General features: G+C 69.6%; 90 protein-coding genes, 2 tRNA genes and 1 other RNA gene. 51 read left to right on the top strand and 42 right to left on the bottom strand.

Features of this window, described 5'->3' with window-relative positions:
* The first annotated feature begins 97 nt into the window (after positions 1–97).
* Positions 98–2,632 (top strand): hypothetical protein, encoded by a 2,535-nt coding sequence (locus tag VB738_RS04970; RefSeq protein ID WP_323304695.1) that lies wholly within the window; start codon positions 98–100, stop codon positions 2,630–2,632.
* 48 nt (positions 2,633–2,680) lie between these two features.
* On the opposite strand, the gene VB738_RS04975 is transcribed toward VB738_RS04970, so the two are convergent.
* The 6 genes from VB738_RS04975 to VB738_RS05000 all read right to left on the bottom strand — a co-directional run bounded on the left by VB738_RS04975 (position 2,681) and on the right by VB738_RS05000 (position 13,976).
* The gene (locus tag VB738_RS04975; protein ID WP_323304696.1) at positions 2,681–4,087 is read right to left on the bottom strand and encodes an HlyD family efflux transporter periplasmic adaptor subunit; all 1,407 of its coding nucleotides are present in this window, start codon (positions 4,085–4,087) and stop codon (positions 2,681–2,683) included.
* Entirely contained in the window at positions 4,084–7,119 is a 3,036-nt protein-coding gene (locus VB738_RS04980; protein WP_323304697.1) for a peptidase domain-containing ABC transporter, read from the bottom strand. Before VB738_RS04980 ends, VB738_RS04975 begins: the two co-directional genes overlap by 4 nt.
* Before the next feature lie 3 nt (positions 7,120–7,122).
* Positions 7,123–7,893, bottom strand: coding sequence for a peptidylprolyl isomerase (locus VB738_RS04985; protein WP_323304698.1), 771 nt, complete (start codon positions 7,891–7,893; stop codon positions 7,123–7,125).
* Between the two features lie 47 nt (positions 7,894–7,940).
* The gene (locus VB738_RS04990; protein WP_323304699.1) at positions 7,941–9,989 is read right to left on the bottom strand and encodes a calcium-binding protein; all 2,049 of its coding nucleotides are present in this window, start codon (positions 9,987–9,989) and stop codon (positions 7,941–7,943) included.
* A gap of 94 nt (positions 9,990–10,083) precedes the next feature.
* Positions 10,084–12,828, bottom strand: a complete 2,745-nt coding sequence (locus VB738_RS04995; protein ID WP_323304700.1) for a hypothetical protein — start codon at positions 12,826–12,828, stop codon at positions 10,084–10,086.
* A 707-nt stretch (positions 12,829–13,535) separates the two neighbouring features.
* Positions 13,536–13,976: a peptidylprolyl isomerase gene (locus VB738_RS05000; RefSeq protein ID WP_323304701.1), complete on the bottom strand. Its 441-nt coding sequence runs from the start codon at positions 13,974–13,976 to the stop codon at positions 13,536–13,538.
* Positions 13,977–14,025: 49 nt separating this feature from the next.
* Between VB738_RS05000 and mtnP the strand changes: the two genes are divergently transcribed.
* On the top strand, positions 14,026–15,021 hold the full coding sequence (mtnP, locus tag VB738_RS05005; RefSeq protein ID WP_323304702.1) for an S-methyl-5'-thioadenosine phosphorylase: 996 nt from the start codon (positions 14,026–14,028) through the stop codon (positions 15,019–15,021).
* On the opposite strand, the gene murQ is transcribed toward mtnP, so the two are convergent.
* Genes murQ through dnaK form a run of 4 tightly spaced genes read right to left on the bottom strand, consistent with a single transcriptional unit; the run spans position 14,978 to position 19,516 of the window.
* Positions 14,978–15,934 carry an N-acetylmuramic acid 6-phosphate etherase gene (gene murQ / locus VB738_RS05010; protein WP_323304703.1) on the bottom strand — a complete coding sequence of 319 codons (957 nt, stop codon included), beginning with the start codon at positions 15,932–15,934 and terminating at the stop codon, positions 14,978–14,980. The two genes, mtnP and murQ, sit on opposite strands and share 44 nt — an antisense overlap.
* Complete coding sequence (locus VB738_RS05015) at positions 15,931–16,362, bottom strand: DUF3110 domain-containing protein (RefSeq protein WP_323304704.1); 432 nt, start codon at positions 16,360–16,362, stop codon at positions 15,931–15,933. Before VB738_RS05015 ends, murQ begins: the two co-directional genes overlap by 4 nt.
* Before the next feature lie 56 nt (positions 16,363–16,418).
* The gene (locus VB738_RS05020) at positions 16,419–17,363 is read right to left on the bottom strand and encodes a DnaJ domain-containing protein (protein ID WP_323304705.1); all 945 of its coding nucleotides are present in this window, start codon (positions 17,361–17,363) and stop codon (positions 16,419–16,421) included.
* 5 nt (positions 17,364–17,368) lie between these two features.
* Positions 17,369–19,516 carry a molecular chaperone DnaK gene (gene dnaK, locus VB738_RS05025; protein ID WP_323304706.1) on the bottom strand — a complete coding sequence of 716 codons (2,148 nt, stop codon included), beginning with the start codon at positions 19,514–19,516 and terminating at the stop codon, positions 17,369–17,371.
* 124 nt (positions 19,517–19,640) lie between these two features.
* Here dnaK and pstC point away from each other — a divergent pair, with 124 nt between their 5' ends.
* From pstC to pstB, 3 genes are read left to right on the top strand one after another with little or no spacing between them, the layout of a single operon-like run.
* A complete protein-coding gene (pstC, locus tag VB738_RS05030; RefSeq protein WP_323304707.1) occupies positions 19,641–20,594 on the top strand; it encodes a phosphate ABC transporter permease subunit PstC in 954 nt (317 codons plus the stop codon).
* Between the two features lie 50 nt (positions 20,595–20,644).
* Positions 20,645–21,553 carry a phosphate ABC transporter permease PstA gene (gene pstA, locus VB738_RS05035; protein ID WP_323304708.1) on the top strand — a complete coding sequence of 303 codons (909 nt, stop codon included), beginning with the start codon at positions 20,645–20,647 and terminating at the stop codon, positions 21,551–21,553.
* Positions 21,554–21,604: 51 nt separating this feature from the next.
* Positions 21,605–22,414 (top strand): phosphate ABC transporter ATP-binding protein PstB, encoded by an 810-nt coding sequence (pstB, locus tag VB738_RS05040; RefSeq protein ID WP_323304709.1) that lies wholly within the window; start codon positions 21,605–21,607, stop codon positions 22,412–22,414.
* 137 nt (positions 22,415–22,551) lie between these two features.
* Here the strand turns inward: pstB and VB738_RS05045 are convergent.
* Positions 22,552–22,638, bottom strand: a tRNA-Ser gene (locus tag VB738_RS05045).
* Positions 22,639–22,724: 86 nt separating this feature from the next.
* Between VB738_RS05045 and VB738_RS05050 the strand changes: the two genes are divergently transcribed.
* From VB738_RS05050 to VB738_RS05100, 11 genes are all read left to right on the top strand, one after another.
* Positions 22,725–23,093, top strand: a complete 369-nt coding sequence (locus VB738_RS05050; RefSeq protein ID WP_323304710.1) for a 2Fe-2S iron-sulfur cluster-binding protein — start codon at positions 22,725–22,727, stop codon at positions 23,091–23,093.
* A complete protein-coding gene (locus tag VB738_RS05055) occupies positions 23,090–23,992 on the top strand; it encodes an inositol monophosphatase family protein (protein ID WP_323304711.1) in 903 nt (300 codons plus the stop codon). The genes VB738_RS05050 and VB738_RS05055 overlap by 4 nt, the downstream gene beginning before the upstream one ends.
* Positions 23,993–24,033: 41 nt before the next feature.
* On the top strand, positions 24,034–25,221 hold the full coding sequence (locus VB738_RS05060; RefSeq protein WP_323304712.1) for an ATP phosphoribosyltransferase regulatory subunit: 1,188 nt from the start codon (positions 24,034–24,036) through the stop codon (positions 25,219–25,221).
* A 27-nt stretch (positions 25,222–25,248) separates the two neighbouring features.
* Positions 25,249–25,476, top strand: coding sequence for a ferredoxin family protein (locus VB738_RS05065; RefSeq protein ID WP_323304713.1), 228 nt, complete (start codon positions 25,249–25,251; stop codon positions 25,474–25,476).
* 87 nt (positions 25,477–25,563) lie between these two features.
* A complete protein-coding gene (gene htpG / locus VB738_RS05070) occupies positions 25,564–27,477 on the top strand; it encodes a molecular chaperone HtpG (RefSeq protein WP_323304714.1) in 1,914 nt (637 codons plus the stop codon).
* A gap of 82 nt (positions 27,478–27,559) precedes the next feature.
* On the top strand, positions 27,560–28,957 hold the full coding sequence (locus VB738_RS05075; RefSeq protein ID WP_323304715.1) for an extracellular solute-binding protein: 1,398 nt from the start codon (positions 27,560–27,562) through the stop codon (positions 28,955–28,957).
* Positions 28,954–29,841 (top strand): sugar ABC transporter permease, encoded by an 888-nt coding sequence (locus VB738_RS05080; protein WP_323304716.1) that lies wholly within the window; start codon positions 28,954–28,956, stop codon positions 29,839–29,841. The genes VB738_RS05075 and VB738_RS05080 overlap by 4 nt, the downstream gene beginning before the upstream one ends.
* Positions 29,838–30,632 carry a carbohydrate ABC transporter permease gene (locus tag VB738_RS05085; protein ID WP_323304717.1) on the top strand — a complete coding sequence of 265 codons (795 nt, stop codon included), beginning with the start codon at positions 29,838–29,840 and terminating at the stop codon, positions 30,630–30,632. The genes VB738_RS05080 and VB738_RS05085 overlap by 4 nt, the downstream gene beginning before the upstream one ends.
* Complete coding sequence (locus VB738_RS05090; RefSeq protein ID WP_323304718.1) at positions 30,629–31,639, top strand: ABC transporter ATP-binding protein; 1,011 nt, start codon at positions 30,629–30,631, stop codon at positions 31,637–31,639. Before VB738_RS05085 ends, VB738_RS05090 begins: the two co-directional genes overlap by 4 nt.
* Positions 31,640–31,687: 48 nt before the next feature.
* Positions 31,688–31,924 (top strand): 50S ribosomal protein L28, encoded by a 237-nt coding sequence (gene rpmB / locus VB738_RS05095; RefSeq protein WP_015108262.1) that lies wholly within the window; start codon positions 31,688–31,690, stop codon positions 31,922–31,924.
* A 48-nt stretch (positions 31,925–31,972) separates the two neighbouring features.
* Positions 31,973–32,542, top strand: coding sequence for a peroxiredoxin (locus VB738_RS05100; RefSeq protein ID WP_323304719.1), 570 nt, complete (start codon positions 31,973–31,975; stop codon positions 32,540–32,542).
* 41 nt (positions 32,543–32,583) lie between these two features.
* Here the strand turns inward: VB738_RS05100 and csaB are convergent, their stop codons facing one another.
* Positions 32,584–33,615, bottom strand: coding sequence for a polysaccharide pyruvyl transferase CsaB (gene csaB, locus VB738_RS05105; protein WP_323304720.1), 1,032 nt, complete (start codon positions 33,613–33,615; stop codon positions 32,584–32,586).
* A gap of 55 nt (positions 33,616–33,670) precedes the next feature.
* On the opposite strand from csaB, the gene VB738_RS05110 reads away from it, so the two are divergent.
* From VB738_RS05110 to psaK, 3 genes are read left to right on the top strand one after another with little or no spacing between them, the layout of a single operon-like run.
* Entirely contained in the window at positions 33,671–33,988 is a 318-nt protein-coding gene (locus VB738_RS05110) for a DUF2499 domain-containing protein (RefSeq protein WP_323304721.1), read from the top strand.
* Positions 33,985–34,356, top strand: coding sequence for a DUF3593 domain-containing protein (locus tag VB738_RS05115; protein WP_323304722.1), 372 nt, complete (start codon positions 33,985–33,987; stop codon positions 34,354–34,356). Before VB738_RS05110 ends, VB738_RS05115 begins: the two co-directional genes overlap by 4 nt.
* A 55-nt stretch (positions 34,357–34,411) precedes the next feature.
* A complete protein-coding gene (gene psaK / locus VB738_RS05120) occupies positions 34,412–34,669 on the top strand; it encodes a photosystem I reaction center subunit PsaK (RefSeq protein WP_323243051.1) in 258 nt (85 codons plus the stop codon).
* Between the two features lie 34 nt (positions 34,670–34,703).
* Here the strand turns inward: psaK and VB738_RS05125 are convergent, their stop codons facing one another.
* A complete protein-coding gene (locus tag VB738_RS05125; protein WP_323304723.1) occupies positions 34,704–35,969 on the bottom strand; it encodes an NAD(P)/FAD-dependent oxidoreductase in 1,266 nt (421 codons plus the stop codon).
* Positions 35,959–37,878 (bottom strand): 1-deoxy-D-xylulose-5-phosphate synthase, encoded by a 1,920-nt coding sequence (gene dxs / locus VB738_RS05130; RefSeq protein WP_323304724.1) that lies wholly within the window; start codon positions 37,876–37,878, stop codon positions 35,959–35,961. The genes VB738_RS05125 and dxs overlap by 11 nt, the downstream gene beginning before the upstream one ends.
* Positions 37,879–37,974: 96 nt before the next feature.
* Between dxs and ilvA the strand changes: the two genes are divergently transcribed.
* The 3 genes from ilvA to VB738_RS05145 are packed head-to-tail and all read left to right on the top strand — an operon-like array spanning position 37,975 to position 40,583.
* Entirely contained in the window at positions 37,975–39,585 is a 1,611-nt protein-coding gene (gene ilvA, locus VB738_RS05135) for a threonine ammonia-lyase, biosynthetic (RefSeq protein ID WP_323304725.1), read from the top strand.
* A gap of 41 nt (positions 39,586–39,626) precedes the next feature.
* Complete coding sequence (gene scpB, locus VB738_RS05140) at positions 39,627–40,241, top strand: SMC-Scp complex subunit ScpB (protein ID WP_323304726.1); 615 nt, start codon at positions 39,627–39,629, stop codon at positions 40,239–40,241.
* A 51-nt stretch (positions 40,242–40,292) separates the two neighbouring features.
* Positions 40,293–40,583, top strand: a complete 291-nt coding sequence (locus VB738_RS05145) for a YggT family protein (RefSeq protein WP_323304727.1) — start codon at positions 40,293–40,295, stop codon at positions 40,581–40,583.
* Here the strand turns inward: VB738_RS05145 and VB738_RS05150 are convergent.
* Positions 40,577–41,032 (bottom strand): hypothetical protein, encoded by a 456-nt coding sequence (locus tag VB738_RS05150; protein WP_323304907.1) that lies wholly within the window; start codon positions 41,030–41,032, stop codon positions 40,577–40,579. The two genes, VB738_RS05145 and VB738_RS05150, sit on opposite strands and share 7 nt — an antisense overlap.
* Positions 41,033–41,124: 92 nt before the next feature.
* Entirely contained in the window at positions 41,125–41,454 is a 330-nt protein-coding gene (locus tag VB738_RS05155) for a nucleoside triphosphate pyrophosphohydrolase family protein (protein WP_323304728.1), read from the bottom strand.
* A 59-nt stretch (positions 41,455–41,513) separates the two neighbouring features.
* On the opposite strand from VB738_RS05155, the gene pyk reads away from it, so the two are divergent.
* The 4 genes from pyk to ftsH all read left to right on the top strand — a co-directional run bounded on the left by pyk (position 41,514) and on the right by ftsH (position 47,097).
* Positions 41,514–43,298 (top strand): pyruvate kinase, encoded by a 1,785-nt coding sequence (pyk, locus tag VB738_RS05160; RefSeq protein ID WP_323304729.1) that lies wholly within the window; start codon positions 41,514–41,516, stop codon positions 43,296–43,298.
* A 27-nt stretch (positions 43,299–43,325) separates the two neighbouring features.
* Positions 43,326–44,555 carry an ABC transporter permease gene (locus VB738_RS05165; RefSeq protein WP_323304730.1) on the top strand — a complete coding sequence of 410 codons (1,230 nt, stop codon included), beginning with the start codon at positions 43,326–43,328 and terminating at the stop codon, positions 44,553–44,555.
* A 178-nt stretch (positions 44,556–44,733) separates the two neighbouring features.
* Positions 44,734–45,042: a DUF1830 domain-containing protein gene (locus tag VB738_RS05170; RefSeq protein WP_323243059.1), complete on the top strand. Its 309-nt coding sequence runs from the start codon at positions 44,734–44,736 to the stop codon at positions 45,040–45,042.
* A 75-nt stretch (positions 45,043–45,117) separates the two neighbouring features.
* On the top strand, positions 45,118–47,097 hold the full coding sequence (gene ftsH, locus VB738_RS05175) for an ATP-dependent zinc metalloprotease FtsH (protein ID WP_323304731.1): 1,980 nt from the start codon (positions 45,118–45,120) through the stop codon (positions 47,095–47,097).
* A gap of 66 nt (positions 47,098–47,163) precedes the next feature.
* Here ftsH and clpP read toward each other — a convergent pair whose 3' ends face one another.
* Positions 47,164–47,754, bottom strand: coding sequence for an ATP-dependent Clp endopeptidase proteolytic subunit ClpP (gene clpP / locus VB738_RS05180; protein WP_015108279.1), 591 nt, complete (start codon positions 47,752–47,754; stop codon positions 47,164–47,166).
* 95 nt (positions 47,755–47,849) lie between these two features.
* Between clpP and psb29 the strand changes: the two genes are divergently transcribed.
* On the top strand, positions 47,850–48,545 hold the full coding sequence (gene psb29 / locus VB738_RS05185) for a photosystem II biogenesis protein Psp29 (RefSeq protein ID WP_323304732.1): 696 nt from the start codon (positions 47,850–47,852) through the stop codon (positions 48,543–48,545).
* Here psb29 and VB738_RS05190 read toward each other — a convergent pair.
* From VB738_RS05190 to petN, 3 genes are all read right to left on the bottom strand, one after another.
* Entirely contained in the window at positions 48,508–49,908 is a 1,401-nt protein-coding gene (locus VB738_RS05190; protein ID WP_323304733.1) for a hypothetical protein, read from the bottom strand. The genes psb29 and VB738_RS05190 overlap by 38 nt on opposite strands.
* A 186-nt stretch (positions 49,909–50,094) precedes the next feature.
* On the bottom strand, positions 50,095–50,259 hold the full coding sequence (locus VB738_RS05195; protein WP_323304734.1) for a hypothetical protein: 165 nt from the start codon (positions 50,257–50,259) through the stop codon (positions 50,095–50,097).
* The gene (gene petN, locus VB738_RS05200; RefSeq protein ID WP_015108283.1) at positions 50,237–50,338 is read right to left on the bottom strand and encodes a cytochrome b6-f complex subunit PetN; all 102 of its coding nucleotides are present in this window, start codon (positions 50,336–50,338) and stop codon (positions 50,237–50,239) included. Before petN ends, VB738_RS05195 begins: the two co-directional genes overlap by 23 nt.
* 63 nt (positions 50,339–50,401) lie before the next feature.
* On the opposite strand from petN, the gene clpS reads away from it, so the two are divergent.
* Together clpS and VB738_RS05210 are read left to right on the top strand one after the other, a co-directional pair.
* Entirely contained in the window at positions 50,402–50,695 is a 294-nt protein-coding gene (gene clpS, locus VB738_RS05205) for an ATP-dependent Clp protease adapter ClpS (RefSeq protein WP_323304735.1), read from the top strand.
* A 9-nt stretch (positions 50,696–50,704) separates the two neighbouring features.
* On the top strand, positions 50,705–50,980 hold the full coding sequence (locus tag VB738_RS05210) for a DUF2103 domain-containing protein (RefSeq protein ID WP_323304736.1): 276 nt from the start codon (positions 50,705–50,707) through the stop codon (positions 50,978–50,980).
* Here VB738_RS05210 and VB738_RS05215 read toward each other — a convergent pair.
* The 4 genes from VB738_RS05215 to VB738_RS05230 all read right to left on the bottom strand — a co-directional run bounded on the left by VB738_RS05215 (position 50,934) and on the right by VB738_RS05230 (position 53,870).
* Complete coding sequence (locus tag VB738_RS05215) at positions 50,934–51,374, bottom strand: hypothetical protein (RefSeq protein WP_323304737.1); 441 nt, start codon at positions 51,372–51,374, stop codon at positions 50,934–50,936. The genes VB738_RS05210 and VB738_RS05215 overlap by 47 nt on opposite strands.
* 59 nt (positions 51,375–51,433) lie before the next feature.
* A non-coding RNA gene (gene ssrS, locus VB738_RS05220) (6S RNA) lies at positions 51,434–51,616 on the bottom strand.
* A 15-nt stretch (positions 51,617–51,631) separates the two neighbouring features.
* Entirely contained in the window at positions 51,632–52,945 is a 1,314-nt protein-coding gene (locus VB738_RS05225; RefSeq protein ID WP_416233152.1) for a 5-(carboxyamino)imidazole ribonucleotide synthase, read from the bottom strand.
* Between the two features lie 28 nt (positions 52,946–52,973).
* Entirely contained in the window at positions 52,974–53,870 is an 897-nt protein-coding gene (locus tag VB738_RS05230; RefSeq protein WP_323304739.1) for a sugar ABC transporter permease, read from the bottom strand.
* Positions 53,871–53,952: 82 nt separating this feature from the next.
* Here VB738_RS05230 and recQ point away from each other — a divergent pair, with 82 nt between their 5' ends.
* The 3 genes from recQ (at position 53,953) to VB738_RS05245 (ending at position 58,184) form a co-directional block, all read left to right on the top strand.
* Positions 53,953–55,785: a DNA helicase RecQ gene (recQ, locus tag VB738_RS05235; protein ID WP_323304740.1), complete on the top strand. Its 1,833-nt coding sequence runs from the start codon at positions 53,953–53,955 to the stop codon at positions 55,783–55,785.
* A gap of 26 nt (positions 55,786–55,811) precedes the next feature.
* Entirely contained in the window at positions 55,812–56,951 is a 1,140-nt protein-coding gene (gene aroB, locus VB738_RS05240) for a 3-dehydroquinate synthase (RefSeq protein WP_323304741.1), read from the top strand.
* Between the two features lie 138 nt (positions 56,952–57,089).
* Positions 57,090–58,184, top strand: coding sequence for a DUF4912 domain-containing protein (locus tag VB738_RS05245; RefSeq protein WP_323304742.1), 1,095 nt, complete (start codon positions 57,090–57,092; stop codon positions 58,182–58,184).
* 6 nt (positions 58,185–58,190) lie between these two features.
* On the opposite strand, the gene VB738_RS05250 is transcribed toward VB738_RS05245, so the two are convergent.
* Entirely contained in the window at positions 58,191–58,376 is a 186-nt protein-coding gene (locus tag VB738_RS05250) for a hypothetical protein (RefSeq protein ID WP_323304916.1), read from the bottom strand.
* 147 nt (positions 58,377–58,523) lie between these two features.
* The gene (locus tag VB738_RS05255; RefSeq protein ID WP_323304743.1) at positions 58,524–59,702 is read right to left on the bottom strand and encodes a class I SAM-dependent methyltransferase; all 1,179 of its coding nucleotides are present in this window, start codon (positions 59,700–59,702) and stop codon (positions 58,524–58,526) included.
* A gap of 56 nt (positions 59,703–59,758) precedes the next feature.
* Between VB738_RS05255 and VB738_RS05260 the strand changes: the two genes are divergently transcribed.
* Positions 59,759–60,643 (top strand): TPM domain-containing protein, encoded by an 885-nt coding sequence (locus VB738_RS05260; RefSeq protein WP_323304744.1) that lies wholly within the window; start codon positions 59,759–59,761, stop codon positions 60,641–60,643.
* Between the two features lie 4 nt (positions 60,644–60,647).
* Here the strand turns inward: VB738_RS05260 and VB738_RS05265 are convergent, their stop codons facing one another.
* The 3 genes from VB738_RS05265 to VB738_RS05275 form a co-directional block, all read right to left on the bottom strand.
* Positions 60,648–61,379, bottom strand: coding sequence for a glycoside hydrolase family 104 protein (locus VB738_RS05265; RefSeq protein WP_323304745.1), 732 nt, complete (start codon positions 61,377–61,379; stop codon positions 60,648–60,650).
* Between the two features lie 324 nt (positions 61,380–61,703).
* On the bottom strand, positions 61,704–62,804 hold the full coding sequence (locus VB738_RS05270) for a hypothetical protein (protein ID WP_323304746.1): 1,101 nt from the start codon (positions 62,802–62,804) through the stop codon (positions 61,704–61,706).
* Complete coding sequence (locus VB738_RS05275; protein WP_323304747.1) at positions 62,798–63,673, bottom strand: TIGR04168 family protein; 876 nt, start codon at positions 63,671–63,673, stop codon at positions 62,798–62,800. Before VB738_RS05275 ends, VB738_RS05270 begins: the two co-directional genes overlap by 7 nt.
* Before the next feature lie 86 nt (positions 63,674–63,759).
* Between VB738_RS05275 and nadA the strand changes: the two genes are divergently transcribed.
* Positions 63,760–64,695, top strand: a complete 936-nt coding sequence (nadA, locus tag VB738_RS05280) for a quinolinate synthase NadA (RefSeq protein WP_416233154.1) — start codon at positions 63,760–63,762, stop codon at positions 64,693–64,695.
* A gap of 11 nt (positions 64,696–64,706) precedes the next feature.
* Here nadA and VB738_RS05285 read toward each other — a convergent pair whose 3' ends face one another.
* Positions 64,707–65,792, bottom strand: coding sequence for a class I fructose-bisphosphate aldolase (locus VB738_RS05285; protein WP_323304749.1), 1,086 nt, complete (start codon positions 65,790–65,792; stop codon positions 64,707–64,709).
* A 107-nt stretch (positions 65,793–65,899) separates the two neighbouring features.
* Between VB738_RS05285 and VB738_RS05290 the strand changes: the two genes are divergently transcribed.
* From VB738_RS05290 to VB738_RS05305, 4 genes are all read left to right on the top strand, one after another.
* On the top strand, positions 65,900–66,940 hold the full coding sequence (locus VB738_RS05290; protein WP_323304750.1) for a ligase-associated DNA damage response exonuclease: 1,041 nt from the start codon (positions 65,900–65,902) through the stop codon (positions 66,938–66,940).
* A gap of 199 nt (positions 66,941–67,139) precedes the next feature.
* Positions 67,140–70,679, top strand: a complete 3,540-nt coding sequence (locus tag VB738_RS05295; RefSeq protein ID WP_323304751.1) for a diguanylate cyclase domain-containing protein — start codon at positions 67,140–67,142, stop codon at positions 70,677–70,679.
* A 46-nt stretch (positions 70,680–70,725) separates the two neighbouring features.
* A complete protein-coding gene (locus VB738_RS05300) occupies positions 70,726–71,388 on the top strand; it encodes a Coq4 family protein (protein ID WP_323304752.1) in 663 nt (220 codons plus the stop codon).
* Positions 71,389–71,392: 4 nt separating this feature from the next.
* A complete protein-coding gene (locus VB738_RS05305; protein WP_323304753.1) occupies positions 71,393–73,060 on the top strand; it encodes an ATP-dependent DNA ligase in 1,668 nt (555 codons plus the stop codon).
* Here the strand turns inward: VB738_RS05305 and VB738_RS05310 are convergent.
* The 4 genes from VB738_RS05310 to VB738_RS05325 form a co-directional block, all read right to left on the bottom strand.
* Entirely contained in the window at positions 73,051–73,644 is a 594-nt protein-coding gene (locus VB738_RS05310; RefSeq protein WP_323304754.1) for a DUF4178 domain-containing protein, read from the bottom strand. The two genes, VB738_RS05305 and VB738_RS05310, sit on opposite strands and share 10 nt — an antisense overlap.
* Positions 73,645–73,737: 93 nt before the next feature.
* Positions 73,738–75,285: a polyamine aminopropyltransferase gene (locus VB738_RS05315; protein WP_323304755.1), complete on the bottom strand. Its 1,548-nt coding sequence runs from the start codon at positions 75,283–75,285 to the stop codon at positions 73,738–73,740.
* Entirely contained in the window at positions 75,282–75,515 is a 234-nt protein-coding gene (locus VB738_RS05320; RefSeq protein ID WP_323304756.1) for a hypothetical protein, read from the bottom strand. Before VB738_RS05320 ends, VB738_RS05315 begins: the two co-directional genes overlap by 4 nt.
* Position 75,516: 1 nt before the next feature.
* Positions 75,517–76,551, bottom strand: coding sequence for a hypothetical protein (locus VB738_RS05325; RefSeq protein ID WP_323304757.1), 1,035 nt, complete (start codon positions 76,549–76,551; stop codon positions 75,517–75,519).
* Between the two features lie 54 nt (positions 76,552–76,605).
* Here VB738_RS05325 and VB738_RS05330 point away from each other — a divergent pair, with 54 nt between their 5' ends.
* Positions 76,606–76,815, top strand: coding sequence for a DUF350 domain-containing protein (locus tag VB738_RS05330; RefSeq protein ID WP_094584670.1), 210 nt, complete (start codon positions 76,606–76,608; stop codon positions 76,813–76,815).
* 23 nt (positions 76,816–76,838) lie between these two features.
* Positions 76,839–79,367: a ligase-associated DNA damage response DEXH box helicase gene (locus VB738_RS05335; RefSeq protein WP_323304758.1), complete on the top strand. Its 2,529-nt coding sequence runs from the start codon at positions 76,839–76,841 to the stop codon at positions 79,365–79,367.
* 31 nt (positions 79,368–79,398) lie between these two features.
* Here VB738_RS05335 and VB738_RS05340 read toward each other — a convergent pair.
* The 3 genes from VB738_RS05340 to cax form a co-directional block, all read right to left on the bottom strand.
* Positions 79,399–79,483, bottom strand: a tRNA-Ser gene (locus VB738_RS05340).
* A gap of 61 nt (positions 79,484–79,544) precedes the next feature.
* The gene (locus VB738_RS05345) at positions 79,545–80,726 is read right to left on the bottom strand and encodes a pentapeptide repeat-containing protein (protein WP_323304759.1); all 1,182 of its coding nucleotides are present in this window, start codon (positions 80,724–80,726) and stop codon (positions 79,545–79,547) included.
* Positions 80,723–81,838, bottom strand: a complete 1,116-nt coding sequence (cax, locus tag VB738_RS05350) for a calcium/proton exchanger (RefSeq protein ID WP_323304760.1) — start codon at positions 81,836–81,838, stop codon at positions 80,723–80,725. Before cax ends, VB738_RS05345 begins: the two co-directional genes overlap by 4 nt.
* A gap of 224 nt (positions 81,839–82,062) precedes the next feature.
* Between cax and VB738_RS05355 the strand changes: the two genes are divergently transcribed.
* The 4 genes from VB738_RS05355 (at position 82,063) to siaD (ending at position 85,197) form a co-directional block, all read left to right on the top strand.
* Complete coding sequence (locus tag VB738_RS05355) at positions 82,063–83,298, top strand: SpoIIE family protein phosphatase (RefSeq protein WP_323304761.1); 1,236 nt, start codon at positions 82,063–82,065, stop codon at positions 83,296–83,298.
* A 91-nt stretch (positions 83,299–83,389) separates the two neighbouring features.
* Positions 83,390–83,938: a biofilm regulation protein kinase SiaB gene (gene siaB / locus VB738_RS05360; protein ID WP_323304762.1), complete on the top strand. Its 549-nt coding sequence runs from the start codon at positions 83,390–83,392 to the stop codon at positions 83,936–83,938.
* Positions 83,939–83,942: 4 nt separating this feature from the next.
* Positions 83,943–84,338, top strand: a complete 396-nt coding sequence (gene siaC / locus VB738_RS05365) for a biofilm regulation phosphoprotein SiaC (RefSeq protein ID WP_323304763.1) — start codon at positions 83,943–83,945, stop codon at positions 84,336–84,338.
* A gap of 1 nt (position 84,339) precedes the next feature.
* On the top strand, positions 84,340–85,197 hold the full coding sequence (gene siaD / locus VB738_RS05370) for a biofilm regulation diguanylate cyclase SiaD (RefSeq protein WP_323304764.1): 858 nt from the start codon (positions 84,340–84,342) through the stop codon (positions 85,195–85,197).
* Between the two features lie 78 nt (positions 85,198–85,275).
* Here siaD and nrdJ read toward each other — a convergent pair whose 3' ends face one another.
* On the bottom strand, positions 85,276–87,648 hold the full coding sequence (gene nrdJ, locus VB738_RS05375) for a ribonucleoside-triphosphate reductase, adenosylcobalamin-dependent (protein ID WP_323304765.1): 2,373 nt from the start codon (positions 87,646–87,648) through the stop codon (positions 85,276–85,278).
* A 108-nt stretch (positions 87,649–87,756) separates the two neighbouring features.
* On the opposite strand from nrdJ, the gene VB738_RS05380 reads away from it, so the two are divergent.
* From VB738_RS05380 to VB738_RS05395, 4 genes are all read left to right on the top strand, one after another.
* The gene (locus tag VB738_RS05380; protein ID WP_323304766.1) at positions 87,757–88,452 is read left to right on the top strand and encodes a class I SAM-dependent methyltransferase; all 696 of its coding nucleotides are present in this window, start codon (positions 87,757–87,759) and stop codon (positions 88,450–88,452) included.
* Positions 88,449–90,101 (top strand): peptide chain release factor 3, encoded by a 1,653-nt coding sequence (locus VB738_RS05385; RefSeq protein WP_323304767.1) that lies wholly within the window; start codon positions 88,449–88,451, stop codon positions 90,099–90,101. The genes VB738_RS05380 and VB738_RS05385 overlap by 4 nt, the downstream gene beginning before the upstream one ends.
* Positions 90,102–90,211: 110 nt before the next feature.
* A complete protein-coding gene (locus VB738_RS05390; protein ID WP_015108317.1) occupies positions 90,212–90,451 on the top strand; it encodes a hypothetical protein in 240 nt (79 codons plus the stop codon).
* Positions 90,452–90,475: 24 nt separating this feature from the next.
* Positions 90,476–91,162: a CPP1-like family protein gene (locus VB738_RS05395; RefSeq protein ID WP_323304768.1), complete on the top strand. Its 687-nt coding sequence runs from the start codon at positions 90,476–90,478 to the stop codon at positions 91,160–91,162.
* Positions 91,163–91,169: 7 nt separating this feature from the next.
* On the opposite strand, the gene hslO is transcribed toward VB738_RS05395, so the two are convergent.
* Entirely contained in the window at positions 91,170–92,087 is a 918-nt protein-coding gene (gene hslO, locus VB738_RS05400; RefSeq protein WP_323304908.1) for an Hsp33 family molecular chaperone HslO, read from the bottom strand.
* 40 nt (positions 92,088–92,127) lie between these two features.
* Positions 92,128–92,781: an ABC transporter ATP-binding protein gene (locus tag VB738_RS05405; protein ID WP_323304769.1), complete on the bottom strand. Its 654-nt coding sequence runs from the start codon at positions 92,779–92,781 to the stop codon at positions 92,128–92,130.
* Between the two features lie 86 nt (positions 92,782–92,867).
* Between VB738_RS05405 and VB738_RS05410 the strand changes: the two genes are divergently transcribed.
* On the top strand, positions 92,868–93,314 hold the full coding sequence (locus VB738_RS05410) for a DUF3531 family protein (RefSeq protein WP_015108321.1): 447 nt from the start codon (positions 92,868–92,870) through the stop codon (positions 93,312–93,314).
* Positions 93,314–94,129, top strand: a complete 816-nt coding sequence (locus VB738_RS05415; protein WP_323304770.1) for an RsmE family RNA methyltransferase — start codon at positions 93,314–93,316, stop codon at positions 94,127–94,129. The genes VB738_RS05410 and VB738_RS05415 overlap by 1 nt, the downstream gene beginning before the upstream one ends.
* Here VB738_RS05415 and VB738_RS05420 read toward each other — a convergent pair.
* Entirely contained in the window at positions 94,095–94,472 is a 378-nt protein-coding gene (locus VB738_RS05420) for a hypothetical protein (RefSeq protein WP_323304771.1), read from the bottom strand. The genes VB738_RS05415 and VB738_RS05420 overlap by 35 nt on opposite strands.
* 91 nt (positions 94,473–94,563) lie before the next feature.
* Here VB738_RS05420 and VB738_RS05425 point away from each other — a divergent pair, with 91 nt between their 5' ends.
* A complete protein-coding gene (locus VB738_RS05425) occupies positions 94,564–95,325 on the top strand; it encodes a DUF92 domain-containing protein (protein ID WP_323304772.1) in 762 nt (253 codons plus the stop codon).
* Here VB738_RS05425 and VB738_RS05430 read toward each other — a convergent pair.
* Positions 95,249–96,171: sigma-70 family RNA polymerase sigma factor (locus VB738_RS05430; RefSeq protein ID WP_323304773.1), on the bottom strand; the 923-nt coding region annotated here is incomplete at its 5' end. The genes VB738_RS05425 and VB738_RS05430 overlap by 77 nt on opposite strands.

Raw genomic sequence — 96,171 nt, forward strand, 5'->3', positions numbered from 1 at the left:
TCGGTAGGCATGATCACAGCGTCATTGCACCACGTGGCGTAGCCGGACTCGAAACGGGCTATGGGTAGAGGGATGCCCGCGGCGAGTCGGTCAGGACATGGGCCAGGCCACCTACCAGTTCCGCCACCTGATGAGTCTCCGTGGCGACCGCGGGCGCCTCTCCCTCGAGTCCGTGCTGACCGGTACGGCCCTGTGGCTGGCGTTTCTCTATCTCATGCAGGATGGGGCGGCCGCCGGCCCGGTCGAATCCCGGCAGGCGGGGGCCAGCACTGGAGACGGCGAGGCGCCGGATCCGCGGATGGCCCCATCCGCCGGCGGCTCCGGCAGCAGCGGCACCCCCCCGGCGCCGCTCCCGCCTGCCCCCCCTGGGGCGGGCAGCGCCGAAGGTGGACTCAGCGTTGCTGATCGGCCTGGCACCACCCCAGGGGGCGAGCCATGGCTGCCGTTGCCGGGCGAAGACCAGACCCCTCCCGTGCACAGTGCGGCAACGCCGGGCGGGCCTCCGATGGCGCGGCAGTCGCCGGCGGCAGGCTCGTCCAGCTTTCCCTGGTCCTTCAGCCTCCCGGGCAGCGGCGCCGGCGGAACGGCACGGACCGACCTGGAGGCCGACGCCTCCGACCCGATCGACGACTCCTCAGACCCGAACGAAGCAGCGCGTGCCGTCCCGGGCCAGGGGAGGGAAGCGTCGATGGCCAGGGAGACGGGAGAGCCGGAGATCCCCGGGCTGAGGGTGGTGCTGCGCAGCGACGAAAGCCTCGTCAGCCGGTCCGTCGATGGGGTGGCCACCACCCAGTACAGCAACAGCCTGGGCGCCATCACTGACGCGGTGATCGATCTGCGCGCCATCAGCGCGCCACAGGTGCAGGTGAGCTCCGACCGCGAACTTCACCTCCTGGCGCTCTCGGTGCTCAACGATGCCGCCCTGACCCTGGAGAGCCGCAACACCGGGTTGAACCGCTCCGCGCTGCTGCTGGGGCCCGAGGCCAACGAGATCCGTCTCCAGGTCAGCGACGACATCGACCTGGGGTTGCTGGCGGGGGGCCTGGCGCGGGGGCAGGTGCTCCAGTCGCTGATCGGCATGCTGGACAGCCGCCTCCAGGACGCGGGCGGCGGGGGCACGCTCGAACTCGTCAGCCTGGCTCGGATCCATCTCCTTGCCCCTGGGACCCCAACGGGGCGGCAGCTCGGCATCGACCTTCTCGCCCAGGCGATGCAGGACAGCGCCATCCTGCTGGGGGACGGGGACGATCGCGTGACGATCGCCAGTGGCTTCCGCAGCCTCGACGGGACGGGCCCCGGCCTGCTGCTCACCATTCCGGCCGCCGACGCGACAGGGGGCAGCGACAGCCTCCAGCTGCGGGCCCGGGCGCTCGGCCTGGTGAACAGCCTGCTCGACACCGGCGGCGGCGATGATCGGGTGAGCATCGCGACCTGGCTGGATGGATCCTTGCCAGCCCCCTCGCAGGCCATCGCCCTGCAGGATTCCGCCGTCGTCCTTGGGGAGGGCGACGACCTGCTGAGCGTCGAGGGCGCCGTGATCGGATCCCGCATCGCCTTGGGCAGCGGCGCCAACGAACTGGTGGTCGCCGGGCCCTTGCACGGATCCACGCTGGTCCTGGCTCCGGAGAGCAGCAATGCCATCCGGCTCGGCGATGCCAATGACGCGCTCAGGATCACCCTGGACGCAGGCCCCGGGGCGGAGCTGGTGCTGGACGCCGGAGCCGGGGACGATCGGATCCTCCTTCCCCTGGCGGACCTGACCGGATCCATCGACGCCGGTGCCGGAGTCGACAGCCTGCGGAACGCCTCCGGTGATGAGGATGGAGTGGTGGAGTGGCCCCCGCAGGATCCCGTCCTGGCCGTCAGCCTGGATGGCCCAGGGACGGGCACGATCGGATCGCTGGGTTTCCGCGGGCTGGAGAACCTTTCCCTCGGGGACACCGGTGCAGTTGTGGCGGTGGGTGCCCTGGGGAGCCTGGAGGGCCGGCTGGAGGCGGGCCGTGGGCTGGACGCGCTCGACTACTCCGCCTGGCAGGAGCCCGTTGCGGTCGATCTCATCAGCGGAGAGGCCAGCGGCATCCTGGGGGGCATCACCGGTTTCGAAGCGGTGCGGGGTGGCTCTGGAGACGACCGTTTCGTCCTGGATCTGTCGCTCCTGGCCGGGAGTGGGGAATCGCTCGCCTCGGCGCCGGTCGTCCATGGCGGCCAGGGACGTGATCGGTTCGTCTTGAGCGGCATGGAGGCCATCCGGAGCCTGGCCGGTGGCCACGACCAGCCGCTGCCGGTGCTGGCCGATCTGGAGCGAAGCCCCGGCAGCGGCGCCGGCATCGGGCTCACCGATGACCTCTCCTGGCGTCTGGGCGGAATCCTGCTGGGTACCGCGGCGGCGGAGACCACGGTGGACCTGACACCGGCGGGACTGGAGGGGATCGGACAGCCCCGGCTGTTGCCGATCGCCCCTCTCGAAGAACTGGTTCGCGGCATGGGGATGCGGCCCACGGGGATCGACCAGCTGGCGATCGCCACCGGGGAGCTGGGCAGCCGCCTGGTGCTTCTGGGCTCCGACAGGAGCGTCACCGCCATTGCCGAACTCCCCGGCCTGCAGTCGGTCAACGTCGCATCCGCGGCCTGACAACGGCCTGACAACGGCCTGGGGCCCGGCGCCTGGCCCTGCGGTGGCTCAGCGCATCGTGCGAGTGGCGTCGAGGAAGCCCCCGAAGCGGTCGTTGAGCAGGGCCAGAACGGGTCTCGAACCCAGCTGCACCAGGCCCGTGACGGCCATGCCGGCCTGCACGGGATAGGTGCGACCGTTCCGGCCAAGCCGCTTGCGATCGAGGCGCACGAGCACCGGAAAGGATTCCTGACCGGTGCGTGGGTCGGGGGGAAGGGCATCCGCTCCCACCCGGACCACGGTTCCCTTGAGGGCGCCGTAATCGGTGAAGGGAAGGGAGTTCACCCGCACATCGACCGCCTGGCCCGGCCGCAGGAAGGCGATGTCGTGGTTGGAGACCGCCAGTTCCGCCTCCAGCCCCTGCTGGCCCACCAGCCTGAGCAAGGGACGGCCCGGAGTGGAGATCTCCCCGGCCCGGGCCTGTAGGTCGAAGACCTTGCCGGGCCGCGCCGCGACGATCCGGCCGAGGCGGAGCCGTTCCTCCACCTGACCGAGACGGGTGGTGGTCTCAAGCAGGCGATGGCGGGCCTCGTCGTAGCGATCCCAGAGCCGTCGGTTGTTCTCGGTGCCCACCTGCTCCTGGGTCGTCAGGCTTTCGATGACGCCGCTGCCGGCGCCGAGCCGTTGCTGCTCGGTGCGGCGGATGGTGCTCAGCAGATCCAGCTGGCGTTCGTCCTGGCGCTCAAGTTCGAGGTGGGAGATGGCCCCCTCCCTGGCCAGCTTGGCCATGCGCTCACGGATGTTGGCGTTGAGGGCGTAGCGGGCCCGCAGCGCCGCCAGCACATCCACCTGCTCCCGCTCCGCGGCCTCGGCACGCCGTCGCCGCTGCAGGGCCACCCGATGGCGCAGCTGGATGTCCCGGCGCTCGAGGGCCAGCACCTGGCGTTCCTCTTCGCTGCCGCCGGGCAATGACGGAAGCCCCAGCTGCAGCGCCGCCTGATTCACCTGCCGGCGCCAGAGATCGGCCTGCAGGAGCAGATCGCTCCGCTCGCGCTGCGCCTGCTGGTTGTCGAAGGTCAGCAGCAACTGGCCAGCCCTGACCGTCTGGCCATCGCGCACGAGGACCTGCCGGATCGGTGCCGTGAACGGGGGCAGGACCTCGACGCTGCCGCCGATGGGGCGCAGCTTGCCGGTGGCACTGATCGAGGAATCGATCCTGGCCACGGCGCCGTAGATGACGCCGAAACCGGTCAGGCCGATCAGGCTCCAGACGATGGCCCGGCTCCAGCCGCGGGTGGAACGGGGCAGATGGGTGCGGCGGCGGCTGAGGCGCACCTGTGGCAAAGGAGCCTCCTGGGGGGCAGCCAGGGTGGCGGTGCGACCGGGATTGGACGCGCCAGGCGCCGGCAGCGCTGCGGACCCATGGCCGTTGCCCGTGCTGTTGCCGTTGCCGTTGCCGTTGCTGGAGGACGTCATGGTTCGATCCCTCCAAGGGAGCTGTCCTGGGAGGAACGGCCCTGCTGACGGAACAGGGCGTAGTACGGCCCGCGAGCCTGCATCAGCTCGTCATGGGTGCCCACTTCCAGGACGGCCCCCTGCCCCATGCAGACGATCATGTCCGCCTTGACGATCGAGGACAGGCGATGGGTGATGAACAGAACGGTGCAGCCCTGCAGGGCGTGCATCAGGTTCTCGCTCACCACCCGCTCCGTCTGGTAATCGAGGGCGGAGGTGGCCTCGTCCATGATCAGCAGTCGCGGCTTCTGCAGGATCGTGCGGGCGATGGCGATCCGCTGCCGCTGGCCACCCGAGAGGCTGCTGCCCCGCTCCCCCACCTCCGTGGAGTAGCCGGCGGGCAACTCCATGATGAAGTCGTGGGCGGCGGCAATCCGGGCAGCCTCGATCACCTCCTCGGTGCTGGCATCGGGATTGGTGAGGGTGATGTTCTCCTGCACCGAACCATCGAACAGCACCGTGTCCTGGGGAACGATGCCGAGCTGACGGCGCAGGGAATGGAGCTCCACCTTGGCCACATCGATGCCGTCCACCAGCACCACCCCTTCCTCCGGGCTGTACAGCCGCGCCAGCAGTTTGGTGAGGGTGCTCTTGCCCGATCCGCTGGTTCCCACGATCGCCACGAACGTGCCCCGGGGAATCGTCAGGTTGAGGCTCTTCAGCAACAGAGGGGATGAAGACTTGTAGCGAAAGGAGATGTTTCGGAAGCAGATCTCTCCCTGGATGGGAGGCATGATCAGTCGCTTCGCGTTGTCCTCGGGAGCTTCCTGGGGATGGTCGATCACGTCGCTCAAACGCTCCAGGGACAGGGCTGTCTCCTGGACGGACTGCCAGATCGACGTCATGCGCAGCAAAGGGCCGGTGACATAGCCTGCGATGATGCGGAAGGCGATCAGTTCCCCCAGGCTCAGCGAACCGGACAGCACCATGCCGGCCCCGGCCCAGATGACGATCAGACCGGAGAGTTTGTTGAGGAAGCCGCTGATCGAGCTGGCCGTGGTGCCGACCAGCGTGTTATCAAAGCCCTCGGCGATGTAATCGGTGTAGAGGTCCTGCCACTTCCAGCGGCTGCGCAGTTCGATGTTCTGGGCCTTCACCGTCATCATGCTGCTGAGGACTTCCACCAGGTGGCTCTGGGTGCGAGCGTTGGCCACGGCCCGGTTCTGCAACTGCAGCTGCACGATGGGAGAGACCACCAGCACCAGCAGCACCAGGAACGGAACCACGGCGAGGGTGAGAAGCGTCAGCTGCCAGCTGTAGATGAGCATCACCCCGATGTAGAGCACCGAGAAGATGGCGTCGAGGATCGTGGTGAGGGCCGTACCGGTCAGGAAGCCACGCACCTTTTCCAGCTCACCGATACGGCTGCTCACTTCCCCCACCGGCCGTCGGTCGAAATAGCTGAGGGGCAGACGCAGCAGGTGATCGATGATCTGGGTTCCCAGGCTCAGATCGATGCGGTTCGTGGTGTCCACGAACAGAAAGGTGCGCAGGCATAGCAGCAGCCCCTCGAACAGGGCGAAGACCACCAGCAGCACCCCAAGCACGCCGAGGGCACCGGGGCTGTTGTTGATGATCACCTTGTCGATCACCTGCTGGATCAACAGCGGGTTCACCAGGCCGAACAGTTGCACGAAGAAGCTGGCCAGCAGCACTTCCAGCAGCACGGTCCGGTGCTGCCGCAGGGCCGGCAGGAACCAGCGGAAGCCGAAGCGGCGTCGCGGTGTCAGATCGTTCACCCGCAGCGTCAGCACATCGCCGGCTTCCCCCCACTGGTCTCGGAAGTCGGAGAGCGTGAGTTCCTGGTTGCCGGCGGCCGGGATGCCCAGCACCAGCGACCGGGCGCTGCAGCGGTAGATGACCGCCAGGCCGTTGCCCCACCGGATCATCAGCGGGGGTGTCAACCGGGGCAGGGCTCCGACCTGGATGTCCAGCATCTGGGTCTGCAGGCCCATCGATTCGGCCACCGCGCCGGCCAGCGGCAGGGAGGCCTCACCATGCCGCTGCACCTGATCGCCGAAGACGCGCCGCATCATGTCGCGGCGGAAGGGCAGATCGAGATGCTGGCTGAGCATCTGGAACGCCGCGATCGACGACTCCAGGGGCCCGACCCCGCGAATCCAGGGGAAGGCCTCGGGTCCCTGCGTGTCCTGATCGGCAGCGGGTGGGGCCGCACTCAGGTCGATCGGCGCCGCCGCGGCGATCGCGGCCGGCTCCAGCCCCTGGCGCTGCTGCTCCCAGCGGGCCAGAAGCCTGGCGTGCCAACCGTTGCCGGAGTCCCCGGCCTGCTCCGGCGCCGCCGGTTCCAGAATCGCCGCCAGCCGCTGGCGGTCGATGCCCAGCAACCGGAGGCTGCCCGGCGTCTCGATGGCCTCGGCCCCCACCATGGGGGTGCCGACGGGCAGCGGACCGGAGGCCACCAGCCACAGCCGCCCGGCGTCTGGCACGCCGCTGTCCGGCTCCGACGGCGTCCAGGTGGAGGCCACGGTGTCCTCGGCCAGCAGGTTCGCCGCCTCGACCACTTCCTGGGAGAGGGCCCGCGGGTAGTCCTGCAGATGGGCATCGAGGACACCGAACAGCTCGGACGGGCTGACGCTGTTGCGCACGCGCTCCGCCAGCGCTGGACAGGCCTCCATCGCCCGCCGCAGGGCCTCCTGGGGAAGCGCGACCACCACCAGATCGGAGGAGGCGATCATGGTCTCCCAGCAGCGTCCACAGCTGATCAGGGTCCAGCCCAGCACGCTCCCCGGCTGCAGCCGCTGCAAGGTGGCCACGCCCCGGGGCAGCCGGCGGGAGAACACCACCGAGCGGGCCGTGCCTTCCAGCAGCAGATAGATCCGGGCCGGGGGGTGGTCGACCCGACAGATGGGCTGGCCCTGCTGGAAACGCTGCAACTGGCCATCATCGGACAGGTTCTGCAGCAGCTCCTCCGGCAGGTCGGCCAGGAAGGGGAAGCAGCGCAGGAGTTCGTCGATCCGTGTGGTGGTGGCCATGGCTCAGGCTCCAACCAGGGCGGGGACAGGGTGCAGTGCCGCCAGGGCGGCCTCGACGCTGCTCTCCAGGTCGGGCTGCAGCAGTTCCTCGAGCAGCCGGTGCCGCAGGGCTTCATTGAGGCTGGCCGGCAGGCGATGCTCCAGCCGCACCAGCAGGATCGCCTCGTCGAGGAGAAAGGGAGGGTGGATGTCTCCCGGTGCCAGAGAGTCGAGCACGCCGCGCAGGGTGGGCTGCAGCTGGGAGAGCTCGATCGGGCCGACGATGCCCCGGGTGACCCTCTCGTCGCCGAGGGAATAGCGGCTGGCGAGGTCGCCGAAGCTGGCGTCGTCGTCGATCAGCCGCAGGTAGAGCTCCTCGGCGAGACCCTGCTGGGGCAGCCGCATCAGGCGCAGCACCACCTGCTCGAGATCCTCACGCCGTTCGAGGAAATGGGCCTCGACCCGCTCGCCGTAGCGATCCTCCAGGGCCTTCTGGAACCGCAGGTGGTCCCAGCGCTGCCTCACCGCGCCCTGCACGTTGTCGGGCAGGGTGCGGATCCAGTCCCCCTCCAGGGTGGTGGGTGGATCACAGGGCAGCCCTGCGCAGATGCGGCTCAGGACCTCCCGTCCTTCCTCCGCTGTGAAAGGAACGTCCCGGCGCAGCGTCTTCAGCGCCAGTTCCCGTGCCAGGGGTCGCAGGAGGCCCTGCTGTTCGAGCAGGTCGTGGAGGGGGAGCCTGGCCATGGCCTCCAGGGCGCCGCGGAGATCCAGGACCAGTTGGGCATCAGAACGCATGGGTGAACCCTCGGGGATGCAGCGGAACGGGGTGCGGTCGTCGCGATTCAGCCGCCGCTGCCGAACTGGATGCTGGACTTGGTGAGGGCGGCCGGATCGGCCATGGTCACGGTGCCGAGGCTCCGGCTTCCCTTCGACCAGTCACCGTCGGCGTCGTACATCAGCTGGCGCGTGTCGGTGGCGTAGGCCAGCGATGGCGAGCCGATGCCGAGGCTGCGGATGTCCGCCAGGCTTCCCACCACAAGGCCGATCTGGCTGGTCTGGGGACCGTCACGCACCACCAGCTGGCCGTCCTGGACGCCGAAGATCGCTCCCTGGCTCTGCCAGAGGCTCTGGGTGATCGAGCCCAGGGTGCTGCTGAGTTCCAGCACGTCGCCCCGGGCGGCGTCGAAGTTGCTGATGGTGTCAAGCATGACCTTTGTGCCGGACTGCTGCGCCCTCTCCCCCCAGAGGTCTTCCTTGGCCGTGGTCTCCAGGGCGGCCCAGAAGGCGGGATCGGTGAGCCGTTCGGCGAAGTCCGGCGCCACACTCCTGCTCACGGCATCCAGCGCCGCCCCGGCATTGGACTGCAGGAAGGTGTTCTTGCCGGTTCCACCGGCCACCAGGTCCTGGCCGAAGCCGCCGTCCAGACGGTTGCCGTCACCGGCGGCAACCGTCACCGTGTCGTTGCCGAAACCACCCCTGAGGCTGTTGTCGAGCGCCAGACCCAGCACCGCGATGGCGTCGTCACCGAAGCCGCCATCGAGGAAGGAGGCGCGGGCGCGGTCAAGAAGGATCGCGTCGTCGCCGCCGGCGGTGTCGATCCGGCTCCGGCTGGCGGCGCCGACGACCACATCCTCCCCCAGACCGGTGTTGATGAGACTGTTGCGGATGCCGTCGAAGCCGCCAGGGCCGCCGATCAGGGCGGAGGCATCCAGAAAGACGTCGGCCGAGAGCACGCCGTCCCCGTCGGCGTCCACCCCCGCGGTCTGTTCGGTGAGGATGCCACCAAACACCGTGTCGTTTCCGGTTCCGGTGAGGATCGTGGAGCCATCAATGCCCGCCGCGTCCATGGCGGGCAGCAGCCCGCCGCCGGTGGGAGCGGCAAAGCCCCCCAGGCCCACCACGGTGGTGTCACCGCCGTTGCTCTGCAGATCAACGGCGAGCAGGCCGGTCCCCTGCAGGTTGTTCAGCCGGAGGGAGCCAGGCGGCGGAGCCACAGCGGCATCGAACTGGGCCAGGCCCGATCCCTGAACGTTCAGCGGCCCGCTGGCCGGGCCCCGCAGGATGGCGTGATCGATGCCGATGGCCGTCGCCGTGAGGTCGGCCGGTTCGACGCTGGTGGGCGGAGCGCCTTCGAGGCGGAGTGTGGCCACGGCCAGGCCGCTCACCTCGGCGGGGGAACCCGGCAGCGCCGCCGGGAGGGCCATCACCCGATAGCCCTCGATGCCCCTGGCATCGGCCACGGCACGGGATGCCGTGGTTGTCGGTCCCGGGTCCGCATCAAGCGTGGCGGAGGCCAGCACCGCGGCGTTGGGCTGGCCGAAGAAGCTGGGCAGGGCCCCGCCGGCGAGGCGGTCGGTCGACGGAGCACCCTCCAGACCTCGCACCGTGGCCAGGGCCGACAACCGGGCCGTGAGGAGCGGCTGACCGCCGGATGGCAGCAGGGAACGGGTCGCTGCCGAAGCCGTTGCCTGCAGGGGGTTACCGGGGCTGCCGATCCAGAGGGGATCGCCGCCACGGGTGATCACATCAAGGTTCGCCAGTCCGATGTTGGTGGCCTTGGCATCGGCGGCGTTGGCGTTGCGGCCCGTGGTGGTGGCGGTGGCGGCCGCCGTGCCGACGATTGATCCGCCACCGGTGATGATCGACAGGCCGGGACTCCCGAAGAAGGCCGCATCCTCGGGATCGGCGAGAAACCGGCTGGAGCCGAGTCCCAGGCCGAGGGCAGAGGCGAGGGAGCCGACCGGCTGTCCGGCCGGCAGAACCACCCGGTTGCTGGCCTGGGCACCGGGAGCGATGGTGAGCTGGAGACCACCACCGAGAAAGGTGGTGCCAGGCCCGAGCCGCAGGGCGAGGGCCCGCGACAGGGCGGTGGTGATGGGTTGGAACGCCATGGGGAACGACGCGGCGCAGGGACCGGAAGGGAGTCAGGGAAGGGGGCCGGATCGATCGATCCGGCCCCCGCAGGGGAAATCGCTCCGCTGAGCGTCAGCCGGTCACGGTGGAGGCCATGGCGATGGTGTCGCTGACTGCCGAGGCCGTGATGTTGCCGCTCTGGAGGATGTTGACGTTGTACCCGCTCATGCCCACCACATCGCTGTTGGCGATGGCGGTGGCGCTGCCGGTGGTGGTGGAGGCCATGACGATGTTGCTCAGCACCGCAGTGGCCCTGAGATCACCGTTGAGGCTGGCCTGGTTGCCATACCCCAGCAGGCCCGCCACCTTCACATTGGAGTTGGCGTTGGCATCGCCGGTGACGGCCAGGGCATTGGTCTCGTAGGTCCCCTGAGCCTCCGCGGTGACATTGTCGGCGGAGAGGTTGACCTTCTTGATGCCGGCGATGAAGGCGTCGGTGCCGGCAAAGGCGTTCCCCGTGATGGTGTTGGCCGTGCCGACGGCGCTGCCGGCGCCTGTCCCGGTGATGTCACCGGCGAAGCCGGCACTGATCGAGCTGCCGTTGCCGCCACCACTGGTGAGCGAAACCATTCCGTAGCCCCCGCCGCTGCCCTTGATCCCGATGGCGGTCTGATCCATCGAGACCTCGGCATCGCCGGTGGTGGTGGTGGACAGCACGCTGGGGGCGGCAGCCGTGGCGGAGCCGGTGGTGTTGCCGGTGGTGCCGATCGCGATCGGGGTACCGCCGCCCAGATGGATGCCGATGGCCTTGAGCTTGGAGGTGGCGTCGGTATCGCCGGTGACGGCGGAGGCCAGGGTGCCGGTGTCCGTGGCGGAGGCGCTGCCGCTCACATCGCCTGCCTGGCCGATGGTGATCTTGACGTCGTTGTCGATCCCCTTGGCCGAGAGCCGGGTCTTGGCGTCGGCGTCACCGGTGGTGGTGGTCGCCGAAGCCGTGCCGGTCAGCTCGGCTGCACCATCCACGTCGCCATTGGTGCCGATGGTGATCTCACTGTCCTTGATCCCACGGGCCGTCTGCACGGCCTTCGCCAGCGCGTCTCCGGTCACCGAGGCGGCGTCGGCCGCCACCGAGCCGATGGCGCTGCCCGCCACACTGCCCGCCTCGCCGATGGCCACCGGGGCGCGGTTGAGACCGATCACCCGGGAGCTGGAGCTACCGGCCCGGGCCGAGGTGTCACCGGTGGTGGCGCTGGCATCGGCCGCCAGGTCGGCGGCGGCGCTGGCGTTGAAGACACCACTGCCGAGGATGCTGTCGCCGATGGAGAGGCTGCCCTTGCTGAACCCCACCACCTTGGAGCCCACGCCCGCATCGGCGTTGCTGCCCACCGTCGTCGTGACGGCGCTGGCCGTGGCACTGGCGAGCAGCGTGGCGTCGGCCGTGGGATCGGTGGCGTTTCCGCCCACCGTCACCGTGGTGTCGTAGATACCGGCGACGAAGTCACCATTGGCGGCGCTGGCCAGAGGATCACCCCCGGAGGTGGTGCTCTGGGCCGTGGCCGACTGGTTGCTGAAGCCCTGGGCGAACAGGCGGGTGGCGTTCTGGCCGATGGCGAGCTTGTCGATGGCGATGCCCACCACGTTGGCGTTGTTGGTGGTGGCGACCACGTCCGTATCGGGTGGCGCAGTCACCGAGCTGGCCGTCGCGGCGCTGCTGCCGACACCGGCGGCCTGGACGTCACCGTCCCTGCCGATGCTGAGGGTGGTGGAGGCGCCGAGGCTCCTGGACCGATCGCCACCACCGAGCTTGTTGACATCGACGATGCCGGCGATCGTGTCGATGGCCACGGTGGCTGAAGCCGGACCGGTGACCGTCTCGGCATCAGCGCGGGCACCCACGGCACCGTTGCCCACGGAACCCTGGGCGGCCACCGTGCCGTTCTCCCCGAAGCTGATCGCCATGCCTCCCGGCGACTGCATCACCGATTCGGCCTGGGCGTCTTCGCCTTCGGGCGCCGGATAGGACGTGTTCCTGCCCACGGCGATGCCGGCCACCAGATTGGCCAGGCTGGAGGCGTTCGCGGCACCGGTCACGCTTTCGGCCGAGGCGTCGAAGCCTCCGTCTCCGAACGCCGTGATGATCCCGCTCTCGCCGAAGGAGATCTTCAGGGGGTCGTGAGAGGCACCGTGCTCACCATTCACCGATGCGACGGCTGGCCCCTCGGGCGCGGGCTCGTCACCGACCGGTGGGGACATGAACTTGGCGCCGCTGGCATAGATGCCGACCACCTTGGCGTTCCCGGCACCCGCCGTGGCCGTGGCCGCTCCCGTACCAGGCGGCAGTCCCACCGACTGGGCCGCAGCGGTGTTGGTCGCCGTCGCGGCGGCGTCCAGCCTGACCCCCAGGCCGGCCTCGAGGCCCACATTCTTGAGACCGAAGACCTTGCCGGTGTTGGCCGTGGCGGTGGTGGCTCCATCCACCGCGGTGGCCGCTGCCAGGGCGTCGTTGGTGGCGTTCGCCGTCACCACGGCATCCGTTCCGATCTTGATCTGGTTGGGCCCGTCGGTGCTGTTGATGATCCCGCCGGTGGGACCGTCGTTGCTGGCCGAGGCCGTGGCATCACCGGTGGTGGTGGTGGCAGCGGCTCCCACGGATCCGACTTCGGTGGCATTCAGGGTGCCCGCCGTGCCGACACGGATCTTGCTGTTGAGAATGGCGGCCTGGGCTGTGGTGCTGGCCGTGGCCTGGGCGTCGCCGGAGACGACGTCATCGATGGCGGGCGTCGTCGATGCCGCCGAGGCCGTCACCGTTGTGCTGGTGCCGACCTCGATCGTGGAGTCGTCGATCCCGACGGTGCGGGTTGTGTTTGTGGCGGTCATGATTCGTGAGGAAGAAGGTACTTGAAGTCCTGTAATCCCAGGAGGGCAAGGCGGAAGTTGTCAGCCGGGCCTCCCACCACTCCTATCACCATTGCCACAAGTCGATCCACTGGAGAAATGTGCTTATTTGCTGCGACTCAGCACATGTGCAGCGGATCAGCATGAACGTCCTTGGGGCGTGTCTTTGCTTGACAGCGCGTTCATGAACCACGCAATCTTCCGTTACCGGAAATATCGTTGTTCTTATCCTCCATTCATTGATACCGGACGTGCAGGCAATGAACGGCTGAAAGCCTCATCCCAGCCATGGGGATAGACACGGAGTGCCGGAGTCCCGGGCCACGGGATAGCGGCCCAGATCCCTTGGTCTGTCTCGGTTGCTACGGATCAGCCCCCACGCTGTCCCTTGGCCTGCCATGGCTTCGGCATTGCTCTGAACGCCGTGGAGGCCGTCCGCCACCCCAGCGACCGTGGGGGCCGAGGCGGCCACTGCAGGGCCCGCTCCGGCCTGCTCAGACCCCGTTGGACGGGCAACTGCCAGGCGGATGGATCGATGAATGCCGGTGCAGCAGCATCGCATCGATCACAAATCCTGATCGCTCAAGCAGCAGACAGGCCGCCAGAGCGTGTGTACGCCATGCGGGGTTTTGCGGCACGACGGCTCCATCACGGGCACGCCGGCCAGGAGCGCCCCGCCGAAGGCCCCCCTACGCCTCGATCGTCACCTTGCGGATCCGGCTGCCGTTCTTCAGCGCCAGCACCACATCGATGTTCTCGGTGTGGCCGAAGACGGTGTGCTGGCCATCCAGGTGCGGCTGGGGGCCATGGCACAGGAAGAACTGGCTGCCACCGGTGTTGCGGCCCGCGTGGGCCATCGACAGGCTGCCGGCCTTGTGCTTCTGGGCGTTGATCTCGCAGGGAATCGTGTAGCCGGGGCCGCCGGTGCCGGCCATGCCGCGGGCGCCCTCGCGGCTGTTGGGGCATCCTCCCTGGGCCATGAAGCCGTCGATCACCCGGTGGAAGGCCAGGCCGTCATAGAAGCCGTCCTTGGAGAGCTTCACGAAATTGGCGACGGTACCGGGGGCATCGGCGTCGAACAGATCGATGGTGATCAGGCCGGCGTCGGTGTCCATCAGGGCCTTGGGCACGGTCGAGGAGGCAAACTTCGACTGTATCCGTCCAGGGCACCCCGCATCCATGGCCAGCACCGAGCCGTCCACCCCCTCGCCCCAGGCCAGCGGTCTGCCGACGTCCGATCTTTCCCGGGCCCGCCTCGGGGTGCTCGGTGGCAGCGGCCTCTATGCCATGGAGGGCCTGGAGGACGTGCGCGAACTGACGGTCGACACCCCCTACGGGGCCCCCTCCGACAGCCTGCGGATCGGCCGGATCGGCGATCTGGAGGTCGTGTTCCTGGCCCGCCATGGCCGCCACCACACCTTCACCCCCAGCGAGGTTCCCTATCAGGCCAACCTCTGGGCCCTGCGCTCCCTCGGGGTGCGCTGGATCCTGTCGGTCTCAGCCGTGGGTTCCCTGCAGGAGAACGTGCGTCCCCTCGACATGGTGGTTCCCGATCAGTTCATCGATCGCACCATGCAGCGGCCGCTCACCTTCTTCGGTGAGGGCCTGGTGGCCCACGTCGGCAATGCGGACCCCTACTGCTCCGTGCTCTCCCGGGTCCTTGGTGATGTCAGCGACAGCCTGATGCCGGAGGGGCGCCAGCTGCACCGCGGCGGCACCTACCTCTGCATGGAGGGGCCCGCCTTCTCCACCCGGGCCGAATCCGAGCTCTACCGCTCCTGGGGCTGCACGGTGATCGGCATGACGAACCACACCGAGGCGCGGCTGGCCCGGGAGGCGGAGATGGCCTACGCCACCCTGGCGATGGTCACCGACTACGACTGCTGGCATGCGATGCATGACGCCGTCACCGTCGAGCTGGTGATCGACAACCTGCGGGCCAATGCGGCCCTCGCCCAGCAGATCGTGCGGCTGGCCGCCGAGCGGGTGCAGGCCCTGCGGCCCCCCAGCCCGGCCCACCAGGCCCTTCGGGATGCCCTGATGACCCCGCCCGCCCAGGTGCCGCCGGCCACCCGGCGCCGCACCGAGCTGTTCACCGCGCCCTACTGGGGACCGTTCAGCGAGGGTGAGGTCACGACGGAGGCGACGACGACGGCGACGACGGCGGCAGGCTGACCCCGAGGGCCTCGAGGCACTGGCGCAGGCCGGGGCCGTGGCGCTCCAGGGCTGAACGGGCTGCCCCGGCCTCCAGGCCGGAGGCGGCCATCAGCAGCGCCAGCCGCACCGATCCCCCGGCCTGTGCGAGCAGGCCCAAACCCTGCTCGCGGGGAACACCGGCCAGATCCCGCAGGATGCGCAGGGCCCGGTCCTCCAGCTTGCTGTTGGTGACGGCCACATCCACCATCCGGTTGCCGAAGACCTTGCCCAGGCGCACCATCACGCCGGTGGAGAGGATGTTGAGAGCCATTTTGGTGGCGGTGCCCGCTTTGAGCCGGGTGGAGCCGGTCAGCAGTTCCGGCCCGGTCAGCAGCCGGATGTCGATATCGCAGGGCATCGGCACCTGGTCAGCAGGCACACAGGCCATGGCCACGGTGAGGGCCCCGATCGCCTGGCCGTGGGCCAGTCCCCCCAGCACGTAAGGGGTGGTGCCACCGGCGGCGATACCGACCAGGGCATCATCCGGACCGAAGCCCCGCTGGACGAGGTCGTCGCGGCCCGCCTCCCGCAGGTCCTCGAGACCTTCGGAGCTGCGCAGCAGGGCCGCCGCACCGCCCGCCAGGACCCCCTGCACCAGCTCGGGGGGACTGCAGAAGGTGGGCGGACACTCCGCCGCATCCAGCACCCCCAGCCGGCCGGAGGTGCCGGCCCCCAGGTAGAACAGCCGCCCGCGCCGCGCAAGACGTGCGGCGATGGCGTCGATGGCGGCCGCCAGGGCCGGCGCGGCTGCCGCCACCGCCTGCTGCGGCAGCAGATCATTGGCGCAGAACAGATCCACCAGGCTCGCCGTTGGCAGCTGGTCGAGGTTCTCGCTGGCCGGATTGGGCCGCTCAGTGAGCAGGTGGCCCCTGTCGCCGCCGGCAGTGCTCAAAGCAGACCCTCGAGCCGACGGCGGAAGGCCTCCAGCTCCGTATCGCCGGCGGGGCCATCGGGATCCTCCACATCGGGGGCCGCCGGGTCCTCCTTCCAGCCCGTCACTTCCATGTTGCGTTCAGGCGGAGCGAGCAGCAGCCGCTCCTCCTCGCTCTCGGGCATGAACCCGGTGGGGACGAAACGGGCCTCGTAGCCCGCCTCGGCGCAGAAATCCTCCAGATCCTGGCGATTGAGGGCCTCGACGCAGGGGACCGGAAAGTCCTGGGCCTCCAGCAGCCCGGCGTAGCGCTCGGCGTCGTCCGGGTTCTCGAACAACAGCACCACCGTGCGACCGCCGAGCTCGAGCGAGTGGATGCCTTCCTGATCGCTGCCCGGATCGAACAGCAGGACATGCACCGGGTTGGGTGGGAGACCGCCGTCTGTCACATCGTCAGGGGTGGGGCGCAGGCCAGTGTCTCATCCGTTGGCGGCCGGTGGGTCGTTCAGTCCCCGTCCCTGGGGCCGTTCTGCTCCCGGTCCAGTTCCCGCAGGCGCCGGAACAGGGCCTCCTCCGCTTCCGTCGGCCGGTCCGGAACGACGATCCTCACCTCCACCAGCTGGTCCCCCCGCTGTTCCCCCTGGCACTGTCCTCGCTGTCGCAGCCGCAGCAACCGGCCGCTGGAGGACCCGGGCGGCACCCGCAGCCGCACGGGGCCCTCCAGGGTGGGCACCACCGCCTGGCAGCCGAGGGCGGCATCGGCGGGATGGAGATCGAGCTGGTAGTGCACCCGCAGGCCGTCGATGCGCAGTCCCTCCGCGGTGCGCACCCGCAGCTGCAGGAAATGGTCGGCCCCACCGGAAGCCACACCGGCGAGTCGCAGCCGCCAGCCATCGCCGGCCAGGGGCGGCGTCCACACCTCCACCACCGTGCCGTCACGCAGCTCCAGCTCCAGCCGCTGGCCGCTGAGGGCCTGCTCCGGGGTCAGGGTCACGAGGGTCTCTTCGTCGGTGGCGGCCATCACCGGTGGCGGTGAAACCGGCGCCGTCGCCACCTCGCCGGCCGCGGGGGGCTCGTCCTCCACGGGCTCCTCCTCCCAGGTCCGCGGGTTGCGGCGTTCCTGACCGAACAGCTCCGCCAGGTAATCCTCGAAGCGGGGAAAGCCCGTGGCGAAGGGATCGCTGTCGAGCCCGGCGCTGTCCTGCCCCTCTCCGGCCTCCCAGGCGCGGCGGCGAACCGGATCGGAGAGCACCGCATAGGCCTCGTTGACCTCCTTGAAGCGGGCCTCCGCCACGGGGTCGTTGCCGTTGAGGTCCGGGTGCCAGCGGCGGGCCTGCTGACGGAAGGCCCGCTTGATGCTGGGGGCGTCGGCGCCCGGATCAAGGCCGAGCACCTCCCAGTGATCACGGGCGGCGCTGGCCACCGGGTCCGACGTGGGGGACTGGCTCACGACCCTCAGCCGTCGGCCCAGGGATCGTCCTGGTCGTATCGGCCGCCGCCTCGGGGACGGTGCCGTTCGCCGGAGACCTCACGCTCGAAGGGCTCCTGGCGATCCCAGGAGCGACCGTTGTCCCAGCGGCGGGAGGGGAGGTCGTCGTCGTAGCCGGCCTCCCGTTCGGCGAAGCGGCCGAGGGGGTAGGGATCCCGCTGCAGCGGCCGGGGGGGGCTCGACCAGGGGTCGGAGCGACCCGATCCGCCCCAGTCGTCCCAGTCGTCGTCGGAGAAGAGTTCGTCCTTGAGGGACCCCAGGGTGTTCTTGAGCCCCTGGAGCGGGCCGCTCTCGGCCCGCCGTTCCCCGAGAAAACGGCGGTTGAGGCCGAACAGGGCCTCCTGCAGCTGGCTCACGGCCAGTTCGAGATCGGCGGGATCCTCCTGGACCAGCACATCCTGGACATCGCGCAGGGCCAGCTCCACGGCACGCTGCTGCCGGTCGGCACCGGCGGGGCCCAGCTCCAGGGCGGCATCCCGCAGCCGCCGCTCGGCTTGGGCCACCAGGGTCTGGGCGCGGTTGCGGCGGTCGATCACGGCCCGCTTGCGGCGATCCTCGACCGACTTGCGCTCCGCCTCCTCCAGCAGCCGGTTGATCTCCTCCTCGCTGAGGTTGGAGCCACCCTGGATCGAGACACTCTGCTGCCGTCCGGTGGTGCGGTCGGTGGCGGACACCTGCAGCAGGCCGTTGGCATCGATGTCGAAGGACACCTGCACCTGGGGCACACCGCGGGGGGCCGGCGGGATGCCCGAGAGGCGGAAGCGTCCAAGGGACTTGTTGTCGGTGGCCATCTGCCGCTCTCCCTGCAGCACATGGATTTCCACCGACGACTGGTTGGCCTCCGAGGTGCTGAACAGATCCGACTTGCGCACCGGGATCGGGGTGTTGCGGGGAATCAGCACCTTCATCACCCCGCCGATCGTCTCCAGGCCGAGGGACAGGGGGGTGACGTCGTTGAGCATCAAATCGCGAAGCTCGCCGGTGAGGATGCCGGCCTGCACCGCCGCCCCGATCGCCACCACCTCATCGGGGTTGACCGACTGGCACGGTTCCCGCGGAATCAGGGTGCGCACCATCTCCTGCACCATCGGCATGCGGGTGGAACCGCCCACCAGCACGACGTCATCGATGGCGTCGGCACTCAGGCCCGAATCCCGCAGGGCCCGCTGGACCGGGCGCAGCAGGCGATCGAGGAGGTCGGGGCAGAGCCCCTCGAAGGTGCCCCGCTCCAGGGTGGTCTCGATGTGGAGGGGGCCGTCGGGCCCCGTGGCGATGAAGGGCAGCGACAGCGGCGTGCTCTGCACACCCGAGAGCTCCTGCTTGGCCTTCTCGGCGGCCTCGGTGAGCCGCTGCAGCGCCTGGCGGTCGCGGCGCAGGTCGATGGCGTGCTGCGCGAGGAAGGCCTCGGCCACCCAGTCGACGATGCGGCGGTCCCAGTCATTGCCGCCCAGCTGGGTGTCGCCGCTGGTGGCCATCACGTCGAAGACGCCGTTGGCGATGCGCAGCACGGAGACATCGAAGGTGCCGCCGCCGAGGTCGAACACCAGCACCCGCTTGACGGTGCTGCGATCAAAGCCGTAGGCCAGCGCCGCCGCGGTGGGTTCGTTGAGGATCCGCTCCACCGAGATGCCCGCCAGCCGACCGGCGTCGCGGGTGGCCTGGCGCTGGGCATCGTTGAAATAGGCCGGCACCGTGATCACCGCCGCCTCCACCGCCTCTCCCAGGTAGGTGGTGGCGTCATCGACCAGTTTGCGCAGGATCGAGGCCACCAGCTCCTCGGGGGCGTACTCCCGCTCCGTGGCCGGGCAGATCACGCGCACGTTGCCCTGGTCGTTGGCCCGCACGCTGTAGGGCACGCCCAGGCTGCCCTCGTCGAGTTCGTCCCAGCTGCGGCCGACGAAGCGCTTCAGATTGGCGAAGGTGTTGCGGGGATTGAGCACCAGCTGGCGCCGGGCCAGCTGGCCCACCAGCAGCTCCTGGTCGCGGCTGAAACCCACCACCGATGGGGTGGTGCGGCCCCCTTCGGCATTGGCGATGACCTGGGGCCTGCCGCCTTCGAGCACGGCCACCACCGAATTGGTGGTGCCCAGATCGATGCCGACGATGCGCCCCATGGAAGTCCTGATGGCGGCCCAACGCTACCGGAGCCTGTCGACCGTTAAACCGAGCTTAAACGGGCCGGCTGAAACTCGTGCTGAGATCAGGAGCAACGTCCATGCCGACCGGCATCATTGCTGCATGAGGAGCTCCCCCTCCACCGACGCCTTCACCCTCAGACGTCGGCCACCCCAGGAGAAACTGGTCGACATCGGCTTCCGCCAGCTCACCCTGGTCCTGGCGGCCTCCGTGGGGATCGTCCTTCTGGCGATCTTCCTGACGGTGTTCAGCGGCGCCAAGGAGGCCATGGCCACCTTCGGCCTCAAATTTCTGACCACCTCAGCCTGGGATCCGGTCAATGAGAACTACGGCGCCCTGATCGCCATCTACGGCACCCTCGTCACCTCGATCCTCTCCCTGCTCATCGCCGTGCCCATCGGTCTGGGAACGGCGATTTTCATCACCGAGGACCTGCTCCCCCGCGGGCTGAGGGATCTGATCGGGCTGCTGGTGGAACTGCTCGCCGCCATCCCCTCGGTGGTCCTCGGTCTGTGGGCGATCTTCGTGATGGAACCGGCGATCCGCCCCTTCCTCTCCTTGCTGCACAGCACCCTCGGCTGGACGCCGTTCTTCGCGACCGAGCCCCAGGGCCCCGGCACGGCCCCAGCAATCCTGATCCTGGTCGTGATGGTGCTGCCGATCATCACCGCCATCTCCCGCGATGCCCTCAACCAGGTGCCGATCGAGCTGCGCCAGGGGGCCTACGGGGTGGGCACCACCCGTTGGGGCGCCATCTTCAACGTCATCCTGCCGGCCGCTGTCTCCTCGATCATGGGCGGTGTGATGCTGTCCCTCGGCCGTGCGATGGGGGAGACGATGGCGGTGACGATGATCATCGGCAATTCCCTCAATTTCAGCGTCTCGCTCCTGGCCCCGGGTAACACCATTTCCTCCATGCTGGCCAACCAGTTCGGTGAGGCCGATGGCATCCAGGTCTCTGCCCTGATGTACGCGGCCGTTGTGCTGATGATCCTCACCTTCGTCGTCAACGTGATGGCCCAGTGGATCGTGCGGCGCCTCAGCCTGCGCTACTGAGCCGAAACCCCTTCCGATCCACTTACCCCCGTTCACGACGTTCCCTGGCCATGTCCGTCTCGACTCCGCCGACGACCCGTCACTTCACGGAACGGCTCACCCTCCACTACGACCCGTCCCTGAAGCGCAACCGCTTCAACCAGGTCGCCACCGCCATCGCCGGATTCTTCGCCGTGGTGGCGGTGATCCCCCTGTTCCTGGTGATCATCTACGTGCTGATCCAGGGAGGACGGCTGCTCAGCCTCCAGCTGCTGACCGAACTGCCTCCAGCACCCGGTCTTGAAGGCGGCGGCATCGGCAACGCCATCCTGGGCACGATCGTCGTCACCCTGATCGCCTCGGTGATCGCCATTCCGGTCGGTGTGGGCGGCGGTGTCTACCTCTCCGAGTACGCCCAGAACGGCTGGTTCTCCCGCTTCGTCCGCTTCGGCAACGATGTGCTGGCCGGGGTGCCTTCGATCATCTGCGGCGTCTTCATCTACTCCCTGATCGTCGCCACCCGGATCTTCTTCGACCAGAGCTTCAGCGCCATGGCCGGCGGCATCGCCCTGTCGGTGCTGATGCTTCCCACCGTGATCAAGACCACCTACGAGGGCCTGCTGCTGGTGCCGCAGGAACTGCGCTGGGGGGCCTACGGCGTCGGTGCCTCCCGCTTCGTGACCATCACCCGGATCACCCTGCCGGCCGCCTTCACCCCCATCGCCACGGGGGTGGTGCTGGGAATCGCCCGGGCCGCCGGGGAGACGGCTCCGCTGATCTTCACGGCCCTGTTCTCCCCCTTCTGGCCCGAGGGCGTGTTCAATCCGATCGCCACCATGTCGGTGCTGATCTTCAATTTCGCGATCATGCCTTACGAAGCGCAGAACGAACTGGCCTGGGCCGCCTCCTTCGTGCTGGTGATCATGATTCTGGGCGCCAACCTTCTGGCCCGCTGGATCAGCCGGGTGTCGCGCACCTGACGTCCCCTCCGTTCCCATTCCTTACGGCTCCGTCTTCCCCCCATCCCTGACATGACTGCTTCCCCCTCTTCCGCCGTGGCCAGCGACATCTGCATGTCCCTGCAAGACGTGACCATCTCCTATGGCAGCTTCGAAGCGGTCAAGAACGTCTACATGGATCTGCCCAAGGGCAAGGTGACCGCCTTCATCGGCCCTTCGGGCTGCGGCAAGAGCACGGTGCTGAGGGCCCTCAACCGCATGAATGACCTGATTCCAGGTTGCACCCTCAAGGGCCGGGTGATCTTCGATCACCACGATCTCTACGACAAGCGGGTGGATCCGGTGGAGGTGAGACGCCGCATCGGCATGGTGTTCCAGAAGCCCAATCCCTTCCCCAAGTCGATCTATGAGAACATCGCCTTCGGCGCCCGGATCAACGGTTACAAGGGTGACATGGACGAACTGGTGGAACGGTCCCTGCGCAAGGCGGCCGTCTGGGATGAATGCAAGGACAAGCTCAAGGAAAGCGGTTTCTCCCTCTCCGGCGGCCAGCAGCAGCGCCTCTGTATCGCCCGGGCCATCGCCACCGAACCGGAGGTGATCCTGATGGACGAACCCTGCTCGGCCCTCGATCCAATCTCGACGCTCAAGATCGAGGAGACGATGCACGAACTGAAGCGCAGCTACACGATCATGATCGTCACCCACAACATGCAGCAGGCGGTGCGTGTCGCCGACATGACCGCCTTCTTTAATGCCGAGGCCGTCGAAGGCGGCTCCGGCAAGGTGGGTTACCTGGTGGAATTCAACGAGACCGAGAACATCTTCAACTCCCCCAGCCAGCAGTCGACCCTCGATTACGTCAGCGGACGCTTCGGCTGAGCCCCATTCTGGGGCCACACCATCAGCAACCCCGATCGGGACATCCCGCTCAGCGTCAAGGCTGGCGGGATTTTCCCATAGCGAAATCTGAGGCGAGGGCCAAAAAAAGGCCGGCCCATAGGACCGGCTTTATGGAACGGAGAGGGAGGGATTCGAACCCTCGATAGAGTTGCCCCTATACAGCATTTCCAGTGCTGCGCCTTCGACCACTCGGCCACCTCTCCAGCGGCGAAATGGGGCAGATGTCAATGTAGCAGGGGCTGCACCTGACCTCCGCTCCCCCTCCTCCCCTTCCACCGTCCAGAGCCCCATGACCCGCACCCACCCGATCACGGTCCACTGGCGACAGGCCAACCGTGTCATCCGCCTTGACGTCCCGGAAGGGGAGTACATCCTGCGCAGCTTCGAGGCCCAGGGGGAACCGCTGCCTTTCAGCTGCCGTAACGGCTGCTGCACCGCCTGTGCCGTGCGAGTGCTGGCCGGCCAGATCGACCAGCGGGAGGCCCTCGGCCTCTCGAAGCAGCTGCGTGGAGAGGGCTACGGCCTGCTGTGCGTGGCGCGGGCCACAGGCCCCCTGGAAGTGGAGACCCAGGACGAGGACGAGGTCTACGACCGCCAGTTCGGCCGCTTCTTCGGCCGCGGCCAGGTGCGCCCCGGCCTGCCCCTGGACGACGAATGACCTCTCTCTGTCAGCGGGCCCTGGACGGATCCGGCCTCGATGCCGCCGAGCTGGAGCACTTGCTGCAGGTGGCCCGCGCGGCCGCCGAAGCCGGTGGCCGCGAGCTGCGCCGCCACTTCGGCCGCCTGGAGCAGGTGAAGGAGAAGGGCACGGCGGGCAACCTGGTCACCGAAGCGGACCTGGCGGCCGAAGCCGCCGTGTTGGCGGTCCTGGCGGCCGGCACCCCCACCGTGGCCGTGCTGGCCGAGGAGAGCGGGCGCCTGGACGGCCTGGGGGATCTGCTGTGGTGCGTCGACCCGCTCGACGGCACCACCAACTACGCCCATGGCTACCCGTTCTTCGGCACCTCCGTGGGGCTGAGCTGGCGGGGCCTGCCCCTGCTCGGCGCCCTGGAGGTGCCGGTGCTGGAGGAGCACTACTGGGCGGCCCCGGGCCGGGGAGCCTGGTGCAACGGACGCCGGCTGCGCGTCAGCGACTGCGGCGCCCTGGCCGACGCCCTGCTCGTCACCGGGTTCTCCTACGACCGGGTGCGGCGCCTCGACAACAACTATGCCGAATTCGCCTGGTTCACCCACCGCAGCCACGGGGTGCGGCGGGCGGGGGCGGCGGCGGTCGATCTGGCCTTCGTCGCCGCCGGCCGGGTCGATGGCTACTGGGAACGGGGCCTGTCCCCCTGGGACCTGGTGGCCGGCGTGGTTCTGGTGGAGGAAGCTGGCGGGCAGGTCTGCGCCTACGACGGCGGTCCCCTCGACCTGGCTGACGGACGGGTGATCGCCTGCACCAGCGCCCTGCTCCACCCCCTGATCGAGGGGCTGGCCCAATGCCGTCCCCTCAGCGGGGCCAGCTTCGGTGCCCCGGAGCTCGATGGCCTCGCCGGTGTCGCCGCCGACGCTCCATAGGATCCGCCCCTCCCCACCCCCTCGCCCGCGCACTCCCCTCCATGGCCCTCCAACCTGCCGCAGGCGCCCGGGACCTCAATCCTGGTCAGGTGGACAGCAACCGGCGACTCTGCGACCTGCTGGCCACGGTGTACCGCCTCTGGGGATATCAGGAGGTGGCTCCGCCCACCATTGAGCGGCTCGACACCCTCAAGGCCGGCGGCGCGATCGCGGAACGGGAGCTGGTGCGGCTGGCGGCCGATGAGCCCCTCGGCCTGCGGCCGGAGCTCACCGCCCCCATCGCCCGGGCCGCCAGCACCCGCATGCTGGGCCGCCCCCGCCCTCTGCGGCTCTGGGCCAGCGGCACCACCTTCCGCAGCTTCATCGGCGATGGAGGCGGCCAGCGGATCAGCGAACAGCTGCAGAGCGGCGTGGAGCTGCTCGGTGAGCCCTCCGCCGCCGCCGACACGGAGCTGCTGCACCTGCTGCTGGCCGCCGTGGCCACCCTGGAGCTCTCAGCCGAGCACCGGCCGACCCTGCTGGTGGGCCACCATGGCCTGCTCAGCGCCCTGCTGAGCCAGGTACCGGCGGAGCAGCGCTCCGCGGCGCGCCACGCCCTCACCGACTTCGATCCCCTCGCCCTCGCCGCCCTCTCCCTGAGCGACAGCCAGCGCCAGCGGCTGATGGCCCTGATCGGCCTGCGCGGTGAGCCGGTGCGGGTGCTCTATCAGCTGGAGCAGTGGCTCGGGCCGGTGCCGCTGCTGGAGTCCCTCGCCGCCACCCTGGCCAGCGTCCAGGAACCGGCCGGTGCCCTTGGGGTGCGTGTGCAGCTGGATCCCACCTACCAGCCCCACTTCGATCTCTACGACGGGCTGGTGTTCAAGCTCGTCTGCCAGGGCAGCGATGCCCCGGTGGCGATCGCCAGCGGCGGCCGCTACGACGGCCTGGTGGGCCGCTTCTGCCGTGACGCCGCCCAGGCGGCCGGCACCGGCTTCGGCTTCGATGTGGAGGCCATCCGCGATCTGCTCGAATCGGCTTCGACCACCCCGGCCGCGGTGGAGGTGCCAGGTCCCTGGCTGGTGGCCAGCGCCACCGCTGCCGGGCTCGGGGCAGCCCTGCGCCGCATGGCGGAACTGCACGGCGGCGGCGAGGCGGCCGAACTCTGCACCCGGCCCTGCGCCGACCAGGCAGCGGCCGCGCAGCTGGCGGCGGAGCGGGGCTGCCGCGGTGCCGTGTGGCTGGCTGCCTAGGATCCGGCCGCTCGCTCTTTCGCGTCGATGGCCCATTCGATCGTCACCAACGTCTGTGAGGGCGTGGCCGACTGCGTCGACGCCTGCCCGGTGGCCTGCATCCACCCTGGAGCGGGGGCGAACAGCAAGGGAACGGCGTTCTACTGGATCGATTTCGATACCTGCATCGACTGCGGCATCTGCCTGCAGGTGTGTCCGGTGGCGGGGGCGATCCTGCCCGAGGAGCGGCCCGACCTGCAGAAGTCCGGCGGCTGAGGCCTCCTGGTTCGGGGACCCCACCCTCGCCGGTCTTGAGCCGCAGGCCCCCCCCACCTAGGTTCAGGGCGATTCTTCTCTTTCGCCATGACGGTGCTGGAACAGGGCCAGATTCAGATCCACACCGAGAACATCTTCCCGATCATCAAGAAGGCCGTCTATTCCGGCCATGAGGTGTTCCTGCGGGAACTGGTGAGCAACGGCGTCGATGCCATCAGCAAGCGGCGCATGGCTGCCATGGCCGGCGACTGCAGCGAAGGCGATGAAGGAACGATCTCCATCCGCATCGACCGGGAGGCCAAGACCCTCACCATCAGTGACAACGGCATCGGCATGACTGCCGATGAGGTGAAGCGCTACATCAACCAGGTGGCCTTCTCCAGTGCCGAGGACTTCCTCGAGAAGTACAAGAGCGAAAGTGACGCCATCATCGGCCACTTCGGCCTGGGCTTCTATTCCAGCTTCATGGTGGCCTCCCGGGTGGAGCTGGTCAGCCTCAGCGCCAGGCCGGAGGCCGAGGCGGTGCGCTGGAGCTGTGACGGCTCCCCCAACTTCAGCCTCGAGGGGGCTGAGCGGTCCGAACCCGGCACCGACGTGATCCTGCACCTGATGGAGGAGGAACTGGAGTACATCGAGCCCTCCAGAATCCGCACCCTGATCACCACCTACTGCGACTTCCTGCCAGTGGCGGTGCAGCTGGACGGTGAAACCGTCAACAAGCGGGAGGCCCCCTGGCGCAAGAGCCCCCGCGATCTGGGCGACGACGACTACATCGCCCTCTACCGCTATCTCTACCCCTTCCAGGGGGATCCGCTGCTGTGGGTGCACCTCAGCACCGACTACCCCTACAACCTCCAGGGCATTCTCTATTTCCCCAGGATCACCGGCCGGGCCGACTGGGAGAAGGGCGAGATCCGCCTCTACTGCAACCAGGTGTTCGTCAGCGATTCCATCAAGGAGGTGGTGCCCCGTTACCTGCTGCCCCTGCGCGGCGTGATCGATTCGCCCGACATCCCCCTGAACGTGAGCCGCAGTGCCCTCCAGACCGACCGTCGGGTGCGCTCGATCGGTGGCTTCGTGGCAAAGAAAGTGGGCGACCGGCTCAAGGAACTGCACCGCGACGAACCGGCCCGCTACGCCGAAATCTGGGATTCCCTGGCGCCCTTCATCAAGATCGGCGCCATGGAGGACGACAAGTTCGCCGACCAGGTGGCCGACCTGATCCTGTACGGCACCACCGCAGCGGCCGCCGAGCCGCCGGCAGAGGGGGAGGTGGCCCCCGACCCCGTCGCCACCGACGGCCGCACCTACACCACCTTGGCCGGCTACCGCGGACGGCTGCCGGCCGACAACGCCACCCGCATCCTCTACTGCACCGATGAGGCCGGCCAGGCCGGGGCCCTGGCCCTCTGGAAGGGGCAGGGGGCCGAGGTGCTGCTGGCCGACACCCTGATTGATTCCCAGTTCATCCCCTGGCTGGAGGCCCGCCACGGCGACCTCCGCTTCCAGCGGGTCGACGCCGAACTCGACGCCAGCCTGCACGAACCCGAAAGCGAGCTGGCGGACGCCGACGGCGTCGACAACGGCGAGAAGCTGCGCGGTCTGTTCAAGACCGCCCTCGCCAACGACAAGGTCACCGTCCAGGTGCAGTCGCTGAAGGGGGAGGGCTCTCCGGCCGCCTTGATCCTGCTGCCCGAGCAGATGCGCCGCCTCAACGACATGGGGGCGCTGATGGAGCAGCGGCTGCCGGGTCTCCCCGACCACCACGTGCTGCTGGTCAACCGCCGCCATCCCCTTGTGGAGGGCCTGCTGAAGCTCTCCTCCGGTGCCGTGATCACCGGAGGCGGCAGCTCCCCCAGCCTCCAGCTGGCCGAGGACCTGAGCCGCCACGTCTACGAGATGGCGCGCCTGGCCGTGGGGGGCCTGGAGCCCAACCAGCTGGCCGGCTTCCAGCAGCGCAGTGCCGACCTGATGGGGCAGCTGATGCAGCGCGGCCTCTGACACCGGCGGGAACCCTCGCTTCCCGCCGGACGGCCTTTGCCCACCTCTGGGGAGACGGGCAAAGGCCTCGTAACCTGAGGCCATGGCCTGGCGCCCCCCCTTCTCCATTCGGCGGTGGTGGCGATCGCTCCCGAGGCTGCTGAGCGCCGGCGTTCTGGCTTTCCTGTCGGCGGCCATGCTGCTGGTGCTGCTGCCCGGCTCCGGTCCCTCGGGCTCCGCCCTCTCGGTTTCCGGGCCATCTGGCATCCCGCTGGGGGCGGCCGGACCGGTGCCGGTTCGGGTGCTGATGCCCGCCCCCCTGGCCGACGCGGTGGCCGCTCCGGTGGCCCAGTTCAACGCCAGCGGGGCCGGGGTGTCCCTGGAGGTGATCCGGGGACCCCTGGACACCGACACCATTTCCGATCTGGCCATCGGCAGTCTGCTGCTGGGGGAGGCCCCCTTCGACCTGCTGCTGGTGGACGTCAGCTGGCTGGCCCGCTACGTGGCCGCCGGCTGGTTCGAGCCCCTGGATCGCTGGTTCGGGCCGGAGGTGCTGGCGGCGATGGAGCCCGGCGCCCGCCTGGGCAATGGCCTCGACGGCCACCTCTGGCGCATGCCCCTCACGGGCGATACCGGCCTGCTGTACTGGCGCACCGACCTGATGGCGCGCCCCCCGCGCGACACCGAGGAGCTGGTGGCGATCTCCCGGGACCTGCAGCGCCGCGGCAGGGTCCGCTGGGGCTACCTCTGGCAGGGGCGCCAGTACGAGGGGCTGAGCTGCGTGATGGTGGAGGTGCTCCACGGCTTCGGCGCCCACTGGTGGAACAGCTCCACCGCACGCACGGAGCTGGACAGTCCGGAGGCCGTGGCGGCGGCGAAGTGGCTCGCGGCATTGCTGCGCGATGGGGTGAGCCCTGCGGCGGTGGCGAGCTATGCCGAGAACGACACCCTGCAGTCCTTCGCCGCTGGTGAGGCCGCCTTCCTGCGCAACTGGCCCTACGCCTGGCGGGAGATCGAGAAAGGCGAGGGCCCGGTGAAGGGCAAGGTGGGCGTCACGCCGATGGTGGGGGCACCCGGCGAGCAGGGGGGCGGCACCCTGGGCACATGGGGGCTCTCTCTGATCAAGGGAAGCCCCCATCCGGAGGAGGCGGTGGCGGCGATCCGCTGGCTCACCGGCCCGGAGGTGCAGCGCCAGCTGGCCATCGAGCAGGGCTATGCCCCCACCTGGAGCCGGCTCTACGACGACCCGGACCTGCAGCACCGTGCCCCGCTGCTGGCGGTGCAGCGCCAGGCCCTGCAGCACCCCCAACTGCGTCCGCCCACGCCGGCCTATGCCCAGCTCAGCGATCTGCTGGCGCGGCAGGTGAACGGCATGCTCACCGGCCAGGGGGACCCCGGCCCGACCATGGCGGACGCCCAGCGCATGAGCCTGCAGCTGCTGCGCTCGGTGGCGGGCCCCGCAAGCGACACTGCAGAGGACCGCCCTGCCGTGGGCCGATGAAACCGCGCGCGGCCAGCCTGCTGCTGATGGCGCCGGCCCTGCTGCTGCTGGCTGTGGTGTTCCTCTATCCTCTGCTGCGCTACGGCTGGCTGAGCTTCCATGCCAGTTCGGTGTTCACCGGACTGGTGCCGGTGCCGAACGGGGGAGCCAACTGGGCGCGGCTGCTCGATGACGCCCGCTTCTGGAAGGACGCCGGCCAGACCCTGCGCTTCGCCGTCTGCTCGGTGGCGCTGGAACTGGCCGGCGGCCTGGGGCTGGCCCTGCTGCTGCACCGCCCCCTGCGGGGCCGGGGGACCCTCAGGGCCCTGACCCTGCTCCCCTGGGCCCTGCCCACCGCCGTGATGGCCCTGGGCTGGCGCTGGATCCTCAACGATCCCCACGGCCCCCTCAACGCCGCCATCCGCTCCCTCGGCGGCAGCAGCTACGGCTTCCTCTCCACCCCGGCCACCACCTGGTTCTTCGTGGTCCTGGCGGACGTCTGGAAAACCCTGCCGTTCGTGGCCCTGCTGCTGCTGGCGGGACTTCAGACCATTCCCGAGGATCTGGAGGAGGCCCTGCGTCTGGAGGGAGCCGGCCGCTTCCAGATCCTGCGCCACCTGACCCTGCCGCTGCTGGTGCCCTACCTCGCCCTGGCCCTGCTGTTCCGGCTCGCCCAGGCCCTGGGGGTGTTCGACCTGATCCAGGTCCTCAGCGGCGGGGGGCCGGCCGGCAGTACCGAGAGCCTGGCCCTCTACGCGTACCTCAACGCCATGCGCTTCCTCGACTTCGGCTATGCGGCCACGGTGATGCTGGCCACCTTCCTGCTGCTGCTGGTGCTGATCGGTGGCGGATGGCTGCTCTGGCGGCGGGGCGATCTGCCGGGCCCCCGGGAGCGGGCCACATGAGGCTGCTGGTGCTGCTCTGGAGCCTGGGGCCGCTGCTCTGGCAGCTGCGCACCTCCCTGCTGCGGCCGGAGGCGCTGGTGGCTCCGCTGCTGGAGGGCAACCCCTGGACCCTGGCCAACTACCGGCTGGTGCTCTCCGGTGACCCGCCCTTCTGGCGCTACCTGGGCAACAGCACTCTGGTGGCCCTGGTTACCACCCTGCTCACCCTGCTGCTGGCGGTGCCCTGCGCCTATGGGCTGCAGCAGCAACGCGGCCTGCTGCGCTGGGGTGTCGGACTGGGACTGGTGGGGGCGGCGATGTTCCCCACCGTGCTGCTGTTCCTGGCGCTGCTGGAGATCGCCCGAAGCTTCGGGCTGGCCAATGACCTGCTCGCCCTCAGCCTGCCCTATGCGGGCCTGTCACTGCCGCTGGCGGTGCTGCTGCTGCGGGCCGCCTTCGCCGACCTTCCCGTCGAGCTGGAGGACGCGGCCCGGCTGGAGGGCCTGGGCCTCGGGCAGCGGCTGCGACACGTGCTGCTGCCCCTGCTCGGCCCGGCCCTGGCCAGCACGGGCATCCTGGTGTTCCTGGCCAGCTGGAACGAGTACGCCATCGCCCTCACCTGGATCAGCCGCAACGACCTGCTCACCCTGCCGATCGCCATCGCCCGGATCGGCGGCGGCTCGGTGTTCACCATCCCCTACGGCGCCTTTGCCGCCGCCACGGTGCTGGGCAGCCTGCCCCTGCTGCTGCTGGTACTGCTGGCCCAGCGGCCGATCGTCTCCGGTCTCACCCGCGGGGCGGTGAAGGGATGAGCGGGGCAGCGGGAGCCGGTCTGGAGCTGCGCCAGCTGTGCCGGGAGGTGGGGGGGCGCCGGCTGGTGGACCGGCTCGACCTGACCGTCGCCCCCGGCGAATGCCTCGCCCTGCTCGGGCCGAGCGGCTGCGGCAAGTCCACCACCCTGCGTCTGGTGGCGGGGCTGGATCCCGCCAGTGCGGGCCAGGTGCTTCTGGACGGCCAGGACCTGGGCCCCCTCAGCCCGGGAGAACGGCAGGTGGCGATGGTGTTCCAGAGCTACGCCCTCTACCCGCACCTGAGCGTGGAGGGCAACCTGGCACTGGGATTGAAGGTGCGTGGGGTGGCCGCCGCCGAGCGGCAGCGGCGACTGAGGGCCGTCCTTGCGCTGCTGCAGCTCGAGGAGCTGCGCCAGCGCCGGCCCGCCCAGCTCTCCGGCGGCCAGCGCCAGCGGGTGGCCCTGGCCCGGGCCCTGCTGCGCCAGCCGCGGATCATGCTGCTGGATGAGCCGATGAGCAACCTCGACGCCCAGCTGCGGGAGGAGCTGCGGCCGGAACTGCGGCGGCTGCTGTGCGGCCGGGAGCAGCCGGTGATCTACGTCACCCACGACCAGCAGGAGGCGGTGGGCATGGCCGACCGCCTCGCCCTTCTCGACGGGGGCCGGCTGCAGCAGGTGGGCAGCCCGCGGGAGCTCTACGCCGATCCGGCCAACCGCTTCGTGGCGTCCTTCCTGGGGCGGCCGGCGATCAACCTGCTGGCGATCGCGCCCGGGCGCCTGCTGGGCCTGCGGCCCGAGCATCTGCACCTGGCCGTGGATGGGCCGCTGGCGGCGCGGCTGTTGCGGCGTGAATGGTGGGGCCACCAGCAGCTGCTCTGGCTCGACAGCCGCTGGGGGCCGGTGCGGGTGCTGTGCGGCCCCGAGCTGCCGCTGCCCGCAGAGCCGCGCCTGGGCTGGCGGCGGCAGCACGAACTCTGGTTCGATCCCCTCAGCGGCGCCAGGCTCCATGGCCAGGGGCCCGTTTGGTAAAGTCGCAGGCTGGCTCAGGCCTGCATCGTCCACCGTCGTCACATCGTCATGTCCCGGGTCTGTCAGCTCACCGGCAAGCGCGCCAACAACGGCATGGCCGTCAGCCATTCCCATGTGCGCACCAAGAAGCTGCAGCAGGTGAATCTGCAGGAGCGGCGTCTGTGGTGGGCCGAGGGCAACCGCTTCGTGAAACTGCGCGTCTCCACCCGGGCCCTCAAGACGATCCAGAAAAAGGGTCTCGGCGCCTACGCCAAGGAGCTGGGCGTCAATCTGGCCAAGATCTGAACCCCCCGGCCGGTCCCGCTAGGGTCCGGCCCTGATGGAAGCCTGGCTGTGAACCGTCGCACGTTTCTGGGGGGTTCCCTACTGGCCGCCCTCAGCCTGCTGGTCCGTCCGGGCCGAGCTAGTGCAATGGGCGGCACCCCCCCGGAGATCGGCCAGTCAGCCCCCGCCTTCGACCTCGATGGGGTCGCCCCGTCTGCGGACGGCACAGTCGTGCCGACGCACCTGGGCCAGGCGGACTTCCGGGGCCGCTGGCTGGCCCTGTACTTCTATCCCAAGGACTTCACCAGCGGCTGCACCCTCGAAGCCCGGGGCTTTCAGAGGGATCTCGCTGCATTTCACGCTCGCAACGCCGAGGTGGTCGGGGTGAGTGCCGACGACCCGGAGGCCCACCTGTCGTTCTGCGGCAGCGAGGGTCTGGCCTACCCGCTGCTCTCGGATCCGGGCGGGGTCATCAGCCGTCGCTACGGTTCCTGGCTGCCGCCCTTTTCGGCGCGTCACACGTTTCTGATCGATCCGGACGGGGTGCTGCGGGCCAGCTGGGTGGCGGTGCGACCGTCCGGCCACAGCCAGGAGGTGCTCAACGAGCTGGTCCGCCTGCAGGGGGAGACGACGGCCTGAGCCGTCACCCCACCATCCGGGCCACCGGATGGGTGCAGGCTTCAGCCCTTCAGGCTGTCCAGCACCACCCGGTGCACCTGGCTCTCCTGCCGCAGGGCGGCGATGCCGGCCGGATCCGGTGGCTGGTCGAGCACGGCGGCCCAGCTGTCCTGGAGGTCTGGGGGCGGCGCGACGTCGAGACCCTGGCAGGGGCAGCCGATGCCGGCCGCCGCGGCGGCCACCTTGGGGTCGTAGCTGAGGGCGGCGCAGGGGCTGCCCCCCAGGGCCGCCAGGATCAGCCCGTGCAGCCGCATGGCCAGCACCAGGCCCGCCTGGGCGAACGCGTCCATGGCCTCCTGCGGTGTCGCGACCGCCAGCTCCCGGCTGCGGGCGGCGAGGGGCGGCCCCACCAGACCCTGCCGGCTGAGGTCGGCCAGCAGCCCCCGGTCCTGGTCCTGGTGGAAGGGCAGCCAGAGCACCTCCCGCTCGGCCGCCACCGCCAGACCTTCGAGGGCCTCCAGGTAGGGGCGCCAGGTGTCGGCATCCAGCTGGCGCACCGGCCGGAAGCAGACCACGATCGGCCCGCCCCTGCCGTCCCAGGCCCGGGCGGGCAGTGCCCAGACCGGATCGCTGCCGACGCGGGCCCCCACCCCCCAGGCCTTCGCCTGCGCTGCAGAAGCCGGATCCCGCCAGCTGATCGCCGTGGCCAGGGGCAGCAGCCCCCGCACCAGCAGGCGGCTGCGGCGACGCCGCAGGGGCCCCAGGCCCTGGCCCCAGAGCAGGACGGACTTGCCCCGGGTCCGGGCCGCCAGCATCAGAGCGCCGTAGTAGAGGAGGCTGCGAAAGCTGGTGGCGTCCTGCAGCAGGCTGCCGCCGCCGAGCACCAGGGCGTTGCAGCGGCCCAGGGCGGCCAACACGTCCTTCAGCCGGCGGCGGTCGGTGGTCTCCACCCCGAAACGCTCTCGCACCAGGGCCTGGTCGTGGGCCGTGACCAGGGGACGGCAACCCACCGGCAACTGGCCCAGCAGCACCTCCAGCAGGGCATCGTCGCCGAGGTTGTGCTCTCCGTAATACCCGCAGATCAGAGCACGCATCCGACGCAGCGGCGGTTCCGGCTCCGTACATTACGGATCGCACCAGGCCCCGCCCATGCACGCGCTGTCGCTGCCCACCTGGTGGATCCACATCACCTCGGTGCTGGAGTGGATCCTGGCGATCCTGGCCGTGCAGGCCTTCGGCCTGCGGCGGGGGGAAGGGGGCTGGCGCTGGCTGGCCCTGGCGATGGTGCCGGCCCTGGTGAGCGCGATGGCCGCCTGCACCTGGCATCTGTTCGACAACAGCGAGGCCCTCAAGGGCCTGGTGGTGCTGCAGGCCGGCCTCACCGCCCTTGGCAACGGGGCGATGGCCATGGCCGCCTGGAACCTGCTGCGCCGGCAGCGGCTCTCCCCGGAGGACGAACCCTCGTGACCCTGCCTCTGGCGGCCTGGTTCCAGGGCCTCGGCGCCATCGATCCGGCCCCGTTCTTCGTGCTCTCCCTGTTCCCCTACCTGGCCTTCCTTTGGTGGGCCCGCCAGGTGCGGGCCTTCCCACGGCTGGCGCTGCGGGGATTCCAGCTGACGCTCCTGTTCGTGGCGGTCACGATCGTCGCCGCGGTGGTGGCCCAGCAGGTCTACGGCCGGCAGCTGGCGGACGTCGATCCCCTGCACGGCGGTGCCGAAGCCTTCCTGACCCTCAGCAACCTGGTGGTGCTGCTGGGGTTCCGGCTGCTGCCTTCGCCAGCCCCGCAGAAAGGTCCGGTGGCGGGCTCAGGCGCACCCCAGGTGAACAAGTCTTAAGGGGTCGGGGCACAGGTCGCCCTGACCCGGAAGATGGGGCGTCGCCACGTGCATCATGATCGCTCCTCTCCTGGCCATGGCTCCCGCTTCGATCAGCTGGTCCCCGAAGGTGGCCCTGGTCATGATCGTCTGCAACGTCATCGCCATCGCCATCGGCAAGGCCACCATCCAGCAGCAGAAGGTCGGCCTCAAGCTGCCCAGCGACAACTTCTTCGGCGGCTTCAGCCACGGCGCCATGCTCGGCACCACCAGCCTGGGCCACATCCTGGGCATGGGCGCGATCCTGGGCCTGGCCTCCCGCGGCGTGCTCTGAGGTTCCAGCACAGGCTGGCGTTGAAGTTCAAAGCTCAGCGCCAGCCGAGCAGGTACGGCATGGCCCGCAGGCCGTAGCGCTCGAACCGATAACCGAACAGCAGGGCCGAGAGATCCTCCGCCCTGCGGCTCTCCAGCCCCCGCAGCACCTGGTCCAGCCGGTCATCGGCCCCGGGCCGGTGCAGCCCCAGCCAGGTGCGCCGGGCCAGACGTCCGCTCAGCGACCAGCGCCACCCCAGGGCACGGCGCAACTGGGGCGCATAGTCCCGCATTGCGCGTTCCGGCTGCTGTTCCGAGGAGGAACGGCCTGGGGCAGCCAGGGCCTGCTGCAGCAGGGGCGCCAGCACGGCACTGCTGGTCAGGGCGTGACGGATCCCTTCACCGCCCAGCAGGTTGGCGGTGCTGACCGCATCCCCCAGCCCCACCAGGCGCCCCCGCTGGTGGGGCTCCCGGCGCCGGATCGTGCTGCGCACCAGGCCGCCATGGCGGTCGAGCACCTCGAAGGGTTCACGGCCTGCCCCGCCGGCCGCCTCGCCGCCCGCCAGGAGCCGGCGTCCCAGGTCGGCGATCAGCCCGCCCAGTGGTGGCTGGCGCCGCTGGCCATCCACCAGCCGGCAGACGCCGAGCTTCAGCACACCAGGCTGCATCGGGAAGATCCAGCCGTAGCCCTGGGGCACCCAGTCGCTGCCCAGGCAGAAGCTGAGCCGGTCGGCCCAGCGCTCCCAGCAGGCGGGGGACACCCGCAGCAGCCATTCCAGGCCGGCAGCCCGCACCAGCCCATCGCGCCGGCGGTCCGTCACCGGCGGATCCCCCAGCAGGGCCCGCTCGTGGCCGCTGGCATCCACGGTCCAGTCGCTGCAGACCCGCAGCGTGCTGCCATCGGAGCGGCGCAGATGGGTCACCATCCGCTTTCCCTCCTGGCGACTGGAGCAGGCGTGCAGGCCCAGTCGCACCCGAGCGCCCCAGCGCTGGCACTGGTCGGCCTGCCAGCGGCGCAGGGCACCGAAATCCAACACCACCCCGAGGGGGTGCGGCGAGGCCCAGCAGCGGGTGGCAGCCCCGGGTCCGATCAGCTGCCATTCCCGCCAGCGGCTGCCCACCACCTCCGCCGGCAGGCCCAGGCTGGTCATGGTCTCGATCGGCAGGGCGGCGCTGCTGAAGGCGGATCGGGTCAGGTCGTCGAGGCGGTCGACCAGCACCACATCCACCCCCTGGAGGGCCAGACGCCGGGCCAGGTCCCCGCCGGCCGGTCCGGCCCCCACCACCAGCACCTGGCAGTGGAGGGACGACTCAGACGGCAAGGGCGGTGGGAACGGTGGCGCGGAAGACGGGCCCGAAGCGCTCGAGGATGCGTTCGGCCATCTGGGAGGGGGTCAGCCCCAGCCTTTCCTTGCTCTGGTCGGGGCTGGCGTGGTCCACCAGGACATCGGGGATGCCGAGGCGCAGCACCGGCACGGGCAGATCGTGGTCGTTGAGGGATTCCACCACCGCGGCACCGAAGCCACCGGGCAGGGCCCCCTCCTCCATCGTCACGACCCGGCCGATGCGGCGGGCCAGGGGCAGGATCAGGGCCTCGTCGAGGGGCCGCAGGAAGCGGGCATTGACCACCGCCGCCCGCAGACCCTTCTCCTGCAGCAGGCCGGCGGTGGCCATGGCTGGCGCCACCATGGCGCCGTAGGCCACGATCAGCAGGTCGTCGCCATCGGTGAGCAGCTCACCGCGGCCGATCTCCAGGGGCTGCCAGCCCTCGTCCATCAGCGGTACGCCTTCCCCTTCGCCGCGGGGGATGCGGATGGCGCAGGGGCCGTCGTGGGCGATCGAGGTGACGAGCATGCGTTGCAGTTCGGCCTCGTCCTTGGGAGCCATCACCGTGAAATTGGGCACAGCCCGCAGGTAGCTGATGTCGTACTGGCCCTGGTGGGTGGGGCCGTCGGCGCCGACGATGCCCGCCCGGTCGAGCACGAAGGTGACGGGCAGCTTCTGGATGCCCACATCGTGGATGAGCTGGTCGTAGGCCCGCTGCAGGAAGGTGCTGTAGATCGCCACCACCGGCCGCAGGCCCTCACAGGCCATGCCCGCCGCCATGGTGACGGCGTGCTGCTCGGCGATGCCCACATCGAAGTACTGCTGCGGCAGAGCCTTCTCCAGCAGATCCAGCCCCGTTCCGGTGGCCATGGCGGCGGTGATGCCCACCACCCGGGAATCCTGCTCGCAGATCTTGACCAGCGTCTGGCCGAACACCTTGCTCCAGCTGGGGGGCTTGGGCTTGCTGGAGGGGTAGGCCTTACCTGTGGCCAGGTCGAAGGCCGACTGGGCGTGGTAGCCGACCTGGTCGGCCTCGGCGTAGGGGTAGCCCTTGCCCTTGGTGGTGGCCACGTGCACCAGCACCGGGCCTTCGCAGCGGTGGGCGGCCTGGAAGGTGCGCACCATCTCGGGGATGTCGTGGCCGTCGATCGGGCCCACGTAGGTGAAGCCCAGCTCCTCGAACACGGCCCCCACCTTGGGCACCGCCAGCCGCTTCATGCTTTCCTTGAGCGTCTTGAGCTCGGTGGGCAGCTCCCCATGCAGGAAGGGCAGGTGCTTCACCGCCTCCTCGGCGCTGCCGGAGAGGAACTGCACCGGCTTGCTGAGCCGCATGCGATTCAGGTGGGTGGAGAGGGCCCCCACCGGCGGTGAGATCGACATGTCGTTGTCGTTCAGCACCACCAGGAGCTTGGTGCGCGGCAGGTGGCCCGCATGGTTGATCGCCTCGAGGGCCATGCCGCCGGTGAGGGCTCCGTCACCGATCACGGCGACGCATTTGAAGTCCTCACCGCGTCGGTCGCGGGCCAGGGCCATGCCCAGGGCGGCCGAGATGCTGGTCGAGGCGTGGCCGGCGCCGAAGTGGTCGAAGCGGCTCTCGCTGCGTTTGAGGTATCCCGCCACGCCGCCCTGCTGACGCAGGGTGTGGAAATCCTTGTAACGGCCCGTCACCAGCTTGTGGGGATAGGCCTGGTGGCCCACATCCCAGACCACCCGGTCGTGCTCCAGGTCGAGGGTCTGGTAGAGGGCGAGGGTGAGTTCGACGACCCCCAGGCCCGGACCCAGGTGACCGCCGCTGGTGGCCACCACCTCCAGATGCTTCTCGCGGATCTGGCGAGCCATGGCCTCGAGTTCAGCGGTGCTCAGGCCGTGCAGCTGATTCGGATGGCTCAGCTCGCTCAGATGCATGCCCTTCCTTGCTTCCAGGTGGCCAATCTACGGGGTTCGCTCCGACACACGGCGACGGACGCCACCGTTCAGGGGTCGGGTTGCGACACTGGAGCGATGACCACGGCTGCCGACGACGACGCCTTCCCCGGGGCGACCGCCTACCTGCAACGGATCCTGCGGGCTCGGGTGTATGACGTGGCGATCGAGTCCCCCCTCGATCCCGCCCCCAACCTCTCCCGCCGGCTCCACAACCAGGTGCTGCTCAAACGGGAGGATCTGCAGCCCGTGTTCAGCTTCAAGCTCCGCGGGGCCTACAACAAGATGGTTGGCCTGGAGCGCTCCGAGCTCGACCGGGGGGTGATCGCCGCCAGCGCCGGCAATCACGCCCAGGGGGTGGCCCTGGCGGCCCAGCAGCTGGGTTGCACCGCCGTGATCGTGATGCCGGTGACGACACCGGAGATGAAGGTGCGCTCCGTGGCGGCCCGGGGGGCCGAGGTGGTGCTCCACGGCGACACCTACGACGAGGCCTGTGAGGAAGCGCACCGCCTGCAGCGCCAGCGGGGCCTCACCTTCATCCATCCCTTCGACGATCCGGACGTGATCGCCGGCCAGGGCACGATCGCCCTGGAGATCCTGCGTCAGTGCTCCGATCCCCCCGATGCCATCTACGTGGCGGTGGGCGGCGGCGGCCTGATCGCGGGGATCGGCGCCTACGTCAAGAGTCTCTGGCCCCGGGTGGAGGTGATCGGGGTCGAGCCGAGCGATGCCGACGCCATGACCCGCTCGCTGGCGGCGGGGGAGCGGGTGCGGCTGGATCAGGTGGGCCTGTTCGCCGACGGGGTGGCCGTGCGTCAGGTGGGCCAACACACCTTCGCCCTGGCCCAGCGTTGCGTCGACCGCATGGTCACGGTGGACACCGACGAGATCTGCGCTGCCATCAAGGACGTCTTCGAGGACACCCGCTCGATCCTGGAACCGGCCGGCGCCCTCTCGGTGGCCGGGATGAAGAAGGACGTGGCCCAGCGGCAGCTCCGGGGCCGCACCCTGGTGGCGGTGGCCTGCGGCGCCAACATGAACTTCGACCGGCTGGCCTTCGTGGCCGAGCGGGCCGAACTGGGCGAGGAGCGCGAAGCCCTGCTGGCGGTGGAGATCCCGGAGAAGCCCGGCAGCCTGGCCCGGTTCTGCGCCGTCCTGGGCCAGCGCAGCCTCACCGAGTTCAGCTACCGGCTCGCCGACCCCCAGCTGGCCCACATCTTCGTGGGGGTGCAGATCAGCGGCCACCAGGACACCCGCCAGCTGATGGATGCCCTCGAATCCCAGGGTTTTCCCTGCCTCGATCTGAGCGGTGACGAACTGGCCAAGCTCCACCTCTGCCACATGGTGGGCGGCCGGCTGCCGGCCAGTGCGGGGGCGGCCCTGAACCAGGGGGAGGAGCGGCTGTATCGGTTCGTGTTCCCGGAGCGTCCCGGGGCCCTGATGGCCTTCGTGAACGCCTTGCATCCCAACTGGAACATCAGCATCTTCCACTACCGCAACCACGGCGCCGACGTGGGCCGCATCGTGGTCGGGGTGCAGGTGCCCCCGGGGGAGCTGGAGGCCTGGCAGGCCTTCCTCGCCGACCTCCCCTACCAGCACTGGGAGGAGACCGGCAATCCGGCCTACCGGCTGTTCCTGGGTGAGGTGGGACCCAGCCTGCCCAGACCGGGCGGGCTGGTGGGGGTCTGAGGCCTGCGATACGTTGCCGCCACGCCGTGCCGGCCGTCCCCATGGCTGAAGCCGATCCACTGCCTCCTGAAGGCGAGCCCCCCGAAGGCGAGCGCTCGGTGGCGGCCACTCCGGGGCTGTCCCTGCCAGCCAGGCTCGAAGCGATTCTCTATCTGAAGGGCCGTCCCCTGGAGCTGGGCGAACTGGCCGCCATCGCCGGCATCGACCGGGACGAGACCGAGCTGGCCCTGATCACCCTGATGGCCGACTACGCCCACCGTGACACCGCCCTGGAGATCCACCAGGAGGGCCAGCACTACGCTCTGCAGCTGCGGGCCGGCCTGGGGGATCTGGTCCAGAATCTGCTGCCGGTGGACCTCTCGGTCGCCGCCCTGCGGACCCTGGCCACCATCGCCCTCAAGAAGCGCCTGCTGCAGTCGGAGCTGGTGGAGCTGCGCGGCTCGGGGGCCTACGACCACATCAGGGAGCTGCTGGCCCAGGACTTCATCGAACGCCGCCGCCAGAGCGACGGCCGCTCCTACTGGCTGAGCCTGAGCGAGAAGTTCCACCGCACCTTCTCGCTCAAGGCGGACGATCTGGCCGCCCTGGGCTCCCGCCTGGCGGCCGCCGAGCCGGCCGGAATCCCGTCGCTTCCCGACGAGGAAGCGGATCCATAGAGTTGGCCCAACAGCTGGCGCAAGCCTGCGGCTCCTCCCACGACCCCATCCATGAGCATCTTCGTCTTCCTGCTCCAGGTGCTGGCCCAGACCCTCAGCATCTACCTCCTCGTGCTGCTGGTCCGGGTGCTGCTGAGCTGGTTCCCCAACCTCGACTGGAGCAACCCGCTGCTCTCCAGCGTCAGCGCCATCACCGACCCCTATCTCAACGCCTTCCGCGGGCTGATTCCGCCCCTCGGCGGTCTTGACCTCTCGGCCCTGGTGGCCTTCATCGCCCTGCAGCTGGCCCAGAGTCTGCTGGGGGCCTCCATCGCCACCCTCTCCGGCGGCCTGCCCTACTGAGGCTTCCCGGCCGGGGACGCCGCCAGGGCCTCCTCGAGTGGCAAGAGTTCGTCGTCCACCCCGGCCCGGGTGCGCACCGGGGCGCTGAAGCCCCGGGCCTTGACGCTGCGGGTGCCCAGGGGGCCGGGAGTGCCGGCCGGCACTGCCAGCCGCAGGGCAAAGCTGGAGCGGCCAGGGGGCACGTCACCGATCGAGCCCACCCGGCTGCGGTTGGGCAGCACCGGTTCGCCGCTGGCATCGAGGATCAGACCGAACACATCGGTGTCGACCACCGGCTTGGATCCCGGGTTGACCACCACCCCACGCAGGGCCCAGCAGGAAGCGCCGCTGGGGCGGGCCAGGGTCGGCTGGGTGCCCAGGTCATCGGCGGGGCAGGGTTCCAGCACCACCTCCGACACCTTCAGGTCAGTGGCGCCGGCCAGGGCGGGGGCGGCGAACAGCACAAGCATGACGAGCGACAGCCGCACCAGCAGCCGGCCTACAGCCACAGCCCGGTGGGCGGACCAGCCCCATGGTCCCGGAACGCCGGTCCTTGCCTGAGTCACCGCCGGTCGCCGCTCCCTGCGATCACGTTACGGTCCGCACGGTCGGCCAGCTTGGCCAGGTTGGCGGCCGCCACATCCTCCAGATCCAGTCCGAGCTCCGTGGCCAGCTGGGCCACGTACCAGAGCACGTCCCCCAGCTCCAGCCGCAGATCGTCGCGGACCTCGGGGCCGAACACCCCACCCCGGTCCCGTAGCACCTTCTTGACCTTGTCGGCCACCTCGCCGGCCTCGCCGCACAACCCCAGCGTGGGATAGAGGATGTTGGCGCCCAGGTCCGGGTAGCGCGCCGTCTCACGGGAGCGTTGCTGGTAGTCCTGAAAGTCCATTTCAAGCGCGCTCCGGGCAAGTCCGGATGGTAGTTTCCGCCCTTGTACAAGGTCGTCCAATGGCCCCTCACGATCTCATGCGTCGCACAAAGATCGTGGCCACGATCGGGCCCGCCACCGAGTCACCCGAGGTGCTGCGGCAGCTGATCGCCGCCGGCGCCACCACCTTCCGTCTCAACTTTTCCCACGGCGATCACAGCGATCACGCCGATCGGATCGCCACCATCCGCCAGGTGGCCCACGAACTGGGCGTCCACATCGGCATCCTCCAGGATCTGCAGGGTCCCAAGATCCGCCTGGGCCGCTTCCAGGCCGGCCCCATCACCCTGGCAAAGGGTGATCCCTTCGCGCTGACCTCCCGCGCCGTCAACTGCGACAACACGATCGCCACCGTCACCTACGACCGGCTGGCGGACGAGGTGACCAGCGGCAGCCGCATCCTGCTCGATGACGGTCGCGTCGAGATGGTGGTGGTGGAGGTGGACGGGCCCGGGCAAACCCTGAAGTGCCGGGTCACGGTGGGCGGGGTGCTCTCCAACAACAAGGGGGTCAACTTCCCCGACGTCCAGCTGTCGATCCGGGCCCTGACCCCCAAGGACCGGCGCGACCTGGCCTTCGGCCTGCAGCAGGGTGTCGACTGGGTCGCCCTCAGCTTCGTGCGCAACCCCTCCGACATGCTGGAGATCCGGGAGCTGATCCGCAGCCATGGCCACGACACGCCCGTGGTGGCCAAGATCGAGAAATTCGAGGCCATCGATGCCATCGACGCCATCCTTCCCCTCTGCGACGGGGTGATGGTGGCCCGGGGCGATCTGGGCGTGGAGATGCCCGCCGAGGAGGTGCCCCTGCTGCAGAAGGAGCTGATCCGCAAGGCCAACAGCCTCGGCATTCCGATCATCACGGCCACCCAGATGCTCGATTCCATGGCCTCCTGCCCCCGGCCCACCCGGGCCGAGGTGAGTGATGTGGCCAATGCCATCCTCGATGGCACCGACGCGGTGATGCTCTCCAACGAGACGGCCGTCGGTGACTACCCCGTCGAGGCGGTGGCCACCATGGACCAGATCGCCCGCCGCATCGAGCGCGACTACCCCCAACGGGTGCTGGACAGCCACATGGCCACCACCATTCCCAACGCGATCTGTCAGGCCGTGAGCAGCATCGCCCGCCAGCTCAACGCCGCGGCGATCCTGCCCCTCACCAAGACGGGCTCCACGGCCCGCAACGTCAGCAAGTTCCGCCCCAGCACCCCGATCCTGGCGATCACCTCCGATGTGACGGTGGCCCGCCAGCTGCAGCTGGTGTGGGGGGTCAATCCGCTGCTGATCCAGGACGAATCCAGCAGCAGCCGTACCTTCAGCGTCGCCATGGCCACGGCCCAGCAGCTGGGCCTCCTGGGCGCCGGTGATCTGGTCGTCCAGACCGCTGGCACCCTGGAGGGGGTGAGCGGCTCCACCGATCTGGTCAAGGTCGGCATCGTCTCCGCCGTCATGGGTCGTGGTGTCGGCATCGGCAGCGGCACCGTGAGCGGCAAGGTGCGGCTGGCCAATTCACCCGAGGACGCGGCCCGCTTGGAGGCCGGCGAGATCCTGGTGGTACGTGAGACCAGCGCCGCCTACCTGGAGGCGATCCGCAAGGCCCGCGGTGTGATCGCCGAGGAGGAGGGCCGCCAGAGCCACGCCGCCGTGATCGCCGAGCGTCTGGGCGTGCCGGTGATCGTCGGTGTGGCCAACGCCACCCTCGAACTGCGCATGGGCGAGGTGGTGACCCTCGAGATTCAGGAGGGCGTGGTGCACCGGGGTCCCCGCAGTGCCCACCCTTCGGCGGTGCCCTCGTTCCTCTAGAACCGAAGCCTCCCCGGCTGCGCCGCCATGGCCTCCAAGCTGCCCCTGAGCGAGACCGTGTCCATGGCGCTGCTGACGCTGCGCTCCAACCGTCTGCGCAGCCTGCTCACCATGCTCGGCATCGTGATCGGCAACGCCTCGGTCATCACGCTGGTGGGGGTTGGACGCGGGGCCCAGAACCTGGCGGAGAGCCAGCTCAGCACCCTCGGCGCCAACGTGCTGTTCGTGGTGCCCGGCAACAACGACACACGGCGCCAGGGGATCGAGATGCCGAGGACCCTGGTGCTGGAAGACGCCAAGGCGATCGCCGAGCAGGTGCCGAGCGTCAGCCGCGTCGCGCCGCAGATCACCCTCAACGAGGTGGCCCAGGCCGGCGGTTTCAGCTCTTCGGTCTCGGTCTCGGGGGTGACGCCGGAGTTCCTGCCAGTCCGCAGTTTCGAAGTGGCCCGGGGCCGCTTCATCGATCAGCGTGACGTGCAGGGCGCCCGCAACGTGGTGGTGATCGGGCCCGACCTGCAGGAGAAGCTCATGCCCACGGGGGAGGCCCTGGGCCGCCAGCTGCGCATCCGCGACAAGTCCTTCGAGGTGATCGGCATCCTGGAGCCGAAGGGGGCGGTGTTCGGCTCCAACCAGGACGAGAACGCCTACATCCCCCTCACCACGATGGTGAGCCAGCTGAGCGGGCGGGATCCCACCTTCGGCATCAGCCTCACCTTCATCAGCGTGGAAGCGAAGGATGAGGCGAGCACAGGGGCCGCCGCCTTCCAGATCACCAACCTGCTGCGCCAGCGTCACCGCATCCTGCGGGAGGACGACTTCGCCGTGCGCTCTCAGAAGGATGCGCTCACGATCGTGGGAACGATCACCGGCGGTCTCACCCTGATGCTCGGGGCCATCGGCGCCGTGTCCCTGCTGGTGGGCGGGATTGGCATCATGAACATCATGCTGGTATCGGTGAGTGAACGCACCGAGGAGATCGGCCTGCGCAAGGCCCTCGGAGCCCGCAGCAGCGACGTCCTGCTCCAGTTTCTGGTGGAATCCCTGGTGCTGGCCAGCCTCGGCGGGGTGATCGGCAGTGCCCTGGGCCTGGGCACCGTCGGTCTGGTGGCGGCGTTCACCCCCCTGCCGGCCACCATCGAGGCCGGCACCGTCATGCTGACGGTGGGGCTCTCCGGTTCGATCGGCCTGTTCTTCGGGGTCGTGCCAGCACGCCGGGCCGCCCGCCTGGATCCGATCGCGGCCCTCAGGAGCCTCTGAAGGGGGTGGGGCGCAGGACCAGTCCGAGTCGTGGGGATGGCCCGGCGGAGCCGGAAGCCCCGGAGCTAGTCCGTCCTGGGCCCAGGGAGAACAGAAGAAAAGATTAAGACTGGCAATCCGTCGCCTTCGTCACCGAATCCCCACAGCCGCAATGGCTTGATGGTATGGACGTCGCCGCATGAAGGTGTTGGATCAACTGGCCAGGACGGAACAGGTGGATTGCGGTTACCGGAACGGATCCGACCGCATGGTCATCCTGCGCTGCATCGGGCCGGAGCAGTTCTTCCTTGAGCGGGTCGTCTTTCCTTTCGAACTCCTGACCTTTCAGTGTCCGGACAGGAGCGAAGTGGAGATCTGGACACACGGCCTGGGCGGTCCGGAGCTGCTCGAATCGATCGAGGCCCGCGAACTGATCATGGAATCGGCCCCGGTGCCCGAGGCGGCCGCCGGCGGCATCGAGCTCAACCCCTGGCTCCAGGCCAGCTGAGCCGTCCGCGGCGGGGCCGCCACGCTCCCGGTTACGGGCCCTGCGCTCTTAAGGTTGTCCGAAAGCTTCACAACCATGAATCAGCGCTGGCGTGTCCTTGCCCTGTGGCTGTTACCGCTCGCCGTGGCCCTGTTCCTGGGCTGGCAACTGCTGAGTTCCGGGGGACGTCTGGCCCCCGCCGGCAGCGGCGGCGACACCACGGCTCCCCGCAATGCGGCGGTGGCCCGCATGAGCTACGGCCGCTTCCTCGATTACGTGGAGGCCGGACGCGTCACTGCCGTTGACATCTATGACGGGGGACGCACCGCCGTGATCGAGGCCGTGGATCCTGACCTCGACAACCGCGTCCAGCGCCTGCGGGTCGATCTCCCCGGAGTGGCTCCCGAGCTGATCAACAAGCTCAAGGATCAGGGCATCAGCTTCGATGTCCATCCGCCCAAGTCCACCCCGCCCGCCCTCGGTCTGCTGGGCAACCTGCTGTTCCCGCTGCTTCTGATCGGTTCACTGATCTTCCTGGCCAGGCGGTCCTCCGGCATGCCGGGGGGACCAGGTCAGGCCATGCAGTTCGGCAAGTCCAAGGCCCGCTTCGCCATGGAGGCGGAAACCGGCGTCAAGTTCGATGACGTGGCCGGGGTGGAGGAGGCCAAACAGGATCTCCAGGAAGTGGTCACCTTCCTCAAGACGCCCGAGCGCTTCACCTCGGTGGGGGCCAAGATCCCCCGCGGCGTGTTGCTGGTGGGCCCCCCGGGCACCGGCAAGACCCTGCTCGCCAAAGCGATCGCCGGGGAGGCCGGTGTTCCTTTCTTTTCTCTCTCCGGTTCGGAATTCGTCGAGATGTTCGTCGGGGTCGGTGCCAGCCGGGTCCGGGACCTCTTCAAGCGGGCCAAGGAAAACAGCCCCTGCCTGATCTTCATTGACGAGATCGACGCCGTCGGCCGTCAGCGTGGTGCCGGTATCGGCGGAGGCAACGACGAGCGGGAGCAGACCCTCAACCAGCTGCTCACCGAGATGGATGGCTTCGAGGGCAACAGCGGCATCATCATCATCGCCGCCACCAACCGCCCCGACGTTCTGGACTCGGCCCTGATGCGGCCCGGTCGCTTCGATCGCCAGGTGCAGGTCGACGCTCCCGACATCAAGGGACGCCTCTCGATCCTCAAGGTGCATAGCCGCAACAAGAAGCTGGCCGACGACGTCTCCCTCGAGATGATCGCCCGCCGCACCCCAGGCTTCACCGGCGCCGACCTGGCCAACCTGCTCAATGAGGCGGCGATCCTCACCGCCCGTCGGCGCAAGGAGGCCACCGGCCTGGCCGAGATCGACGACGCCGTCGACCGGATTATTGCCGGCATGGAAGGCAAACCCCTGACCGATGGCCGCAGCAAACGGCTGATTGCGTATCACGAAGTGGGCCATGCCCTGGTGGGCACCCTCGTGAAGCAGCACGATCCGGTCCAGAAGGTCACCCTGATCCCCCGGGGGCAGGCCCAGGGCCTCACCTGGTTCGCCCCCGACGAGGAACAGATGCTCGTCAGCCGTGCCCAGCTGCGGGCTCGCATCATGGGCGCCCTCGGTGGCCGTGCCGCTGAGGACGTGGTCTTCGGCCACTCCGAAGTGACCACCGGCGCCGGCGGCGATATCCAGCAGGTGGCGTCGATGGCCCGCCAGATGGTGACCCGCTTCGGCATGAGCGACCTGGGTCCGATGTCCCTGGAGGCCGGCAACCAGGAGGTGTTCCTGGGCCGCGACCTGATGACCCGCAGCGATGTCTCCGACGCCATCGCCCACAAGATCGATGAGGCTGTTCGCCAGATCGTCCAGAGCTGCTACGCCGACACCGTCAGGCTCGTGGCCGACCACCGTTCCTGCATGGACCGGCTGGTCGAGCTGCTGATCGAGAAGGAAAGTCTCGATGGTGACGAATTCCGCCTGATTGTCTCCGAGTTCGCCTCGATTCCCGACAAGGATCGCTTCTCCCCCCTGCTCACGGCCGCCGACCTGGCGGCAGCTCCCGCTCAGGGTGCCGCCGTGGCCGAAACCAGCGACGCTTCCTGAATGTCGGCTCTAGCGCCATGAAAAAAGGCCTGCTCCTGCAGGCCCTTTTTTGTCGGCGCCTGCAGCTCAGACGGGGCGAACGGGCCGCTTCTCGATCACCTTGTCGATCAGGCCATAGGCCATCGCTTCGGCCGGGGACATGAAGAAATCCCGGTCGGTGTCGATCTGGATCCGCTCGAGATCCTGCCCGGTCCGGCTGGCCAGTTCGCGGTTGAGCTTGTCCTTCAGATAGAGGATCTCATCGGCCTGGATGCGGATGTCGCTGGCCTGGCCCCGGGCTCCGCCGAGGGGCTGATGGATCATGATCCGGGAGTGGCTGAGGCTGCTGCGCTTGCCCTTGGCGCCGGCGCAGAGCAGAAAGGCACCCATGCTGGCCGCCAGGCCGACGCAGACGGTCTGCACGTCAGGCTTGATGTGCTGCATCGTGTCAAAGATGCCGAGGCCGTCGTAAACCGAACCGCCCGGGGAATTGACATAGAGGAAGATATCCTTCTCAGGATCTTCAGCCTCCAGAAACAGGAGCTGGGCCACGACTCGGTTGGCGGATTCCGCCGTCACCGGTTCGCCGAGAAAGATGATCCTCTCGCGCAGCAGGCGGGAATAGATGTCGAAGGCTCTTTCACCGCGACCCGACTCCTCGATGACGATCGGGATCATGGGCTCCAGACAGGCGATTGAAACGATCCTACCCAGCCGCCGATCGGGTCGAGTGCCTGCAGCGCTAAGGTCGCAGCAACGAAGAATCCAACCGCGTGAGCGCTGCTCTCACCGTCGCCGACAGCAAACGCGCCTTCCATGGCGCCTTCCCCCATGTCATCGGTCCTCTCTACCGGCGCATGGTCGACGAATTGCTTGTGGAGCTCCACCTGCTCAGCCGTCAGAAGGGTTTCCAGAGTGATCCCCTGTTCGCCGTCGGCCTCGTTCAGGTCTTCGACGGCTTTGCCCGGGGTTATCGCCCCGAGTCCCAGAAGGGCCCCCTCTTCGACGCCCTGTGCGCCTCCTCCGGCTACGACGGCCCCGAGCTGCGCCGCCAGTGCAATGACGCCCTGACCGCCATGGGTCGCCACAGTCAGGCCGATGTTCGCCAGTGGATCGAGCGCCAGGGGGAGGGGGCGCCGGCGCCGGTGGCCACCGCGCTCGCCGGCATCCGCCGGCCCGACTTCCACTACTCCCGCCTGATGGCCGTCGGCCTGCTGGCCCTGCTGGAGCAGGCCCTGGCCGACGACGCCATGGAGCCCCAGGCCCTGCGGCAGCTGGCCCACGAGATCGGAGCGTCGATGGGTCTGCTGCGCGACCGGCTTGACAAGGACCTCGCCCTCTACGCCAGCAACCTTGAAAAGATGACCATGGCCGTGGAACTCATGGAGGAGACCGTGGCCGCCGAGAGGCGGCGGCGGGAGCGTCAGGGTGTCAGCGGCTCACCTGAAGGCGTCCCTTCAGCCAGCTGAGGCCAGCGCCACCGGTGGTGGATTCGCCGGGAACGGCCTCCATCCACAGGTGGTCGGCACGACGCACCAGCTCCGGCAACGGTTCGGGCAGCAGGCCCAGCTGGTCGAGCCCCCTGGGGCGAACCCGCAACCAGAGCTCGCCGCTGGCCGGGGCACTCGCCCCCGCCATCGCCATGGTCTGCCAGCGGCCGGGCACCGGACCGAGGAACAGCAGCAGCTGGGGCGAAGGCCCGCTCTCGCCGATCCAGCGCCACCCCCCCAGCACCACCCCGTCCTTCCGACTCCAGGTGGCGGCCAGCGCCTGGGAGGTCGTCGTGGCGCCGGGGCCATCCTCCAGCCCCTGGGCCTGCAGGGCACGGGCCAGCCCCAGCAGCAACTGGCGCCAGCCCTGGCGATCGGCCCCCACGGCCACCTGGAGCTCGAGCGAGGCCTGGAAGGGACCGCTGGCCTGGGGCTGGAGCCGCAGCCGGAACGGGGAACGGCGCAGCAGCGCGAGTCCCTTGGTGTCGATGCCGTAGCGGGCCGCCAGGGGATCCCGGATGAGCTGGCGGGCCAGCAGCCCGCGGAACAGCTGCTCGAGGGAGGTGCCCTGGAGTTCCAGCAGCTGATCAGCGGGCAGGGGCGGCCTCGAGGAGGGAGGCAGCTCCATGGTTCTCAAGCTGCCCGCCGGGCCGGCTGCGGCGGGGCGGTCGGAGGCTTCGCCTCGCCAGCGCACCTCGGAGGACTCCAGCGAAAGGGACAGACAGCCCTCCTGATAGGCCTCCAGCAGGGGGGCGAGGGGCCCCACCAGCGCCCCGAGTCCAGAGGCGTTCCAGAACACCCCCTGGCCGCTCTCCAGGCGGGGCAGGCAGGCGCTGAACAGTCCGCGGCCAGCGCGCTGGTCCGGCCGCAGCTGGTCCTGCAGCAGGCGCCGGGAGAGGGGATCGGGTGCCAGCACCAGCAGATTCCCCACCCGCAGGCCATCGGCAGGCAGGGGCCTCCGGGCTCCGGCGCCAGTGGTCTCCTGCACCACCAGGTAGGCGCCGCCGTCGGTGTGGGGTCCCCAGAACTGCCACCAGGTACGGCGTTGCTCGCGCCAAAGCCGGGTGGCGGGGACCTCCCCGAGGCGCTCGCGCCAGAGCGCCGGAACCGGCCGTTCGGGGCTGGCGGGAAAGCTCTGCAGCAGGCTGCTCACCGCCATCAGCTGTTCGAGTCCCTGGGCCCGGGGCCGGGGCCAGCGCCACAGGGTCAGGCTCGGCAGCAGCAGCAGCAGCAGCAGGGTGACCGTGGTGAGCGGCAGGGGCGGCAGCAGCAGCTTCCGGGGCAGGCGCGGCAGGGCCGAGGCCACCACGGAGCGGCGCAGAGTATCGAACGGGCCGCTCATGGAAACGCCGTCTGGATGAAGCCTGGGAAGGTGGGGTGCGGCGTCTGCTCCCTTGATTGCTCCGTGGTTGGTGACCACGCCAGATACCGGCGGCTCCGGACGCTGCGCGTGGCCCAGGGCTGGACGGAGGGCCTCTGGGGGGCCGGATCGGCCGGATTCACGCCGAAGGCACCGTGGGGGCCCCCATCAGCGGTTACGGCCCTCGCTGGCGCGGCGCCGACGCCGGTCCCGCCATTCGACGGTGGAGAGATAGATCACGCCCACGCTCACGAAGAGAAGCAGGGCAGAAGCCAGGCCCGCCAGCAGGGTGGTGGTGGGGAAGGCCAGATCAGAAACCGATGCTGTTGTCACCGTTGCGGCCCCACACCACCATGGCGATCGAGAAGGTGAAGATGGCCGCCAGGGCGGACCAACCAAGGGTGATCAACATCGGGCCCGGTTCAAGACTCCGCGCATGTTACCTACGCTGGTGACCGGCAGCCGTTGCAAGCCCATGGTCGTCGCCCCCTCGAGAAGTCCCGCCCCGATCGCCCAGCGCCGGTCCGAGCACTACCCCGGTGTCAACGTGATCGTGCTCGACGACGACGTCAACACCTTTCAGCACGTGGTCGAGGTGCTCGTGCGCCATCTGCCCGGCATGCAGCCTGATCGGGCCTGGGAGCTGGCCCACCGCATCGACGGCGAAGGGTCGGCGGTGGTCTGGAGCGGCCCGCTCGAGCAGGGGGAGCTCTATCACCAGCTGCTTTCCGCCGAGGGGCTGACGATGGCGCCCCTGGGCCAAGGCTGAGCTGCACCCATGGCTCGGCTGGTGATCACCCACAGCACCTACGTGGAGGGCCTGATCCCCTTGCTCAGGAGGCTGGCAACCCTGCCGGAGATCGACACGATCACCCCGGCGGTGATCACCCGGGTCCGGGGCCGCAGCGCCGGCCTGCGGCTGCGGGTGTCGAGCCCGATCACCGGAGGCCACAAGCTGCTGGCCCGCCGCGGCAGTACGGCCCAGGAGGTGTTCGTGGTCACCCGGCTCAGCCGGGATCAGCTGCAGGAGGAACTGGATCGGCTGACGAACTGAGCAGGCTGGTGGGAGCCACCCGTTCATAGACGGCCGGGGTGCCGAACCGGCCATAGGCGCCACTGTCGCGGAACCAGCTCGCCCCGGGCACCTCCTGCAGATCGCCGGGGTGGAGTCCCCAGCGGCGCTCCAGGTAGGCCCCGGCAGCGTCCGGATCGAAGCGGGACTGGCCCCAGGCCACGATCGCCAGCGCCAGGGCCCGGATCCGCAGGGCGCCACCGGCACTTTCCTGGATCTCCTCCTCCAGCAGGAAGGTGCGGAACTCGCTGCCGGACTCCCCTTCCAGGGGGTATTTCTGGAGGTAAAGCGCCCGGGCTCGCGGGAACACCGGACCCGGGGCGCGGGCGAGCAGGCGCTCAAACGCTTGCTGGAAGCTCGAAGGCTCGCTGTTCACGGCGGCGGGACAACCTGTCCCCAGCATGCCCGCACGGGGCGATCGGAATGGGATGAAAAGGGTGGACCGCCGTGCCGTCTTGCCCCAGTGTTCGACCTGGATGAACCAGAAGGGGAGTCAGGGGCGGGGCTTCGTTTCCGGCATGGAAGCCGGTTTACGTTGCCTTCGCTGAAGACTCCCCGTGTCGAAAGGGAGTCAGATCAGAAAACTGTGAAAGGCAGTCACCAACACAGCAGTCCAGTCCCATCCTAGGCGGGTCAGTGGGGCAGCGGCCAGATGGCCCGCACCTCGGCCAGCAGCCGCTGCCGCTGCAGCTCCCGCTCCTCCGGCCTGCTGCCATCCAGCAGCAGGGTGAGATGGCCCAGCTTGCGGCCCACCCCACCGCCCCGCTTGCCGTACCAGTGCAGATGGGCTCCCGGAAGCGCCTCGAGCGCCCGGCGGCGCGGGAGCTGGTCGTCATCACCGGCCTCCGGCGCCAGCAGATTGATCATCAGGGCCCCGGGCACCACGGCTTCGGTGGAGCCCATGGGCAGGCCAGCAACAATCCGCACCTGCTGGGCGAACTGGCTGGTGCGGCAGGCCTCGATCGTCAGATGGCCGGAGTTATGGGTGCGGGGGGCGAGCTCGTTGACCTGCAGCCCCGCGGGCCCGTAGAAGAACTCGATCGACAGCACCCCCACGTAATCCAGGGCGGTGAGCAGGGAAGCGGCCACGTTTCGGGCGAACACCTCCACCCGGTGGTCCACCGGTGCCGGGAAGAGCACCCAGTCGCAGACACGGTTGTGCTGGTGGGTCTGCACCAGGGGGTAGCAGGCCACCTGTCCCTGCCGGTCGCGGCAGGCCACGAGCGCCAGTTCCTGCCCGAAACCCACCAGTTCCTCGAGGATCCAGTCGTCCGGCTCGACGCGATCGAGCAGCTGCTCGAGGGCCCCCAGGTCGGCCACTGGAACCGTGCCCCGGCCGTCGTAGCCGCCCCGGCTGGCCTTGGCCATCAGGGGAAAGGCGAAGCCGTCGGGGAGGCGCGGCACCGCCGGCGTCTGCAGTGGGCGCGCTGGGCCCGCCGGCGAAATCCCGTCGGTGTCGCCGGCAGGGGGGAGGGGCGGATCCGGCTGGAGCACATCGGCCAGCGGGCACCAGCGAGGGGCGGGCAGATGCAGATCGCCGAGCAGCCGTCGCTGGCCCGCCTTGCTGACCAGGGGCTGAAGGGCGTCGAGGCCCGGCAGGAATCGCAGAGCGGGTCCCTCCAGGGCCCGCAGGGCCTCGAGGGGAATCCACTCGTTCTCGAAACTGATGGCGCCGCAGCGATCGGCCAGCTCCCGGGTGGCGCTCACGTCATCCACCGGGGCCAGCACCACGCTGGCGGCGGCACGGGTGGCCGGATCCTCGACACCGGGCGTCTGCACGTGCACGGCGACACCGAGATCGCCGGCGGCCTCGGCCAGCATCCAGGCCAGCTGGCCGCCGCCGACGATGCCGATGGCGTCGATCGGTGACGGCGTGGCCTGGGGAAGGGGGTCCGCGATGATCTGCACCCTGGGGTTGGTGGCTGGAAGCGGCAACCAGCCTGCCATCAGGGCGTCGAGACCCCCTGGCGAGGGATCACTGGAGCGGGTTCTCGGCGGCGAAGGCGTAGCGGAGAAGGCTGAGCAGCAGCACGATCAGGAAGAGGGCCAGCCCCACGGTGCAGGCGTAGCTGATCTCCAGCTCGGAAAAGGCTTGGTCATAGACGTAGTAAACGATCGTGCGGGTGCTGTCGGCCGGCCCCCCCTGGGTCATCAGGTAGACCTCCTCGAACACCTTGGTGGCCCCGATCGCCGAGATCACCGCCACCAGGGTGATGTAGGGCCTCAGCAGGGGCAGGGTGATGTCCAGATGCCGCCGCCAGCCCTCGCTGCCGTCAAGGGCCGCCGCCTCGTAGAGATCGGCGGAGATCCCCTGCAGGCCGGCCACGAAGATGACCATGTAGTAGCCGAGGCCCTTCCAGAGGGTCACGAGCATCACCGAGGGCAGGGCCAGGCCGGTGGAGGTGAGGAAGCCGATCGGTGAGAAGCGATCCCCCAGCAGGGCACCGAGCCAGCCGTTGACCAGGCCGTTCTCGGCGTAGAGCCAGCGGAAGGCGATCGCCGCCACCACGAGCGACACCAGCACCGGGGTATAGAAGGCGCCCCGGAACCAGTGGATGCCGGGCAGCTGGCGGTTGACCAGCACCGCCAGGGCCAGGGAACCGAGCACGATCGGTGGCACCACCCCCACCAGATAGAGAAAGGTGGTGCCCGTGACCCGCAGCAGCATCGGGTCCGCCAGCAGGCGGCGGAAGTTGGCCAGCCCCACGAAGGTGAGCGGTTCAGCCACATCGAGCCCGGTGCGGGTGAAGCTGATCACCAGGGCCATCGCCGCCGGGATCAGCACCGAGACGGCGAGCAGCACCAGGGCGGGGGTCAGGAACGCCCAGGCGGAGCGGGTGGCTGCCGGTGCGGCGGGAGTGGGTCGGGCCATGGGTGCATCCTGCCGGAGCCGGGGCGTTGCACAATCGGAACCGAGGCAGGAGCCCCCTTGGTGCCGCCCCACCCCTTTCCCCATGACCCCAACGCCGACGCCGAAGCAGGTGCTGCGGGAGGTCTTCGGCTACGACGCCTTCCGGGGCCCCCAGGCCGCCATCGTCGAGCACGTCTGTGCGGGGGGGTCGGCCCTGGTGCTGATGCCCACCGGTGGCGGCAAGTCGCTCTGCTATCAGATCCCGGCCCTCTGCCGGCCGGGCACGGCGGTGGTGGTGTCACCCCTGATCGCCCTGATGCAGGACCAGGTGGGGGCCCTGCGGCAGGCGGGCGTGCGGGCGGCCGCCCTGCATTCGGCCGAGAGCGGCGCCTCGGCCGCCGCCACCTGGCGGGAGCTGCAGGCCGGCGGGCTGGATCTGCTCTACGTGTCCCCGGAGCGACTGCTGAACGGTGATCTGATCGAGCGGCTCGCCGATCTGCCCCTGGCCCTGTTCGCCATCGACGAAGCCCACTGCGTCTCCCAGTGGGGCCACGATTTCCGGCCCGAATACCTGCAGCTGGCGGTGCTTGCCGAGCGCTTCGGCACCGTTCCCCGCATCGCCCTCACCGCCACCGCCGATCCGCGCACCCGAACCGAGATCGTGGCGCGCCTGGGCCTGGAGCAGGCGGCGGTGTTCCTGGCCAGCTTCGATCGGCCCAACATCCGCTACCTGCTGCGGGACAAGAGCGAGCCGAAGCGCCAGCTGCTGGAGTTCCTGGCCAGCCAGCGGGGCCACGCCGGCATCGTCTATGCCCGCTCCCGCAAGCGGGTGGAGGAGTTCGCAGCCCTGATCAAGGCCGAGGGGCATGACGCCCTGCCGTATCACGCCGGCCTGGCGGCGGAAACGCGCAGCGCCGCCCTGGAGCGCTTCCGCCATGGCAGCGGCGTGATCGTGGTGGCCACCATCGCCTTCGGGATGGGCATCGACAAGCCGGACGTGCGCTTCGTGGCCCATGTGGACCTGCCCAAGAGCCTGGAGGCCTACTACCAGGAAACGGGCCGGGCGGGCCGCGATGGGCTGCCCGCCATCGCCTGGATGGTGCACGGCGCCGCCGACGTGCCACCGCTGCGCCGCTTCATCGAGGAGTCCGACGCCGATCCGGCCCAGAAGCGCATCGAGCACGGCCGGCTCGACGCCCTGATCGGCTTCGCCGAAACCTCCAGCTGCCGCCGGCGGATCCTGCTCGACTATCTGGGTGAGACGGGCAGCGGCGACTGCGGCAACTGCGACGTCTGCCTGGAGCCGAGCCAGGCCGTGGATGTGACCGAGCCGGCCCGCAAGGCCCTCTCCACCGTCTACCGCACCGGCGGACGCTTCGGGGCCGCCCACCTGGTGGACGTGTTGCTGGGGGGCGACACCACCCGGATCCGCAGCCTTGGCCATGACCGGCTGGGGGTGTATGGGATCGGCAGGGAGCTGGACCGGCTGCAGTGGCGCAGCCTGTTCCGCCAGCTCACCGCCAGGGGCTACCTGGTGGCGGCGGCCGATGGCCACGGTGGCCTGCAGTTCGGCCCCGATGCGCTGGTGCGGCCGCTGCTGCGGGGGGAGTCGCGCCTGGAGGTGCGGCTGCCGCCTCCGGCCCGGGAGCGGCGTGGGGGCCGCTCCCCTTTGGGCAGCGCGACGCCATCGGCCATCCCCGAGTCCGTCGATCCGGAACTCCTGGCGGCCCTGAAGGCCTGGCGGCTGGAGCAGGCCCGGCAGCAGCGCCTGCCTCCCTATGTCGTCTTTCACGACCGCACCCTGGTCGCCATCGCCGAACGCCGCCCCGCCTGCCTGGATGAGCTCGCCGGCCTCACCGGGATCGGCAACGCCAAGCTGGCCAGCTACGGGGAGGCGGTACTGGAGGTGGTCCGGCGCCTGTCGCCCCAGGCCTAGCCTCGGACCACCCTCGCCCCATTCACGTGCCGCAGGAGTCCCGCACCATCACGGTGTCCCTCGCTGCCGATCCCTACCCGGTCCTGATCGGTGGGGGCCTGCTCGGGGATCTCGGGTTCTTCCTGCTGGAACGGGGGATCCCGAGCGGCACCAGGGTGCTGATGGTGACCAATCCCGACGTGGAGGCGTTCCATGGCGCTCGGGCCCTGCAGAGCCTGGAGGCCTCCGGCTTTGTGGTGCGGACGCTCGTGATCGAGGCGGGTGAGGAACAGAAGAACCCCGCCACGGTGGCGGCCATCCACGACGCCGCCTTCGCCCACCGCCTGGAGCGGAGCTCCCTGATCGTCGCCCTCGGCGGCGGCGTGGTGGGGGACATGGCCGGCTTCGCCGCCGCCACCTGGCTGCGGGGCATCGCCGTGGTGCAGGTGCCCACCACCCTGCTGGCGATGGTGGATGCGGCCATCGGCGGCAAGACCGGCGTGAACCACCCCGGCGGCAAGAACCTGATCGGCGCCTTCCACCAGCCGAAGCTGGTGCTGATCGATCCCCTGGTGCTGGCGACCCTTCCGGAGCGGGAGTTCCGGGCCGGCATGGCGGAGGTGATCAAGTACGCCGTCATCGGCGACGGGATTCTGTTCCGGGATCTGGAGGCCGCCGCCGAGCGGGATCCCAGCGGGGGCCTGGCCAGCCGGGACGCCCTCGGCCCGGTGCTCCTGCAGCGGCTGCTGGAGCGTTCCGCCGCCGCCAAGGCCCGGGTGGTGGCGGCTGACGAACGGGAAGGGGGATTGCGGGCGATCCTCAATTACGGACACACCCTGGGGCATGCGGTGGAGAACCTCAGTGGCTACGGCACCTGGCTCCACGGCGAGGCCGTGGGTCTGGGCATGCTGGCGGCCGGTGACATCGCCGTGGCCATGGGACTCTGGAGCCAGGCCGATCAGGACCGCCAGCGACGTCTGATTGCGGCCGCCGGTCTGCCCATGGACTGGCCGGACCTGGATCCCGAGGCGGTGCTGGTCTCCCTGCAGGCGGACAAGAAAGTGCGCCAGGGGAAGGTGCGCTTCGTGCTGCCCACCGGTGTGGGCTCGGTCACGATCCGCGACGACGTCGATCCCACCACGATCAGGGCCGCCCTCGCGGTCGCCACTTCGATCGGCGCCCCCTGACATGGCAGCCCGATCCGGGGGGCTCCTCCTGGCATCGCCGCGCCGAAGCGGGGTTCAACCGTGGTCTTTCGCTGACAGGGAAGGCGCGATCCCCGCGGATCAGAGACCATCACCGGAAGGTTTTATTCACCACGGCCCATGAGAAGTCGTCCCAGCCGGTTCAAAAACATCCTGAGCCAGCCCCTGCGACGACTCGGCGCCCTGGCCAGAACCATCGGGCTTGGTGGCCAGGGGGAGACGGCCAAGCCCGATCCATCCGCGTCCGTGGTGGAGCAGACCGCCTCCGCCACGCCACCGGCAACGACGCTCTCCAGCCCTGACCCCGCGCCCCAGGCGTATGGCGGTGGAGGCAGTTGGGTGGCCTTCGTTCCCCGTGATCCCCAGTGGTCGCAGGTGCGCTGGTTCGTCGAGCCGGCCGACCGCAAGCGGGCCCTGGCCGAAGGGGCCACCCAGCTCTGCCTGCGTGTCGCCGACGTCACGGGCCTTGATGGCGGCTCCACCCATCCCCACACTCTCCAGGAGGTGGTGGTCGACAGCCAGGCCAGCGAGTGGTACCTCCCGGTGCCCCTGTCCGGCCGCGATTACCGGGTGGAGCTGGGCTTCCGCAAGGGCGGCAGCGGCGGCTGGATCTCCATGGCCTTTTCCGCCACCGCCCATGTGCCCGATCTGGACGGACCGGCCCTGACCACCCCTGATCCCTTCGTTGCCTTCTCCATGCCCCCCACCGCCGAGTCGGCGCCTGGGGCAGTCCCGGCCCGGGAGATCGTCAACGATCTCCACGAAAGGCTCTACCAGAGCGCCACCAGCCCCTGGCGCCGCCTGGGCCGCGGCTCGGAGGCCTTCCACGAGATCGATTCCGCCGCTGGTCTCGCCGGCGGCAGTGACTTCTCCGCCTCCGGCGCCGGCCCCTGGGCCTCCGGCCGCAGCGGTTCCGGCATCGGTGGGGTGGCTCCCCGCCAGCGATCCTTCTGGCTGGTGGCCGATGCCGAGCTGATCGTCTATGGCGCCACCGATCCCTCCGCCCGGCTCAGCATCGGCGGTGAGGTCGTTCCCCTCTCCGCCGACGGCACGTTCCGCCTGCAGGTGCCCTTCCGCGACGGCCAGCAGCTCTACCCGATCGAGGCTCTGGCGGCCGATGGTGAACAGAAGCGCAGCATCACCATGGAGTTCCGCCGCACCACCCCCCACGCCAACGTCAATCCCCGCGACGAGGCCCAGTCGGAGTGGTTCTGAGCGGCCTCAGTGGCTCTCCCGCAGCTGCTCAGTGCAGATGGTGATGCAGTCACCGTCATCCAGGGAGCAGGTGGTGATGCAGGCAAAGTAACGCTCAACGGGGTCATCGTTCAACGCCCCATTGGCAGTCAGCTGATCACTGCCAGGAGCCATGGCACGATCACCCGCTTGATCACCCAGAAGCCTGTCCATGGCCGCTCCTCTGCAAGTCGTTTCAACCTAACCTCAACACCTGATGTCGCCTGAAGGATTGAGCAGGAATGCTCAATCTTATGTGTGGGGATGTAACGCGGGGCCAAGAAGTACAGGCACGCTGAAGTCCCGCGAAGCTCACTGGATTCATCCCGAAGGTGGCCTCAGGAACAGGGGCTCCGTCGCCGGGGTCGGAGTCTCGCCGTCCCGGCGCAGGGCGATCCAGCGGAACTCGCCGAGCCCGGCGGGATCCACCAGCCGCAGCAGGGTCTCCCTGCGCTGCAGCAGGTCCGTCAGCGGCGTGCCGCATTCCTGCTGGAGGTCATGCAGACGCTGGGCCAGACCGAGGGCCAGCAGGGCTTCCCCCTGGCGGCAGACAGCCAGGGGCTGCCAGCCTCCGGCCCGGGAGGCCGCCTCCAGACTTTCCAGGCAGAGGTGGGCGGTCAGGTCCCAGTGGCCCGGCTCGCGCAGCGGGTCGTCGCTGGCCCGCTGACGGCGGTAGGCCATGAGGGTGCCGTTGCTGCGTTGGGGCGCGTAGTAGCGCCGGGCCTCGTGGGCGTAGTCGATCACCAGCAGCCAGCCCTGGGCCAGGGCTCCGGCGCAGGCGGCCAGCCAGGGGGCCAGGCCGGGATGGAGCTCGCTGCACCAGCCCTCTGGACGGCGTTCGTCGAGGGGCAGCAGTCCAAGGTCGGCCAGCGGGTCGAGCAGGGCCCCGGAGAGGGGCTCACCGGCCTCCAGACGCAGCCCCCCGTCCTCCAGTACGACCCTCTGCCGGCACCAGTGGTGACCCCGGCGCTCGATCCGCTCCACGGCCAGGGCGTCGAGCACCTCGTGGGCCAGCACCACGCCGCGCAGCGGTGCGCCCGCCAGGGACCGCACATCGGCCCAGCGCACGGGCATGGGGCAGGAGGCGAGCCGCCGGCGCTGGCGCTCGGCCATGCCGGCATTCGGCTCCACGAGCACCAGCTCGGTGCGCCCGGCCAGGGAGGGCCAGCCGGCCAGGAGCGCTTCGGCCAGCTGCTGGGCCAGCTGCCCCTCCCCCGGTCCGGTCTCCACCAGGGCCAGGGGTTCGTCGGGGGGGAGCAGGGACAGCCATTCGGCCACTTGGGGTGCCAGCAGGCGGGCGAACTCCTCGCCCAGGGAGGGGGCTGTGGCGAAATCACCCCCGGGGCCGATCTGGAGCCGGCCGCTGCCATAGGCGCCGTGCTCCGGATCGTGCAGGGCCCAGTTCATGTAGTCGAGGAACGGCACCGAACCACCCGCTGCGCGCAGTCGCTGGGCCAGCCAGTCGGGAACCGGCGGGGTGCCGGGGTGGGTCGTGGTCACGCGGCGTCAAGGGGACTCGGTGAGAATGCTGACCGATGGACGATGGAACGATGGTGATGGCGGCAGCGACGGCGGAGACGGTGGCTCGGCAACGGCGCGGGGGAGGGCAGCAACGGCGCGGCGCCCTGGGACGGCGGCTGGGTGCCGCCCTCGCCACCGCCTGCCTCGTTCTCGTCACCTGGGTGCTGCCGGGCCCCACTGGCCCTGCCCTGGCGGCGGACAACCCCCAGCTGCTGCCCGATCACCCCACTCCGGTGATCGACCTGGCCAAGGCCCTCACCGATGGCGAGCGGGGGGCCCTGGAGAGCGAACTGGAGGATTTCGAAGCCACCAGCGGCTGGAAGCTGCGGGTGCTGACCCAGTACGAGCGCACCCCCGGCCTGGCGGTCAAGGGTTTCTGGGACCTTGACGAGCGCAGCCTGCTGCTGGTGGCCGATCCCCGTGGCGGCAACCTGCTGAACTTCAACGTCGGCGAAGCCCTGTTCGCCCTGATGCCCCGCACTTTCTGGGTGGAACTCCAGACCCGCTACGGCAACCAGTTCTATGTGCGGGACCACGGCGAGGACGGATCGATCCTCTCGGCCATCCACGCCGTGAAGGGGTGCCTGGCGATCGGCGGCTGCCAGGTGGTGCCTGGCCTGCCCCAGGAGCAGTGGATCCTGACCCTGTGCACGTCCATCCTGGGCGGGCTGATCGTGGGGTTCGCCGCCTTCCCCCGCCAGGAGGGCCGCCGGGTGGAATGGACCTGGGTGTTGCTGCTCTCGCCCCTCTGGGTGATCCTGTTTGTCGCCCTGGGCATGGGACCGATCATTACCCGCACCCACGACGTGCTGCCGCTGCTGCGCAATGTTCTGGGGTTTCTCGGTGCGGCGGTGCTGGCTTACCTGATCGCCCAGAAGACCCTCGGAGGGGTAAGGCTGGAGGGGAAGGGGGAGGGGTAAGCGCTCAGGGAGCGCTCACCGCCGGGGCGCTGACGCGCTCCAGCTGGCAGGAGAGGCTGGCATCGTTGCAGGCCGGGGGCACCTGGCGGATGGCCACATCTTCCCAGACGGCGGCGGCTTCCCTGCGGAGCTGGGCCAGGTTGTGCTCGTAGAAGCGGCGCAGGTCGTTCAGGCGCTTCACAGGCTGGCCATAGAAGCTGCGGCCGGCCAGGGTGGGAAAGGAGGCCCATTCCGGTGCCAGACGGGAAGCCAGATCGGGGGTCAGCTCACCGCGGTCGGCCAGGTGCAGGGCACCGCGACGCTGGACCAGGAACAGGGCGGCCTGGTCCTGGGATTCGGGACCGAAGTCGGGGATACCGAGGGCGCGGGTGACCATGTCCCAGGTGAAGGGCATGAACTGGTAGGCGCCAGCGGCGGCACTGGCGTAGCGGGCCGTACGCATGACGCGGTTGGGATGGCGGTCCAGGGAGTGAAACAGGCTGCCGCCGAAGAGGATCCGGTAGCCGACTTCATGACCGTTGGCCCAGGTTCCCTCGGCGTAGCGGATCGTGTTGAGCAGGGCACGACGCTCCGGGGTGATGGCGAAGACCCGGGGGGCGGCCGGTAAGGGCGTGAGCATCGCGACGCGGGTGGAGCCTGGGGCGGCGATCGAAGCCCCCCCCAAGGTCTGGGAGCCCTCGGCGGCCCTGACCGGCGCGGCCAGGCTCAGACCCAGTCCTGCGAGGGCGAGAAGCAAGGGAGTGCGCTGAAGGTTCGGCAAGAGGAGAGGTCGTGAAGGACAAGTGGGGGAAGACCTGTTGCAGGGACAACAGAGTCAATCCGGCTTGATGCGCTTGGTGTGACCAGGTCTTCTGGAGAACGACAACAGGAAGAGCCAGTGATCCCGTGACAGAAAAAGTGAATTCATGCCGCCGGGACTTGGCGGTAATTTGCCGATGAACCAGCAGAATCGATTCCTTATTTGTGCCGGTCGAATAACTGTCTACTGGTATCAAGAATGACGTTTTGCATTCCGATAAGAGCCAGGGACTGATTTTTCCTGGATTCGATGAACAGATGATCAAATCCTGAAGCTCTGCCCCATAGGCAGTGCTGATCGCCCCTCCAGCCAGGCCACGAGCGTCCCTGCCGCAGTGGAAGCTCCATCGACCGCCAAGGGACCGCACCGGGGGGGCAACAGGGGCTGGTCCAGCTCCCAATCACCCCGACGGAAGGCTTCCTGGCTGAGCAGCCGGTGCCAGCCGTGGTTCCGCAGGTCCTCCTCGAGCACCGGCGCCTCGGCGAAGCCGCTCCGGTGCACCAGATGGATGCCCACCCCCTGGCTTAAGGCCTCGCAGAAGCTGCTGTAACCGGGCTTCGTGATCAGCCGTCCGGCCAGGGGCATCAGGTCGAGGGGGCGCACCCCCTGCGGCAGACAACGGCCATTGGGCACCGTGGCCAGCAGCGGCTCGGGTCCGATGAAGACGTGGTCCGGCCAGAGGGCCAGCAGCCCCGGATCAATCGCCATGCCCAGGCCCCCGAAACTGACCAGCACCACCCGCTTCCGGTCCTCCGGCAGGACCAGTTCCCGGGCCAACCGCTCGCCATCCAGCCGGGGCCGGGAGCTGGTCAGGCCCAGCCGCACCTGGGGCACCCCCCACTCCATCGGCAGGGACAGGGGGCAATGGAGCAGCAGATCGCCCTGGCCATAGAGCTGCCGGTGCCGATCGACCCAGGGAGCGAAGGCCGGGCCCATGGGGGCATGGATCGTGTCCCAGCCGAAGCTGGCCAGCCACACGAGCGGCACCCCGAGCCGCCGGGCCAGCAGGGCCGCCGCCGGAGGCACATCCCCCAGCACCAGCACCGGTTGCCGCTGGTCAGCCAGCCAGCGGGCCTCGCGCTCCACCTGCGCCGGCAGCGTCTCCTCCAGCCGCTCGAGAGCCGTCAGGGTGGCGTCGGCATCGGCACCAAGGGCATCGGCCTGGATCACGCCCACGTCCCAGCGGCAGGGGCGCAGCTCGAAGGGCACCGAGCCGAAGGACAGCTCCAGGAACGGCTGGGGCAGCCCGCTGGAGACCACCAGCCGCCAGTCAGGCCTGAGGGCGGCCAGCTCGCAAAGCACCGAAGCCGTGCGGGATCCGTGGCCGAAGCCATGGCTGCTGACGCAGGCGTGGATCAGCAAGGGCTGAGCACCCCCGCCGCCGGCAGGGCCGCCGTCCAGAGGGTCTGCTCGTAATGGAGGGCGCCGTCGATGCCGTACCAGCGGTGGCTGATGTGGCGCAGATCGCCATCGGAGAAGACGACCCAGCTGAAGTGGCGCAGGGCCCGGCCCCGCTGATCCACGCCATGGCGGGGCACGCAGGCGGTGTTGAGGAAGGCGGTGCCCTGGGCGTCGCGGCGGAAGCTGAGCCGTTCCCCCTGGTGATGGCAGAGGGCGTGATGCATGTGGCCGAACACCACCAGGGGCAGGCGGCGTCGGCGGCGGATCTGATCCACCGCCAGGGCCAGATCCTGATCCCCCCAGTCACAGGCGGGCGCCTTCCAGTCCCGTCCGCAGAGGTCGTCCACCTGGGTGCCCAGGCCGCTGGGGCCGGAATGGGCCAGGAGGATCAGCGGCAGCTGGGGATCGGCGGCCAGGGCCGCCCGGCTGATGCGCTCGGCGGACTCCTGCAGGCCCACCGGTCCGTAGACCGATCGCACCGCCTTCGAGAGGTGGAAGCCGCCCCCGGCGGTGCCGGGACGGGCGCCCACCACCGCCAGCCCGGGGGGACGCAGCTCCCTCAGACCCCAGCCGCAGTGCCGCTCACCGAGCAGCTCCAGCTGGCGGCGCAGGGTGCGGCCACTGCCATCCTTGCCGGCATCGTGGTTGCCCAGCACGCAGGCGATCGGCAGCTCCAGGGTGGCGAGCAGTTCGGGAATGCGGCACTTGCCGTCGCTGAGGTCACCCACCAGCAGCAGGGCATCCGGACGGATCCGATCCAGCACGTCGTGGTCACTGCGATCCCACTGGTCGTGCAGATCCCCCGCGATGGCGATGTTCAGCTCAGCCAATACCAACCGCTTCCTAGAGTGGGATCATCGTGCATGAGAAGGGGCATCGGTTGGTCTTCACGCAGACGCTGACCCACCCACCACATCTGGTGCCGCCCCGAGCCGAGCTGGCTGCTGCGATCGAAACGCTCAGACGGGAGCGCAACGCCATCATCCTGGCCCACTACTACCAGGACGACGCCATCCAGGACTGCGCCGATTTCATCGGCGATTCCCTCGAGCTCTCCCGCCGCGCCGCCAGCACCGATGCCGAGGTGATCGTCTTCTGCGGCGTCCATTTCATGGCGGAGACCGCCAAGATCCTCAATCCCGGCCGCACGGTGCTGCTGCCCGACCTGGAGGCCGGCTGCAGCCTGGCCGATGCCTGTCCCGCCGACGCCTTCGCCGACTTCCGCCAGCGCCACCCCGACCACCTCGTGGTGAGCTACATCAACTGCTCCGCGGCGGTGAAGGCCCAGAGCGACCTGATCTGCACCAGCAGCAATGCGGTTCACCTGGTGCAGCAGCTGCCGGCCGATCGCCCGATCCTGTTCGCCCCCGACCAGAACCTGGGGCGCTGGGTGGCCCGCCAGAGCGGCCGGGAGCTCACCCTCTGGCCCGGCAGCTGCATCGTCCACGAGACCTTCAGCGAGCAGGCCCTGCTGCGCCTGCGCCAGGAACACCCCGAGGCCGAGGTGATCGCCCATCCGGAGTGTCAGCAGCACCTGCTCGACCTGGCCGACTTCATCGGCTCCACCAGCAAGCTGCTGCAGCGCACCCAGAGCAGCCTGGCCTCCTCCTTCATCGTGCTCACCGAGCCGGGCATCCTCCATCAGATGCGGCGGCGGGCACCGGAGAAGCGCTTCCACGAGGTGCCTGGGGCCGATGGCTGCAGCTGCAACGCCTGCCCCTACATGCGGCTGAACACGCTGGAGAAGCTGTGGCAGTGCCTGCACACCATGGCGCCGGCGATCGAGCTCGACGAGGACATCCGCCAGCGGGCGCTGGTGCCGATCGAGCGCATGCTGGCGATGAGCGCCTGAGCACGCCCGACTCAGTAGGTGTAGTTGGCCACGAACAGCGAGGCGGCATCGCTGGAGGCTTCAGAGCCGGCCACGTAAGCCCCCCGGGCCGCGGCGCCGTTGGCCCGGGCGCGGGCCAGCAGGGCCGCGTGGCCCGCCGCCGTGTCGGTCCCCTTCCAGTGGCTGAGGCAGGAATGCTGCAGGGCCCGGCCGTAGGAGAAACCCAGGTGCCAGGAGGCGCCCGGGTCGGCGGCATGGATGGCCGAGAGCAGCACGCTGGCCTCCTCCTCCCCCAGGCCCCCCGAGAGAAACAGGATCGCCGGCACGGCCGGGGGCACGCTGCGGCGCAGGGTGCGCACGGTGTAGGCCGCCACCTGGGCGGGGCCAGGACGGCCGGGGCCCTCGGCGCCGGGCAGGGTCATCGAGGGTTTGAGCAGGGTGCCCTCCAGGAACACCCCGTTGTGGCCGAGGGCCTCGTAGACGCTGCGCAGCACCCACTCCTGCACCGCCGCGGTGGTGAGGATGTCGTGGTCGCCGTCCATCAGGATCTCCGGCTCCACGATCGGCACCAGGCCCTCCTCCTGGGCCGTGCGGGCGTAGCGGGCCAGGCCCCAGGCGTTCTCACGCACGCACAGCTCCGAGGGACAGCCATCGGCGCTGATGCGCAGCACGGCCCGCCATTTGGCGAAGCGGGCACCGCGGGCGTAGGCGCGGGCGGCGCGCTCCTGCAGCCCCCGCAGGCCCGTGCACCAGGTCTCGCCGACCAGGCCGCCGGCCAGGGGCTCCACCCCGAGATCCAGCTTGATCCCCACCACCAGCCCCTGTTCCTTGAACAGATCGACGATCGATCCGGCCGGCCGGCCCGGGATCGGGGCCGCCTCCTGGTAGAGAGTTTCCTCGTAGAGGATCACGCCGCTGATCGTCTCGCCGAGTCCGGGGGCGGTGGCCAGCAGGGTGCGGTAGGCACGGCGGTTCTCCTCGCTGTTCTCGAGGCCGATCGCCGCGAATCGCTTGCCGATCGTGCCGGTGGATTCGTCCGCCGCCAGCAGGCCGGTGCCCGGCCGGGCCAGGGCGGCCGCGGTGGCCTCCAGCTCCTCGCGATGGGTGTCCAGTGACATCGGGCCCGGGGTGATGGCTGCCCCATGGCTAGTGGCGAGCCCCCTCACCGTCAACGGCGCCGGGCCGCCAGGATGCGGACATCCCCCTGCGGCGGCATCAGCGCGCCATGGCCCTGCCGCCCGACGGCCTGCTCCAGCTCACCCCCCAGGGGCTCTACTGCCCGGCGGCCCAGGCGTGGATCGACCCCTGGCGACCGGTGGACCGGGCCCTGATCACCCACGGCCACGCCGACCACGCCCGGCCAGGCTGTGGCACCTACTGGGCGGCGCGTCCGGGTGAGGGCGTGCTGCGCCAGCGGCTCGGGGCCGGCATCGAACTGACGGGGGTGCCCTATGGCGAGGAGCGGCGCATCGGTGAGGCACTGGTGTCATTCCATCCGGCCGGGCACGTGCTCGGCTCGGCCCAGATCCGGATCACCGCCGGCGGCGAGACCTGGCTGATCAGTGGCGACTACAAGCGCGATGCCGACCCCAGCTGCGCACCGTTCGAGCCGGTGAGCGCCGACGTGCTGATCACCGAGGCCACCTTCGGCCTGCCGATCTACCGGTGGCGGCCCGGCCAGCAGGTGGCGGCCGAGATCCTGGCCTGGTGGCGTGGGGCACCCCAGCAGCCCTCGCTGCTGTTCGCCTACGCCTTCGGCAAGGCCCAGCGGCTGCTGGCGGAGCTGGCGGCGCTGGGGGTGGAGGAGGAGGTGCTGCTGCATGGGGCGGTGCAGGCGCTGATGGAGCCCTACCGGAGCCAGGGGGTGGTGCTGCCGCCGACCCGACCCCTCAGCGAGCTCCCCCGCACTGCCTCCCTGGCCGGTCGCCTGGTGCTGGCGCCGCCTTCGGCCCACCGCTCGCCGTGGATGCGGCGGTTCACGAGCCCCCAGACCGCCTTCGTCAGCGGCTGGATGGCGGTGCGGGGCGCGCGGCGGCGGCGGGGCTTCGAGCGGGGTTTCGCCCTCAGTGACCACGCCGACTGGGACGGGCTGCTGCGCACGGTCCGGGACTGCGGCGCCCGGCAGGTGTACGTGACCCACGGCAACAGCGACGGGCTGGCCCGCTACCTGCGCGAGGAGCTGGGGCTGGCGGCCGAGCCCATGGGTCGGGCCTTCGAGGGGCAGCGCAACGAAGAGGGGGAGGTGGAGGGAACGTCGCCGGCCTGAAGTCTGGAGCAGACAACGGCCCGCTGAATGTTCGCTCTGAAAACGCAGAAAGGAAGCTGTAAGGAACATCAGCGCCACGCCGAAAAGATCCGCCTCGGAGGCCCGATGTCAAGGTCCGGAGGGCATCAACAACTGTTGAAGTGCCGGGGTGACGGGGCCAGCTGGCATCTAGCGTTCGAAAGGAAGGCAACGTGGTGCCATGGGTGAAAGTGGGGGATCGGCAGACCACTTCGAGACCCTGAAAGATCGCCTGGCCGATTTCTGCCTGATCGCCGATCTCACCGACACCGACCTGCTGGCCTCCGATGCGCTGAGTGGCCATTTTCTCGCCTGCAATCATTCGGCCCACGCCCATCTGGGCTACAGCACCACGGAACTGCTGGCCCTGTCCCCGGAGGCGATCCAGGCCGATCCCGATCACGACGCCGCCTGGGTGGCCGAGCGTCGCCGCGAACTGATCGCCGCCGGCGGCGGAACCCTTCACACCCGGCATCGCTGCAGCGATGACTCCATCCGCGACGTCGTCGTCCGCAGTCGCGTCCTGGAGATCGACGGCCGACAACTGATCGTGAGCTGCGTCAGCGACGAAACCCAGCAGCGCCATCGGGAAATCCAGCTCGCGGACACCCTCTCACTGCTGGAGGAGGGGTCGGCGATCAGCGGCATCGGCGTCTGGGATCTGCGCTTCAGCGATGGCCGCATGCGCTGGTCGGAGCAGACCCGGCGCCTCTGCAGAAGCCAGCAGGGTGATGGGCACACATCGCTGCGGGACTATGGCGCGCTCGTGCATCCCGACGACCGGCTCCGCTGGCACATGGATGTGCGCCGGGCCGTGACCCGAGGCGATGTGTTCCGCAGCTGCCATCGGCTCAGCTTCGAGGACGGCACCGAGGCAATGGTGGAGGCCGTGGGTCACCTCAGCTACGACCGCAGCGGTGCGCCGGCGCGCATGGTGGGAACCCTCAGGGATGTCACCGGCGAGCAGTCCCTGATGCAGGCCGTGGCGGGCGAGCGCTCCTTCGACCCCCTCACCGGCCTTCCCAACAAGCTCGCCACCCTGGAGGAGCTGAACCGACGCCTGAGCGGTCGTCGCTACAACGCGTCAATGGCGGTCCTGAGCCTGGACGTGGATAGCTTCGGGGACATCAACGATCACTTCGGATCCGATGTCGGCGATCGGGTGCTGCGCGCCATGGCCAGCCGGCTGCGGGATCTGATCGGCCCCGGCGACTGGCTGGCGCGGCTGGGCAGCGATCAGTTTCTGATCCTCATGGAGGAAGGAATCCTCTCCATCGGTGATGCGATGGGCGCCGCCCGTCGCCTGCAGCAGGCGTGGGTCCAGCTGCAGCCGTTGCTGAAGGACCTGCCCCTCGACCCGACCTTTTGCGTGGGCATCGCCACCTATCCCGAGCACGCCCAGGAGAGCCGGACGCTGATCCAGTGCGCCAACACGGCGCTGATGAAGGCGAAGGCCCAGGGAAGCCTCCAGGTGTGTGCGTACTCCAGCACGATCAGCCGCCAGATTCAGGAGCGCATGGAGCTGAGCTTCCAGCTCTCCCAGGCGGTGGATCGCGAGCAGTTCCGACTGCTGATCCAGCCGCAGCGGACCCCATCCAACGAGCTCGCCGGCGGAGAGATCCTGCTGCGCTGGACCAACCACCTGAGCCTCTCGGTGCCGCCCAGCCGTTTCCTGCCACTCGCCGAGGAGAGTGGCCTGATCCTGCAACTCTCCCCCTGGGTCCTGCGTCAGACCGCCCAGCGGATCAGCGACTGGCAGGCGGCGGGCCTGCGCCCCCCGCGGCTGGCCCTGAACGTCTCCCCTCGGGAGCTGGAGCTGCCGGGCGGGCGCTTCATCAGCGCCCTCCTGGAGACCCTGGCGGACCACCAGCTGCGGCCCGAGCAGCTGGAACTGGAGATCACGGAAACGGCGTTGATCCGCAATCCCCTGCTGGCCCGTGAGCAGCTGCGGGTGCTGGCCGACCAGGGCTTCCGGATCGCGATCGACAACTTCGGAACCGGTTATTCCTCCCTGGAGCTGCTGCGGACCCTGCCGGTCCATCGCCTCAAGATCGATCGCACCTTCGTGCAGGCTCTGACAACCTCTCCCGTCGATCAGACCATCGTGGCCACCACCATCGCCCTGGCCCATGGCCTGGGGATGGACTGCACCGCCGAGGGGGTGGAGACGGAGGAACAGCGCCGGCTGCTGCGGGATCTCGGCTGCGACTGCTTCCAGGGCTTCCTCTGCGGCCCTCCCCTGGAGCCGGAGGCCTTCAAGGCGCTGCTGCTGAATCCGGACGCCCCGGTGATTCCTGCTCCGGAGCGCTGGGCGTCGGCGCCGCTGGGCCGTGAAGTCCCCTCCACCCTGCCGGCGGATGGGGCCCATCTGCCCGGCACCTTCGAGCAGCTCAAGCTGCTGCGTACCGCCATGGACGCCAGCCGCGATTTCTTTCTGCTGCTGCAGTCGGTCCATCGCCATGACGGCAGCATCGAGGACTTCCGGGTTCTGGATGTCAACGGAGCCGTCTGCTCCTACCTGCAGCAGGAGCGCGAAGCGATCCTGGGCCAGACGCTGATGGCCATCAGCCCGTCGATGGGTCAGCAGGGCCTGGTCGAGCTGTACGCCGATGCCGCCGTGCGCAACCTCCCGACCGCGGTCAGCGGCTTTGCCACCACGGACGGCGTCACGGCCACGGGCCGTCGCCTGTTCGACATCGAGATCACCCCGGAGCGCGGGATCCTCGCGGTCACCTGGCGGGATGTGACCGCCCAGGACCAGGCCGCCCGCAGCCTGGCTGATGTGGCGGCCCTGTACCGGCTCCTCGCCGACAACATCCTCGATGTGATGCTGCTGCTGAACCACCGCCAGCAGGTGGTGTGGGTGTCGCCGTCGCTGCAGCCGATGACGGGCTGGCAGCAGAAGCAATGGCACGGCCGGGGGTTCCGGGATCTGTTCGCCTCCGCCGAGGACCCCCCCGGGCCGGTGGACCTAGACCAGTGGCTGGCGGAGTCGGGGCCGGTCCGCCAGGGCCGCCTGCGGCTGGCCGATCCAGGCGGAGGCTGGGGCTGGGTGCAGCTGAGCGTCCGCAGGCTCGACAGCGACCAGCTGCGCAGCCTCGAGACGCAGGGGTTCGACACCAGTGGCGAGGTGGATCCCGCCGGGGCCCCCCTGAGCCTGGCCCATGGCTATGTGATCACGCTCCAGCCGGTGGATGACCAGGTTCTGGAGGAGCGCCTGCTGCTCCAGCGCGCCAACACCGATCCGCTCACCGGCCTCTGCAGCCGCGCCGCCATCCTCGAGCGGCTGGAGCGGCTGCTCCTGGATGAACGGGCCCACAGCGCCCAGCCCGTCGCCCTGCTCTTCTGCGACTGCGACGGTTTCAAGGGCATCAACGACCGCTACGGCCACGCCTGCGGCGATGCGGTGCTCAGAACCGTGGCCCGCAGGATCGAGGCCCGGACCCGCCCCGGTGACCATGCCGGCCGGATCGGCGGCGACGAATTTCTGCTGCTGCTGGAGGGGATCGAGCGTCTGGAGGACGCGATCGCCTTCGCCGAAGGCCTCCAGACCGGCATCAGCGAGCCGATCCCCTGGAGTGACGCCAGCATCACGCCGTCGTTCTCGATCGGCATCGCCCTGCACGGGGCCGGGGAGGATGCGGACCTGTTCCTCCGTCGGGCCGACCGCAACATGTATGCGGCCAAGGCCGCCGGCCGGCATCGGGTGGTCGCCCTCTGAACCTTCCCCGTCAGACTGGCCTCCCACTCCGGCGACGGCTTGCCCCATGCGGTTCAACCTCCAGCAACGTCTGCAGTCGCTGCGGATGGTGGCCGGCCTCGCCGCCTTCCTGAAGAACCCCACGGAACTCGACAGCGTCTTCGGGGTGGCCCGGAGCCTCCAGGGCAGCCCCCTGGCCACCCAGATGCAGCGTCACCTGCTGGAGAACCCGGCCATGGCCGCTTTGGTGGCGGAGGGCTGGCGCCCAGCCCCGATCGACATGGCCGCTCTGGCGGCCCTGCCCGAGGGCAGCCTGGGACGGACCTACGCCGAGCAGTTGCAGCGCCTGAATCTGACGCCGGACAGCCTGATCGATCCCCGGCCGATCACCACACCGGCGGAGTACATCACCCACCGGCTGCGGGAAACCCACGACATCGTCCATGTGCTCACCGGCTTCGGCATCGACGGGCCCGGCGAGCTGGGGCTGCAGGCCTTCAACCTGGCCCAGGTGCGCTCTCCCCTGGCGGTGCTGCTGGTCTTCGGCGGCCTGCTCGGCACTCTCCAGGACGACGAACCGCTCGAACCGCTGCTGCGCGCCCTGGCCCGGGGCTTCGAGCTGGGTCTGGCGGCCCGCTGCCTGATCACCTTCAAGCTGGAGGAGGGCTGGGAGCGCCCCCTGACCGACTGGCGCCGGGAGCTGGGGCTGCCCGAACCGCCCATGGCCTGAGCCGATGCAGGTGTTCGCCGAGCTGATCGAGACCCTGGAGCACAGCAGCGGCACCCGGGCCCGGGTGGCCGCCCTGGCGGGTTTCTTCCGGGCCGCCGATCCGGCCGATGGCGCCTGGGCCCTGGCCCTGCTGCTCGGCAAGCGGCGCCGGAGGCTGCTCACCGGCCGGCGGCTGCGGCAGATCGCCCTGGAACGCTCCGGCCTGCCGGACTGGCTGTTCGACGCCTGCCACGCCCAGGTGGGGGACTCGGCCGAGACCATCGCCCTGCTGCTGCCCCGGCTGGCCCTGCCACCGGCCCCGCCCCTGGCGCTGCCCCTGGCCGAGTGGATGGGCACACGGCTGCCGGCCCTGGCCGCCCTGGAGGACGAGCCGCAGGCGAACGCGGTGCTGGACATCTGGCGGGGGCTGCCCGAAGGGCAGGTCTTCCTGTTCAACAAGCTGCTCACCGGCGGCTTCCGGGTGGGGGTGGCCGCCGGCCTGGTCACCCGGGCGCTGGCGGAGGTGGCAGGGCTTGAGGAGGCGGAGCTGGCCCACCGGCTGATGGGCGGTTTCGAACCCTCCCCGGAGGCGATGGAGGCCCTGCTGGCGCCCCTGGAGGACGGCGCGGCCGCCCCGATCAGCCGGCCCTACCCCTTCTGCCTGGCCTCCCCCCTGGAGCTGGAGCGCCTCACCGCCACGGATCCCGCCGGCTGGCAGGTGGAGTGGAAGTGGGACGGGATCCGGGCCCAGCTGATCCGCCGGGGCGGCCAGACCTTTCTCTGGAGCCGGGGCGAGGAGCTGATCAACGGCAGCTTCCCCGAGCTGGAGGGAATGGCCGAGCGGCTGGCGCCGGGCACGGTGCTGGATGGGGAGCTGACCGTCTGGCCGGCCGGGGCGAGCCAGCCCGCCGGCTTCGGCCCCCTGCAGCGGCGGCTGGGGCGCCAGAAGCCCGGCGTCGCCCTGCTGCGGGAGTGTCCGGCGGCCTTCATCGCCTACGACCTGCTGGAGCTGATGGGCCAGGACCTGCGCCCCGAGCCCCTGGGCCGCCGCCGCGCCGCCCTGGAGGATCTGGTGCGGGGGCTGCCGGAGGCGGTCTCCACCCCCGCCGCCGGGCTCCTGCGCCTCTCCCCGCTGCTGCCGCTGGGGGGCTGGGAGGCGCTGGAAGCCTTGCGGCAGCAGGCACGGTCGGTGGGCGCCGAGGGGCTGATGCTGAAGGCGCTCGATTCGGCCTACGGCGTCGGCCGGCGCCGCGGGCTGTGGTGGAAGCACAAGCTGGAGCCGATGGAGCTCGATGCGGTGTTGCTCTACGCCCAGGCCGGCAGCGGCCGCCGCGCCAACCTCTACACCGATTACACCTTCGGCCTCTGGGACGGCGAGGGCCGCCTGGTCACCTTCGCCAAGGCCTATTCCGGGCTCGATGACGGCGAGATCACCGAGCTGGACCGCTGGATCCGCCGCCACACCATCGAGCGCTTCGGTCCGGTGCGGGCCGTCGAGCCGCTGCAGGTCTTCACCCTGGGCTTCGAAGGCCTGCAGCGCTCCCCCCGCCACCGCAGCGGCCTGGCGGTGCGTTTTCCCCGCATCCTGCGCTGGCGCCGCGACCGCACCGCCAACTCCGCCGACAGCCTGACCAGTGCCGTCGCCTTGCTGGAGGATCTCACCCCAGCGCAAGGATCGGCGACTCAGCGATAGACCGAGCGCCCATCCCCGGGCAGCAGCAGCGGTGCCGCCGGGTCGATGCGCAAGCCCAGGCTGAGCTCCGGCGGCCCGGGATCGTCGCCCTCCTCCCAGCGCTCCAGGGACAGCACCCGGCCATCGGCCCCCTCGTAATCGCCGTAGCGGCAACCCGTCAGGCGCCGGTTCATCACCCGGGCGGCGGCCGTCACCGAAGCCCGGCCCGTCTCCTTGAGGTGATACAGCTGGCCGCGGCAGCGCACGTGCTCGGGGAAGTCGGCGGTGAGACCCTCCAGCTCGGTGGCCGGGACGTCCTCCAGCCAGCTCACCTCCAGCCAGTCGTCCTCGCAGACGCTCAGCCAGCGGCCCTCGGTCCCGTCCCGCAGCAGGTACTCCAGCCACTGGAAGCCGTCGTCGTCGTAGAGCAGCCGATCCTCCACCACCCAGTCGCGGCCATCGTGCTGGACGATGTCGCCGGTGGTGAGGTTGAACAGGGTGCGGCCCTGCAGCTGCGGGGAACGGCGGCGCAGGCGGGCCCGCCGCAAGAGCAGCAGGGCGACGGCGGCCAGCAGCAGCAGCAGCAGGAGAAGCCAGACAACCATCGCGGCGCTCGGGGGCCGGAGCATCCAGGCCGGCGGGCCCAGCTTATGGACCCCGCTGTCCGGTGCCCGTGTGCATGGCGGGGCCGCTGCCGTTCAGTTCTGGCGCCAGCGGCCCTGGCGCTGGTAGTCGGCGAGCACGGGCCGGTGCAGTCGGTTCGGCAGCACCCGTTCCCCCGGCGGTAGGGCCAGATCCCGGCTGAGGGGAAAGAGGCGCTCCAGCTGCCCCTGATCGATCCAGCGACCCTGGAAGGGGAGCTCGGCCGGCTGCGGCCGCGGCGGGCCGCGGTGCGCCAGCACGAATCCCCAGGGCCCGAAGCTGGGCACATCCACGCCATAGGGGCGGGTGGTCAGCCGCAGCTCGGCCAGGGTGGCCTGGATCGAAGCCAGCACCCTGGGGCTGAAGAACGGCGTTGAAGCCTGGGTGACCAGCAGACCGTCGGGGGCGAGTCGGCGCAGCAGCCGCCCGTAGAAGGTGACGCTGTAAAGGCGCGCCAGGGCCGGTGTCGCGGGGTCGGGGAAGTCGGCGATGATCACGTCATAGGTGCCCTGCAGCTGCCGCACCCGATCGAAGGCATCGCCGATCACCAGCCGTACCCGCCCGTCCTCCAGGCTGGCGCCGTTCAGGCGCCGCAGGAACGGCTGTTCCCGGGCCAGCCGGGCCACGGCCGGGTCGAGTTCCAGCACATCCACCTGCCGCACAGCGGGCCAGCGCAGCACCTCCCGCAGGGCCAGGCCATCGCCCGCCCCCAGCAGCAGCACCCGGGCCGGCCGGCCGTGCCAGGCCATGGCCGGATGCACCAGGGCCTCGTGGTAGCGGTATTCGTCGAGGCTGGAGAACTGCAGCTGGCCGTCGAGGAACAGGCGCAGGTCGTCGCGGCGGCGGGTGAGCACGATGCGCTGGTGACGGCTCTGGAGCCGGCTCACTACCGGATCCTCGTAAAGGCCGTCCTCGATCCGGTCGCCGAGGGGGACCAGCCCCAGGCCGGCCAGGGCGACCACAGGAACGGCGACGGCGATCGTGCGGCGCCAGAGCCGCCCCACCGGGAACACCGCGGCGATCACCGCGCAGCTGACCAGGGGCATCAGGGCCAGCCAGCCGGCGGTGGGCAGCAGACCCAGCCAGGGGAGCAGCACCAGGGGAAACAGCAGGGCCCCCACCAGGGCGCCCAGGTAATCGAGGGCGAGCACCCGGGCCAGGGCGATGCGCAGCTGCTGGCCACACTCCAGCAGCCGGGTCAGCAGGGGCACCTCCATGCCGCCGAGCGCCCCCACCAGCACGGTGATCACCACCAGGCCCAGCCACACCGGCCCCCCCAGCCGAAACAGGGCGAACAGGCCCAGGGGCGCCAGCAGGCACAGGGGGGCCAGGGCCAGTTCGACGCCCAGGAACCATTGCAGCAGGGCCAGGCCCGGATCGGGCCCTGTGGCCAGGAACTGGCTCAGCCAGGCGCCCAGGCCCATGGCGGCCAGAAAGGTGCCCACCACGACGCCGGTGGCCAGGGCGTGGTCCCCCAGCAGATAGCTGGCCTGGGTGATCAGCATCAACTCCAGCACCAGGCTGACGCTGGAGGAGAGGGCCGCCGCCGCCAGCAGCACCCGCACCTGCCGGGGGCTCAGGGCCGGCAGGGTCCGGGCCCTCACTTGGCCGCGCCGGGTCCACGCCCCTGGAAGCCCGACCAGTCCTGCCGGCGGGGCGTCGTCGTCACCCAGCGGCCGGAGCGGTAGCTGCCGCCGTAGCGGACGCCGCTGGAGGCGGCGGGGGTGCCCTCCTGGCCGAGGCGCCAGAGGCCGGGACGGGTGATGGCCGTCACGGTGCCGGCGGCGACCACGGTCACAGCCAGTACCATCACCACCGCTCGCTCATCGACCATCTCAGCGGCCCTCCATCGGCCCTTCCAGCGTCAGCACCGGGACCGGCCGGGCCGTCCGCAGCCCGTCCTCCACGGTGAGCCGCAGCCATTCGATCTCCCAGAGATCGCCGTCGGCGCGGAAGGTCTCGGGCAGCTGCACGCGGAAGCGATAGCAGCCCGGCTCCGGCAGCCGCAGATGGATCATGTGCTGGGCCGAGAGCCAGTGGTCGCCATCGCTGGAGTGGTGGGCCACGGCCAGCGTCTGCCGGTGCTGGAGGCGGGGGCGCCCGAGGGCATCGCAGACCCGAAGCTCGATGGCGGTGGTTGCCGGGGGCTGGCCCAGGGGCGGATCGTCGTGGGGCAGCTCCCAGCGGGCCACCACCCCCACCCGCACCAGGCCCGGGCCACCGGCGTCGCAGCGGATCGCGGCGATGCCATCGTCGCTGCGGCGGACCCAGCGGCCCCGGCCGATGCCATAGCAGGCCTTGAGCAGCACCAACGCCGTTGCCCAGGTCACCACGGTGGTGAACAGCAGCAGGGGGACGTCGACGCTGTGGTTGCGGACGCTGCCGCGCACCACGACCGGAGTCGGCAGGGGCCGGCCCGCATCATCCAGCAGGTCCTGCAGCTGCACCGCCAGCTGGAAGCGTCCGGTCTGGCCCGGGCGCATGGCCAGCGCCAGACCCGCGTCACCCTCCTCCCAGGTGCCGCTCTCGCCGCCCTCTGCCCAGGTGCCGCTGGCCCGCCAGCCGTCCTTGGTGAGGCTCAGCACGGTGCGGCCGCCGCCATCGAGGAGGGCCACCTCCAGCTCGACGCTGCTGTTGGGGGGGATCTCGGCCGCCAACGTCAGCCGGGGGCTGCCCAGCCAGCCGTCCCGCAGCTCGAAGGGGGCGCTGAGCACCCGCGGCCCCTCGGGCACCACCATCACCAGCCGCCTGGGCCACTCCAGCGCCGAAATCGCCAGCACCAGAAGGGGCAGCAGCGGCAGCAGCAGGCTGGCCAGCGGCCAGAGCAGCAACGCCGGATCCCGCTGTCCGCCCGGAGATGACGGCCCCATCAGCGGGCGGCCTCCGGGGTGTCCCTACGGTGGGGCCGGCTTCGAGACGCGGGGATGGTCAAACCACTGCTCCAGATGCTGCTGATGGTCGGCTGGACCTTTCTGGGCATCATCCTCATCTATGTCGGGCTCCTGCTCTTCGATCGCCTCTCGCCGATCGATTACCGGGCCGAGATCCGCCGGGGCAACATCGCCGCCGGGGTGGTGCTGGGGGCCGTGATCCTGGCCATCGCCGCCGTGGTGGTGGCGGTGCTCTCCACCTGAGCCGTCCCCGCCCCGCCCAACCCTTGTCCCCTTCCCCCGCGGCGGCGCTGCGGCCGATCGAGGCCTGGTTCGACCGCCGTGGCTGGCGGCCGATGCCCTTCCAGCGCCAGTGCTGGCGCGCCTATCTCGAGGGGGCCAGCGGCCTGATCCAGGTGCCCACCGGCTCGGGGAAGACCTACGCCGCCGTGATGGGGCCGATCGCGGCGATGCTCAGCGAGAACGGGGCCGCCGAAGCGCAGGGGGGCGCCGGGCCGGAGGGCGGGCTGCGCCTGCTGGTGCTGACGCCCCTGCGGGCCCTGAGCCGGGATCTGTTGCTGGCGATCCGGGAGCCGATCGAGGCGATGGGCTGGCCGCTGCGGGTGGGACTGCGCAACGGCGACACCAGCAGCCATGAGCGGGGCAAGCAGCTCAAGGCCCCGCCCCAGATCCTGATCACCACCCCCGAGTCCCTCTCCCTGTTGCTGGCCGGCCCCCGGGCCGAGGCCCTGTTCGCCGACCTGGAGGCGGTGGTGATCGATGAATGGCACGAGCTGATGGGCAGCAAGCGCGGCTCCCAGACCGAGCTCTGTCTGAGCTGGCTGCGGGGCCGGCGGCCCGCCCTGCGCACCTGGGCGATCAGCGCCACCATCGGCAACCTGGAGGAGGCGGCCCGGGCCGCGGTGGGGGTGGACGGCGAGCCGCGGATCATCACCGCCCGGATCCAGCGGGACACCCGGATCCGCAGCCTGCTGCCCGACACGATCGACGGCTTCCCCTGGGCCGGCCACCTGGGGCTGCGCATGTACGAGGAGCTGGTGGCCGCCCTGGACCCGGCCGTCTCCACCCTGCTGTTTACCAACACCCGCAACCAGGCCGAACGCTGGCACCAGTGCCTGCGCTTCGCCTGCCCCGAGATGGATGGGGCCCTCGCCCTGCACCACAGCGCCATCGATCGGGCCGAGCGCGAGGCGATCGAAGCGGGGGTGAAGGCCGCCGAGATCCGCTGGGTGGTGTGCACCAGCTCCCTCGATCTGGGGGTCGACTTCCAGCCGGTGGAGCGGGTGGTGCAGATCGGCAGCGCCAAGAACCTGGCCCGGCTGCTGCAGCGGGCGGGGCGCTCGGCCCATCAGCCCGGGGGCACGGCCCAGGTGCTGTTCATGCCCACCAACGCCCTGGAACTGCTGGAGGTGTCGGCAATGCGCCGGGGGCTGGGGGAGGGGCTGGTAGAGCACCGCCGCCCGCCGCAGGAGCCGCTCGATGTGCTGCTCCAGCACCTGGTGAGCCTGGCCTGCGGTCCCGGCTTCGAGCCCGAGGCCACCCTCGCGGCGGTGCGTCGCACCTGGAGCTACCGCCACCTGGAGCGCAGCCGCTGGGACTGGTGTCTGCGCTTCCTGGAGGAGGGGGGCGACTGTCTGGGGGCCTACCCCCGTTACCGCAAGCTGGAGCGGGAGCCGGACGGGGCGGGCGCGGACGGCCCTTGGCGCTTCGTGGTGCGGGAGCTGGCCATCGCGCGCCTGCACCGCCTCAACATCGGCACGATCAGCGCCGACCGCGCCGTGACCGTGCGCTTCGTACGGGGGGCCGTGCTGGGCCATGTGGAGGAAGTCTTCATCGGCCGGCTCAAGCCGGGGGACGTCTTCTTCTTCGCCGGCCGCCAGCTGGAGTTCGTACGGCTGCGGGAGATGACGGCGATGGTCAAGGCGACCACGCGCCGCAGCGCCACGGTGCCCGCCTGGGGCGGCGGCCAGATGGCCCTCTCCGACCTGCTCAGCGCCCACCTGCGCCGGGAGGTCGACCGCTGCGCCCGCGCCCTCGATGGCGAGGCCGGTTTCGGCCTCGACACCGCCGAGCTGCGGGCCCTGGAGCCCCTGCTGGAGCGACAGGTGCAGCTCTCCGCCCTGCCCCGCACGCACCAGTTTCTGGTGGAGCTGTGCCACACCCGGGAGGGCAGCCATCTCTACGCCTTTCCCTTCGAGGGCCGCTTCGTGCACGAGGGCCTCGGCTTCCTGTGGTCGTGGCGGCTGGCCCGGCACCACCCCGGCACCTTCACGGTCTCGGTGAACGACTACGGCTTCGAGCTGCTCGCCCCCCGCGGCTACCCGTTCGAAGAGCTGCTGGCGCAGCACGCCGAGAGCCTGCTGGATCCCGCCGGGCTACTGGAGGACCTGGAGCGGGCCGTGAACCTCTCCGAGCTCTGCCGCCGGCGCTTCCGCTCCATCGCCCAGGTGAGCGGCCTGGTGCTGAACGGCTACCCCGGCCAGGCCCGCTCGGGCGGCCAGCTGCAGATCAGCGCCGCCCTGCTCTTCGACGTCTTCCAGCGCCATGAGCCCGGCAATCTGCTGCTGGCCCAGGCCCGCGGCGAGGTGCTGGAGGACCAGCTCGACCTCGGTCGGCTGATCGGCACCCTGCAGCGGCTCCAGGGGAGCGAGTGGCTGGAGCGGCACCCGCCCCGTCCCGGGCCCATGGCTTTCCCCCTGCTGGCGGAGCGGCTCAACAACCGGATGAGCAACGAATCCCTGCTGGAGCGCCTGGAGCGGCTGCGCCAGCAGGCCTGCCGGGCCGAGGGGCTCTGAGCGGCCGGGTGCGGGTGAGGGAGGAAAGGGACGGAGGGGGTGGGATTCGAACCCACGGAATCTTGCGATTCGCCGGTTTTCAAGACCGGAGCCATCAACCACTCGACCACCCCTCCAGGCTGGACGGCCTGCCGACCATGTCGGAAGCCTCGCCATGGTCCCATGGAGGGGCGACGCCTACAGCCGGCTGGGCAGCCCCTTGCAGCCACCTGGGATGGTCTGCCGGGAGCGGACCCCGCTCCAGGCCGCCAGGTAGGTCCGGCTGGCCGGATCCAGTTGGCGCACCCCCGAGAGGTTGACGTTCTCCACCTGGGCGCCGGTGCCGGCTCCGCCGACGTGGTCGGGCGGCTGCTGGGGCTGGGGTGGGGTGGCCTCCAGCGGGTCGCCGTAGAAGAAGCGGGTGGCGTGCAGGCAGGCCCCCTGCAGGTTGGCGCCGGCCAGATTGACGCCCGAGAGGTTCGCTTCAGACAGGTCGGCGCTGGAAAGATCGGCGCCGGAGAGATCGGCGCCGTTGAAATCGATGGCCCGCAGGTCGGTGCCGGCGAGGTCGGCCCCCCGCAGCATGCTCTGCAGGCGGATCACCGGGACGCCCCGCGGCCGGTCCTCTTCGTAACTGCCTTCGCCATCGAGGATGGCGCGCCCCAGCCGCTGGTCGCGGCGCAGGGGGGTCAGCAGCCGGGCATGGGAGAGAAACCGCAGGATGCGGGCCTTGCCGTCACCGTCGATGCTGCTCAGGACGGCGGCCAGGCGCCCCTCCGCGAGCATCCGCTCCAGGGGCCAGTCCTCCAGCAGCCCCTCCTCGTCGCTGATCAGCTCGGAGATGCCGTGGATGAAGCTGTCGATGGTCTGGGCCTGGGTGATGCGGTTCTGCTGGGTGGTGAGCCGCTGATCCACCATCACCTGGCGCCAGGCGATCATCAGGGCCACCAGGGCCACGAGGATCTGGCCGATGGCCCCGATCACCCCCTCCCCGAAGGCGCCGATCGCCTCCCAGTCGCCGTTGCGGTAGATCGCCAGCAGCGGGTCGAACCAGCCCAGGGCCAGGGGGATCGACAGCAGGGCGAGCACCAGGGACAGCAGCGCCAGCAGCCGAACCGTGGGGGGGTCCTCCAGCTGGCGGGCCAGAAGCTGCCAGAGGGGCGGCAGCAGCTGGCGCAGGGCCAGGACCACGACCAGCAGGGCCGCGGGCAGGGCCAGCCAGGCCAACCCCAGCACCAGGGCCGCCTGGAGCACCAGGAGCGTGAGCAGCAGCTGCAGGCCGGCTCCATGGCGCAGGCGGGTCCAGGCACCACCGGAGCGCAGGGCGAGGGGCGGGCCCGCGGGGGCGGACAGCGGACGGTCGTCCGGCTTCGTGCTCATGGGACCGGACTGCCCTGGAAGAAGAACCCGGCTGCCAGGATGGCGTAGGCGGCCAGGAGCAGCACCCCCTCCAGCCAGTCCGAGCGTCCATCGAGGCTGACCAGGTTGCTCACCAGCACCGCGGTCGCCACCGCCACCACCTCATAGACGTTGAAGCTGAGGTCGAGGGGATGGCCGAGCAGGGGGGCCACCAGCAGCAGCACGGGCACCACCAGAAGGCCCACGAGCAGGGTGGAGCCCAGGGCCACCGACACCGCCAGGTCCATCTTGTCCTTGCGGGCCATGCTCACCGCGGTGAGGTACTCCGCCGCGCCGCCCAGCAGGGGAAGCAACACCACGCCGGTGAACAGGGCCGAGAGGCCCAGGGACTCGGTGACGGTCTCGACCACCCCGACGAACAGCTCGGAGGCGTAGGCCAGGCCGACGGTGGCCGCCAGCAGCACGGCGACCCAGGGGAGCAGCGGCGGCTTGGGGCCGCTGCCTTCGCCGTGGGCCGGCTCCCCGCCCTCCACAGCCAGCTCCGCCTGCGCCACCGCATAAAGGGTGCGGTGGGTCTTCAGGGAGAACAGCAGGGTCAGGGCGTAGACAGCCAGCAGCACCCAGGCCACGAACAGGGAGAAGGACTCGGCGGCGCCGGCGTCGAGTCCCCCGGCGCCGTCACCCACCATCCCCCGCAGGCTCGGGATCAGGATCGCCAGGACAGCCAGGGTCATGGCCGAGCCGTTCACCCGGGCCACCACCGGCTGAAAGCGCTGCTCGCTGCGCCCGATCCCACCGACCAGCATCGACAGGCCGAGGGCGAGCAGCAGGTTGGCCATCACGGTGCCCGTGATGCTGGCCTTGACGATATCCACCAGGCCGGCCCTCAGGGCCGCCAGGGCGATGATCAGTTCGGTGGCGTTGCCGAACAGGGCGTTCAAGAGGGCCCCGATCGAGGGCCCGAGGGTGAGGGAGAGCTCCTCGGTGGCGGTGCTGAGCAGGATCGCCAGCGGAATGATCGAGAGGATCGACGTGACGAACACGATCCCATCGCCCCAGTGGAGCCGATCCGCCGCCGCAGCCACCGGCAGCATCGCCAGCAGGCCGGTGGCGATGCGCAGGCGAGGGGGCATGAAGAATCGTTAGTGTCGACCCATTGTGACCGACTGATGATCCCCGGGGCCGTGACCACCGCTGGTCGAATCGTCATGGCATCGGGATGGGACGGAGCCTGATCACGGCGGCGTCAGGATGATGGCAGCGCCGCCGGGATGTTCGGCTCAGAATGGCCACAGCAGCATGCTCCTGATTGCCCGACACCCTGCAGGCCAGCATGGGCCCGAAGAACCCTCAGGCGATGAACAACCCCGTCCAGCAGCGCGATGGCGGCGGGTCCGACCAGCGCTCGGCCCCCCGGAAGCCGCGTGGAGGACAACATCCCCCTTCCCGAAAACCTGCCGCATCCATTCAGCAGGTCTTCACCCTGATTGCGATTGTCAATGGTCTTGTTCTGCTGTATCTGGTCATCGCGGCCATCCAGCTGCTGAGGGTCCCAGGCAGCCGCTCAGCGGAGATCTATGTCTCCCTGATTCTGACCCTGCTGCTCGTCATCCTGGCCATCATCTCCTATCAGATCATCGCCAGACGCATCATCCTTCCCATAGCCCGACTGGTCAGGGAAGCCAGTGCGATCGAGAGCGACGACATGAGCAGCCTGCTGACGATCCGGAGCAACGATGAGATCTCCAGGCTGGCACAGGCCTTCAACATCGTTCTTGTCAAGATGCGGCAGGCGCTGGTCGCCGGTGAGGCCAGCAACCGGCAACTGCTCGAGGCGAATCGTCAGATCGAAGCCTCCATCAACTATGCGGGGCTGCTGCAGCGCTCGATCCTTCCGGACCGCCAACTGCAGGAAACCTTCGGCAACGACTATTTCATCCTCTGGCTGCCGCGGGACACCGTTGGTGGCGACTACTACATCTTCCATGCGGAGGGCAGGCACTGCCTGGCCGGGGTGGCCGACTGCGCCGGCCACGGCGTTTCCGGGGCGATGATGACCATGCTGGCCAGGGCAGGTATCGATCGCTCGATCATGGAAGTGGGCATCATCTCACCGGCGGCCATCCTGAGCTGCACCGACACCGCCATGCGTACCCTGCTGCATGGCGCCAGGATGAGCAAGTCGATCGCCACCAGCATGGACATCGGGCTGGTTCGCCTTGACTTCGAAGCCAGGACACTTAGATTCTCAGGAGCCAAGATCAGTCTCTACTGGAGTGATGGGCAAACCATGCACATGCTCAGAGGAGACCATCGGGCCATCTGCGACCAGCGCGTCGGCTCCTACACGGACCACGACATTCCCCTGTTGCCGGACTGCACCTATTACCTCACCACCGACGGCCTTCTGGACCAGTCAGGCGGTGACAACGGCTTTTCCCTCGGCACCCAGCAATTCAAGGAATGGCTGATCGGGCTGGCCCGCCAGCCGCTGCACCAGCAGCGCCAGGCCCTGGCCGATGCCCTCGAGCAGTTCCGCGGCAGTCATCCGCAGCGGGATGACATCACGATCCTTTCCTTCCGTTTCTCGTAGAGGCCTGACTGATGTCCCATGCGACCATGATCTGCCAAACCTTCCCCTGGCTCGCCAACGCCGCTCAAGGGCGGATCTCGGAACCGAAGTGATGACGATCACCACAAACAGTCTGATGTCTCTGAGGGAGTTTTTCAGTGATTATCAGATTCTCATCTGTTTCAATGGCCCCATTTCCACTACACTTATTGGTGAGATCGGTTCCGCCCTCAAGGAACACATTGAGTCCCATCACGCCCCAGAACTGGAAGTGATGGACGTGTTCAGTGTGTATATCGAGATGAGTCAGAATATCCGGAATTATGCCACCAGCCATGGCTTCAGCGATGCTGAGTCCTCCGCCACGGTCGTGATCGCCGCCGCCGAGGCTGGCCATTACGCCGTCTGTGCAGGTAACATCGTGGAGATGGATGATGGAAAAGCCCTGCTGGAGCGGATCCACGAACTCGCCGCCTGCGACAAGGCCCAGCTGAAGGTGCTCTACAAACAGCAGTTGCGCCAGCCCCACTCCCAGACCCCGGGGCAGGGTGCCGGCTTGGGTCTCATTGAGATCGCCAGACGCTCCAGTCAACCCATGGAGGCCTCCCTTGACCCCCTTGAGCCCGATCGCGCCTTCTTCAGCCTTCGGGCCATCATCTGATCCCATGAGCAGCAGCGCAGAACTGAACCTGTCGGTACCGGGCTCCCAGTCCAGTCCTTCCATCCGTGCGGACTGGAAGGCTGGTGTTGTGGTGATGAGTGGGGAGTCCTATCCTGAGAATTCGTTTGAGCTCTACGACCAGCTGATCCAGTGGATTGAATCCTATCTTTCAAGTGCCAATCAATCATTGACCCTTGAACTGCATCTCAACTACCTCAACACCAGCAGCATTCGCTTCATGATCGACATCTTTGATCTGCTGCAGAATGCCTTTGATGATGGCAAGGAAGTATTGGTGCAGTGGATGTTCGATGATCGCAACCCCCGTTCCGCCGAACTGGGTTCTGAATTCAAGGAAGACTACACCTTCCCATTTCTGATCCTTTCCATTAACGCCTGAAATGCCCGAGATTTCCGGTCCCAAACCTGACGACCAGCTGGAACAGGAAGTCATGGCCGTCCTGGCCGACCAGCGTTACGACAATGATCCAGTCCGTGAGCTTCTTGCCAGATTGTGGCACCGCATCGAAGAGCAGGTGGACCGACTGGAGCGGGTGGCTGATATCTCCGATCTTTACCAATCCCACGTGCTTGAGAGCAATCGCAGCCTCACGAATCGCTATGAGAAGCAACTGCGCCAGATCAAGCGAGTGGTACGAATCTCCGATCTCTATCAGGCCTCACTGAAGGAAGTGAATCTCACCCTGTTCGAGGCGTCCACCCACGATGCCCTGACGGGCATCTCCAATCGTCGCTTCATGGCGGAGCGCTGCCTTGAGGAGGATCAGCGCGCTACCAGGCACGGCTCAACCTATTCCATGATCATCCTGGATGTTGACCACTTCAAGTTGATCAACGACGAATATGGCCATGCCACCGGTGATCTGATGCTGGTGGACTTCGTCAAAGCACTCTCCGGGAGCCTTCGCCATTACGACATCATCGCCCGCTGGGGGGGAGAGGAGTTCCTCGCTCTGCTGATCGATGCTGATCTCGCCACGGCCGAAAGTGTGGCCAAGCGCATGTTGGCCAACATCCGCAGCATGCGCGTCTCCATCGACGACATGGAACTGAAACTCACTGCCAGCATGGGCCTGACTGAGCACAAGACCGACGAAAACTACGACGCCACATTCCGCAGGGCCGACAAGGCCCTGCTGATGGCCAAGAACGGCGGTCGCGATCGCCTCGTGGTCATCGATCCCGATGACCCTGTCAGCCATCGGGAAATCAGCACCCTGGCGACCACTGCCGAATAGGAGCGCCTAGACAATCTTCCCCAGAAAGGAGAATTCCCCGGCTGCGAGTGAGTCGGCGGCTTGTGGGCCGCCGGCGGCTCAGGCTTCGGGCTTGGCGAGCGGCAGCAGACACTTGTCGGAGTCGCACCCGGCCGGGCCGGCTTCGATCAGTTCGCCGCGGTCGTACGTCTGCAGGGCGAGGAAGAAATCGCCGCACACGCGCCGCTGCTCGACCTCCCCAACCATCCGGGTGTAGGTGGCCTGATCGATCGGCTCGAAGGGCAGCCGTGGGAAGGTGGCGTTGGCATCGAAACGGGCCAGGAGCGCCGCCGAGATGTAGCCCTCCCCGTTCTCAATGGCGTGATGGATTGCGGCGGCCAGAGGCTCGATCTCATGCTCGCGGAATTCCACGGTGGCCGAGGTGTTGTGGGTGGTGTAGTGCCGCTGCACCTGCATGTAGAAATCGAACTGGGCCAGAGCCGAGAAGTTGTTGATCTCCACCCGATCGGCCCCGGGCAGGTTGGCCCAGCTCACCTCGGTGGGAATCTCCACCAGCCATTCGGTGCAGCGCGGATCGAAGGGGTCATTCAGCAGCCGCCCCTGCTCGTCCTTGTCGGACTGGGAGGGAACGATCGCGTAGCCGTACTCCATGCAGGCCAGGGCCACCGGATCGTTCTTACGGAAGGTGATGCGGCGGATGAACCGCTGGGCCTTGGGGGGATGCCAGCCGGGGCTGGCGCCGGTGAGCAGGCTCTTGGTGCCGGCCGGCTGGACGGTGGTGCAGCGGTTGGGGCGGCGCATGCCATGGCGGTCGCAGTAGTCCCACACCGCCTCATGCACCCAGTCCTTCCAACGGGACAGGTAGGCCGCCTCCTGCTGGCGGAACGCCCGGCCCTCCTCGCTGTCGGGACGGCCCGCCTCCCACCACTGCAGCCAGGGCGTGCCGAAGGCATGGACGAAGAAGTCGAACAGGCCCGTGAAGCTGACCCCCACGATCGGATCCCAGGCCCGGCTGCGGCGGTAGCGCTCGACCTCGAAGCGGTGGTTCAGCAGGCAGGCCACCGCCAGACCACCGGCCTTGAAGGCATCCTCCTGGGCCTGGTGGTCGGCGGGGTCGATCCGGTTGAGATGGATCTCCGCCAGGTTGCAGTGGAAATCGGCGCCGAGAATCTCGCCGCAGGGGTTGAGGCCATAGCGGCCGAGCCGGTGTTCGAGCTCGTCGGCGCCGATCTCGGGATGGTGCAGCTGCAGCCAGCGGCCGGCTTCCTCCCGGCCCTGGTCGCAGTAGATGCCGATGAACTCGGTGCGCAGCTCGGGGGTGGTCAGCAGGTCGGCGTTGGAGCGGGCGATGGCCTCGGGGGCGAACTGGATGGCTCCTTCGCCCGACTGGAACTGCTTGGTGACCGCTTCCAGCACCACCTCGCGGCTGGGGCGCACGTGAAACACCCGGGTGTGGTTGGCCATGCGCAGGGCATCCCTTTCGGGGTCGATGCGCCAGTTGCCCTGCTCGTCCTGCTGCCAGAGGTTCTCCTTGGCGCCGAGGGCGGAGTCGTCATCGGCGCAGAACTGGCGCATGCCGGCACTGCGGCGGATGTTGCCGGCCACGATCGTCACCGCCGCCTCATCGATCAGCAGGCAGCACTCCACCGAAGTGAGCTGGCGGCCCCGGGCCTTGTTGAGGATCTGGGCGACGCGGCCGTAGAGATCCTTCAGCTTGACGGGATTGGCCATGCCGCCGAAGCCCTTGAGGGTTTCGCCCACCGGCCGCACATCGGACAGGTCGACCGAGACGTGGACGGGGCCGTCGAAGCGCTCATCGCTGCAGAGGTTGAGCAGCAGCCGGTAGCTCTCCACCCAGCCGGCCCGGGTGTCCCCGACGCGGACGCTGACGTGATGGCCCTCGATCACGTGGCTGGTCTGCTGCTGGCGCGAACCGATCGGCGTCAGGCCGATGTCGGTGACGCCGTCGATGACGAGGGTGTTGCGCACCTTCGGCAACCGGCTGATCAGATGGGGCTCGATGATGGCGCCGGTGCCGCAACCCATCATCGCCAGATCCATCATCAGGGCGAAGGCTTCCCAGTCCACCAGGTTGGTGGAGGTGCAGTTGTAGGCCCCGGAGAAGTTCTCAGGCTGCTCGATCCACTCAGTGCCGCCGATCCACAGCCAGCGGCCGGAGGGCAGGGCCATCTGGTGGCGCTGCATGCGCCGGATCAGCTCCACTTCGGAGGCGTCGAGGGAGCCGAGCAGCCGGAGGCCCTCCAGGTTGCGCTCGGCCACCTCATGCCAGCTCTCCCGACCACCGCTCGGGGTCTTGCGGCTGTAGGTGCGATAGAAGACCGGGTAGGCCGCCGGTGCGGTGACCGGGAAATCCGCGGCCGGCGCTGGGGTCGCGTCGCTGCCGGCGGATGTCGCCCCGGCGGATGTCGCCGCCGGGGCGGGGGTGGCTGGACGGGCGGCGGAGAGGGTCACTGGGGTACGGCCGGATCGTGTTGCGCACCATAACGCCACCTGTAGGGTCGGCAACGCTCACAGGCCACCAGCCACGGTGCCTGGGACGCCCCAGGGGATGCTGGAGCGATGGAGCGGATCTGCGAACCGGAGCTGATGGACGAGCCGCTGCAGGCCCAGGCCTATGCGGCGGCGGACTTCTCCAGCAGCGACCGGGCGGTGCTGGAGCGGATCGCGGCCCTCCCCGCACTCCTGGGGAGCGGTGACGGGACAGGGCTGAGCGTCGTCGATCTGGGCTGCGGACCGGGCAACATCACCTTTCTGCTGGCGCGGCGGTGGCCAGAGGCCCGGGTGCTGGGCATCGACGGATCCGCCGCCATGCTGGCCATCGCCGAGCGGCGGCGGCTGGCGGATCCGGCCGCCCACCGCCAGGTGCGCTTCCAGCGGCTGGTGCTACCCAGCCCCGAGCTGGAGGGACCCTGCAGCGCCGTGGTCAGCAACAGCCTGCTGCACCATCTCCATGATCCCGCCGTGTTGTGGGGGGCCGTGAAGCAGCTCTCGGGGCCGGACACCAGTCTCTTCGTGCGGGATCTGCGCCGGCCGGCCAATGCCGCGGACCTGGAGGCCCTGGTGGTCCGCCATGCCGGAGCGGCCCCGGAGGTGCTGCGGCGGGACTACAGCCATTCCCTGCGGGCCGCCTTCACGCCAGCCGAGGTGAGGGAGCAGCTGGTGGTCGCCGGGCTGGGGGGGCTGGAGGTCCGGGAGGTGGACGACCGGTACCTGGAGATCCAGGGCCACGGCCTGCCTGGCAGGCTGGCCCCATGACCAGCCGACCCCCCTCCGTCCCCGTTCCGGACACCGAAACCGCGGCCCTGGCGGCGGCGGTGAGCCGGCGCCGGAATTTCGCGATCATTTCCCACCCTGACGCGGGCAAGACGACCCTTACCGAGAAGCTGCTGCTCTACGGCGGGGCCATCCAGCAGGCGGGGGCGGTGAAGGCCAAGGGGGAGCAGCGCAAGGTGACCTCTGACTGGATGGAGCTGGAGAAACAGCGCGGCATCTCGATCACCTCCACCGTGCTCCAGTTCGACTACGCCGGCAGCACGATCAACCTGCTGGACACCCCCGGCCACCAGGATTTCTCGGAGGACACCTACCGGACCCTGGCCGCCGCCGACAACGCCGTGATGCTGGTGGATGCGGCCAAGGGCCTGGAACCCCAGACCCGCAAGCTGTTCGAGGTCTGCCGGATGCGGCGCATCCCGATCTTCACCTTCATCAACAAGATGGATCGGCCGGGGCGCGAACCCCTGGAGCTGATCGACGAGATCGAGCAGGAGCTGGGGCTGGCCTGCTGGCCGGTGAACTGGCCGATCGGCAGCGGCGACCGCTTTCGCGGCGTCATCGACCGGCGCTCCCAGGATCTGCTGCTGTTCGAGCGGGCCGAACGGGGCCGCCAGAGCCTGGAGCGACGCCTGGCCCCCAGCGACCCCGGCCGCAGCGAGCGGGTGGAAGCCGAGCTGCTGGAGCTGGCCTCGGAGGAACTGGAACTGGTGGAGGGGGCAGGAGCGGAACTGGATCTGGAGCGGGTGCACGCCGGCGAGCTGAGCCCGGTGTTCTTCGGTTCGGCGATGACCAATTTCGGCGTGCGCCCCTTCCTCGATGCCTTCCTGGAGCTGGCCCAACCCCCCGTGGCCCGGGAGAGCGACCAGGGACCAGTGGATCCGCTGCGGCCGGAGTTCAGCGGCTTCGTGTTCAAGCTGCAGGCCAACATGGACCCGCGCCACCGTGACCGCGTCGCCTTCGTGCGGGTGTGCAGCGGCCGCTTCGAGAAGGACATGAGCGTGCGCCACGCCCGCAGCGGACGCACCATCCGCCTGTCCCGCCCACAGAAGCTGTTCGGCCAGGACCGGGAGGTGGTGGAGGACGCCTACCCCGGCGATGTGATCGGCCTCAACAACCCCGGCATGTTCGCCATCGGCGACACCCTCTACACCGGTGCGCGGGTGGAGTACGAGGGGATTCCCTGCTTCAGCCCGGAGATCTTCGCCTGGCTGCGCAACCCCAACCCCTCGGCCTTCAAGAGCTTCCGCAAGGGGGTGAACGAACTGCGGGAGGAGGGCGCCGTGCAGGTGCTCTACGACACCGACCCCAGCAAGCGGGACCCGATCCTGGCGGCCGTGGGCCAGCTGCAGCTGGAGGTGGTGCAGTACCGGCTGGAGAACGAGTACGGCGTCACCAGTCGGCTCGAACCGCTGGAATTCAGCCTGGCCCGCTGGGTGAGCGGGGGCTGGCCGGCATTGGAACGGGTCGGCCGCCTGTTCAACTGCAAGACGGTCCGCGATGCCTGGGACCGGCCGGTGCTGCTGTTCCGCAACGACTGGAATCTGCACCAGCTGCAGGAGGACCACCCCGAACTGGAGCTGCACGGAGTGGCGCCGGTGGTGAGCGGGGTGGAGCCCATCGCCCTCTGATCCGATCGCTGCCTTGGTGTTGGCGCGGTGGAAACCCTCCCTCGCGCCATGCCGGCGGAGGGGGCAGAATGAAGCAACAATTCGTCACGCCGCAACGGACGGTCACTGCGATGCCTCGATCCGTGACGCCATCCCCGCTCTGGCTCGTGCGTCCCCGCAGCGACGGGGGCAGTGATTACGTGAGCTTCCAGCCTTCCCAAGGCGCCGTGGAGATGCGTGAAGGCAGCCACCTGCCCCCCCAGATGCCCCTGCTCAAGCGGCGGCGGTCGCTGGCCGTCGAGGAGGCCGAGGCCTGCCGTCGCCGTCTGCAACAGGAAGCCGGATATCACCGCAGTGAACCGCTTTTTTAGCCCTGGCTCGATACGCTCGGTGGTATGAACCAAGGATCCGACCAGTCCCACCCGGCCCCTGACGCTTCCGATCCGTACGAGCGGCTAGGTGTCCCCCCGGACGCCTCCTTTGACACGGTCCAGGAGGCCAAGCTGGCCAGGCTCAAGGAGGCCGGTGATGATCCGATGGTGCGCTCCCGTATTGAGGCCGCCTACGACGCCGTGCTGATGGACCGGCTCAAGGAACGCCAGCAAGGACGGGTCAGCAGCGCTGCCCGTTCCGCCTCCCAGCGGGAGCAGGCCTCACCACCACCGAGCCGCCCGGCCCTGTCGGCCCTGCCCAGCCTGCCCCAGCTTCCCCCCTCGCGCCTGCCGCGCCCCAGCTTCTCCCTGCCCCGGCTGCAGTTCGCCAGCGGCCGTGAGCTCTGGTTTCCCCTGGCGGCCGACGGCCTGCTTCTCGTGCTGCTGGTGCTGATGCCCGGAGCCGCCCCCGAGTTGCTCACAGCCCTGGCCACGGGCGTCACCCTGCTCAACCTGCAGCGCCGCAACGGACGTTTCCTGGCGGCGGTGGGCTGGTCCTTCGCCCTGCTCTGCCTGGGCCTGGTCCTCGGCGGTCTGCTGGCCGGCGGGCTGGGGCCGTCCCTGGGCTCCGGCCTGCCCGTCACCACCCTGCAGCTGCAGAGCATCCCCGCCATTTTGCTGCTGCTGCTCGGAGCCCTGCTGATCGCCTGAACGCAGCTCAGGCGACGGCAGCCAGCTCGTCGATCAGTTCCTGCAGTTCGGGGGCCTCCACCCGGTACACCTCGCTGCAGAAATGGCAGGTGAGTTCCGCCTGGCCGTCCTCGTCAAGCATGGCGCTGAGTTCATCCCGACCCAGGAGCCGCAGGGCGCTGACACTGCGGTGGCGGCTGCAGGGGCAGTGGAAGCGCACCGGCTGCTTGATCGGCGCCGCCTCGAGGGGCTGGGGATCGAGATCCGGAAAGATGTCCTCGAACAGGGCGTGGAGCTGGTCGGCATTGGCGGCGAGCCGCTCGCTGAAACCGGTGATCTCCCGGCAGCGCTCCTCCAGCAGGGCCACCAGGGCCGGCTCACGGGCCGCCTTCGGCAGCACCTGCACCAGCACCCCACCAGCGCAGCGCACACCGGAACTGTCGATCGTCTCCCCCACGAACAGGGCCGAAGGGGTCTGCTCGGAGTGGAGCAGGTAGGAGGCCACGTCCTCGCCGATGCCGCCGCTCACCAGCTCCACGGTGCTGCTGAAGGGTTCCCCCTGGCCCCGGTCCCGCACCACATGCAGGTAGCCGGTGCCGGTGGCGCGGCGGAAGTCGAAGCGGTGCCCGCCGGCCGCGTCCGGGAGGAGATCAAGCTCCAGGTCCGGGCGGCCGACGTAGCCGCGCACGGTTCCGTCCCGGCCCGCATCCACCATCAGACCCCGCAGGGGCCCGTCGGACTGGATGCGCAGATTCACGCGTCCGTGGGCCACCTTCATCGAGCTGGCCAGCAGCAGGCCCGCCGTCATGGCGCGGCCCAGCAGGGCCGTGGTGAGAAAGGAGAGCCCGTGGCGATCGCAGGCCTGGCGGCTGGCGGCGGTGGTGGTGACCGCCACCATGCGAATGCCGCCACCGGCACCGGTAGCCCTCAGCAGGCTGTCTCCCATGATCCGTCCCCCCATCAGCCCGTCCCCCACCATCAGCTCGTCATCGTAAGGAGACAGATCGCGGCGCCTCCAGGGGCCCCAGGATGCCGCCCTCCAGGCGCCAGCCGTGATCGATCACCCCCCGGAACAGCTCGGGTTCGTGGGTGACCACCAGCAGGGCCCGCTCCCGGGCCAGGTCGGCGAGCAGTTGCAGCACCTCCTCCCGCACGGTCCAGTCGAGGCCGGCGGTGGGCTCATCCAGCAGCAGCACCCGGGCATCGCGCACCAGCTGCACCGCCAGCGCCAGGCGCCGCTGCTGGCCGCCGCTGAGGCGCTCGGGAGCCTGCTGCAGGGAGAGGTGGCCGAGCCCCACCTGCTCCAGCACGGCCTCGGCCTTCTCGGCGGTGAGCCGCCGCTGGCCCAGCTTCAGCTCCTGGCCCACCGTCAGGCCGAGGAAATGGCGTTCCGGGAACTGGAACACCAGCCCGCACAGCCAGCGGCGCTGGCGGCTGCTGAGGATCTCCCCCTGCCAGAGGATGCGGCCGGCATCGGCTTCGGCCAGGCCGCAGAGCACCTCCAGCAGGGTGGTCTTGCCGCTGCCGCTGCGGCCGGCCACCAGGGCCGGGGCGCCCACCGACAGCTGCAGCGAGACGTCACGCAGCACCGGCGCGGCCGCCGTGGCGGGGTGATAGCGCAGGCCGATCACATCGAGCATCCCACCAGCATGCCGTCCGGCGCTGCGGCGCTGGAGCCCTGGAGCGTGTTGGATGGGGGAACACGCGCGCCGTCACCCCCTTCTCCATGGATGTCCGATTTCGCGAGGTGGATCCGTTCAACTGCTGGATCTGGCTGCACTTCGCCGACCAGCCCGGCGGGGCCGAGCGGGGTTACGTCGAAACGGCCTTCGACAGCTGGTTCTTCCTCGGCAAGCTGGGCGGCTTCAATGCCGAGAACCTGCAGACCCATGAGGGGGGTGTGGACCTGGGCTGGCTCCCCTACGACACCGAATCCGCCGAACGCTGCCTGCCGGCCCTGATGCACAACATGGGGCCGATGGAGTACCAGGACGACTGGGCCCGCTGCTGGGTCGACCTGGGCACCAGCGATGCCCTGGCCCTCGATGTGCTGATCAACGCCCTGCGCCAACTGGACAACGACGTGCTCGAGATCACCGAACTGGTGATCGGCGGTCTCAACGAGGACTGGCCGATCGACGAGGAGCCCGAGAGCCCGTTCTCCAGGGACTGATGGGGCGGGAGCTGCGCCGGCTGCTGATCACCCCGGAGCGGATCGCTGCCCTGGCGTCCGGGGGCCCGGACCAGGCCCGGCTGGCCCTCGAGCCTCCGGAACGCCACTACCTGGAGCGGGTGCTGCGCTACCGCCCCGGCGATCGCCTGGCGCTGGTCGACGGCATCGGCGGCCTCTGGACGGCGGTGCTCGACCCAGAGCGGAGCCTGCGGCTGGAGCAGGACCCCGGCGCGCCCCTGCTGCGGGAGGCACCGCCCGGGCCGCCCCTGGAGCTCGCCATGGCCGTGCCGCGGCGGGAGGCGGATCTGGTCTGGCGCATGGCCACCGAGCTGGGGGCCGACCGGCTTCAGCCCCTGCTGGCCGACCATGGCGCCCCGGGGGAGCGCTGTCCGACCGAGCGTTGGCAGGGGATCGTGCGGGAGGCCACCGAGCAGTGCGAACGGCTATGGCATCCGGTTCTGGAATCCCCCCGGCCGGCCAGGGAGTGGCTGGCCCGGCCCGCGGCCGGGATCGCCCTGCTGGCCACCACCCGGCGGGAGGATCTGCCCCTCTGCAGCCAACGGTTGCGGGAGCTGGTGGAGGGGGTGAACGAAGGGACGGGCGACACGAACCTGGCGGCCGGCCTCCGGCTGGCGATCGGTCCGGAAGGCGGCTGGAGCCCCCGGGAGGAGGAACGGGCCGAAGCCGCCGGCTGGCAGCCGGTGAGCCTGGGGCCAACGATCCTGCGCACGGCCACGGCCGCGGTGGCCGGCCTGGCCCTGCTGGCCGACTGGCGGGCGCTCAGGAGCGCATCATGCCGGCGGCCATCTCCTTGAATGCGCCCAGATTGGCGCCGGGGGTGCGGCGCTTCATCGGGGTGGCCCCACCGGCGGTGACGCACTCAGGGGCGAAGGTGGCCATCGACGGGGCCGGCCGCAGCGCCTCGGCGGCGGCCAGTTCGGCGGCGATCGCTTCAGCGGTGGTGAGACCCGAAACGGGCTGAGAGGTGCCTTCCCCAGCCGCCGGGGCAACGGACGCCGCAGTCTTGGCCTCGGCCGGCTGGGGAGCTGCTTTGGCAGCGGGCTTGGCTTCGGCCTTGGGGGGGGCCACCACGGCCGGGGGCTGGTTGCCTTCGCCGCCACCCAGATCGAGGAAGAACTTGGGTCGTTTGAAGACCATTCGGAGCACCGCCGGATGCAGGGATTATCCGCCGAAGCCGGCGCCCCACAGCGCCTGGCTTAGATCTGTGCAACACAACCGGGCTCCCGCCATGCTGCCGCTGCCGCCCCAGGACCCCCTCCACTGGCTGGCGGCCCTGGCGATCAACGGGCTGCTGATCGGCCTGGCCCAGCGCCTGCCCGTCCTCACCCGGGCCGGCTGGGTCCATGCCGGAGTGCTCGGCACCCTGCTGTGGGGAAGCCTGGGCTGGCGGGGCTGGCTGGCGGTGGTGGTGTATCTCGCCCTGGGCAGCGCGGTGACGAAGCTGGGGTTCCGCCGCAAGCGGGAGCTGGGGCTGGCCGAGGGCCGGGAGGGCAGGCGCGGGCCGGAGAACGTCTGGGGCTCCGCCCTGGTGGGCACGGTGCTGGCCCTGCTGGCCTGCCGGGCACCGGCGGGAGCGGTGCCGCTGTTGCTGGCCGGTTTCGCCGCCAGCTTCGCCGCCAAGCTCGCCGACACCTTCGGCAGCGAGATCGGCAAGCGGTGGGGCCGGCACACCGTGCTGATCACCAGCCTGCGGCCGGTAGCGCCCGGCACCGAGGGGGCCATCAGCCTGGAGGGCACCGCCGCCAGCCTCCTGGGCAGCGCCCTGATGACGCTGGCCATGGGGGCCCTGGGGGTGATCCGCGGCTGGCCGCTGGCGGCCCTGGTGGGCGGCGTCGGACTGGTGGCCACCCTGGCCGAGAGCGTGGTGGGCGCCAGCCTGCAGCGTCACTGGCGCTGGCTGAGCAACGAGGTGGTCAACGGACTCCAGACCCTGCTGGCGGCCCTGCTGGCGATGGCGCTGGTGCCGTGGCTGCTGCCTGGGTCGGGCTGAGCGTCCCCTGGCGCCAGGCGAGGGCGGCGCGCCTGAGGCGGTCGAGGGCGGCGTCGTGGTGGCGCTGGGCCTGGCGGGCCGGGATCCCCAGCTGCCGGCCCAGCTCCACCCAGGTGCAACCCCCATCGAGGCGGCCCACCAGCAGCTCCCGCTCCCGTGGCTCGAGATCGGCCAGCTGGCGCCGCAGCCACTGGCGCTCGGCGCCGCGGGCTTCGCTGCCGTCCGCCACCGGCTCATCGCCGTCGGGGCTGGCTGGGGCCGCCAGCAGATCCAGCAGGCAGCTGGCCGCCTCGACCTCGCCGCTTCCCGCGCCGATGGGGGCATCCAGGCTCCGCACCCGGGCGGCTCGGCGGATCGCCAGGGCCTCCTCGAGCCGGGCCGGATCGCAGGCCAGCTGCTCGGCAAGGGCGGCCGGCGGCAGTGGATCGAGCCCCTGGCGGCGGCGGGCCTCCTGCAGGCCCAGCACCTGCTGGTGCAGGTCCCACAGGGGCCGGGGCGGACGCACCATGGGCTGGCGGTCCCGCCGCTCGCGGCGCATCGCCCCCTGGATATACGGCACCGCGAAGCTGCTGAGGCTGACGTTGCGGTCGGGATCGAAGGCCTCGACGGCCCGGATCAGGCCGAGGCTGCCCACCTGGGCGAGGTCCTCGAAGGCCATCCCCGCGTCGACACCCTGACGCCCGGCGATGCTGTACACGAGCGGCAGGTTGTCCTCCACCAGCAAGTTGCGCCAGCGCAGGCGGCTGACCGGATCGGTGGCCTCGGCGTAGGCCCTGAGACGGCGGCGATTACGGGTGCGGCGATCGACGATCGCTTCGGGGATCTCGCGGCAGCCCGCACAGATGT

Source organism: Cyanobium gracile UHCC 0139, from assembly GCF_034931325.1.
Classification (GTDB): domain Bacteria; phylum Cyanobacteriota; class Cyanobacteriia; order PCC-6307; family Cyanobiaceae; genus Cyanobium; species Cyanobium gracile_B.

Excerpts from the sequence above, each read along its gene's own strand:
- pstC (WP_323304707.1), top strand. The coding sequence starts at position 19,641 with ATGAGGAGCTCCCCCTCCACCGACGCCTTCACCCTCAGACGTCGGCCA.
- rpmB (WP_015108262.1), top strand. The coding sequence starts at position 31,688 with ATGTCCCGGGTCTGTCAGCTCACCGGCAAGCGCGCCAACAACGGCATG.
- VB738_RS05380 (WP_323304766.1), top strand. The coding sequence starts at position 87,757 with ATGGAGCGGATCTGCGAACCGGAGCTGATGGACGAGCCGCTGCAGGCC.
- VB738_RS05230 (WP_323304739.1), bottom strand. The coding sequence starts at position 53,870 with ATGGCCCGACCCACTCCCGCCGCACCGGCAGCCACCCGCTCCGCCTGG.
- VB738_RS04980 (WP_323304697.1), bottom strand. The coding sequence starts at position 7,119 with ATGGCCACCACCACACGGATCGACGAACTCCTGCGCTGCTTCCCCTTC.
- VB738_RS05060 (WP_323304712.1), top strand. The coding sequence starts at position 24,034 with ATGGCCCTCCAACCTGCCGCAGGCGCCCGGGACCTCAATCCTGGTCAG.
- dnaK (WP_323304706.1), bottom strand. The coding sequence starts at position 19,516 with ATGGGGCGCATCGTCGGCATCGATCTGGGCACCACCAATTCGGTGGTG.
- VB738_RS05390 (WP_015108317.1), top strand. The coding sequence starts at position 90,212 with ATGCCTCGATCCGTGACGCCATCCCCGCTCTGGCTCGTGCGTCCCCGC.
- VB738_RS05425 (WP_323304772.1), top strand. The coding sequence starts at position 94,564 with ATGCTGCCGCTGCCGCCCCAGGACCCCCTCCACTGGCTGGCGGCCCTG.
- VB738_RS05225 (WP_416233152.1), bottom strand. The coding sequence starts at position 52,945 with ATGGCAGGCTGGTTGCCGCTTCCAGCCACCAACCCCAGGGTGCAGATC.
- VB738_RS04975 (WP_323304696.1), bottom strand. The coding sequence starts at position 4,087 with ATGACGTCCTCCAGCAACGGCAACGGCAACGGCAACAGCACGGGCAAC.
- VB738_RS05330 (WP_094584670.1), top strand. The coding sequence starts at position 76,606 with ATGGTCAAACCACTGCTCCAGATGCTGCTGATGGTCGGCTGGACCTTT.
- petN (WP_015108283.1), bottom strand. The coding sequence starts at position 50,338 with ATGTTGATCACCCTTGGTTGGTCCGCCCTGGCGGCCATCTTCACCTTC.
- pstB (WP_323304709.1), top strand. The coding sequence starts at position 21,605 with ATGACTGCTTCCCCCTCTTCCGCCGTGGCCAGCGACATCTGCATGTCC.
- csaB (WP_323304720.1), bottom strand. The coding sequence starts at position 33,615 with ATGCGTGCTCTGATCTGCGGGTATTACGGAGAGCACAACCTCGGCGAC.
- VB738_RS05345 (WP_323304759.1), bottom strand. The coding sequence starts at position 80,726 with ATGAGCACGAAGCCGGACGACCGTCCGCTGTCCGCCCCCGCGGGCCCG.
- VB738_RS05080 (WP_323304716.1), top strand. The coding sequence starts at position 28,954 with ATGAAACCGCGCGCGGCCAGCCTGCTGCTGATGGCGCCGGCCCTGCTG.
- VB738_RS04985 (WP_323304698.1), bottom strand. The coding sequence starts at position 7,893 with ATGCGTTCTGATGCCCAACTGGTCCTGGATCTCCGCGGCGCCCTGGAG.
- VB738_RS05300 (WP_323304752.1), top strand. The coding sequence starts at position 70,726 with ATGCGGTTCAACCTCCAGCAACGTCTGCAGTCGCTGCGGATGGTGGCC.
- VB738_RS05210 (WP_323304736.1), top strand. The coding sequence starts at position 50,705 with ATGGCTCGGCTGGTGATCACCCACAGCACCTACGTGGAGGGCCTGATC.
- cax (WP_323304760.1), bottom strand. The coding sequence starts at position 81,838 with ATGCCCCCTCGCCTGCGCATCGCCACCGGCCTGCTGGCGATGCTGCCG.
- VB738_RS05250 (WP_323304916.1), bottom strand. The coding sequence starts at position 58,376 with ATGGACAGGCTTCTGGGTGATCAAGCGGGTGATCGTGCCATGGCTCCT.
- siaC (WP_323304763.1), top strand. The coding sequence starts at position 83,943 with ATGAGCAGCAGCGCAGAACTGAACCTGTCGGTACCGGGCTCCCAGTCC.
- VB738_RS05405 (WP_323304769.1), bottom strand. The coding sequence starts at position 92,781 with ATGCTCGATGTGATCGGCCTGCGCTATCACCCCGCCACGGCGGCCGCG.
- ftsH (WP_323304731.1), top strand. The coding sequence starts at position 45,118 with ATGAATCAGCGCTGGCGTGTCCTTGCCCTGTGGCTGTTACCGCTCGCC.
- psaK (WP_323243051.1), top strand. The coding sequence starts at position 34,412 with ATGATCGCTCCTCTCCTGGCCATGGCTCCCGCTTCGATCAGCTGGTCC.
- VB738_RS05075 (WP_323304715.1), top strand. The coding sequence starts at position 27,560 with ATGGCCTGGCGCCCCCCCTTCTCCATTCGGCGGTGGTGGCGATCGCTC.
- VB738_RS04970 (WP_323304695.1), top strand. The coding sequence starts at position 98 with ATGGGCCAGGCCACCTACCAGTTCCGCCACCTGATGAGTCTCCGTGGC.
- dxs (WP_323304724.1), bottom strand. The coding sequence starts at position 37,878 with ATGCATCTGAGCGAGCTGAGCCATCCGAATCAGCTGCACGGCCTGAGC.
- VB738_RS05055 (WP_323304711.1), top strand. The coding sequence starts at position 23,090 with ATGACCTCTCTCTGTCAGCGGGCCCTGGACGGATCCGGCCTCGATGCC.
- VB738_RS05310 (WP_323304754.1), bottom strand. The coding sequence starts at position 73,644 with ATGGTTGTCTGGCTTCTCCTGCTGCTGCTGCTGCTGGCCGCCGTCGCC.
- VB738_RS05320 (WP_323304756.1), bottom strand. The coding sequence starts at position 75,515 with ATGGTCGATGAGCGAGCGGTGGTGATGGTACTGGCTGTGACCGTGGTC.
- VB738_RS05295 (WP_323304751.1), top strand. The coding sequence starts at position 67,140 with ATGGGTGAAAGTGGGGGATCGGCAGACCACTTCGAGACCCTGAAAGAT.
- VB738_RS05110 (WP_323304721.1), top strand. The coding sequence starts at position 33,671 with ATGCACGCGCTGTCGCTGCCCACCTGGTGGATCCACATCACCTCGGTG.
- VB738_RS05165 (WP_323304730.1), top strand. The coding sequence starts at position 43,326 with ATGGCCTCCAAGCTGCCCCTGAGCGAGACCGTGTCCATGGCGCTGCTG.
- VB738_RS05085 (WP_323304717.1), top strand. The coding sequence starts at position 29,838 with ATGAGGCTGCTGGTGCTGCTCTGGAGCCTGGGGCCGCTGCTCTGGCAG.
- VB738_RS05395 (WP_323304768.1), top strand. The coding sequence starts at position 90,476 with ATGAACCAAGGATCCGACCAGTCCCACCCGGCCCCTGACGCTTCCGAT.
- VB738_RS05150 (WP_323304907.1), bottom strand. The coding sequence starts at position 41,032 with ATGCTTGTGCTGTTCGCCGCCCCCGCCCTGGCCGGCGCCACTGACCTG.
- VB738_RS05290 (WP_323304750.1), top strand. The coding sequence starts at position 65,900 with ATGGCCCTGCCGCCCGACGGCCTGCTCCAGCTCACCCCCCAGGGGCTC.
- VB738_RS05190 (WP_323304733.1), bottom strand. The coding sequence starts at position 49,908 with ATGAGCGGCCCGTTCGATACTCTGCGCCGCTCCGTGGTGGCCTCGGCC.
- VB738_RS05260 (WP_323304744.1), top strand. The coding sequence starts at position 59,759 with ATGGCGGCAGCGACGGCGGAGACGGTGGCTCGGCAACGGCGCGGGGGA.
- siaB (WP_323304762.1), top strand. The coding sequence starts at position 83,390 with ATGACGATCACCACAAACAGTCTGATGTCTCTGAGGGAGTTTTTCAGT.
- mtnP (WP_323304702.1), top strand. The coding sequence starts at position 14,026 with ATGGCCAGCACCGAGCCGTCCACCCCCTCGCCCCAGGCCAGCGGTCTG.
- VB738_RS05090 (WP_323304718.1), top strand. The coding sequence starts at position 30,629 with ATGAGCGGGGCAGCGGGAGCCGGTCTGGAGCTGCGCCAGCTGTGCCGG.
- VB738_RS05385 (WP_323304767.1), top strand. The coding sequence starts at position 88,449 with ATGACCAGCCGACCCCCCTCCGTCCCCGTTCCGGACACCGAAACCGCG.
- VB738_RS05415 (WP_323304770.1), top strand. The coding sequence starts at position 93,314 with ATGGGGCGGGAGCTGCGCCGGCTGCTGATCACCCCGGAGCGGATCGCT.
- clpS (WP_323304735.1), top strand. The coding sequence starts at position 50,402 with ATGGTCGTCGCCCCCTCGAGAAGTCCCGCCCCGATCGCCCAGCGCCGG.
- clpP (WP_015108279.1), bottom strand. The coding sequence starts at position 47,754 with ATGATCCCGATCGTCATCGAGGAGTCGGGTCGCGGTGAAAGAGCCTTC.
- VB738_RS05050 (WP_323304710.1), top strand. The coding sequence starts at position 22,725 with ATGACCCGCACCCACCCGATCACGGTCCACTGGCGACAGGCCAACCGT.
- VB738_RS05155 (WP_323304728.1), bottom strand. The coding sequence starts at position 41,454 with ATGGACTTTCAGGACTACCAGCAACGCTCCCGTGAGACGGCGCGCTAC.
- siaD (WP_323304764.1), top strand. The coding sequence starts at position 84,340 with ATGCCCGAGATTTCCGGTCCCAAACCTGACGACCAGCTGGAACAGGAA.
- VB738_RS05065 (WP_323304713.1), top strand. The coding sequence starts at position 25,249 with ATGGCCCATTCGATCGTCACCAACGTCTGTGAGGGCGTGGCCGACTGC.
- VB738_RS05305 (WP_323304753.1), top strand. The coding sequence starts at position 71,393 with ATGCAGGTGTTCGCCGAGCTGATCGAGACCCTGGAGCACAGCAGCGGC.
- pyk (WP_323304729.1), top strand. The coding sequence starts at position 41,514 with ATGGCCCCTCACGATCTCATGCGTCGCACAAAGATCGTGGCCACGATC.
- pstA (WP_323304708.1), top strand. The coding sequence starts at position 20,645 with ATGTCCGTCTCGACTCCGCCGACGACCCGTCACTTCACGGAACGGCTC.
- recQ (WP_323304740.1), top strand. The coding sequence starts at position 53,953 with ATGACCCCAACGCCGACGCCGAAGCAGGTGCTGCGGGAGGTCTTCGGC.
- VB738_RS05325 (WP_323304757.1), bottom strand. The coding sequence starts at position 76,551 with ATGGGGCCGTCATCTCCGGGCGGACAGCGGGATCCGGCGTTGCTGCTC.
- ilvA (WP_323304725.1), top strand. The coding sequence starts at position 37,975 with ATGACCACGGCTGCCGACGACGACGCCTTCCCCGGGGCGACCGCCTAC.
- VB738_RS05285 (WP_323304749.1), bottom strand. The coding sequence starts at position 65,792 with ATGTCACTGGACACCCATCGCGAGGAGCTGGAGGCCACCGCGGCCGCC.
- VB738_RS05170 (WP_323243059.1), top strand. The coding sequence starts at position 44,734 with ATGAAGGTGTTGGATCAACTGGCCAGGACGGAACAGGTGGATTGCGGT.
- VB738_RS05145 (WP_323304727.1), top strand. The coding sequence starts at position 40,293 with ATGAGCATCTTCGTCTTCCTGCTCCAGGTGCTGGCCCAGACCCTCAGC.
- VB738_RS05245 (WP_323304742.1), top strand. The coding sequence starts at position 57,090 with ATGAGAAGTCGTCCCAGCCGGTTCAAAAACATCCTGAGCCAGCCCCTG.
- VB738_RS05410 (WP_015108321.1), top strand. The coding sequence starts at position 92,868 with ATGGATGTCCGATTTCGCGAGGTGGATCCGTTCAACTGCTGGATCTGG.
- VB738_RS05420 (WP_323304771.1), bottom strand. The coding sequence starts at position 94,472 with ATGGTCTTCAAACGACCCAAGTTCTTCCTCGATCTGGGTGGCGGCGAA.
- hslO (WP_323304908.1), bottom strand. The coding sequence starts at position 92,087 with ATGGGAGACAGCCTGCTGAGGGCTACCGGTGCCGGTGGCGGCATTCGC.
- htpG (WP_323304714.1), top strand. The coding sequence starts at position 25,564 with ATGACGGTGCTGGAACAGGGCCAGATTCAGATCCACACCGAGAACATC.
- VB738_RS04995 (WP_323304700.1), bottom strand. The coding sequence starts at position 12,828 with ATGACCGCCACAAACACAACCCGCACCGTCGGGATCGACGACTCCACG.
- scpB (WP_323304726.1), top strand. The coding sequence starts at position 39,627 with ATGGCTGAAGCCGATCCACTGCCTCCTGAAGGCGAGCCCCCCGAAGGC.
- VB738_RS05355 (WP_323304761.1), top strand. The coding sequence starts at position 82,063 with ATGAACAACCCCGTCCAGCAGCGCGATGGCGGCGGGTCCGACCAGCGC.
- VB738_RS04990 (WP_323304699.1), bottom strand. The coding sequence starts at position 9,989 with ATGGCGTTCCAACCCATCACCACCGCCCTGTCGCGGGCCCTCGCCCTG.